This is a genomic window from Actinomyces oris (assembly GCF_001937445.1).
In the GTDB taxonomy this organism is placed as follows: domain Bacteria; phylum Actinomycetota; class Actinomycetes; order Actinomycetales; family Actinomycetaceae; genus Actinomyces; species Actinomyces acetigenes.
Genome location: NZ_MSKS01000003.1, coordinates 1 through 113,854 on the forward strand (window position 1 = coordinate 1; position 113,854 = coordinate 113,854).

The window sequence follows — 113,854 nt, forward strand, 5'->3', positions numbered from 1 at the left end:
GCCTTCGGCTGGGAACGCTCCAAGGTGGGGCTACCCACCGGGCGCGCAGTCCACCAGGCCGACGGCACCATGACCCAGACCTTCGAGAGAGGCAGCATCTCCGTGGCGCCCAACGGTAAAGTGACCATCCGCTGACATCTCGCACCGGGAGAGCGGCGAGGCGGCCAGGAGTGCATGAGACAGCTCATGAGACACTGGCTGCCTCGCCGCTTCCTTACCAGCCGCCTTCATCGACCACCTGCCGGGAAGGACCTCCACATGAACCGAGGACTCGTCTACTTCCACTTCGATCCTCATCATCAGGTCCGCGACTACGTCCTGGCCGCGCTCAGCTCCCTGCGGCCCCACGCCGACCACATCCTGCTGGTTTCCAACTCACCCATCGGCGACGCCGACCGCGCCCGACTGGAGACCTGCTGCGATGAGATCCTCCAGCGCCCCAATGAGGGGCTCGACGTCGGCGCCTACCGGGCCGGCCTGGAGCACCTGGGCTGGGAGCGGCTCGCCGACTTCGACGAGCTCATCCTGACCAACCACACCTACTACGCGCCGCTGCGCCCCTGGGAGGAGGTCCTCACCCGCGCCGCTGGCTGGGAGGGCATCTCCTTCTGGGGCATGACCGAGCACGCCGCCATGCGTCCCCACCCCTTCCTGGCCAGGCGTGAGCTGCCCCGCCACCTCCAGTCCCACTGGATCGCGGTGCGCCACAGGCTCCTGACAGCCCCGGCCTTCCGTGAGTACTGGGAGCAGATGCCGCCGGTCTCCTCCTACCGCGACTCCATCCAGTGGCACGAGTCGCGCTTCACCGGCCACTTCGCCGAGCTCGGCCACACCTGGCAGGTCGCCTTCCCCGTGGACCGCTACCGCTCGGCCAACCCGGCCATCGAGGAGGCCCCGGCGCTGCTGGCCGACGGCTGCCCCCTGCTCAAGCGCCGCGCCCTCTTCCACGACCCGCTCCACCAGGACCGCCAGGCCGTCGTCGGCGGGGAGCTGCTGGAGGCCGCCGTCGAGGCCGGCTACAGCGAGGACCTCATCCTGTCCGACGTCGTCCACACCGCGACCGCCCGCGACCTCATCGTCAACGCCGGCCTCACCGAGGTCGTGACCGGGTGCGTCCCCGGGGCCGTGGGAGCCGGTGCGCAGACGAGCTCGCCTGCGCACCGGTCCTCGGGCTGCGTCGTCGTCCACATCCCAGCCGGGAGGGAGGCGGTGGAGCGCGCCGAGGCCGACGGGCTTGCCCGCCGCCTGGCGAGCCTGCCGGCGCACTGGCGGGTCGTGGTCACCTCGCCCGAACCGCTGGATGCCGTCGACCTGGAGCGGGTCACCGGCCGCCGTCCCACACAGGAGGACATAGAGGAGGACTCGACGCACGGGGAAGGGGACGTGTCTTTGCGCGTGGTGCGCGACCTCGACCCGCGGGGCACGATCGCCTTCCTCACCCAGTGCGACGACCTCTGGGATCCCGGCCGGGGCGCCGGTGGCGACGAGGGTGGTGATGACGGTGGCGACGGTGACCCCCTGGTCCTGCGGATCACCGTGGGGCCCGCGCCCGGCCCCAAGACGAGGGCCGACGACGTCGCCCACCGACAGGCGCTCGACTGCCTGCTGGACTCGCCGGGGTATACGGCCGGCCTCATCGACCTCTTCGCGCAGCACCCCGGCCTCGGTGTGGCCGTGCCCGCCGCCGGCCACATCGGGCAGGCCCACGCAGGACCGACATGGGACGGGCTGGCCGGTGCCGCCAAGGCGCTGTCCCGGCGGCTCGGCCTGACCGTGGAGCTTGATCCGCTCGCCCCCGTGGCTCCGTCAGGTGCGATGTTCGTGGCCCGCCCCGCAGCGCTGCGCACCCTGAGTGAGGGAGCCAAGGAGCTTGTGCGGCTCACCGAGCAGGCCGCCGCCGGGCCCGAGCAGTCGGCCGAGCGCCTCAAACGCGCCCGCGCCGCCGAGGTGCTCGAGCTGCTGACCGTCTACGCGGCCATGTCCAGCGGCTTCCACCCCCGCGAGGTACTCGCCGCGACCTGGGCCGGACGCCTCTACGGGGCCCTGGCCTACAAGCATCGGGCCGTTACCGCCGACCTTCCGGACCACACCGATGAGCAGGTCAGGTTCCTCCAGGCCCGGTTCGGTCCCCGGGCCGGAGTCGGTGCCCGGGTGCGCACCTACGTCGACGTCCACCACCCCGACATGGGCAGTGCTCTCAAACCCGCCTATCGCTATCTGACTGGTGGGGCCTCAGATCTGGCGCGCGCTGCGACGAGTGCCGGCAGGCGTCTACGCGACGTCGGCCGTCCTCGGGGGGAAGACAAAAGGGATTGAGTGAGGTGTTAACATACCGCGAGGTGCTCCCCGCACCTCCTGTCAGCATGGTCGGGTATGCCCCTGTTGGAGCCCCAGCCTCGATCAATGAGTCACGTGAGGACCTTTGGCCTGTCCATGAAGAAGATCAGCGTCGTCATCCCCAGTTACAATGAGGAAAAAAGCGTCAGGTTGATGTATGACCGACTGAACTCGGTATTTCGCACGCATCTTCCCCAGTACGACTACGAGATCATCTTCGTCGATGACTACTCGACGGACGGCACCCGCGGCGCGATCCGTGCACTGGCGGCTGAGGACAAGCGGGTGAAGGCCGTCTTCAACGCCCGTAACTTCGGTTTTCACCGGAATGTCTTCTCGGCGCTCACCTACGGCTCGGGGGACGCGACCTTCATGCTCTTCGGCGACCTCCAGGACCCTCCGGAGAACCTCCCGGAGTTCGTGGCCCGCTGGGAGGCGGGGGCCAAGGTCGTCATCGGGCAGAGGCGATCCTCTGACGAGGGCTTCATCATGACGGGATGCCGTCACCTCTACTACAAGCTCATTGACTGGTTCGCCGACACCCCTCAGATCGCGCGCTTCACCGGATACGGGCTCTATGACGTCGAGTTCATCGATGTTCTGCGGCAGATAGGCGATATTCAGCCCTACTTCAAGACGGTGGTCGCTGAGTACGGGATCGGGCTCGAGATCGTCCAGTACGATCAGGCCCAGTCCTCCCGGGGGAAGTCGAACTTCAACTTCCTGCGCAACTACGACTTCGCCATGCAGGGAATCACCAGCTCCACCAAGCTGCTGATGCGCATGGCCACCTTCGTGGCCACCTTCGTCGGCATCATCTGCCTGGGCCTGGCCATCTTCGTCCTGGTCAAGAAGCTCATTGACTGGAACGCCTATCCGGTGGGTGAGGCCTCCCGCACGGTGGGCCTGTTCTTCCTCGGCTCCATTCAGTTGTTCTTCATCGGAATCCTGGGCGAGTACATTCTCAGCATCAACGGGCGCATTGTCAGCAAGCCTCGCGTGGTCATCGGTGAGCGCCTCAACTTCGGACCCTCCGAGGGGCCGTCGGGCTTCGGTGGCGGCCCGTCGTCGCAGGCGGATCCCTCCACGCAGGAACGTCCCGGCGGGAACGCCTCTTGAACGCCCTCCAGGAGAAGCTGCGCCCCATCCTCCTGCAGTTCGGGCGCTTCCTCGTCGTCGGCGGTATCTCCTTCAGTGTTGACTTCGGCCTGTTCACCGTGCTGTACGGGCTGGGCGTGCCCCACCTCATCGCCAGTGCGACGTCCTTCTCCACCTCGGTGGTGCTCAACTACATCCTCTCCAGACGCTACGTCTTCGAGGCCCAGGAGAATGTCAGTGTTCTCAAGGAGTTCACGCTGTACGTTCTGCTCAACGTCGTCGCACTGGGCCTGAACACACTCATTCTCTATGTATGCGCTGACCTTGCTGGCATGAGCCCCTTCCTGGGGAAGATCCTCGCCACGGCAATCGTGCTCATCTACAACTTCATCTCCCGCAAAGCCCTCCTGGAGCGTCTTGGCACCTCCGGCGGGGCGACCGCTGTCCACCACTCCGATGAACAGGCAGGCTCTCGTGTCCGGTAAGTCCGCGAAGAACAGTACGGATCAGGTCAAGAACAACACCGCTGAGACAGTCGATCAGGACCTCGCGCAAGGGATCCGCGCCCAGGACGAGGACGGGCGGCCGACAGGCGCGTCAGAGGAGCCGGAGACCGTCCCGGCCGCAGGCGTGGCCTTACGGATTCGCACGTTCATCGATGCCAGGAGCGATCAAGGACGCCGGGCGGTCGAGCGCGTGGTGGACAGCCGCCTCGGCTCCTGGTGGAGCAGTACCGAGGGGCCCGGCCTCGTGGACTGGGCGCTGCTGGGCGTCATCCTGCTCGGCGCCTACGCCTTCTTCCTCTACGGGGACGTGCGAGCCACCTTCGAGCACTCCTTCAACTTCCTGGACTCGGTGCTCCAGGGGCGGGTGGGAGACTTTTACCAGATCGCGATCGAGCACACCTCGACCGGTCACCCCGCGGTCTACGACATTCCGCTCTACCTGCTCTTCGGGCTGTGGAACCTGCCGACGTACATCATCTACCGGATCACCGGCTTCCACTACCTGCTGTCGACGCCGGCGCAGCTGTGGCTCAAGACCCTGATGGTGCTGGCCGCGCTCATCGCCGCCAAGGTGCTGGTGGACATTGCGCGGGATCTGGGAGTCAGCCGGCAGCGCAGCAAGTGGGTCGCCTTCTTCTTCCTGTCCTCGATGACGCTGTTCGTCCCGGTCTTCGTCATCGTCCAGTACGACATCATCATGATCGTCTTCATCCTGCTGGGGCTGCGCGCCTACCTGCGCGGCCGGCTGGGCAGGTTCCTGCTGTGGTTCGCGATCGCCAATACCTTCAAGCTCTTCGCCATCTTCATCTTTGTGCCGCTCCTGCTGCTGCGGGAGAAGCGGCTGCGCGTGGTGGCCCTTCAGTTCGGCGTCGGACTGCTCGGCCTGGTGGCCTGCCGGGCCATCTACCACGGCAATGTGGCCTACAAGGCATCCACCGGTGGATTCATGAGCAGCATGCTCCAAAGGCTCACCGCCGTCGGGATACCGTGGATGGGCAGTACGATCCCGGTCTTCGTGGTGTTCATGGTCGGGATCGTCGTCTTCGCCTACCTGCGCCGCCCTCAGGGGACGAAGGCTCTGGCGGCCGACGCGGTCTACATCTGCATGGCCATCTACCTCGTCTTCGCCACGGTGGTCCCGCTCAACCCCTACTGGGCCGTCATGGTCTCGCCCTTCGCGGTGCTCATCATCTTCCTCAACCCGCGTCACGTGCTGCTCAACACCCTCCTCGAGACGGGCGTGGGAACCGCCTTGTTCCTCCTGTACGCCTTCAACGGCTACTCCATGTACAACCGGTCGATCTTTGATCAGCTGCTCCTGCCTCACCTGATCGCCCCGGTGGCGCAGCCCCGGTACGAGACTCCCGCGCAGTTCCTCGAGACCGTGGGAATCAGCCGGCAGGGCTCCTTCATCGTCGGCTTCATGATCGCCTGCGCCCTGGCGATCCTCATCATTAACTTCCCCCGTCGGAAGATGGTGGAGGACCTGGGCCAGGGGGAGCGCATCCCGCGCTCGGCGGCCTGGGTGCGTCTTCTCATGCCGGCGGGCTTCAGCGCGCTTGTCATGATTCCCTACTTCGTGCCCGCCATTCCGGTGGTGTACTCGGCATCCACTGACGCCCCTCAGGCGGGGAGTGTCAACATTCTCCAGGACGGGGCCAGCGTCGCCGAGACGATCACCCTGCCGTCAACCGTGGAGGTCAGCTCCGTCAATATCGCCTTCCTGGCCGAAGAGGTGCAGTGGCTCGACTCCTCGGTGGTCAACGTCGAGGTCACGGACGCCTCCGGCCACCAGGTCTTCAGGACCGAGGCCCCGGCGAACTCCCTTCACGTCGGCCTGCACGAGTTCCCGGCCAAGGGACTGGTCCTGCACGGTGGCGAGAAGTACACCGTGACGATCACCAGTAAGATGACCGAGGGTGGCAATGCCCGTGTCATGATCAACCCCGCAGTGGACCAGTTCCCAACCACGGAGAACGGAACGACCGTCCACGGTGATCTCCTCATGACCATCGCCGGCAGAACCAAGTGATTGCTCCGCAACCGCACCTGTTAGGATGCACAACCATGGCAAAGACAGTTCTCGTCACTGGAGCCGGCGGCTACATCGGTCGCCACGTCGTCACTGCGCTCCTGGAGCGCGGCCTGGACGTCAAGGCCCTCGACCTACGACTCGACGGTGTCGACGAGCGGGCGCAGAAGGTCTCCCTGGACCTCTTCTCCGGGGACGCCGACATCTACGACCAGATGGGACGCCCCGACGTCGTCCTGCACATGGCCTGGCGCGACGGCTTCAAGCACGCCTCCTGGGCCCACATGGATGACCTGGCCAAGCACGCCCACCTCATCGAGAACCTCTACGCGGGGGGCCTCAAACACCTCGCCGTCATGGGGACGATGCATGAGGTCGGCTACTGGGAGGGTGCTATCGACGAGAGCTCTCCGTGCAACCCCGCCTCGCTGTACGGCATCGCCAAGAACGCGCTGCGGGAGACCACCTTCCTGTCGGCCAAGGCGCACGGCGCCGTCGCCCAGTGGATCCGCGCCTACTACATCGTGGGGGACGACAAGTTCGGCAACTCGATCTTCTCCAAGCTCCTGGCCGCCGCCGAGGAGGGTCGCACCACCTTCCCCTTCACCACGGGTAAGAACCGCTACGACTTCATCTCCGTGGACGAGCTGGCCAGGCAGATCGCAGCGATCGTGGACCAGACCGAGGTCAACGGCGTCATCAACGCCTGCACCGGCGAGCCTGTGAGCCTGGCCGAGCGCGTCGAGGCCTACATCCGCGACAACTGTCTGGACATCACCCTGGAGTACGGGGCCTTCCCGGATCGGCCCTACGACTCGCCGGGAGTGTGGGGCGATCCGACCAAGATCCGCCGTATCCTCGCCTCAAGCGCGAGCTGAGGCACCCTGAGCAGCCGCATCCCCACCCTTTTCCTGCCGCGGTAAGCGGCCCGAACCACTGCCCAGAAGGGACATCATGGCAACGCTTGGCGAGGACCCGAAGCGACTCGGAATCTTCTTCTTCTTCGATGCTCAAGGGGTTGTGGACTCCTACGTGGAGACCCTCCTCGCCGACATGGTCAAGAACCTCTCCGAGCTGGTCATCGTCGTCAACGGCGAGCTGACCGCCAAGAGCTACGCCAAGCTGAGTGCCTTCACGGACAACATCATCCTGAGGGAGAACAAGGGTCTGGACGCCTGGGCCTACAAGACGGCCCTGGAGAGCTACGGCTGGGACAGGCTCGCCGAGTTCGACGAGGTCGTCCTGTTCAACGCCACCATCATGGGGCCGGTGTATCCCTTCGAGGAGATGTTCACCGAGATGGCCGGCCGGGACGTCGACTTCTGGGGCATCACCTGGTTCCACAAGGTTTCCGACGACCCCTTCGGGTATTCCCTGGAGGGGGGCTTGCCCCGTCATCTTCAGTCCCACTTCCACGCCTATCGGCGCTCCCTGGTCTCCTCCAAGGCCTTCCAGGACTACTGGGACAACCTTCCTCAGATCAACTCCTACGAGGAATCCGTGGGGCTCCACGAGGCACCCTTTACGCAACGCTTCGAGCGGCACGGCTTCGTCTCCGACGTGTATGTCAACACTGAGGACCTGGAGGGCTTCACCCTGCAGCCCATCCTCTTCGCTCCCAAGCAGCTCATCGCAGAGAGGCGCTGCCCCATCTTCAAGCGCCGCTCCTTCTTCCACAGCTACGAGGATGTGCTTCACCAGGCCGTGGGGAACGCAACCGTTGAGCTCTACGAGTACCTGCGCGACCACACCGACTTCGACACGAACCTCATCTGGGACAACGCCCTGCGCTCCATGAACATGGCGGATCTGGTCAAGAATCTCCAGCTCACCTACGTCCTGCCCACGCAGGCGGTGGCCCGCGAGCCCAAGCCGCAGAAGGTCGCCCTCATCGCGCACCTGTACTACATGGATCTCCTGGAGCCCACGCTGGCCTACATCACGTCCATGCCCGAGGGGACGGACCTCATCCTCACCGTCGGATCCCAGGAGAAGGCGGATCTGGTGGAGGAGGCCTGCAAGAACCTGCCCTACAACGTGGACGTGCGCCTCATTGAGAACCGGGGTCGGGACGTCAGTGCGCTCCTGGTGGGCTGCAAGGACATCGTCAGCGACTACGACCTGGTCTGCTTCATGCACGACAAGAAGGTCACCCAGCTGAGCCCGTACACCGTGGGTGAGGGCTTCGCCCGTAAGTGCTTCGACAACCTCCTCCCGACTCGAGAGTTCGTCGAGAATGTCATAGCCACCTTTGACTCGGAGCCCCGACTCGGTCTGCTGTCGCCGACCCCTCCCAACCATGCTGACTACTTCCCCATTTACTCCTATAGCTGGGGACCGAACTTCGATCGCACGAGAATGCTCCTGGAGAAAGAGCTGAACCTGAGCGTCCCGCTCGATGCTCACAAAGAGGTCATTGCCCCACTGGGCACCATGTTCTGGTTCCGTCCCGCAGCCCTCAAACCCCTGTTCGACCACGACTGGACATGGGAGGAATTCCCACCTGAGCCGAACAATATTGACGGAACCATCCTCCACGCCATCGAGCGCGCCTACGGCTATGTCGCTCAGGCCTCGGGCTACTTCTGCGGCTGGCTCTTCTCGGACTCCTTCGCGCGGATCGAGCTGACGAATCTGTCGTACTACACCAGGGAGCTCACCACCGCGGTGTCGCAGCACTGGGGGGTTGATGTCGAGCAGCGAATGGTCCAACGGATCCGTTGTGCTCGCAGCACTCGTCAGCAGGTCAAGGATCAGGTCAGTCGCTGGATCCCGACCGCGGTGCGATCGCCCCTCAAGGGCGCGTACCGCCGAGTCAGGGGGATCGGTAAGTGACCGAAACGGGCGCGTCGGTGGGGGCGGCGGGTGGTGGGAAGCCGGTCGCCAGAAAACGGACCAGGATCTTCTACCTCGATCTGGTCCGAGCCCTGGCTGCGCTTCTCATCGTCCTCACCCACTTCAACAACCCCTACCTGGCTGAAGGCGGCTACGTTCTGACCAACTTCCCCTTCGGCATCTATGTGGGTGGGCTCGGCGTCTCCCTGTTCCTCATCATCTCCGGGGCTGCCCTGACGCTCACCTACCGGCGACCCATCAACCTTAAACGGTTCTACTGGAAGCGCTTCCTCAACATCTACCCGATGTTCTGGACTGCTTGGATTCTGGCGACGCTCTACTTCTTCGTTGTGACTGGGGGTCGACCGCCCAACAGCGCTCCGACGCGCTCTCTCATCTTCACGGTCCTCGGCGTGGACGGTCTAGTCGCCAACTTCCACGTGCGCACCGCCTACCTCCTGGGTGAGTGGTTCCTCGGTTTCATCCTCCTGTACTACCTCGTCTTCCCGCTGCTGCTGTGGGCCATTGACCGCTATCCGATCGTCACGGGCGTTGCCATCCTGGCGGCTTACGCCGCCACCGTGATCGTTATGCAGCGCTACTTCGTGGGCTACCCCTCGGCGATGATCCTCACGACCAGGCTCCCCGAGCTGGCCTTCGGCAGCTACTTCGTCCTCTACGGTCGCCGCGTTCACTGGGCCACCGTTATTCCGGCAGCAGCGGTCCTAGCCGTCTCGGCCATGCTCCCAGAGGAGATTCCCGAGGACGTGGCCACCACACTCGTTGGTATCTCGGCTTTCCTCATCCTCGTGGTCGTCGGTCGCTATGTGGCGATCCAGCCGGTACGTGTGCTCGTTGATCTCATCGCCAAGTATTCCTACCCGATCTTCCTGGTCCACCACGTCGTCATCATGGTCCTCTACGAGAAGATCAACGTGGCGGGCTTCGTGCCGGTTCAGCGCTACACGATGCTGGCCGCGACCTGCGTCATCGTCTTCGGCCTATCGGTGGCGCTGGTGAGGATCACTGACCACGTCGTTGCTTTCGTCACCAAGGCTTTCAAGGGCATGAGCTGGCGCTCTGAGGTCTCCGAGGTCGAACGTTAACGTGTGCAGCGTGCGGCTCCAGGCAGGGGCGAGCTCGTGGCCCGCGCCCCTGAGGAGTGTCGAAGGCAACGGCGGCTGCGGGCCCTTAAGGCTCCGGCATCGCTGAGAATAGTGACGAGGTCGTTGTGCGACGCGTGAGAGCTCGTTACTCCGGCCCCGACTCGACAACACCCAAGGGAGACCCTCGTGACCCGTACCTGCCTCGTGACTGGTGGCGCCGGATTCATCGGCTGCGCGATCTCGCGCGATCTGGCGGACGCCTTCGACCGCGTCGTGGCTCTGGACAACATGCACCCGCAGATCCACCCCTCCCAGGCTCGGCCCGCCAAGCTCGACGAGCGCGTGGAGCTGCACCGCCTGGACGTGTCCGTCGGTGAGGACTGGGACGCGGTCCTGGCTGAGGTCGCACCGGATGTCATCGTCCACCTGGCCGCGGAGACCGGCACAGGCCAGTCGCTCACCGAAGCCTCCCGACACGCGAATGTCAACGTCGTCGGCACTACGCAGATGCTCGACGCCCTCGTGCGCCACGAGATCCGCCCCGACAAGATCGTCCTGGCCTCCTCCCGGGCCGTCTACGGAGAAGGGAAGTGGGTGGATGCGGAAGGGCACTTCTCCTACCCCGGGCAGCGCACCCACGCGATGCTTGAGGCCGGTCAGTGGGACTTCGCCGGACTGACCCCTTCGGTCCAGTCCTCCACCGAGGTCAAGGCCTCCCCGGCCAATGTCTACGCTGCGACCAAGTTCTGCCAGGAGAACCTCGTGACCTCCTGGTGCGGCTCCTTTGGTGTCACCCCGGTGCTCTACCGGCTTCAGAACGTCTACGGCCCCGGCCAGTCCCTCATCAACCCCTACACCGGCATCGTCTCCCTCTTCGCCCGCCTGGCCAAGCAGGGGCAGTCCATCCCGGTCTACGAGGACGGCCAGATCGTGCGGGACTTCGTCTTCATCGACGACGTCGCCTCCGCCATCGTGGCCGGCGTCCTGCACTCGCCGGCCGCGACTCTGCCCTACGACATCGGCCTGGGGGAGCGGACCACCATCATGCAGGTCGCTCAGGTCATCGCCGAGCACTATGGAGCGCCCGCCCCGCACGTCACCGGCCAGTTCCGTGACGGCGACGTGCGCGCAGCCTGGGCCGACACCGCGCGCGCCCGCCAGGCGCTGGACTGGGAGCCCCGGGTCGGTGTCACCGAGGGCATCAACCGGCTATGCGACTGGATTGACGCCCAGGAGGGGGCGGTTCCACCTGCGCACACAGGCACTGCGACGGAGGTGTGAGCCTATGCAGCTGTCTCGACTGCTCCGCTCGGAGGACGCCCGCCAGACGCTGGACCTCACCCTTCGGCTGACTCAGCGCTCGGTCTCCTCGGAGTTCAAGGGCACCACTCTGGGGCGACTGTGGTCCTTCATCAACCCCCTGGCCACCATCGCCATCTTCGCCCTCATCTTCGGCGTCGTGTTTCGTAACGGGGTGCCGCCGGGCCGTAACTCCGGGATCGACTCCTTCGCCCTGTGGATCGGCATCGGGGTGCTCAGCTGGACCTTCTTCTCCAACGGCATCATGGCCTCCATGAACGCCCTCGTGAACAACTCGGGGCTCCTCACCAAGGTCTACTTCCCCCGCCAGGTCCTCATCTACTCCGCGGTGCTCTCCCTGGCCGTGGACTTCGCCTTCGAGCTGCTCGTGCTGATCATCATCGCCATGCTGATGGGCGGTCCCGGGGTCCTGCTCATGATCCCGGCGCTGCTCGTTGTCACCCTGTTGGCGGGCATGTTCGCCGTCGGACTGGGGCTCATCCTGTCCATCGCCACCGTCTACTTCCGGGACCTGGGCCACCTGTGGCAGATCTTCAACCAGATCTGGATGTACGCCTCCGGCGTCGTCTTCCCGTTGAACATGCTCGACGGAGTCCAGAACCGCCTGTTCGACGCCGGCTGGCAGATCAACGGCGCACCGATCCCCATCACGACGATCGCTCGGCTCAACCCGGCCGAGACCTATCTCGAGGCCTTCCGATCCTGCCTGTACGACTTCGCCCTGCCGTCGCTACCGGTCTTCCTGGTCTGCCTGGGGTGGGCGGTCGCCATGCTCTCACTGGGCCTGGTCTTCTTCCGCCGGCACTCGGCGAGCATCGTTGAGGAGCTCTGATACGTCAGATGACTGCAACAACCGGATCGTCCGCATCATCAACGTCGCCGGCGCAGAGCTCCTCGGCAGTATCCTCGGCCGTGCCGGCCGTGCGCATCGAGGACGTCTCCAAGCGCTTCAGGATCTACCACCACCGCAACCAGTCCCTCAAGGGTGCCATTCTGCAACGGGGCCGCGGTATCTACGAGGACTTCTGGGCGCTCAAGGACATCACCTTCGACATCCCCGAGGGCAAGACCTTCGGGCTCATGGGACACAACGGATCGGGCAAGTCCACGTTGCTCAAGTGCATCGCCAAGATCCTGGCTCCCGACTCGGGCTCCATCACCGCCCGGGGGCGCATGGCTGCCATGCTGGAGGTCGGCTCGGGCTTCCACCCCGAGCTCTCCGGGCGGGAGAACATCTTCCTCAACGGCGCCATCCTGGGGATGAGCCGTAAGGAGATCGAGGCCAAGTTCGATGACATCGTCGACTTCTCCGGGGTGGGTGAGTTCATCGATCAGCCGGTGAAGAACTACTCCTCGGGCATGTACGTGCGCCTGGGCTTCTCCGTGTCCATTCACGTCGAGCCGGAGATCCTCCTGGTCGACGAGGTCCTGGCCGTCGGTGACATGGAGTTCCAAGAACGGTGCATGGACAAGTTCGCCGAGTTCCGCGAAGACGGCCGCACCGTTGTCGTCGTCTCCCACGGCCTGGAGCAGATGCGCACCTTCTGCGACGAGGTCGCCTGGCTCGACCACGGCCGGCTCAAGGAGGTCGGTCCGGCCCCCGAGGTGATCGACAAGTACTCCGATGTCACCCACGGTGCCAAACAGGTCAAGGAGGGCATCGGCACCCGCTTCGGCAGCGGTGAGGCCCAGATCAGCCACATCGAGCTGCTTGACGGCAGCGGCCGGCCGGTGACCTCCATGCGTACCGGGGACGAGGCCACCATTCGCCTTCACTACCGCTGCGAGGAGACGATTGAGAAGCCCGTCTTCGGTTGCTCCATCGACACCCGTGAGGGCATCTTCGCCTGGGGACTTCACGGTCTCGACGACGGCTTCCAGCCCGAGAGGATCGAGCCGGGCGAGGGGGCCGTGGACGTCTCCATCCCCGCGATGATGCTGCGGCCGGGCGCCTACCTCATCTCCGGATCCATCCAGCCCTGGCAGCTCTCCAGCGTCATCGACGCCTACCAGAAGGCCACCGCCTTCGACATCACTCCGGGCCCACGCATGGAGTCGGGGGGGCTGGTGGCCCTGGGGGCACACTTCGAGCGGATCACCCCGCCGCGCCCCATGGTGAAGCACACGAGGAACAGCTGAGGCTCGGCGGGGCGGGCAGGGCCGCTGCTCAGCCCCGCCGAATCCTCTTGACTCCTTGGGCCACAGTGCGGAAGAAGGGCTTGACCGTGGCCTCGAGGTGGTCGATCTGCCCTTTGGTCTCATGGACCTGGAACAGGACGCGACGGATTGAGTCGTGCAGGTCGCCAATGGTGAAGCGCAGAGAATGCATGTCCTCATGAAGTTGCGCGATGGACTGGGTCAGGCACGCGTTCTGGTGATCCAGCTTCTCCTCGAGCAGACGCAGGCGCTCCTCAAGCCGATGGTAGTACTCCGCCGAGACGAGCAAGAAGCCCAAGTTCTCCGGCTCAGCCCGACCGTTCTGAGGGGAGCCGGCGCCCGCCTCGTCCAGGGACCGGCGGGCATAGCGGTCCCGGATGGCGAGGTTGTCGGTGCGGTGGCGGACAGCGTCAACGACGACGGAGTTGCCCACTGACTCGTCGGTGGAGTCGCGGTGGTGCCAGTGGGCCAGCGGCTCCCCGTTGATGAAGCCCACCGGGGAGGTTGCCAGCAGCCGCAGGTTGAAGTCCCAGTCGGCCTGGGTCAGCAGGTTGCCGTCCCAGTGGCCGATGCGGTCGGCCACCTCGCGACGGATGAGCTGCGAGATCGGCGGGACGTAGTTGGCCACCATCGTGTCGATGAGGGTCCAGCTCTCCCCGTCCTTCGTCATCACCCAGCGGCCTCGCTCGGCCAGCCCCTCTTCGGTGACCATCTCATCGACTACGTCGCAGCGCGCCGCCACAGCACCGTGCTCGGGGTGCTCATCGAGGTGGGCCACGCAGGCGGCCAAGAAGCCGGGCTCCCAGGAGTCGTCGTCGTCATGGATTGCGAAGAACTCGCAGGAGGAGGCGGCCAGGCCATCCTCCAGGGCGGCCTCGCGCCCATGAGAGGTCTCATTGGTGACCACCGTGGTGCGCTCACGCAGCCACTGGGGAGCACTGGCCAGAGCGCTTTCCACGAGCTCGGTGCTTCCGGCGTCATTGACGATGACGAGTTCGAGGTCCTGGAAGGACTGCGCCCCGACCGACTGAACCGCTCGCTTGAGCATCAGGGGACGGTTGCGGGTCCGGGTCACCACGGTGACTCGTGGCGATTGTGTGGCGGGTCCAGCCATGTCAGGGGTCCTCCTCGATCCAATCATGCGAATGCCGCGTGCTTGACGGTCCTGCCCGGTGACGCGGTGCGTCTGACGATGTCGGTTCAGTAACTGTAACGGTTAGGGGTACAAACGGCGTAGTTGTGTGCCGCGATCACTGGCTACTCGACGAATCCCTCGCCCGTCGACGCAGCTCGCGCGGCAGACCGGCGACGGCCTGAACAAGTCCCGCCACCACCGGGCCGCGCTGCGGCCCCCGCAGGGAACGCACCAGCGTACGGGCCAGCGCCTGCATCACCACCGGGGCAGGGCTGTGGGCGGCGGCCGTCAGAATCCGGTTGCGGGCGTTGACCCGGATGAACATCGGTGAGTCGGTGCCCGAGGAGGAGGCGTGCTCGTGGCGCGCCACCGCCTCACGCACGTAGACGACTCGCCAACCGTGCTCACGCAGGCGCCAGGACAGATCCGTGTCCTCGTAGTACATGAACAGGTCCTCGCGGAAGCCCCCCAGGGCCTGCCACGCCTCACGCCGGATCGCACAAGCGCCCCCGCACAGGCCGAAGACCTCGCTGGGGGAGTGCTCCCGCTCGGTGGGCACCAGCCAGTCCCGGTCATAGCCGTTGCCCGAGGCGTCCACCAGGTTGCCCGTGGAGTTGACCAGGACCTCCCCCTCGCCGCGGGCAGCGGCCTCGTCGTCGAGCCGGGTCCACCGCCCGGTGCGCGGGGAGACGAGTGCGTCCTGCTGCCCCGGGGCGGCCGGCATCCAGCGGCCGGCCAGCAGAATCCGCGCCGTCGCCGCGGCCGGAGCCACTGCGGACGGCGGGTCGCTCAGAGGGGCCAGGAGCGCCTCGAGGAAGCCGGACTCGGCCACCGCGTCATTGTTGAGCAGGACGAGGACATCCTCAGCCATGCCCCGGGCGCCGAGGTTGACGCCGGCACCGAAGCCCCGGTTCTCGCTCGACTCGACCACCGTGAACCCCTCCCGGCGCAGGCGCCCGGCCGAGTCGTCACCGGAGGCGTTGTCCACGACGACGAGCCGGTCCCCGTCTCCCAGCTGCTCACGGATGGAGCGGGCCGCCCGGATCGTCAGCTCGGCCTGGCGCCAGTTGACGATGACGACGCGAGCTGAGGGACGCCTGACGGGCTGGGTCACACCGCACCCCCGATGAGGGCGTGATAGACCTCCGTGTGCGCGGCGGCGCAGGCCTCCCAGGTGAAGGTTCGGGCGCGCTCGCGGCCGGCCTCGGCCAGCTCGTCGTGCTCCGCTCCGATGGCCCGGGCGAGCCGGCCTGCGATCTCACGCGGCGAAGCGGGGTCGGCCAGCAGGCCGGCCTGTCCGCACACCTCGGCCATGCAGGTCCCGGCGCTGGTGACCACCGGGGTTCCGTAGGCCATGGCCTCCAGGACCGGCAGGCCGAAACCCTCCCAGATGGAGGGGAAGCAGAAGGCGCGGGCGCCGCTGTAGGCTGCCGCCAGCTCATCGTCGTCGAGCCTGCCGGTGACGTGGACCCGATCACCCAGGCGAGTCAGCAGCTCGCGCTCGGCGGCGTCGTCGCCCCAGCCGGCCGGACCGACGAGGACCAGGTCGAGGCCACCGGCGTCGTCGTGCTCCTCGATGAGCAGTGCGAAGGCCCGCAGCAGTCCCAGCAGGTTCTTGCGGGGCTCGCGCGTACCCGTCCACAGGATGTAGTCGCGCGTGAGGCCCCGGGTGGCCCGGAAGCCCCGGATCTGCTCCTCGGTGACGGCACGGGTGCGCACTCCGTGCGGGATGACGTAGAGGCGGGCGGCGTCGATGCCCGCCGCGATGCAGTCGTCGGCGGTGGCCTGGGAGGGGACGACGATGGCGCTGGCCTCGGTGATGACTCGTTCCAGGCAACGGCTGAAGTAGGCGTTGCCGCGCGCGGTGAAGTGCTCGGGTGAGCGCAGGAAGGCCAGGTCGTGCACGGTGACGACCAGCGGCAGCGAGGTGGGGGGCAGTGCCCAGGTCGTGGCGTGAATGAGCTGGGCGCCGGGCAGGATGGACTCGGCCCGAGGCAGCCCCAGACGGTTCCAGGACTCGTACAGTGCGGTGCGAGGCAGGTGGGAGGAGCGTATGGGCATCGGTGGTAGACCGACCTGGCGGGGTGAGGCAGCCCCCTGGTGATGGGCAGTGATCCCGGCCACGGGCACCCGCCGGGCGCGCAGGGCCTGGGCGAGCTCGACGATGTAGGTGCCCGAGCCCCCGGGGACGGGCTGCCACAGCTGCTCCACCACCATGCCCACCCGGGGGCCGCGGGGGCGAGTCGGTGGGCGTGAGCCGTTGACGGTGGAGGACGTGGTGCGGGAGACGGGGGAGGGGGAAGGAGCCGGGGAGTGCGCCGGGCGGGAAGGATCTGCGCTCATGGGCTCAGAGTACGGGGTGAGCGCGCGCGGCGCGGTAGCCTGCCGTCATGAAGGTTCTTCTTGATGCGACGGCGATCCCGGCTGATCTCGGAGGCGTGGGGCGCTATGTCGACGACCTGGTCCCCGAGCTCATCGCCTGCGGCGTCAACCTGGCCATGGCCGTCCAGCAGCGGGACGTGGCGCACTTCTCCACCAAGGTGCCCCGCGCCCACCTCTTCCCGGTCTCGCAGCCCATGGAGTCGCGCGGCGCCCGGATGGCCTGGGAGCAGACGGGGCTACCGGCACTCATCCACCGGATCCGCCCCGATGTCCTGCACTCGCCCCACTACACCTTCCCGGCCCTGCACCAGGTGCCCGTGGTCGTCACCCTCCACGACGCCACGTTCTTCTCCCACCCGCAGGCGCACTCGCCCATCAAGCAGAAGTTCTTCACCAACGCCATCCGGCGGGCCGTGCGGCGGGCCGACGCGCTGGTCGTCCCCTCGCAGGCCACCCGCGACGAGACCATCAAGTACGTCGGTGGCGACCCCGAGCGCTTCCACATCGCCTACCACGGCGTGGACACCTCCGTGTTCCATCCGGTCGACGACGCTGAACGGGCCCGCGTGGCCGCCTCCCTCGGGCTGGAGGGCCGGCGCTACATCGGCTTCCTGGGGACCCTGGAGCCCCGCAAGAACGTTCCCAACCTGGTGCGCGCCTGGGCCAGCGTCTTCCGCGACTGCGAGGACGCCCCAGCCCTGGTCCTGGCCGGCGGACCCGGGTGGGATGAGGACATCGAGCCCGCCCTGGCCCAGGTGCCCCGGCACCTGACCGTCCTGAGGCCCGGCTACCTGCCCCTGGAAAACCTGCCCGGGTTCCTGTCCGGATGCGAGATCCTGGCCTATCCCTCCGTCGGCGAGGGCTTCGGCCTGCCGGTCCTGGAGGCCATGGCCTGCGGGGCCGCCGTCCTGACCACCCGCGAGCTGAGCCTTCCGGAGGTCGGGGGCGACGCCGTCGCCTACTGCGGATCGGACCCCCAGGCCATCGCCAGAGGCCTCGTGGTCCTGGACGCCCAGCCCCAGCGGCGCCAGGAACTGGGGGTCGCCGCCCTGGATCGGGCCGCCGAGTTCACCTGGAGGGCCTCCGCCCAGGCGCACGTCGAGGCCTACCACGCCGCCATGGAACGCTGATCTCTGTGCCCGTGTCGTGCAGCATGCCGTTGGCCTCAGTGATATCGGCCGAGACGGCCGGCGCACTCGTGTAATGTTCATCGACAGGTTGATGACTCTTATGAGACGTCAGCAGGACAACGCTCGGTGAGAAGGAAGAGACGGCCAGTGAACGAGATCATGCCTCTGCAGACTGAGGGGACCGCCCTCCCTCGTGCCGGGCGCGAAGAAAGGAAGACACACGGACGTGTTCTCGTCACCGGCGCCAACGGTCAGCTGGGGCGTGCGCTCATGGCCCTGCTGCCGCAGGCGGGCTTCGACCCCACCGGCGTCGACCTGCCCGAGGTGGACATCTCGGATACGGCCGCCATGTCCGCCTGGGACTGGTCGGGGTACGACATCATCATCAACGCTGCGGCCTGGACCAACGTGGACGGGGCGGAGACCCCTGAAGGCCGTCGGCTGTCCTGGCGGGCCAACACGGTCGGGCCGGTCAACCTGGCCCGAGCGGCCGTCCAGCACGGCCTGACCCTGGTGCACCTGTCCACCGAGTACACCTTCGACGGCGTGACGGCTGTCCACACCGAGGAGGAGACCCCCTCGCCGCTGGGCGTCTACGGTCAGTCCAAGGCGGCCGGGGACGCCGCCGTCAGTGTCTGCCCCCGGCACTACCTGGTGCGCACCTCCTGGGTGGTCGGCGATGGCAAGAACTTCGTCAAGACGATGCTCTCCCTGGCCGAGCGCGGTATCAGCCCACGGGTTGTGGCCGACCAGACCGGGCGCCTCACCTTCGCCTCCGATCTGGCAGCCGGCATCATCCACCTCATCACCTCGGGCGCCGAGTTCGGCACCTACAACCTCTCTGGTGACGGCCCGATCCTCTCCTGGGCCGATATCGCCAAGCGGGTCTATGAGAAGGCCGGCCACAGCCCCGACGAGGTCACTCCCGTCACCACTGAGGAGTACTACGCCGGTCAGGAGGGGATCGCGCCGCGGCCACTGAGCTCGGTCCTGGACCTGGCGAGGATCAAGGCCACAGGTTTCAGCCCGGCTGACTCCACGGAGCGTCTGAACGTTTATCTTCAAGGCCTGCTGTAGGTTGTCCCTCGTGGGATTGCATCCCTCTCATCCCTTCTTATCCCTGTTTCCTGTCGGAGATCTGTATGAGACGTGAGTTCACCACATACTCACGACTGCCCATGAGTCGCATAAAGACCGGGGCAACGTTGTCCCGGCGCCCGGCACTGGTCGGTGGGCTCCTCCTGGTTCTCATGCTGCTGACCGGACTCGGGTGGGCGGTGTCCTCGCCGGTGGAGTCGTCTCCTGATGAGGACTTCCACCTGGGGAGCATCTGGTGTCCCCGCCCAGCGGGGAAGTACTGCCAGACCAGTGTGATGAACGGTGATCCGGTGGCCCGGGTCCCGGTTGCCGTGTCGGACGACTCGATGAAGTGCTACAACTTCCAGCCGGATAGATCGGCGAGGTGTGCGCTCGGCTATCGAGACTCGGAGATGGCGTGGACCAAACGCTTTGATGATAGCGGGGCGTACCCGATCGGTTACTACCACTTTCACCACCTCTTCGTCGGCAAGGACGTACAGACCTCGGTCCTGGTGATGCGCGCCGTCAACGTGCTCATCGCCGTGGCGCTTCTGGGGGCGGTCGGCTTCTGTGCGCCACAGCGCTTGAGGCGACCATTCGTGGGTGCGATCGCCGCCTCCTGGGTGCCGATGGGGATCTACTTCATCGCCTCCAACAACCCCAGCTCCTGGTCCCTCTCAGGGCTGTTGGCCTACTCCGCGGCGACGTATATGGCCACCCAGCAGAAGGGGCGCCGGCGTACTGTGCTGGTGATCTGCGCAGTGATCGGTGCCGTCATGTGTCTGACGTCCCGATACGACTCCGCATTCTTCCTCCTCGTCGTCGGCCTTGCCCTGCTCTTCGTGGTGCCATGGAAACGCGGAGGATGGATAGGGCTGGGAGCCCTGAGCGGAGTGTCCCTCCTTGGGGTCGGCACCTTCATGGCCTCGTCCCAGGTGTCGAAGATCAGTTACTTCCTGAGCGCTTTTGAAACGTCAGATCCTGCAAAATCTGCCAGCAAGCAGTCGTTCTTCGAGAGGCTCATCATTGGGCTGGAGAGCGCCCCGAAGTATCTTGGTGGATTTTGGGGCCACACATGGACCCCGGGGTGGTACGACGTTCCTCTGGAAACTCGAACCCCCTACGTGCTCACCATTATGGCGGCCGGCGCTTTCGTGGCCATCGCCTTACGCCGTGGCGGGTGGCGGAAGTGGACCTCCATGGCGATCATCGTGGGGGCGATGGTCCTCCTTCCTGCCGTGTTCTACGCGAACGGGGCCATGAAACACATCGAGCTCTACCAGGCCCGGTACATCTTCCCGCTGCTGGCCCCCACCTTCTTCCTCATGCTGGCCGTTGACCAGGATGAAGACGCGTGGTTCACGGTTCCGCAGGCCGTCTGGGTCACCGTCTGCGCTTCGCTGTGTCAGGCAATCACCCTCCATACGCTGCTGCTGCGATTCGTCCAGGGAATCCACGAGCGGTGGGAGCTCAATCTCAACAAGCACATCGAGTGGTGGTGGAGCGTGCCGGTCTCGCCCATGATGGTCTGGTTCCTCACGACATGCTTCGCCACTGCGGCTCTAGGAGTCGCCATGGCGATGCTGACGCGTGCACCTCAGCGGCAAGAGGAGACGCAGGACTCGTAAGCACTGTGGGTGGGTGGCGCCATGGCACCACCCACCCACAAGGCATGAGGAGAGGAGCGCGCCGGACGCTCCAGCGGGTACCTCAGGACTGCTGGTTCTCCAGCAGGCCCAGGAGGTAGGCGCCGTACCCGGACTTCACCAGGGGCTCGGCGCGCTGGCGCAGGCCCTCGTCGTCGATGAAACCCATGCGCCAGGCGACCTCCTCGGGGGCGCCGATGTTGAGGCCCTGACGGTGCTGGACGGTACGGATGAAGCCGGTGGCGTCGGCCAGGGAGTCGAAGGTGCCGGTGTCGAGCCAGGCGGTGCCGCGGGGCAGGACCTCCACGGTGAGCCTGCCGGCCTCCAGGTAGGTGCGGTTGACGTCGGTGATCTCGTACTCGCCGCGGGCGGAGGGCTTGAGGTTCTTCGCGATCTCGACGACGTCGTTGTCATAGAAGTACAGGCCGGGAACGGCGTAGTTGGAGCGGGGCTGGGCCGGCTTCTCCTCGATGGAGATCGCCTTGAAGTTCTCGTCGAACTCGACCACGCCGTAGGCCGTGGGGTCGGCGACCTGGTAGGCGTAGACGACACCGCCGTCGGGGCTGGTGTGGCGGCGCAGCTGGGTGCCCATGCCGGGGCCGTAGAAGATGTTGTCGCCCAGGACCAGGGCGGCGCTGTCATCGCCGATGAAGTCGGCGCCCAGCACGAAGGCCTGAGCCAGGCCGTTGGGCTCCTGCTGAACCGTGTAGGACAGGTTGACGCCGAGCTGGGAGCCATCGCCCAGGAGACGGTGGAAGGAGGGGGCGTCGTGGGGGGTGGTGATGACCAGGACGTCCTGGATCCCGGCGAGCATGAGGGTGCTCAGCGGGTAGTAGACCATCGGCTTGTCGTAGACGGGGACCAGCTGCTTGGAGGTCCCCAGGGTGATCGGGTTGAGTCGCGTGCCGGAGCCTCCGGCCAGAATGATTCCTCGCATGCCCCAAGCATGACCCATTCCGGCCCCGAATGGCGCCAGGATCGAGTGGATCGGGAGCTCTTCTCCGTGGTTCCCGGCACGTTCCGTCCCTGGCGGCCCCGTCTGAGGGGTATCGAGCAGGCCGCGTCGATAGACTCGCACGGCGGCGTCTCGCAGACACGGTGGCGCCGAGACCGAGACCAGTGCGCACAGAAGGGGCCATCAATGGGGCAGATCGAGCTGGGCAAGCCGCTCGCCATCGAGCAGACGCCGATTCCGGGATTCCTGCGGATCGACCTGACTGTTCACGGGGACAACCGCGGCTGGTTCAAGGAGAACTGGCAGAGAGAGAAGATGCTGGCCCTGGGGCTGCCGGACTTCGGGCCGGTTCAGAACAACATCTCCTTCAACAACGAGGTCGGGGTCACCCGCGGCATCCACGCCGAGCCCTGGGACAAGTTCGTCTCGGTGGCCACCGGCCGCGTCTTCGGCGCCTGGGTGGACCTGCGCGAGGGGCCCTCCTTCGGAGCCGTCTACACCTGCGAGATCGACCCGTCAGTGGCGGTGTTCGTGCCTCGGGGCGTGGGCAACGCCTATCAGACGCTGGAGCCGGGCACCGCCTACACCTACCTGGTCAACGACCACTGGTCGCCCGACGCCCAGTACACCTTCCTCAACCTGGCCGATGAGACGGTGAACGTGCCCTGGCCGATCGCACTGAGTGAGGCCATCCTCTCCGACAAGGACAAGGCGCACCCCCGCCTGGCCGACGTCACCCCCTTCCCGGCTCCCGGGGCCCAGGCCTAGGACGTGCCCGCGTACCGGTACGGTGAGGCGCTATGAGACGACTTGAGCCGGCGCGCCAGCGGTACGCCTGGGGGTCGACCTCGGCCATTCCCGCCCTCCTGGGCAGGGCCGAGGACGGCGCCCCCTGGGCCGAGGCCTGGTACGGATCCCACCCGGCCGGTCCCGCCCAGGTCGCCGAGGGCGGCGTGCTGTCCGAGCTCATCGACGCCGAGCCGGAGCGTCTCCTGGGTGAGGACATCATCTGGCGCTTCGGGCGCCGGCTGCCCTTCCTCCTCAAGCTCATCGCTCCCGAGCAGCCCCTGTCCCTCCAGGTCCACCCCAGTCAGGCCCAGGCCGCCGAGGGCTACGCCCTGGAGAACGAGGCGGGCATCGCCCTGGACCACCCCTGCCGCAACTACAAGGACACGAACCACAAGCCGGAGATGGTCCTGGCCCTCACCCGCTTCCAGGCCGTTGCAGGCTTCCGGGCCCCGCGCCGCGCCGTCGAGGTCCTCTCCGGGCTGGACAGCCCCCTGGCCCGCCGGATGCGACGCACCCTGCGTCTCAACCCCACCCGCTACGGCATCCGGCAGGTCTTCTCCGACGTCGTCTCGGCCGCCACCCGTCCAAGCCCCCAGGAGATCGACGCCCTCGTCACTGAGATCGCCGCCAGGTTCGAGGCTGGCACCTCCCCGTCGCTGCGGGTGGACTCCAACGTCGTGAAGATGGCCGACACCTTCCCCGGAGACCCCGGCATCGCCGCCGCGCTCCTGCTCAACCCCGTCACCCTGCAGCCCGGTGAGGCACTGTTCGTGCCCGCGGGAAGCGTGCACGCCTACATCTCCGGTCTGGGCGTGGAGGTCATGGCCTCCTCGGACAACGTGCTGCGCGCCGGACTGACCACCAAGCACATCGACGTCTCCGAGATGCTGGCCTGCGTCGACTACGTGGCGGCGCCGCCGGTGCGCCCGGCCCCCGAGTACCTCTCTCGTGCCACCCGCGCCTACTACGCGCCGGTGGACGACTTCGAGCTCATGGTCACCACCGTGGTGGCCGCCGACGGGCGCCTGCCGGTCCCCGGGCGGGGGCCGCGCATCCTCCTGGCTGTCGAGGGCGCCATGACCCTGGTGTCCCAGGCCGACTCCCAGACCCTCGCCCAGGGCGAGGCCGTGTTCGTCGGTGCCGACGAACGCAGCCTGTTCGTGGAGGGGGAGGGGACCCTCGTCCAGGCCGACGTCCCCTGACCCCTGTGCTCAACGGGGCGTCAGTGTGACTGGGACCCGCCGACCCACTCGGTGATGCCCTCCTGCCGGACGGCGGCCGCGGCGACGTCGTCACCCGCCTCGGGGGTGAGAACCACCGCCGTGCGCCCGGTGCGCCAGGCGACCAGGACCTCCTGGAGCATCTGGGCCGTGTCGGGGCTGCGCACCAGGACGGCACGCGAGGCGGAGGCCTTGTCGGCCCCCGTGGATGCGCCGGCCGCCTCGACCCGGGCCACCAGCTGGGCGCGCGTGAGGATGGTGGGCCCGTCGCCCGACGGGACGGTGCCCGCAGGAGCGCCCGGATCCGCAGGCACTGCCATCTCAGCGGTCAGGTCACTGAGGCACGTCAGGTCGCCAGCGGCGCTCACCGGAGTGAAGTGGTCGGGATAGTGCATGAGGTCAGCGGCGCCGTCGAGCACGAGAGCGGGCAGGTCGCCCGGCCAGCGCAGCGCCAGCGAGGCGGACGGGACCAGCACCTGCGCCTCGGCCTCCTCGCAGAGGCTCTCCGGGGTGAAGGCCACGCTCAGCTCGGGGACGAGGCCGGCGGCACGGATCTCCTCGCTGCTCCCCAGAAGCACACTGCGCCCCGCCAGCCACGTACCGCACGCCCAGGCGACGGTCCGCCAGTGAGGAGGGAGTGCCACATGGACTCCATCACCGGGTGCCGACTCCGATGTGATGAATCCCGCGGTCTTCGCCAGCCACATGGACAGGACGTGTCCGGTCAGCTCGACTCGTTCGTCGATTCCATAACAAATGAGCCACGGCCTGTCGGCATCCTGAGGGCCGGGGAGCAGCGGCAGCAGGGGATCTGGCATGACACCGATTGAAGCAGATCCACGGACTTTCAGGAACCTCCCTGGTAATGTCCAGTCGGTCGGGGCAATGTGTCACCATGCGTCAGGCGCCCTGAAATTCTCTGGAACACCGTGGGTATTTCTGCTGTCAGTCAGGTAGCGGGAGCCTCTCAGGGGATTTGTAGGAAGTCAACATATGGTGGCAACCAGATGGGGGTATTCCTTGATATATCAAGGAATGATGTCGACGGTCACGAGAGGGTGAAGTTTCCCTCCCCGGCTTGACTGGCCTTGTCTCACACGCATGTAATTCTTACTGGCAAGAAGCTCGGATCGAAGGGAGGCCGGCATGTGGAACATCCTCGGCGACGGCCCACTGAAGCACCCAGAGGAGCCTGACGCGGAGGTGCTGTCACTCCTCTTCGGTGGCGGTGACGACGTCGATGAAGGTCCTCTGGCGTGGCAGGAGCGCGCTCTGTGCGCTCAGACGGACCCTGAGGCCTTCTTCCCTGAGAAGGGCGGTTCCACACGCGAGGCCAAGCGAGTCTGTGCGACTTGCGAGGTTCGCGAGGAGTGCCTCGAGTACGCCCTCGCCAACGACGAGCGCTTCGGTATCTGGGGCGGCATGTCGGAGCGCGAGCGGCGCAAGCTCAAGCGTCGCGCAGTATGAACCCCGCCGGCTCCACACAGGGAGCCAGTCGGGTAGGAGCCCTGGCCGTCGTCGTGTCGGCCGGGGCGAGCCCGTTTCTGGCGCAGACACTGTCCGCGATCACCTCACAAACCTGCGCGCCCGACGTCGTCCTCGTCGTCGATGTCGCCTCGCGAGCCAACGGGCTGGGGGACGGGACCCCGATCGAGGAGCTCGTGGAGCGGTCGGGGCTGGATGCCGTCACCGCGGTGCGCGTCGTCAGGGCCAAGGAGGCCAAGAACTTCGGAGACGCCGTCTCCCGGGGGCTGACCGCCTACGCCGGACTCGTGGCCGCCGGCAACCGCAAGCGCCGCAGCTCGGAGGGCGCCGACGGCGCAGAGGGCTCGGACAGTGAGACCACCTCGAACGGGCCGCGCACCTCGGTGCGGGACCTGCTGCTGTCGGGCTCGGGCCCCATCACTGGCCCCACCGGGGCGCTGTCACCGATCACCGCCTACGAGCAGCGGCTCGTGGCTCCCACCGAGGCCGCCCCGGAGATGCCGGAGCACCAGGTGTGGTTCTGGCTGCTCCATGACGACTCCGCCCCAGCTGAGGACTGCCTCGAGCGGCTGCTCACTGCCGCGACCAATGCGCGCTCCGTGGGAGTCGTCGGGCCCAAGCAGGTGGGCTGGGACAACCCCGAGCTGCTTCTGGAGGTCGGGCTGCGCGCTACCGCCTCGGCCCGGCGCGCCAACGACATCGTCCCCGGCGAGGTCGACCAGGGCCAGCACGATGACCGCAGCGATGTCCTGGCCGTGGGAACCGCCGGCGCCCTCGTCGACCGGGCCGTGTGGGAGGAGATCGGCGGCATCGCCCCGTGGCTCGGCCCCTTCGGCGACGGTCTGGAGTTCTCGCGCGCCGCGCGCCTGGCCGGATACCGCGTCATCGTTGAACCCACCGCCGTCATCCGCCACCGACGGGCCTCCTACCAGGGGCTTCGCCGCCCCGCGTCCGTCTCGCACTCCTCCGATGCGCAGCCCCGCACCGACGCCGAGGCCATCGAGGTCGCGCTGCCCGAGCCCGACCCGGAGAGGTCCTTCCGGGCCCGGCGCAGCGCCCAGCTCACCAACTGGGCGGCCTTCTCCACCCGGCCCATCGGCCTGCTGCTGACCTGGTTCGTCATCCTCGGACTCATGCGCTTCGTGTGGCGCCTGGCCTCCAAGGCGCCGGCGCTGGCCCGCGACGAGCTCGGTGCGGCTCTGGCCGTGGCCGGACGCGGCCGACGGGTCAGGGCCGCCAGACGCCGGCTCGCTCAACACACCAAGGTGCCTGCGTCCGCGCTGGGGCGCCTCTATGCCACGGCGGCCGAGATCCGCGGGGTGCGTCGCGACCGCACCCGCCAGGAGCGCGAGCGTCGCGCCCGTGCGGCAGCTCCCAGCGAGCTCGAGCTGCGCGAGCTCGCCGCACTGGCCCGCAGCCGGCGCCGCACCCTGAGCGCGGTCATGGTGCTGGTGCTGGTACTGAGCACCTACGGCCTGTCCCGGCTGCTGCTGACCCGCTCCATCACCGGCGGGGCCCTGCCCCTGTTCAGCGGTGACTGGCGTCAGATGTGGGACAGCGCCTGGAGCACCTGGATCGCCACCGCGGACGGATACCCGGGCGGCGTCACCCCGTTGCTGGCCATCCTTGCCCTACCGGCGGCCCTGGGAAGACTGGTGGGTCTGGAGACCAGCGCGCTCATCAGCGCCCTGGTTCTCCTGGCCCTGCCCCTGGCGGCGCTGGGGGCCTGGTTCGCCGCCGGCACGATGACCCGGAAGGTGGTGCTACGGGCCTGGGCGGCACTCGTGTGGGCCCTGTCCCCCAGCCTCCTGCTCGCCCTGGGCCAAGGGCGCCTCGGCGCTCTCCTGGTCCACCTCGTCCTGCCCTGGGCGCTGCTGGCCCTGGCCCGCGCGGTAGGCGCCGACCGACGGGACCTCGTTCTGTCCGGGCTGGTGGGTGCCCACCTGCTCACCGACGACGAGCGCGCCGAGCTCGACCGCTTCTCCACCGAGAAGGTCACCGACCTCGCCCACCTGGATGAGGAGGCGCAGGCCGAAGCACAGGCCGACTCGAGGGCCGAGGGCGTTGAGGACGCTGTGGACGCAGTGGATGCTGCGGACGCAGTGAATGCAGTGAATGCTGAGGGCGATGCCGAGCCCGCCCAGGACGGGGAGGCTGACAGTAACCCCGCCCCGGATGACGTCTCGGACGATGAGGCTCATGATCGCGGGGAGGATGAGCAGGAGACCGGCCGTGCGGCCCGGGCCCAGGCCGCACGGGAGGCCGAGGTCGACCTGCCTCCCACCGAGAAGTACGGCTACGGGTCGGCGACGGCCGCCGCAGTCGCAGGACTGCTGCTGAGCGTCGTCGTCGCGGCGGTCCCGGCCACCGCCGCCGTGCTGGCCGTCATCATCCTGCTGCTGTCGGTGACCACCCGACGCGGGTTCAAGCTCGTCCTCACCCTGGTGCCCATGCTGGTCACCGCCGCCCCGGCCTGGTGGGGCGCCTGGCGCCTGGGTCGGAGCGCAGGGTGGGTCGAAGGGGTCCGGCTGCTGCTGACCGACATCGGCCTGCCCGTCTCCGCACCGGCGCCGAGCAGCCTCGACCTGCTGGTCGGCTCCCCGATGGACCTGGACGTCCTTGTGTCCTCCGGGGCCCTAAGCGTCCTGCTGCGGATACTGCTCGCGCTGGTCCCGGCCCTGGGCGTCATCGGGCTCTTCGTCTCCCGGCGCGTCCGGGTGGCCCGCACCGGCATCCTTCTGGCCGTGGGCGGTCTCCTCCTGGCCGGGCTATGCCTGCGTACCTCGACCGGGCTGGGCCCGGACGTCGACGGAAGCGGCCTGGCTCCCGTCAACGGGTGGTCCGGGGCTGGTCTCTCCCTGGCGCTGAGCGGCTTCCTCGCAGCGGCCCTGACCGCCGGAGAGACCATCTGGGCCCTGTTCGGGCAGCGTTCCAGAGGCGGCTGTCGTGCCCTGGATCGCAGGAGCCGGAAGGATGCCGACGCGGCCTCCTCCCCGGCAGGTGGCCCCACGGCGAGGCGGAGGCGATCGCGCCGCCTCACAGCGGCCTTCACGACGGTCGCCTGCCTCGTCCTGCTCGCCCCGGTGGTGGTCGGCGGCGTCTGGTCCTACCAGGCCCACCGCGCCAGCAACCCGCGGGTCCTGGCGCTGCACTCCACGCCCCAGCAGATCCCGCTCATCGCCGAGCAGTTCCAGGGCTCGCAGGCGGCCGGAAGAGTCCTCAGACTCACCTCCACACCGCAGGGGCTTCAGGCCACCATCTGGCGCGGGCCCGGCACCCAGATCAGCGACGTCCTGCCCGGAGCGGTCAACGTCGAGGCGCGCACCCGTGCCGCAGCGGCGCTGTCCGACCCCGGACTCAGGCCCAGTAAGGACGGTCGGCAGACCAGGCCCACCAGCGCCTCCTCAGGTCAGGCTCTCGTCCTGGACGATCCCGCTGACGCCGAGCTCGCCCAGATCGTCACCCGCGCCACCGCCGGCCAGGACAAGGGGGCCGCCGACGCCCTGGCGGCCCACGGCATCGCCGTCGTCCTGCTCGATGACCAGGAGGGTGACGCCGTCACCGCCGAGGCCCGCGTGGGCCTGGCCTCGACGCCCGGACTGGAGCAGCTCGCCCAGACCGCCTCGGGCAACTCCTGGCGGGTCACGTCCTCGGCGCACCCCGACTCGGCCCGCTTGAGTCTCCTGGACTCCGGTGGCGAGGTCACCCCGGTCGCCTCCACCGGTGCCGGTTCGGGGACCCGTACCCGGATTCCCGCCGGAGCCGGCCCCCGCACCCTCGTCATGGTGGAGCGCTCCGACGCCGGCTGGAGCGCCACCCTCGACGGCCGCCGCCTTGAGGCCACCACGGTTCGCGCCCAGGACGGCAGCTGGAAGCAGGGCTTCACGGTCGGCTCCGAGGGCGGGGAGCTGGTGGTCACCCACACCCGCCGGTCCACTGCCGCCGCGACCTACACGATCTGGGCCGTCTGGGCCCTGACGCTGGTGGCGGCACTGCCCCTGCGACGCGGAAAGGAGACGGCCTCATGACGCAGCACCGTCAGGACGACGCCGACAACCAGCAGGAGCCACCGGAGAAGTCCGAGCCCCAGCCCCCGCAGCACGAGTCGACGAGCCCGGGCCCGCAGCAGGCCGACAACGAGACCGACGACGAGCGCACGGACGAGGGCGCCGACAGCCCCGCCGGCCAGGATCAGGACTCGGGCAGCGCCTCCACCGACGAGGCCGCTGACGACGCCTCCCGCACCGATGCCGTGGCGGAGGATGAGACTGACACCGCCGTCTCCCAAGCCGCCCGGCCCGCCGAGCCCGGCAACCCCTCCACGAAGCGTCGGAGAAGGTCGAACAGCACCAGACGGCACCGCCGGTCACTGGGGCAGACGGTCGCCCGCGGCGTCGGCGTCCTGACCTCCCTCGCGCTCGCCGCAGCCGTCGGAGGCGTCACCTGGTGGGGGCACGCCGCGCCGACCACACCGACTCCCCAGCTGCAGGCCCTGAGCCTGGCCCAGCCCGGAGGCACCACCACCTACGTCTGCCCGCACGCGCCCACCAATACGTTGCGGGGAACCGACGTCGGCGCCATGGAGTCCGCCACTGCCATCGTCCCGGCCAAGGGAGCCGGTAGCGCCCAGTCGGCCGCCTACGCGGGTCGGAGCATCCCCACCGACACCGCCACCTCCATGAGTACCGCCGAGGGCGGCATCCTCACCCTCGTCCCCGCGGACGGCCGGGTGGCCAACGCCGTCGGGGCGGTGACGACTCTGACCAAGAGCGGTGACCTGCGGGGGCTCACTGCCGCCCCCTGCACCCAGCCGGCCGCCATGTCCTGGATCGTGGGCGGCTCCATCGCGGCGGGCTCCTCGGCCGAGCTGCGACTGGTCAACCCCGGCGTCACCCCCGCCACCGCAAAAGTCACCCTCTACGGTTCCATCGGCCGACTCAGCCTGCCCAGCAACGGGGAGATCACCGTGCCCGCGGGCGGCTCCTCCTCCCTGGCCCTGGAGACGAAGGGTAGCCAGGACCCGCGCATTGCCGTATCCGTCGAGGCCGACGGCGGCTCCGTGGTGCCCACCCTCGTCACCGAGTCCCTCGACGGGGAGACCCCCGCCGGCACCGACGTCATCACCCCGGGATCCGCCCCGGCCACCGACCTCGTGATCCCCGGCGTGGAGATCGTCGAGCCCGCCGCACAGGGTGAGGTTCCCGATGCCAAGACCAGCGCCGACTCCTCCGACACCCCGGCCGTGCGCATCGTCAACCCCGCAGCGGCCCCGGCGACCGTGTCGGTGACCATGCTCGGCAAGGACGGGGCCCGCCCGCTGAGCGGGGCGCAGTCCGTGACCATCGACGCCGGCTCCGTCTTCGACATCCAGCTGGCGGGCGTGCCCGCGGGCACCTACGGCGTGCAGGTCACCTCGAGTACGCCGGTGGGAGCCGCTGCCCGCATGGTGCGCAGCGGCGGTGAGTACCCAGCGCGCTCCAAGGCCCTCGTCCATGACCAGGCGTGGGCGCAGGCCGCGCTGCCTGGAGCCGTGGACTCCGGCCTGCTGGCGGTGCCGCGCGCGGCCTCCCTGAGCTCAGCGGTCACCGTGGCCAACAGTGGTGAGACCACCTCGGTGACCCTGTCCTCCCTCGACGGCTCCTGGAAGCAGGACGTCAAGGTCGCCAAGGGCGCCTCCGTCGTCGTCGAGGTGCCGGCCGAGGTCTCCGCCGTCCGCCTGAACGCAGCCGGTCAAGAGGGCTCGTCGGGGACCTCGCGCACCTCCAGCGGCCTGGCCGCCGCGACCATCGTGACCGCGCAGGCCGACGGAGACGTGGCCGGCACGCTCATCTCCACCGTGCCGGCTCAGCCCGACGCCACCGTTCAGGCCCAGCGCCGCATCCTGCTGGACTGACGCACGCCTTCTTCTCGCCCAACCGGGCATTCTTCGCGTAACCGGGCAGAAAAACGGTAGGGCTCCGCGAAATCTGCCCGGCTCGAAGAAACGCGCCGACGGTTCACGGAGCAGAGCCGGGATCGATCTCCTCGGGTCGGCGTCCCAGCATGAGGGCCACCTGCTCGACGACGACACGGTGCACCAGGTCGGCCAGCTCGGCCTCGTTCGTGGCCCGGGAGGCCACCGGTCGACGGTAGATGACCACGCGCGCCGGCAGCCCCGCGCGAGGCTCCGCGGTGAAGCCGCGTCCCAGGACCACCGAGCACTCCCAGGGCGCCGGATCCGAGGGCGGGACCTCCTCGACGGCGAACTGGATCTGATCCACCGGCGGCCAGCGCCTGGCCAGGTCCTGGGCCGCGTCCACGACCAGCTCGTCGAAGCGCTCGGCACGGGTGCGCCAGGCCGGCAGGTTCGGCGGCAGGAGCGGACCGCGCAGCCCCCGGCCGTGACGGTCGCGACGACTACTCGGGCGCCGCCCCGGTGCCGCGGCGGATCGCGGGGGAGTCTGCCCGGGCGAGAAGGGGAACAGGTCGGTCACATCGGCCAGCCTAGGCGGCGTCTGGATGACCGGCGGGCAACGGCACGGTAACCTGCGAGCGTGAGAAGAGTCCGACACTGCCGCAAGCCCGGCTGCGAGCGCCCAGCCGTGGCCACCCTGACTTCCGTCTATGCGGACTCCACGATCGTGCTGGGGCCACTGGCCACCGAGGCCCAGCCCGAGGCCTATGACCTGTGCGATAAGCACGTCTCCTCCTTCACGGCCCCCCGCGGCTGGCAGATCATCCGCCTGGCCACCGATTTCGAGCCGGCGCCCCCCAGTGAGGACGACCTCCTGGCCCTGGCCGACGCCGTTCGTGAGGCCTCCCGCGCTCCGCGTCCGGTCGCCTCACCGGCCGAGCACCGGCCCCGCCCCGGCGGGATCATGCCGGCCTCCCTGACGGCGCCGCTGCCGCCCCCGCCGGAGATCGCCGAGGACGAGATCCTGCGGCGCGGGCACCTGCGGGTCCTACGCGGGCAGAAGGGTGACGCATGAATCGGCCGGACACTGTCCCCGCGCCTGAGCAGCGGGCCGTCCTCCCCTGCGGGCTGAGGTCCACTCTGCGCTGCCCGCTGAGCGGTGACGAGCTCGTTGACGGCCTCGACGAGGCCGGTCGCCCGACGCTGGTCTCCCGGAGTGCGCACCTGGCCTACCCGGTGCGCGACGGCGTGCCGATCCTCCTCATCCACGAGGCATCACGTGCGACCGCGCCCGGCCCCGCCCCGCGGGGATAAGGCGGCTCGTCCCCGCCGTGGCCCTGATGGTCCGTCGGCGGGACGAGCCCGGGGTGCTTCAGCGCCGTCGGGTCTCCCGACCCACCTCATAGGGCGGGCGGGCCATGTCTCGCAGCACGTCCTCCTCCAGCCGGCGGTTGCGGCTCTCCAGCACCAGCTCACGGTTGCGCCGCTCGGTGAGAACCGCGGCGAGGAACCGCTCAGGGTGCGTGCCCGCGGGAGGCGGGGGAGAGACGTATCCCTGGACCTGAGAGGCCAGCTCGAGCCCCAGCTGATGGCGCGAGGAGGGAACGAGGGAGGAGGCGCGCTGCAGGAAGGTGCGCGCCGTCAGGCTCAGGCCCCCGGGCAGGGCGCGCAGGTCCGTGCCCGCCGCCCACTGGACCAGCTCCGGGGGCATCAGCAGCGGCGGCGCCGTGTGGGAGCGGTGATGCTCTCGAACCACGTAGGTGCCGGCCAGCATGTCCCCGAACCTCTTCCCACGCTTGGAGACGATGCTGGCACACAGGGCCGGCACGGCCCAGGTGCCCCAGATCTCGACAACGGCCAGCAGGGTGCGCACCAGGCAGTGGCGCAGCCTGACGGCGCCGCCGTCGTCGCGCACCACCCGGGCCCCGGTCACCATACGGCCCAGGCTCCGGCCCCCGCTGAGGAGCTCGACGAGCAGGGGGATGACGACCAGCCAGGCCAGGGCCACCAGGGACAGCAGCGCCTGAAGGAAGGCGAGGTTCTCAGCGAGGTCCGAGCCGTCGCCAATGACCAGTCCCATCACCACGAGCACTGACACTCCTGCCCCCAGGGCGTAGACGGTGTAGTCGATGAGCCCCGAGACCATGCGGTTGACGACCGTTGCCGGGGTGATGTCCAGGGCGACCGCCTCGCCGGTGATGAGCAGCTCAGGCTCGATCATTCGCTCGGAGGATGTGGGGGATGCGGCCATCATGACAGACTCCTTGCGTGGATCTTGATGCCTTCTCCGCGGCGCACCGCGATCAGTGGGAACGTCTCGATGTGCTCGTGGGGCGCGGCCACCTCAGCGGGGCTGAGACTGATGAGCTCGTGGTTCTCTACCGCACCTGCGCCCGCCATCTGTCGCGGGTGCGTTCGGCCGCGCCGGATCCGCAGCTCATCGCCGAGCTGTCCTCCCGAGTTGCCGCGGCCCGCGGCCGCCTGACCGGAACGCGGGAGGTGAGGAGCCACTCGGTGCGCCGCTTCGTTCTCCAGTCCGTGCCCGCGGCCCTCTACCGCATCCGGTGGTGGACCTGCGGAGTCATGGTCGCCGAGATCGCCCTGGCGCTGGTGGTGGGGGTGTGGACCCTGCGCAGTCCTGAGGCCATGGCCGCCCTGGGCAGCCCCGAGAAGCTGGACGCCTACGCCCATGAGGCCTTCGAGTCCTACTACTCCACGTACTCCGCCCCCGACTTCGCCGCTGCGGTGTGGACGAATAACGCCCGTATCGCAGCGATCTGCGTAGCTGGAGGGATCACGGGGTTCCTGCCGTTGTACATGCTGTACCAGAACGCCGTCGCCGTGGGACAGGCCGGGGCGATCATGGCCGACCACAACATGCTCGGCGTGTTCCTCTCGCTCATCTCGCCTCACGGCCTGCTGGAGCTGACCTGCATCTTCATCGCCGGCGCGGCCGGACTCAAGATCTTCTGGACGATGCTGGTCCCCGGCCGGCGCAGCCGCGCCGCCGCGCTGGCCGCCGAGGGACGCGCTCTTATCACGGTGGCCGTGGGCCTGACGGCCGCCCTGGCTGTCGCCGGAGTCATTGAGGCCTTCGTGACTCCGGCCCCCATTGCCTGGCCGGTCAAGATCACCATCGGGGCCGGTGCACTGGCACTGCTGTGGGCCTACACCCTCATCCTGGGCCGCTCCGCCGTCGCCGCAGGAGCCACGGGCGACCTCGAGGAGGACGAAGCCGGTTACGTCCAGCCCGAGGCCGGCTGAGCAGGCTGTTGTCGCAATGCGCCTCATAGCCGCCCCGCCGCCTTGAGGTCCAGGTAGCAGTCGGCCAGTGCCGGAGCGAGCCCCTGGTCCGCAGCCTCCACGACCTCCACCCCACCGCGGCTCAGACGGCGGCGCACGGCGTGCATCTCCACCAGGTCCTTCTCCGCGGAGGCGGCCACGTACACGGAGTCGGTGTCGTCACGCGTCGACCTGAGCTCCTCCAGCTCGGGGTCCAGGGCCGAGCCGAGAACGACCGTGTGCTCCCGGGCCAGAGCCGCCAGCGTCCGAATCATCGTCGCGTCCCCGGCGCTGCCATCCAGGGCGGAGATGACCACCACCAGCGCACGCTGCGAGAGCGTGGTACGCACCAGGGAGGCCACGAGGGTCCAGTCGAGCTCGGTCAGGTGCGGCTCCACGTCGGTCAGGTGCTCGGCCAGTTCGGTCATGAGCACCGGTCCGGCGCTGCCCCGCACCTGTGCGCGCACGGCGTGGTCCATGGCCAGGACGTCGACCCGGTCGCCGGCGCGGGAGGCCAGGGCCGCCAGCAGCAGGGTGGCCTCGATCTGGGCGTCGAGCCTGGGGGCGTCTCCCAGCCGGGCGGCGGACAGGCGGCCCGAGTCGATGATGATGAGAACCCGGCGATCACGCTCCGGGCGCCAGGTGCGCACCAGCACCTCGCCCCGGCGGGCGGTGGAGCGCCAGTCGATGGAGCGCACGTCGTCTCCGACGACGTACTCGCGCAGGGAGTCGAACTCGGTCCCCTCCCCGCGCACCATGACGGCGCTGCGCCCGTCCATCTCCCGCAGCCGGGCCAGACGCGAGTGCAGGTGGCGACGTGAGCGGAAGGCCGGCAGGACCCGGACGGAGGCAGGAACATCCAATGACGCCTGCCGTCCCGCGATGCCCAGGGGACCCATCACCCTGACGGTCAACGGTCCCGCCTCGCGATCCCCCCGGCGTCGGGGCGTGAGCACCGTGGAATGACGACGGCGCTGGGCCGGTGGGAGCGTCATCGTCCCGCGCTCGTGGGTCGCTCCGGCGCTGGGGGGCCAGGCATCGCGCAGCAGGAGGCGGGCCGTGCGCCGACCGGTGTTGGTGAGCGTCAGTGTCGCGGTGATCGACTCGCCCAGCCGCACTCCGTGGCTCACGGAGCGCGAGGCTCGCAGCACCGTCGGCGAGGGCGCGCTCACCACATCGATCACGACGAGGACCATGACCACGCCGGCCCAGGCCAGTACGGTTGCCGGGCGCGGCGCGATGAGGACCAGGGCGATCCCCGCAAGCATCGCCCACACGGCGCGCATCGTCAGGAACATGCCACTCCTGTCGTGAGTCGGTCAGGTGATCGGTTCTGTGCTCGTGGTCGTCGGCCGACGCCTCAGCGGGGGACCGGAACGGTTCTCAGTACGGCCTCGATGATGGACTGAGGGGTGATGCCCTCCATCTCGGCCTCGGCGTGCAGCTTGATGCGATGGCGCAGAGCCGGCAGGGCCAGCGCCTTGATGTCATCGGGAGTGACGAAGGAGCGGCCGGCGAGCCAGGCCCAGGCCCGTGACGTGGCCAGGAGCGCCGTGGCCCCACGCGGTGAGACCCCCAGGGCCACCGAGGGCATGGAGCGGGTGGCGCGCACGAGATCCACCGCGTAGGCCAGCACCTCCGGCGTGACTCCGACGGTGCTCACCTGGGCGCGGGCCTGAGCCAGATCCTGGACCCCGGCGACAGCCCGTAGCCCCGCCGAGGGCAGGTCTCGCGGATCGAATCCCGAGGCGTGGCGGGAGAGCACCTCGATCTCCTGGGCCCGCTCGGGCAGGGGCAGGACCAGCTTGAGCAGGAAACGGTCCAGCTGGGCCTCCGGCAGCGGGTAGGTCCCCTCGTACTCCACCGGGTTCTGGGTGGCGATCACCATGAACGGATCCGGCAGGGCCCGGGGCTCGCCGTCGATGGAGACCTGGCGCTCCTCCATGGCCTCCAGCAGTGCCGACTGCGTCTTGGGCGGGGTGCGGTTGATCTCGTCGGCCAGCAGGAGGTTGGTGAAGACGGGGCCGGCCCGGAAGGAGAACTGGGCGCTGCGGGAGTCGTAGATGAGCGAGCCGGTGACGTCTCCGGGCATGAGGTCGGGGGTGAACTGGATGCGTTTGGTCTCCACGTCCAGCGCGGTGGCCAGCGACCGCACCAGGAGGGTCTTGGCCACGCCGGGGACGCCCTCGAGCAGGACGTGCCCGCCGGCGAGCAGGGCGATGACCAGCCCGGTCACAGCCGCCTCCTGGCCGACGACGGCCTTGCCCACCTCGCTGCGCACGGCCACCAGGCGCCTGCGCGGGTCGGAGCCGGCCTCCCCGTGGGGGGAGGGCGAGGAGACCTGGGGGGCGCTGTGGGTCCCCGAGGCGCCGGGGCCCTCAGGGGCCTGGGGGCGGGGGGCGCCGGTATCCGCGTCGCCTGCGACGCCCGGGGCGCGGGTGGGTTCGGTGCTGTCCGTGCTCATGTGGAGTGAACCTCGCTCTCGAGTTGGTCGAGCTGAACTGCCAGGGTGGCCAGGGCACTGTCGCTGGAGGGCGGTGAACCGTAGAGAAGAGAGTCCACCGTGCCCGGGGCGATGCCCGAGGCCAGGGAGACGGCGGCGATGACGTCGCGGCGCGAGGTCCCGGGGGGCAGACCCAGAGTGGCGCCCAGACGCAGCGCGGTACCCGAGCGTAGGGCCTGAGCCGCCCGGGGCCGGTCCGAGCCCTGGCGGTAGAGACGCCCGCGTGCCACCGTGGTCTCGGTGGAGCGCACGACGACGGGCAGATCCTCGCTCACGATGCCGCCGAAGCGACGCCCCTGGACGATTGCCAGCGCGCCGGCGATGACGAGGAGCTGGAAGATGAGGACCGGTAGCCAGGGGGGTGTGGAGGGGGAGTTCCACACGGAGGGCGCCTCCCTGTGCTGTCCATCCAGCCACAGCAGGCGGCTGTGATGACCCAGCGCGCGTACTCCCAGGGCCGCGTGCCCCTCCTGGGCCAGGTGCGCGTTGGTCACCAGTGCGGGATCGGGCAGGACCCGCAGCGTGGCACCGCTGGGCAGGGAGTCCGTGGCATAGGCGTAACGGTCCTCGCCCACCGGGAAGCAGCCGACGGCGTCGCCATCGCCCTGCAGGGACACGGAGGCGCGCGTGCCGGCAAGGCTCCGGGCGGCCTGGGCGTCGGCGTCGTCGCACTGCGGCGCCAGGGTGGCCGAAGCCGTCGCCGCGGTGCCCTTGGCGGTCATGCCCGTCAGTGCCTTGAGGGCGTCGCTGCCGCCGTTGGCGCCGATGACGACGACGTCTCCGCCCGCCTGGGCCAGGTCCTGTCTGTCCTGGTCGCTGAGCTGGTCGGCGTTGACCACGGCAACGGTCGCGCCCTGGCGGCTGGCGTCCACGGCCTCGGTGAGGCTGCCCGCCTTGCTCACGGAGATCCCCTCGTGGCGCAGCAGCTCGGCGAGCGCCATGGTTCCCCAGTCCTTGGGGTTGTCAATGGCCAGGGGCGTCGTGGAGGTGACGGTCCGGGTCCACACGGTCACCAGGACGGGGATGAGCATGAGGGCCACCGCGATGACACCAGGGCGCCACCGGCGCCAGCGCCGGGACCAGGACGGTGCCGTCCCCCGGGTCTCGGCGGCCTCGACCGGGGAGGGCGGGGGAGCGGAGGGCCGCGACGTCGTCGTGGAGGTGCTCATGCCTGCGTCCCCGGGTCCTGGGTCGAGGCGCCGACGAGGGCCTGTCCGACGGGGAGGGAGGCCGTGGCCATCTGATCGGCGAGCTCGCGCATCTGCTGGTCCTGGGCGCTGGTGGAGACGACCCGACCGTAGAGGACGGCGTCGAACAGGTGGGCGGCCTCGTACAGCGGGGACACGACCCGGTGCTCACCAAGGGCCCGCTGGGTGAGCGCGACCGCCTCCAGGGCCGTCATGCCCGGGTACTCGTCGATGATCCCGCGTTCGTCGAGGGAACGGATGATGGCGCGGAAGCGCTCGACGACGGCGGTGGCGAAGTCGGCCCGTGCAGCCGCCGCGTCCGCGGCCCGGGTCAGGGTGTCGGCATCGCGGTCGTCGGTGAGCACCGACAGCGAGGGCGGCGTCGCAACCCGGCGCGCCGAGGAGAACCTGGTCAGCAGGAGGATCAGCAGCGCGAGGCCGGCGGCGACGACGAGGACCACGATGAGTGTCGACACCCAGGGGGGAGCCCCGGGGACCAGGCCGTCGGCATCGAAGAGCCCCCGGAGCCAGCTCCAGAGCTGGTCCCACAGATCGCGATGATCGTGGTAGATCGGTCGGGAGAGCTCCCTGCCCGCGGCGCGCCGGGCCTCGTCGGCGTCGGGGGTCGCCGGGGCCTGCGCGCTGATCGTCCTGAGAGGTGTCACGGCCGGCTCATACCCCGGCGGCGTGACGCAGCTCGACGTCCAGGCCCTCGGAGCGCATCCGCAGGTCGGTGTACATGAGCGCGACCACGGCGGAGTCGAAGGGCAGGATCGCGGCCTGGATGAGGCTGTTGAGCAGCGTCGATACCACCAGGACCGCGATCGTGGTGTTCGGAGCGGCGTACACGATCCCCTGCGTGACGATGGACACGCCCTGGGACACTATCTGGGTGGCGACGAAGACGATGATGAAAGAAAGCAGGCGGATGCCGACGATCCGCCAGAAGTAGCCCCGGGTGAGGGTCCAGGAGCGGGAGATCCCCTCCAGGACGCCGATGTTCTCCAGGACCAGTGCCGCCGGTGCCAGGCACAGCTTGCACATCAGCGCGAAACTCGCCAGCACGAGCACAGCGATCACCGCCAGGACCGCCAGGATGGCGAGGATGATGGTCCCGGCGGAGTCCTCATCGGCCCCGTTGGCGATGATGCTGCCCAGGAGAGCCCAGCCGATGCCGACGGCGATCGCGGCGAAGACGGCGGTGATGACGCCGAGGATGAGCTCGATGAGGAGCGTCTGGCCGATGAGCGCCCACATTCGTGGCCGGGTGCGCCGCCACACGTCGCTCAGGGACGCCTTACGGCCCAGAATGGTGCGTGAGACGGTCACGATGAGCAGGCCGATGATGATCGAGGTCGCCAGCATGCTCAGCACGCTGGTCACGCCGAGCTGGACGAACAGGCCCACCAACGATGACCCGAGCTGGTCCAGGCGGGCCCTGGTCTCGGCCTCGGAGAGCTCAATCTTCCCGGACGCCAGGTTCGGCAGGTCGAGCCGGGACATGAACAGGGCGAGGCTGCCGGCGGACATGAGCCCCACGATGCTCATCACCACCAGCGAGGGCACGAACATGGCCTTGGGGTTGGCGCGCAGGGACTCGAAGGCTCCCCCGAGGATCTCCCCGATCGACAGCGGACGCAGCGGAATGATCGAGGGCTTGGGGGCCAGGACCGACGTGTAGCCGCCGTAACCCGGGTACCCATACCCGGGGGCGCCCGGAGCGCCGGGGCCTCCCGGGGCACCGGGATAAGGGGGGTTACCGGGACCTGAGGCGCCTGCGTAGCCCGGCTGGCCCACCGGTGGCGTGTGGTATCCGCCGTAGCCGGGGTACTGGGTTCCCGGTGCTGTGCCCGGTGCTGTGCCCGGTGCCGGGTAGGAGGGGGCTCCTGTGAAGGCGCCGGCGTCGGGGGCCTGCCACCCGTCCTGGTCGCCTCCGACGAAGCCGCCGCCGGGGGCGCCGGGAGCCTCGCGGCCCGGAACTTCGCTCGGACCGCTGCCGTCAGGGGGGAAGTCGGTACTCATAAGTCCATGCTGTCATGCCCGGCCGTCGTCTGGCCCTCCCCCTGAAGGAGGAATTCGTACCGCGGAGGCTCCGTGCGCGCCCTCAGGCCGGGTTCGGGGGCGCTTCGAAGATCACGGTTCGGCCGCAATATTCCCGGCTTCTGGGTGCGCTGACGCCGGTTTTTCCCGCAACTGAGGGGATTCTCTTAATTTCCTGGGGAAACTGTGGGCGCCACCTCGGTGGCCCGGATGTCCCTCGGGTCCTGGGGCTCATGCCAAGATACGGGCTATGAGCACGCGCATTCTGGTCGTCGACGACGATGCATCCCTGGCCGAGATGATCGGCATCATGCTGGAGTCGGAGAGCTACACGCCCACACTTTGTCATGACGGAGCCAAGGCCCTGGACGCCTTCCACGAGGTCACCCCCGATCTGGTCCTGCTCGACCTCATGCTTCCGGGGCTTGACGGCGTTGAGGTCTGCCGGCTCATCCGCTCCGAGTCCGACGTGCCGATCATCATGCTGACCGCGCGCACCGACACCCAGGACGTCGTCGCCGGTCTTGAGGCCGGTGCGGACGACTACGTGACCAAGCCCTTCAAGTCCAAGGAGCTGCTGGCCCGCGTCTCCACCCGTCTGCGTCGCACCAACCCCGGTGCGGCCGAGCACGTGCGTGCCGGGGACCTCGACATCGACGTCGCCGGCCACCAGGTCAAGCGCGGCGAGTCGGTCATCTCCCTGACGCCGCTGGAGTTCGAGCTGCTGGTGACCCTGGCCCGCTCACCGTGGAAGGTCTTCACCCGCGAGGAGCTCCTCAGTCAGGTGTGGGGCTACCAGCACCCGGCCGACACCCGTCTGGTCAATGTTCATGTTCAGCGCCTGCGGGCCAAGATCGAGAAGGACCCCGAGCGCCCCTCGATCGTGGTGACGGTGCGCGGTGTCGGCTACAGGGTCGGCGAATCCGCGTGAGCGACGGCGCATCGGGCGCCATACAATGAACCCGATGCGTAATTCAGGGGGCACGTCGATGGGCTCATCGGTGGGCACCGCGGAGGAGCGGCTGGTTCGGCGTCTGCCTCTGCCGGGACTGCTGCGCCGCAGCCTCGAGGTGCGCATGGTGTGCACCGCCACCGTGATCGGTCTGCTCCTCATCGTACTGCTGCTGACCTTCGTGACCGACCGCATCCGCTCCGAGGTGTTCGCCGATCAGCGTGACGTCATCCTCGCCGACGCCGCGCTGCGCGCCAGCGTCGCCCAGGCCGAGTTCGACTCGACTACGGCAGTCACCGTTGACGAAGTCTCGGCCGCGGCGGAGCAGCAGGTCAACGGTGCCAAGAACTCGATCTCCTCCTCCGGAGGGGTGGGGGTCCTCATGCTGCGCAACGAGGAGGAGACTTCCACGACGGTCGTCAACGACCTGGAGACCGACACCCGCCTGCGCTCCCTCATTACCCCTGAGATGTCCCAGGCCCTCGACAAGGGCGGGGCGCGCGCCCAGTACTGGCAGTCGGTGGCGGTTCCCAACGATGAGGGGGGCACCGACCCGGGGCTCATCGTAGGGACCCGGGTGAGTCTGCCCCTGGCCGGGGAGTACGACCTCTACCTCGTCTACAGCCTGGCCAGCGAGCAGCGCATCGTCTCCCTGGCCTCGCGCAACATCACCATCGGGGGGCTGGGCTTCCTGGCCATCCTCATCGTCGTGGTGTGGGCCTTCACCAGATGGGTGCTCAGCCCCGTGCGGCACACCGCCCGGGCCGCGGAACGGCTGGCCTCCGGGCTGCTGGCCGAGCGGTTGAGCATCGAGGGGGAGGACGAGATATCCACCCTGGCCAGGTCCTTCAACCACATGGCGACCTCGCTGGAGGACCAGATCGAGCGCCTGGAGTCCCTGTCCAAGGTGCAGCGCCTCTTCGTCTCCGACGTCTCCCACGAGCTGCGCACCCCGCTGGCCTCGATCCGCCTGGCCACTGAACAGATCCAGGACGCGCGAGAGGAGATCTCCGATCCCTTCGCCCTGCGCAGCATCCAGGTCCTGTCCAACTCAGTGGACCGCTTCGAGACCATGCTCACCGACCTGCTGGACATCTCCCGCATCGACTCCGGCAACGTCAAGCTTCGGCTGGAGGAGGTCGACCTCGCCCAGGTGGTCGACACCGTCATTGAGACCACCCAGTTCCACTTCGACGCCACCGGCACCGAGCTGCGCCTCCACCTTCCCGAGGAGCCGGCCACCGCGGAGATCGATGTCACCAGGGTCGAGCGCATCATCCGCAACCTCGTGGTCAACGCGCTCGAGCACGGCGAGGGCAAGCCGCTGGACGTCACCGTCGCCGTGGACGCCGACGCGGTGGCGGTGCGGGTGCGCGATCACGGCATCGGCATGAGCCCCGACGTCGTCACCAAGGTCTTCGACCGTTTCTACCGCGCCGACCCCTCGCGCAAGCGCAGCCTGGGAGGGACCGGCCTGGGACTGTCCATCGCCATGGAGGACGCCCGCCTGCACGGCGGTCGCCTGTCGGCATGGGGGTGGCCGGCCGACGGCTCCTCCTTCCTGCTGGTCCTGCCCCGCACCCAGGGGGCCGACGGCGGTCCCGGCCGGCTCAGCGGCCCCGGGCCCCTCGAGCTCGTCCCGCAGGACGCGCCCGCGGTGGCCCGCGCCGGCATCCCCATCGACGAGGAGTCCTCCTTCTCCCCGGTCGGCCCCCTGGGGCCTGCGCCCGCAACCCGCCGGGCGCGCCAGAGCGTCGTCCTGGGCGACATCCCCCTGGCCGGGGAGAGCCATGACGCGGTCACCGAGGACGTCGGCCGGGTCGTCGTCGTCCTTCCCGGTCAGGAGCCCGCCACCCGCACACCCGAGGAGACCGACGAAGATGGGTGGCGCCGATGACGCAGCCAATGAACCGTAACGCGCTCACCCAGAGGCGCAGGTCCGCCGAGCCCACCGAGCCCACCGACTCCGTCGGCCCCCTCGGGATGCCCCCGTCCCGCCTGTCGCGACGTGGTGCGCTGGGACTGCTCTCGGCCGCGGCCGCTGGCGTGCTGACCGGCTGCACGGCGCTTCCGAGCTCCAGCGGTGTCACCCGCTCCGGGGTGGCCGCCTCCGACACCAACGCCCTCATCGAGACCGCGCCCGGACCGAATGAGGGGGACTCGGCCGAGGACATCGTCAACGGTTTCCTGCGCGCCACCATCGCGGGGTTCTCCGACGACTTCGCCACCGCCAAGCAGTTCCTCAGCGATCACGCCGTCGCGCAGTGGAAGCCCCTGGAGACGGTGAGCGCCTACAGCGGGTCGACCGAGCCCCAGGTCTCGGTGGCGGCCAACGGCTCCTTCACGGTGACCTCCGGGCAGGTTGGGGTGCTGAGCTCCCTGGGCGTCTTCACCCCCGCCCCGGAGGGGAGCACCTATGCCGGCGAGTTCTCCCTGGCCACCAACTCCACCGGTCAGTGGCGCATCGTCGGCCTGCCCCAGGGCATCCTGCTGCCCTTCTCCCGACTCATGCAGAACTTCGCGGTCAGCTCCCTGGCCTTCCTGTCCCGGGACCGGTCCAGGTTCGTTCCCGAGCTGCGGTGGTACCCACGCAGTTCGCAGGCCGACTCCCTGGTCTCCGGACTGCTGGCCGGGCCCTCGGACTGGCTTGCGCAGGGGGCCTCCAGCCTCATCCCGCGCAACGCCGAGCGGGCGGGGCGGGGGGTCGTCGTCGAGGCGGGTACCGCCACCGTCCACCTGAGCGCGGACTCCGACCCCGCCTCGGAGGACACCCGTCGCCTCATGGTGGCCCAGATCGAGCAGAGCCTGGTGCAGATCAGCGGTATCGACCACGTGCGGGTGCTCGCCGGCACCGTCGACCTCGGCGCCCCCGCCCAGCTGACACCGATGGCCCCCGAGGTCGGAGGCATCGTGGGGATGTCGCAGGGCTCCGTCGTGCGCGGCACGGGGGCCAGGCGCATCACCCTGGCGAGCGACCGGGTCCTGGGGACCAGTGACGCCCGTAGCCCGAGCCTGGGGGCCGACGGGGCCGTCTACGCGTTGTCGGCCTCCAGCCTGCTGCGCCTGCCCCCGGGGCAGGAGTCCGCCAGCGTCATCCTCTCGGTGGGCGATCCCTCCGCGGGCGCCGGTGGGCTGGGGGCGCCGATGGGCGACCGGCACGGCTGGGCCTGGTTGCTGGCCGAGGGGCGTCTGACCGCCGTCAACGGCTCGGGGCAGCGCGCCACCCTGGAGTCCTCCTGGCTGCAGGACGGCGCGGTCACTGCCTTCGACCTGTCCGTGGAGTCCGAGCGGATCGCCGTGCGGCGAACCGACGGACGGGTCGCCGTCGCCATCATCATCAGGGACCAGGACGGCCGTCCCACCGGGCTGGGACCGGCCCTGGAGATGCCCCGCGCCAGTGGGGCGGGCACGAGCGGACTGTCCTGGTGCGCCCCCAACGCCGTGTGCGTCCTGGCCGCTGCCGGTACCGAGGGCGGGGGCGTGCCGGAGGTGCGTCTGGTCCAGGTCGGCGGGGCGGTCAACACCCTGGTCGGGGTGCGCGGGGCCCGCTCTGTCATCTCCGACCGCTCCGAGGAGTCCCTCCTCATCATCGACGAGGGCGGGCAGACCTGGCAGCGCCGTGGGGCGATGTGGCGGGTGCTCACCTCCGAGGTCACCGACCCCTCCTTCCCCCTGCCCTGACCGGCCTGTCCTGCGCCCGCTGCCAGGCTCGTGCCCCGATGACACCCCTGACACGCAGCTCCGGGTGCTCCCGGTCCCTCAAGACCGTGGAGCACCCGGATATCAGGGGCGGGCCCCGCGCCACGGGGTGACGGGGCTACAGCACCTGGGCGTCCAGGCGGATGACGCCGTAGGTCCACCCGTGACGGTGGTAGACGGCGCAGGGCTGCTTGGAGGACTTCTCGATGAACAGGTAGAAGGGGTGTCCCACGAGCTCCATCTGGTAGAGGGCCTCGTCAACGGTCATCGGTTTGGCCTCGTGCAGCTTCTGACGCACGACCACTGGGGAGTCGCCGAGCTGCGCCTCAACGGCGACACCCGGCTCGGTGGGTGCCGAGGGGGAGTCCTCGATCGGCGCGTCACCGGTGTCGGGGACGAGGGGCTCCTCCGCGCCGGGTGCTGCCTGGAGGTCCTCATTCGGTGCGGCCACGGTGTGCCGACGGTGGTGGTCCTTCTTACGGTCCCTGGCCCGGCGGAGGCGCTCGGTCAGCTTGCCCATGGCGATATCAAAAGCGGCGAAGCGGTCCGAGGAGGAGGCCTCCGCCCGGATGATCGGGCCCTTGGAGACGACGGTGATCTCCACTCTCTCGGCGGTGTCGGCCTGACGCGGGTTGCGCTCGTGGGTGACCTCCACCTCGACGCGCTGGACCCGGGGGTCGAACTGCTCAACCTTGACGGCCTTGTCCTCGACGTAGTCGCGCAGGCGAGAGCTGATCTCGGCGTTACGACCGACGACGGTGATATCCATGGTGGAACCTCTTTCTGGGCTCGTGGGCCGGCCCTGACGGGCCGTGTGCGACAAGTACCCGCCACGTCTCACGGCGGGTTCGGGACTGGTGTCATCACCTCCTGATCACCTCGTGAGGGCCCTCAGGCACCGAGACGGGAACCCGGTCGACTGTCCTTGTCGACGTCGGAAACCGCCTGTGCGTTGTGCCACATAAGGTACACCATGTGGGGCTGTTCACGCCTCCCTTTCGTGCGCGCCGCGCCTGGAAGAAGCCTCCTGATCGCCGCAGGCGGACAAACCCGGAGCTCTCGGATCACCTGTCGACGCGGATGCCGTGGCGTCCCGTGACCGGCGGGAGGGACCGGCCGGTACCGAGATGCGCGCATGCGCCGGAGGCGGGGCGGCACTGAGCGCCAGCGCACCCAGGACCCGCCCGCCGCCCGCCCGCAGGGCCCGAGCGCAGGCGCCCAGGGTGGCCCCGGTGGTCACGACGTCGTCGACCAGCAGGATCGGCAGGTCGGTGACGGCGGCCAGCAGGCGTGGGGCCTGGGCGCGGTTGCCCCGCCGCTGACGGGCGGATCGGCCCGCCTGGTGCGCCCCGCCGCCCCGACGGCGCAGCAGGTCCGTGCTCAGCACGAGCGCTGCGGGCACCTGCCCGGCCCACTGCGCGCAGATCCCCCGGGTGACGGCGTCGGCCAGGCGGGCCGCCACCAGACGGCCGCGCAGACGGCGCATGATCCCGGAGGGCGCCGGGACCACGAGCAGCACCCGCGCGCCCCGGGGAGAGCCGGTCCAGACCTCCGCGGGCGGGTGCGCCAGCGCCCACCGGCGCCCCAGGCGCCGACCGGAGCGGGTCATCACCTCCGACAGGTCCTCCCGGGCACCGTTCTTCCACCCCAGCACCATGGCGCGCACCGGGCCGGTGTAGGACGCCAGGGCCCAGATGTCCAGGTCACCTGCGGCGTCGGCGTGCTCCACGGCGAAGGGCTCGGCCTCGAACAGCTCCCGGCACCGCGGGCACAGCGTCGTCTCCCAGCGCCCGCAGCCCGCACAGCTGGCCGGCAGCCCCAGCGACAGGGTCGAGGAGAAATACTCCGACAGGCCCAGCGGTGGGCCAAGCGCGGTGGGACGGCGGGGCCCGCGACGATGGTGCTCCATGTCCTCACTGTGACGCAGACCGATCCTTCCCGCTCCGGGCGGCGCTCGCGGTCCACATGGCAACGGGACGGCCCTCGTCGTCGCCCCCTGTGGCCCCGCGCCCCGCCTGCGTCCTCGGTGGGAAGAATCTCGGTGCTGGAAAGACCGCCGCCCAGCGAGGTCCACTAGAGTACGGAGGCAGGTAGCCGGTGAGACCTGAGCCGATACCGAGCCGATCCTGAGTCGATTCCGAGTGGATTCCGAGTCGGCTGACTCGACCGATACGGCCTGCGTCTCATCGTCGCTCTTCGCAATCTGACGTCCCAAGGGAGAATGCAGCGTGTCGATCGTGGACCGGATCCTTCGCATTGGCGAGGGCCGCACCCTGAAGAAGCTTGATGCCATCGCCGACCAGGTGGAGGCTCTCGCCGACGAGTACAGCGAGCTCTCCGACGCCGAGCTGCGTGAGATGACCAATGATCTCAAGGAGCGTTACCAGGACGGCGGGGAGAGCCTCGACGACCTGCTTCCCGAGGCCTTCGCCACGGTCGTGGAGGCGGCCGACCGCGTCCTGGGCATGCGCCCCTACCACGTCCAGATCATGGGCGGGGCGGCCCTCCACCGCGGCAACATCGCCGAGATGAAGACCGGTGAGGGCAAGACCCTCGTGGCCACGATGCCCTCCTACCTGCGGGCCCTGACCGGCAAGGGCGTCCACGTCGTGACCGTCAACGACTACCTCGCCGAGTACCAGTCCGACCTCATGGGGCGCGTCCACCGCTTCCTGGGGCTGACCACCGGCTGCATCCTCGTGGGCCAGACGCCCGCTGAGCGCCGTGAGCAGTACGCCTGCGACATCACCTACGGCACCAACAACGAGTTCGGCTTCGACTACCTGCGCGACAACATGGCCCAGCGCCCCGAGGACCTGGTCCAGCGCGGTCACGCCTTCGTCATCGTTGACGAGGTCGACTCCATCCTCATCGACGAGGCCCGCACCCCGCTCATCATCTCCGGCCCGGCCAGCGGCGACGTCAACAAGTGGTACAAGGAGTTCGCCACGATCTCCGAGCGCCTGCGCGCGGGCAAGGACTATGAGGTCGACGAGAAGAAGCGCACCGTGGGCGTGCTCGCCGCCGGCATCGAGCGGGTGGAGGACTACCTCGGGGTGGACAACCTCTACGAATCGGAGAACACCCCCCTGATCGGATTCCTCAACAACGCCATCAAGGCCAAGGAGCTCTTCCACCGGGACAAGGACTACATCGTGCGCGACGGCGAGGTCCTCATCGTCGACGAGCACACCGGCCGCGTCCTGCCCGGCCGCCGCTACAACGAGGGCATGCACCAGGCCATCGAGGCCAAGGAGCGCGTGGAGATCAAGGCCGAGAACCAGACCCTGGCCACCATCACCCTCCAGAACTACTTCCGCCTCTACCCCGAGGGCTCGCGCTCGGGCATGACCGGTACCGCCGAGACCGAGGCCGCCGAGTTCGCCGGCACCTACAAGATCGGCGTCGTCCCGATCCCCACCAACAAGCCCATGATCCGTGAGGACCAGCCCGACCTCGTCTACACCACTGTCGAGGCCAAGCTCGACGCCGTCGTCGACGACATCGCCGAGCGTCACGAGCTCGGCCAACCGGTCCTGGTGGGCACCACCAGCGTGGAGAAGTCGGAGATCCTCTCCGAGCGTCTGCGCGAGCAGGGCATCCCTCACGAGGTCCTCAACGCCAAGCAGCACGCCCGCGAGGCCGCCGTCGTGGCCATGGCCGGGCGCAAGGGCGCCGTCACCGTGGCCACCAACATGGCCGGACGTGGAACCGACATCATGCTGGGCGGCAACGCCGAGCACATCGCGGTCACCGCCCTCAAGGAGGCCGGCCTGGACCCCGAGGAGAACGCCGAGGAGTACGAGAAGGCCTGGCCGCAGGCCCTTGCGGCCGCCAAGGAGGCCTGCCGGGCCGAGCACGACGAGGTCGTCGAGCTCGGCGGCCTCTACGTGCTGGGCACCGAACGCCACGAGTCGCGGCGCATCGACAACCAGCTGCGCGGCCGCTCCGGCCGTCAGGGGGACCCGGGCGAGTCCCGTTTCTACCTGTCCATGGAGGACGACCTCATGCGCATGTTCGCCTCCGGGCTCGCCCAGCGCATCATGTCCTCGGGCGCCTACCCCGACGACGTCCCCCTGGAGTCCAAGATGGTCACCCGCGGCATCGCCGGGGCCCAGCGGCAGGTGGAGTCGCGCAACTACGAAATCCGCAAGAACGTCCTCAAGTACGACGACGTCATGACCGAGCAGCGCGAGAAGGTCTACTCCGAGCGCCGTCGCGTTCTGGACGGCGAGGACCTCGAGCCCCAGATCGAGGCCTTCCGGGCCCAGGCCGTCACCTCCATCGTCGAGGCCGGCACGGCCGAGGGCCGCCCCGACGAGTGGGACCTGGACGCCCTGTGGGGCGAGCTCGGCAGCCTCTACCCGGTGGGCCTGACCCAGGACGAGATCGTCGAAGCGCTGGGCGGCAAGGACGCACTGACCTCGGAGCGCCTCATCGAGGAGCTCAGTGAGGACATCGCCGTGGCCTACGAGGATGCCGAGGCCCGCATCGAGGCCAACGCCCTGGCCCATGTCCAGCTCGGCGAGGAGCCCATGCGCACCCTGGAGCGCCGCATCCTGCTGGCCGTGGTGGACAAGCGTTGGCGGGAGCACCTCTACGAGATGGACTACCTCAAGGAGGGCATCGGTCTGCGGGCCATGGCCCAGCGCGACCCGCTCGTGGAGTACGCCAACGAGGGCGCCCGCATGTTCCGGGCGATGATGGAGGGGATCCGCGAGGAGACCGTCGAGCAGATCTTCGCCAACGTCGCCCGCTTCGACGCCGCCGCCCAGCGCGCCGCCGAGGACGGCACCGTCGAGGCCGCGCAGGCGGTCGCCAAGGCCAACGCCACGGCTGCGGCCGGTATCCGCGTGGGCCAGGCCGGCGGCCAGGGGCGCGGCACGGTTCTGGGGGACACCGGTCAGGCATCCATGGAGCAGCGGGTCACGTACTCCGGCCCCAGCGAGTCCGGCGAGGAGGAGACCGCGGGGGCCTCCTCGCGCAAGGCCTCTCGATCCGGCGCCGGCTCGGGCGGCAACCGGGCCGAGCGCCGTCGCTCTAAGAAGAAGCGCCGGCACTGAGACTCAGCGAGAGCTGGCGCAACTGTCGATGGATCCCGTCAGAACCCGGCGACCACGCCGGTTCCGGCGGGATCACGCCATCTCCAGGCCGGTGAGGATCCAGCGCTCGCGCAGCAGCTCCAGGCGGGCCGCAGCGGCCCGGACCCGATCGCCCTCCTCCAGCAGGACGGTGGCCTCGCAGGCCCCCGACATCGTCAGCTCGGTGCGCACGCTGCGGATGCGTGGCCGCCGCGGGCTCGTCTGGCGCCCCAGGATCCGGGCGGCCAGGCCCGCCCGGCGGGCAAGGGCCTCGAACAGGGAGGGGCTGGTCCAGCGGACCAGGTGGTCCACGGGGCGCAGCCCGGCCAGGACCTCGCTGGCGGCAGTCACCACGATCGCGGCCGTGCGTGAGGCGTCGGCTCCGGCGACGGGCCGTCGTGTCAGGGAGGCCTCCCGTGCGAGGGCTCCGGAGTCGTTCACGGGCTTGGAGGGTTTGTGCGGAACCGCACGAGTCGGCGTCGGGTGACTCGGTGAGGGCCGGCTGCGACGTTGAGCGCCGGTCTTGCGGCGTGCGGGGCGGATGGCTTGAGCGGTGGCGGTCGCGGTCATAGCGGGCTCCTGACAGTGGGCGGGGTGCCCGGCGGGCACGGAGTGTGAGGCGGGTCGGGGCGGCGTTCGATGTCGGCGGTGGAGGGCGTTGGTGCTGATGCGTGGCGGTTCATCGTGATGGCGCCTGGCCTCCTGTCGTCGTGCCCGGTGCGGGCAGGGAGTCCGGGATGCTCAGGACCGTGCCGGGCCGGATCAAGGACGGATCGGCGCCGATCACCCCTGAGTTGGCGCGATACAGGGCCGGCCAGGCCTGCGCGATCCGTGCGGGGCCGGAGCCGGCGGGCAGCAGACGGGCAGTGATCGACCACAGGCTCTCGCCGGGCGTGACAGTATGCGTGGGCCCCGACGGGGCCGGGGAGCCGGGGTCGGTGGAGGGCCGCGCCATCTGGCTGCTCGGCGGAGTCGAGTCCGCCGACCGGTTCGCGCCGTCCGAGTCTCCCGAACCGGTCGAAGTGCTCGAAGGGGACTGCTCGGGCTCCGACGGCGTCGAGGACTGTGACGGTGGTGAGGCGGGTGCTGAGCTGGTGGGGCGCCATCCCAGATCGTCCCCGCCGCCGGTCTCCTGGGCGGCCAGCGCGGGCGCCGAGGACAGGGAGACGAGTAGTGCGGAGGCGGTGATGCGTCTGACCACTGGCGCTCCCCAGGCCTGGAGGACTCTGGCTGCCAGCGCGGAGGCGCCGCCTGGGCGGAGGGGAGTGGTGCCGCGCGCGGTGGGAAGCGTCATGAGGGCCAGGAGGGCTGAGACCACGTGCCACAAGGCCCCCAGGGTCCCGCATGCGCAGGTCCCGGCGACGACGGCGTCCGACAGCTCGCTCAGCCCCCAGGACTGCGGCGGGACCTTCGCGAGCTGCTCCGCGGCGCCGTGGGCTGTGCGTCCCAGAAGGATCAGGACAGTCCCTGATACTCCGGCCAGGAGAACCAGCCGCTGACGAGCCCCCATGTCATCCTCCATCATCGATGATGTTGTTTGATGATGTTAGGTATACTCCAATAATGTGATGATGTCAATAGTGGCGATGTGGTATGTCGTGGCTTTGAGGTGTGGTAGTGGAAGGGTGCAGGCGGTGGTGGAGCGTGGACTGAGCCGCTCCGGAGTACTTTCCTCGGCGGGTGGACTGTGGTGAGGTGGGCTTATGGACTGGGACGTGATGATTGCCGACCTGGAGAGCAGCTTCGATGCTGAGCGCCGTGCGGACCTGGTGGCGCAGAGTGTCGAGCTCGCGGAGGCCGAGCACGCCTCCATCGAGGTCGTCGACCGTCTGCGAGGCTCGGTGGGCCGACTCATCCACCTGCGCACTCGCAGTGGTGTTCCCGTCGACGGCGTGGTCTGCCGGGCGGAGCCCTCCTACGTCCTCATCGATGAGGGGGAGGGGCTGCAGGCCGTTGTCCCGGCGGGTGCGGTGGCCACGGTGATGTCGCTGGCCGGTCCGGCGCCCCGGGACGGTCGACGCCGGCCCACGCTGACGGCTCTGATGCGTGAGGTCGCCCGGCGGGGAGCGCGGGTGCGTATGGTGATGGGCTCCGGAGAAGTGGTGGGGCGTCTGGTCCGGGTCGGGGCGGACCACGTTGATGTCGCCGTCGACCCTGAGGGCGGCATCCGCTCGCGTCGCGCTCCCGGGGCGGGCGGTGCGGGGGTCATCAGTGTCATGACCGCTGCCATCGAGGTGATGCGCAGTCGCTGACGTCGGCTGGTGGACGGGGAGGTTCAGGGCGCCTCGTCCTCGTTCCAGCCCGCCGCGACCATGGCCCTGGTTGAGGCGAGCTGGCGCTGGATGTAGTCCTCCAGGGCCTGGTCCTCGATGCGCCAGAGCTTGCGGGCGCCGACCTGAATAGCGGGGAGGTCGCCGGTGCGGATGAGGGCGCGCACGGCCTGGGCGGACAGCTGAAGCTGCTCGGCGACGTCGGCGATGGTCAGGAATCGTGTGCTCATACCACGATGATCCCACTGCTGGATCCTCTCCACAATTCTTAAAGGCACTTGTGGATAACCTTGAGGTACTATTTTATCCTAACGATGATTACAGGAGATCAAGGAGGATTCCCGTGATGTCATCTCGCCGCAGCCGATCCCTGACCGGTCCTGAGCGTCCCCGCGGTAGTCGTTGGCGCCGTCCTGCCTGGAAGGACCCGCGTATGGCCGGGGGAGTGGTCCTGGTGGCCGCGGCCGTGGCCCTGGGGGCCTGGGCGGTCGACGCGGCCGCTGACACCACTCGCGTCTACGTGCTCTCCCAGGACGTCGCTCCCGGGACGGACCTGACTGCCGACGGTGTCCTCACGGTGGTCGAGGCCCATCCCGGCACCGATGCCTACGTTGAGGCCGGGCACCTGCCGGACGGCGCCGTGTCCACACGCTCCATGCGCAAGGGGGAGCTGCTGGCCACGGCGGCCGTCAACAGCGGTCGGGAGCAGGGCCTGCGGCCGGTAGTCCTCAATGTCGCCTCCAACCTGCCGGCCTCGACCAAGGTCGGCGACTACGTCGATCTGTGGGTCGTGCCCAAGGAGGGCGTGGCGAGCCGGCCCACGGCCCAGGCCCCCGCCACCGCGCAGCCCGGACAGAACGGACAAGGCGCTCAAAGCGGTCCAGGCGACCAGTCGGGACAGGTCGAGGGGGCCGGAGCCCGCCGCGTGGCCACAGGGCTGGTCATTGCCTCGGTCGGTGAGACCAGTAAGGGGCTGATCTCCGGACCCGGCACCGGGGTGGAGGTCAAGGTTCCCGAGGCCTCCCTCGCTGCCGTTCTCAGCGCCGTCGGGCAGGAGGGGTCGCTCGTCCTGGTTCCCACCGGCCAGGAAGCGCCCGCGGAGAAGGCCTCGTGAGCGTCCCGGGGGCCGGAGTCCTCCTGGCTCTCAGCGGCGATGACGCCGACATCCTGCGGGCCTTGAGCCAATCGGGAAGCGGGCTGTGCGTCGTGCGCCGATGCGCCGACCTGCCCGAGCTGCTCTCAGCGGGGATGGCCGGACTGGCGAGCTTCGCCCTGCTGGACACCGGTTTTGACGAGATCGACCGCACCGTCCTGGATCGACTCGCGCGCGCCGGCCTGAGCGGGCTGCTCCTGGTGGAGACCCACGAGGAGGAGCGCTGGCGCAGTGCGGGATGGCCGGTTCTCAGGCGCGACACGGAGCCTGGTCGCATCTGCTCGGCGCTGCAGGACCTCGTGCGTCGTGGCGGATCCTCCGGCGCGGCGTCCACCGGGGCGGGGCCGGCCCGCGGCGCTGCAGGAGGCGCCGTCTCGCAGGCCGCGACCGGGCCGGCGGACGTAGGCGCCGACTGGTTGAGCGCCGCCACCCCCGCTTCGGTGGGCCCGAACGCCGCCGCCCAGGAGACCGCCTGGCTCGAAGAGCTGTGGCGCCAGTCGCCAGGCTCCCCCGAGGGTGGAACGGCGTTCTCGCAGCCGCCCCCGACCGCCAACGAGACCGGAGACGCGGAGAACTCGGGACAGAGCCTGCGGCAGGACCGGGAGCCGGCCGCCGCGGATATGCCGGGGCCCGCGTTTCCGGTTGTGACGAGCCCAGCGGGCAACGAGTGTGACGGGAGGATCGTCCTGGTGTGGGGGCCTCACGGCGCTCCCGGACGCTCGACGGTCGCCGCCTCCCTCGCCCACGGCCTGGCCGCCTGCGGAGGTGCGATCCTTGTGGACGCCGACGTCGAGGCTCCCAGCCTCGTTCAGCTCCTCGGCATGCCGGAGGACTCCTCGGCCCTGGCCGGGGCGGCCCGCCTGGCCACCCATGGCCGGCTTGACGCCGAGAGCTTTCGACGGGTCCTGGCGCCGGTGGGCGGTGGGCTCTTCCTGCTGGGCGGCCTGGGGAGGTCCGGGCGCTGGCGTGAACTGCCACCGGCCTCGATGACCGAGGTGTGGGCGCAGTGCCGTCGGGCCGTGGCCTGGACCGTCGTCGACGTCGCCGGCGGGCCCGCCGATGACGACGTCGACGACTTCACCCTCGAGCCCGGGCGCGGGGCCGTGACCGCCGACCTGGTGTCGCACGCCGACGTCATCCTGGTTGTCGGCGGGGCCGACCCCGTCGGGGTGCGCCGCCTGCTCCAGCTCCTCGATGAGATGGGGGCCTCCATGAACCCTGCCGGCCGGGTCGAGGTCGTCATCAACCGGGTGCGGGCCTCGGCCGCAGGACCCTCTCCCCAGCAGGCTCTGCGAGAAGCGCTGGCGCGTTTCGGTGGACTGGAGGACATCGTGCTCCTGCCCGACGACGCGGCAACGGCCGATGCCTGCCTGCTCCGGGGCTGTACTGTCCTGGAGCAGGCGCCCGCCAGCGCACTGGGCAAGGCCCTGAGCGCGCTGGTCGACCGTATCGATCCGCAGGTCGCAGCGGCTCGTAGGGCCACCTCCCCGCGTCGTTCCCTGCTGCGGCGCTCCAAGAGGCGCAAAGGGCGGCGGGACCGCAGGGACTCCGCGGCTCAGGCCGCAGCCGCCGGAGGCAGGAGTCGTTCGAGCGCGCGCGGCGCAGGTGCGGGGCGCCGCCGCAGAGGTGGGGGCGAGGGACAGACCGTCGGTGAGCGACCGCCGGCTCCCCAGGTGCCCAGCGGACTCACCCAGGCCCCGCCGCAGACCTCTGCGGGCCTGCCGCCATCGATCCAGCCAGTGAATCAGCCAGTGAATCAGCCGGTGAATCAGCCGGCGAACCAGCCCCAGGGGCGGCCGCTGGAACCGCCTCCGGGCAGCCCACCGGCTCAGTTGCCGCTACCGGAGCAAGGGCCGGTTCCCGGCTCGCCGCACTGGTCCTCGGTGGCGCCGTGGCCCAGTGCGGGGACAGCGCCGGACGCAGGGGCGCTCCCGGGGGCGGTTCCAGGACCACAGGCCGGCCGTGACCCGGGTGGGGATGATCATCGGGGCTCGAGCGGCCCTCCGTCGGTGCCGCCGGGAACCGGGCGACACCGCTACTGAGACCCGGCGCGCGCGAGCGGTGCCGGGCGCGGACTCCGCGCGCTTCGTGGGAGGGCGACTGTGGTGGTAGGGCAGACTGGGGGCATGCGCATCTACCTGCCCGCCACCGCCGCCCACCTGCGCGCAAGTGTCCTGGGCTCCTCGCACCAGCCGCTCACGGCTCACGCCGCCACCCCCGCTCTCGCCCGCGCCCTGCCGGAGGAGGACGAGGAGGGTCTGGAGGTCTCCGCCTCACTGTGTGCCGCCGACGCCTCCGTCCTCCTGCTGGCCGAGCCCGAGGCTGCGGGGCTGGCCGACCGGCGCATCGTCATCGCGGCCGACGTCGAGGTCGAGAACGTGCGCGAGCTTCCCGTGGAAGGCGACGTCCTGCCCGGCACGATCGAGGTCACCGGCGAGATCACCTGGGAGGACGTGGCCGCTCTGCTCGTGGATGAGCCCGAGGCGGAGGCCGATGTGCGAGCCGCCCGGTTCGGCGACGAGGACGCCTTCGAGCGTGCCGCCGAGGCCGACCTGCTCTGGTACGACGTCACGGAGCGAGAGGCGCTGGCCGAGAGCCTCGGTGTCTGACGCAGCCGGGGTCGCTTCTGACGAGCATTCGCGGTGACGTGACCAGTTCCACGACCTGCTGCCTTGCGCAGCGCAGCCCGCTGCCGGGTATGGTGCTTTCTGCCAAAGACCGCAGGTCGCCCGCTTCGGCGGGACCAAGTCCACGCCAGGTGGGGCCGGCGCAGGTGAGAACGAGACTTCTTCGGGCGTGCCCGAGACCGAGCCCCGTGCCCACCGGCGCGGGGCTTTTCCAGTGAATGGACCCCTGCGGCATACCACGGAAGGAGGGCCCATGGCACGGCCTGACAAGGAAGCAGCCGTTGCTGCGCTGGCGGACAAGTTCCGCCAGGCTGACGCGGTCCTGCTGACTGAGTACCGGGGACTGAGCGTCGCCCAGCTCAAGGAGCTGCGTCGTTCCCTCGCCGGTAACGCCGAGTACACCGTGGTGAAGAACACGCTTGCTGCGATCGCTGCCCGCCAGGTCGGGCTCGAGAGCTTCGCCGACGACCTCACGGGCCCCTCCGCCCTGACGTTCGTCACCGGTGAGCCGGTCGAGGCCGCCAAGGCTCTGCGTGACTTCGCCAAGGACAACCAGCAGCTCGTCATCAAGGGCGGTGTCATGGACGGCGCCGTGCTGTCCGCCGACGGCGTTGACAAGCTTGCCTCTCTCGAGTCCCGCGAGGTGCTGCTCGCCAAGACCGCGGGCGCCATCAAGGTGTCCCTGTCCAAGGCTGCGTACCTCTTCGCCGCACCGGCCTCCAAGGCCGTGCGCACCGTCGACGCCCTGCGCGAGAAGCAGGAGACCGCGGCCTGAGGCCGCACGCGTCATCCACCAACCCTGCGCGCGCAGGAACCTGATAAGGAAGGAACGCCCATCATGGCGAAGCTGACCACCGAAGAGCTCATCGAGCAGTTCAAGGAGCTCACCCTCATCGAGCTGTCCGAGTTCGTCAAGGCCTTCGAGGAGACCTTCGACGTTACCGCCGCCGCCCCGGCCGCCGTGGCCGTGGCCGCCGCCCCCGGCGCCGCCGGTGGCGACGCCGCTGCCGAGGAGAAGGACGAGTTCGACGTCATTCTCGAGGCCGCCGGCGACAAGAAGATCCAGGTCATCAAGGAGGTGCGCGCCCTGACCTCCCTCGGCCTGAAGGAGGCCAAGGAGCTCGTCGACGGCGCTCCCAAGCCCGTCCTCGAGGGCGCCAACAAGGAGGCCGCCGAGAAGGCCAAGGAGCAGCTCGAGGGCGCCGGCGCCACCGTCACCCTCAAGTGAGTCTCTCCCCGCTGCCTGACGCGGCCTGAGGACCGCCGGCGGCTGGGGGGCGCAGCATCACCGGGTCCCGTCCACCATGAGGTGGGCGGGACCCGGTCGCGTTCCGGGGAGCCCCGGCGCTGCCCGGCGTCGGCACGCTTCGACGGCGTCGGGCTCGGGCCGGGGCCGGCCGGTGGGGCTCGGGGACGTACATGTGCGTCGAGGACTGCGATATCCCGCAGATGACTGAGCTCCGCCCCCAGTGATTTGGGGGAGAACGCAGTCGCCGAGCCGGAAGTACGTCCTCGACATCGGTGGATGCGGTCGATGAGCCAGGAGGCGACGTCGGGAGCAGTGACCTCACGGGACCAGCACTCCAGGCGGACGCTCACCCCACAGTCCGCCACCTTGAAGCCCGGCTACCGGCGAGAGGCGGGAGACCACCTCCAGGGGGAACATCGACAGCAACCGGTCCGCCTGGGTGCGCATGTCGCTGAGCGAGGGCCACGTCGCCCGGAAGAACCTCCACCCCAGCGACTCGAGCTCGTCCTGGCGGAGCTTCTCGAGGAAGACGTCCTCCTCGGTGTGGTACTTGGTCCGGCCGTCGAACTCCGCGACGACATGGTGATCGGGCCAGCCCAGGTCCAGGAACCGGTCCTTGGACAGCCCCGGAACCGGGTACTGAGCAATGGCCTCGGGCAGCCCCACCACGAGCGTCATCCACCGCAGCACGCTCTCCCCGGGCGAAACCGCCCAAGGAGTGGCAGCGGCGAGTACCGCACGTGCCTGCTCCATCCCTCTGCGCCCCCGATGACGTGCCATGAGCTCCTCCCAGCAGGCGTGAGCCGAGCGCAGCCGCGTGGCGCAGGAGTCACGGTGCCACGGATCAGGTCGGCAGTATCGGTTCAGGGCCGCATCTGCGATGGACAGCGCGTTGTGCGGGGGCTCGTCGCAGGCGCAGTCGAAGGCGGTGCGCAGCACGGACGTGACGGGAACTCCTCCGACCACCTCGATCTCCCCGTCCCGCAGCTGAAGCCGGCGACGGTGCATTCGGACCGGAGCGGCCTCGGAGGGCGTCGCCTCGATGGGGGCCGGTAGCCCCGATGATGGGTACCGGAACGCGGGCAGTGTCGTCGTGGTCAGGCGCGGGTGACCGGAGACGGCGAGGTAGACGTCCGGCTCTCGTGTCCACATCGCCAGCCCCTGAATCAGGGCGGCAGATGTGTGAGACAGGCAGGTGGCGGAGGGCAGGAGCTGTTGGGCGGCGATCGCTCGCGCCAAAGACACCATGAACCGCTGCTCCCAGCGTCGTCTGCCCGGGACTGGGCGCAGGTAGGCGCCCGGCATGAGTCGTAGCAGATCAGGGTCGCGTGATGGCTGGAAGTGCTTGCGGCGGCCCGAGTAGATGATGGTCGGTCGAAGGTGCGCCGGGACCGGGCAGATCGGAGCAGGGCGACTGTCGGTGGTTGCGAGGGGGCTCATGCAGCGAGTCTTCTCAAGAGGAACGGGTCGTGACGAGCGCAGAGCTCCAAGGGTGTGGAATCGGTGGTGTCTGACTGCCGGAGGACTTCGCTGTGGATCCCGGGGTGGCCGCTGATCTTCGGAGTCCTGGTCGAAGGGGCGGGGTCGATGTGCTCGTCGCGACGGCGTCGGGCTGGCGACGGTGGGTGTGCCGGTGGGATCGGAGGGTGTGCCGGTGGGCTGGCGGGGCGGTGGGGATCGGGGACGTACATGTGCGTCGAGGACTGCGATGTCCTGCAGGTGACTGAGGTCCGTCCCCAGTGGTTTGGGGGAGAACGCAGTCGCCGCGCCGAAAGTACGTCCCCGACGTCGGCAACGGTGTCGGTCGGGGGAACGGGGCCGGACAGGGACGTGCAGGCGTTGTTGTGGCTGGCTGCGCAGGGGCGGTAAGGAGCGGGCGCAAGGCGGCCCGGCAGCCGCTCAGAGGATGGTGCCCGCTGAGGGACTCAGGTCACGCGGTGGACACGGGTGGGGCAGTATGCGCGACTGTGGTGGGAATCGCAAGGATCCGGTGAGGATCGGCGTGGAGTCCTTGACGTGGGCCGTGTACGCTAGCGCTTTGCGTGCATTGTGTGTATTGGTGCGAGGAGTATCTGCCCTCCGCGCGGGCCCCGACCCGTCGGAACCCTGGCGGGCGTGAGCCCGGCAACGCAGATTCTACTCAACCCAGTGCTCGCGGTGTGCGTTGTGTGATCCCCGATCTGAGGGAAGGATCCCCCTTTGGCTGCCTCGCGCACCTCCGCACCCACTGCTGCTGACATCGCCGCCCGTACCGCGTCGCGTCGTATCAACTTTGCCAAGATCGCCGAGCCCATGCAGGCTCCGAATCTGCTTGCCCTTCAGACCGAGAGCTTCGATTGGCTCGTCGGTAACGAGAGGTGGCGCGAGCGGATGACCGCCGCCAACAAGGCGCACCCGGGCTCTCTGCCCGAGACCTCCGGTCTGGAGGAGATCTTCGACGAGATCTCCCCGATCGAGGACTTCGGCGAGACCATGGCCCTGTCTTTCCACGACCACCGCTTCGAGGAGCCGAAGTACACGGCGGAGGAGTGCCAGGAGAAGGACCTCACCTACTCCGCCCCGCTCTACGTGGTGGCGGACTTCGAGAACTTCTCCACCGGTGAGATCAAGTCCCAGACGGTCTTCATGGGCGACTTCCCGCTCATGACCGACAAGGGCACCTTCATCGTCAACGGCTCCGAGCGCGTCGTCGTCTCCCAGCTGGTGCGCTCGCCGGGCGTGTACTTCGAGCGCACCACCGAGAAGGCCACGGACAAGTACGTCTACAACGTCAAGTTCATCCCCTCGCGCGGTGCCTGGCTCGAGTTCGAGATCGACAAGTCCGACCGCGTCGCGGTGCGCATCGACCGCAAGCGCAAGCAGGACGTCACCGTCTTCCTGCTGGCCCTGGGCATGGACGAGTCGGAGATCCGCAAGGAGTTCGCCGACTTCCCGGCCCTGACCTCCGCCCTGGACGAGGACCGCAAGATCACCACCCAGGACGAGGCGCTCCTGGACATCTACAAGAAGATCCGCCCCGGTGAGCCGCCGAGCGTCGAGGCCGGACGCACCCTGCTGGAGAACTTCTACTTCAACCCCAAGCGCTACGACCTGGCCAAGGTCGGCCGCTACAAGATCAACAAGAAGCTGGGCCTGGCCTCGGACCTGACCGAGTCCACCCTGCGCATCGAGGACATCGTCGCGGCCCTGCGCTACCTGCTGGCCCTGCACTCCGGCGCCGAGACCGTCGAAGGCGTGCGCGACGGCGAGATCACCGAGATCGCCGTCGAGTACGACGACATCGACCACCTGGGCAACCGCCGCATCCGCGCGGTGGGCGAGCTCATCCAGGCGCAGGTGCGCACCGGTATGAGCCGTATGGAGCGTCAGGTGCGCGAGCGCATGACCACCCAGGACGTCGAGGCCATCACGCCGAACACGCTCATCAACATCCGGCCCGTGACGGCCGCGATCAAGGAGTTCTTCGGCACCTCTCAGCTCAGCCAGTTCATGGACCAGAACAACCCGCTGGCGGGTCTGACCCACAAGCGCCGCCTGAGCGCCCTGGGCCCCGGCGGTCTGTCCCGTGAGCGCGCCTCCATGGAGGTCCGTGACGTCCACACCTCGCACTACGGGCGCATGTGCCCCATCGAGTCCCCCGAGGGCCCCAACATCGGCCTCATCGGCTCGCTGGCGACCTTCGGGCGCATCAACCCCTTCGGCTTCGTCGAGACCCCCTACCGCGTCGTCGTCGACGGCCAGGTCACCGACGAGACCCACTACCTGACGGCCGACGACGAGGACCGCCACGTCATCGCCCAGGCCAACGTCACCCTCACCGAGGACGGTCACTTCGCCGAGGACCACGTCCTGTGCCGCGTCACCGGCGGCGAGCCGGCCCTCGTGCCCTCCTCCCAGGTGGACCTCATGGACGTCTCCCCGCGCCAGATGGTGTCGGTGGGTACCTCCCTCATCCCCTTCCTCGAGCACGACGACGCCAACCGCGCCCTCATGGGCGCCAACATGCAGCGCCAGGCCGTGCCGCTCATCCGCCCCGACGCCCCGCTGGTGGGCACGGGCATGGAGCGGCGCACCGCCGTCGACGCCGGTGACGTCCTCGTGGCCGACAAGGCCGGTGTCGTCACCGAGGTCTGCGCGGACTTCGTGCGCGTGGCCAACGACGACGGCACCGAGATCGTCTACAAGGTCGCCAAGTTCCGCCGCTCCAACCAGGGCAACTGCTACAACCAGCGGGTCGTGGCCACCGAGGGCGAGCGCGTCGAGGTCGGCACGGTCCTGGCCGACGGCCCCGCCACCAACGAGGGCGACCTGGCCCTGGGCCAGAACCTCCTGGTCGCCTTCATGACCTGGGAGGGCCTCAACTACGAGGACGCCATCATCGTCTCCCAGCGCGTGGTCGCCGAGGACATGCTCACCTCGATCCACATCGAGGAGCACGAGGTCGACGCCCGCGACACCAAGCTGGGCGCCGAGGAGATCACCCGCGACATCCCCAACGTCAGCGAGGAGACCCTGGCCAACCTCGACGAGCGCGGCATCATCCGCATCGGCGCCGAGGTCCGCAGCGGTGACATCCTCGTGGGCAAGGTGACCCCCAAGGGGGAGACCGAGCTGACCAGCGAGGAGCGCCTCCTGCGCGCCATCTTCGGTGAGAAGGCCCGCGAGGTGCGCGACACCTCCCTGCGCGTGCCCCACGGCGAGTACGGCATCGTCACCGGTGTGCGCGAGATCGACGCCGCCTCCGACGATGCCGAGCTGCCCGCGGGCGTCAACCGCATGGTGCGCGTCTACATCGCCCAGCGCCGCAAGATCACTGTCGGCGACAAGCTCTCCGGCCGCCACGGCAACAAGGGCGTTATCTCCAAGATCCTGCCCGTGGAGGACATGCCCTTCCTGGCCGACGGCACCCCGGTCGACGTCATCCTCAACCCGCTGGGCGTGCCCAGCCGCATGAACGTCGGTCAGGTCCTCGAGCTGCACCTGGGATGGGTCGCCTCCCGCGGCTGGGACGCCACCGCCGCCCGCGAGGTAGGCGAGGCCTGGACCGCCAACCTGCCCGAGAACGGCATCAAGGCCGAGCCCCGTACGCCCGTGGCCACGCCCGTCTTCGACGGCGTGCGGGACAACGAGCTCATGGGGCTGTTGGGCTCCACGCTGCCGACCTCCGACGGCCTGCAGCTGGTCGAGCCCAACGGCAAGGCCCGCCTGTTCGACGGCCGCTCCGGTGAGCCCTTCCCGTACCCCATCTCGGTGGGCTACATGTACATCCTCAAGCTCCACCACCTCGTGGACGACAAGATCCACGCCCGTTCCACGGGTCCGTACTCCATGATCACCCAGCAGCCGCTGGGTGGTAAGGCCCAGTTCGGTGGTCAGCGCTTCGGTGAGATGGAGGTGTGGGCCATGGAGGCGTACGGCGCCGCCCACGCCCTCCAGGAGCTCCTCACCGTCAAGTCCGACGACGTCAACGGCCGTGTCAAGGTCTACGAGGCCATCGTCAAGGGCGAGGACATCCCCGAGCCCGGCATCCCCGAGTCCTTCAAGGTGCTCATGAAGGAGATGCAGTCGCTGTGCCTGAACGTCGAGGCCCTGGACGCCGAGGGCGTTGCCATCGCCCTGGACGACACCGACGACGACGGCTCGCGCGCCGCCGATGAGCTCGGCTTCGACCTGGGCCGGCGTCCGGGCGGGGCCATGGCCTCCACGGTTGACGAGATCTGAGTGGCCACCGCCTGGTGACGACTTCGTGACAACTTCATCGAGCCCCGGTTGAGGGCGGGCGGCCAGCCCGCCGCCCGCCCTCCCACCAGGCTCGCAGGCGCCGTCGGAGTCATGGAACAACGACGACGGAACGCCCCCAGACCACCACCTGATGAGATTTCACCATCGGAAGTAGGAACTGTGCTCGACGCCAACGTGTTCGACAGGATCCAGCTCGGCCTCGCCACCGCGGAGGACATTCGCTCGTGGTCCCACGGCGAGGTCAAGAAGCCCGAGACCATCAACTACCGCACCCTCAAGCCCGAGAAGGACGGCCTGTTCTGCGAGAAGATCTTCGGCCCCACCCGGGACTGGGAGTGCGCCTGCGGCAAGTACAAGCGCGTGCGCTACAAGGGGATCGTCTGCGAGCGCTGCGGAGTCGAGGTCACTCGCTCCAAGGTGCGTCGCGAGCGCATGGCCCACATCAAGCTCGCCGCGCCGGTCACCCACATCTGGTACTTCAAGGGCGTCCCCTCGCGCCTGGGCTACCTGCTCAACCTCGCGCCCAAGGACCTGGAGAAGGTCATCTACTTCGCGGCCTACATGGTCACCGAGGTGGACGAGGAGGGCCGTCACGACGACCTGCCCTCGCTGCGCAACGAGCTGGAGGTCAAGAAGAAGCACCTCGAGGAGTCCGGCCAGGCCGAGGTCGAGGCGCGCCAGCAGCGCCTCGAGGAGGACCTCGCCCAGCTCGAGTCCGAGGGCGCCGAGGCCTCTCAGCGCGACAAGCTCCGCAAGACCGCCGAGCGCGAGATCACGGCCATGCGTCGGCGCAACCAGCGCGCCCTGGAGCACATGGACAAGGTGTGGGACCGCTTCGTGAGCCTCAAGGTCGGTGACCTGGAGGGTGACGAGGTCCTCTACCGCGACATGGTTGCCGACTACGGCATCTACTTCAAGGGCTCCATGGGTGCCGAGGCCATCCAGGCCCGCCTGCGCAGCTTTGACCTCGAGGCCGAGGCCTCCGCCCTGGCCGAGATCGTCGAGAACGGCACCGGCCAGCGCAAGACCCGCGCCATCAAGCGCCTCAAGGTCGTCAACGCCTTCCGCATGACCGGCACCGCCCCGGAGTCGATGGTCCTGGACAACATCCCGGTCATCCCGCCGGACCTGCGCCCCATGGTCCAGCTCGACGGTGGCCGCTTCGCCACGAGTGACCTCAACGACCTCTACCGCCGCGTCATCAACCGCAACAACCGCCTCAAGCGGCTCATGGACCTGGGCGCCCCGACGATCATCGTCAACAACGAGAAGCGCATGCTTCAGGACGCCGTCGACGCCCTGTTCGACAACGGCCGCCGCGGCCGCCCGGTCACCGGCGTGGGCAACCGCCCGCTGAAGTCCCTGTCCGACATGCTCAAGGGCAAGCAGGGCCGCTTCCGTCAGAACCTCCTGGGCAAGCGCGTGGACTACTCCGGCCGTAGCGTCATCGTCGTCGGCCCCCAGCTCAAGCTCCACCAGTGCGGTCTGCCCAGCCAGATGGCCCTGGAGCTGTTCAAGCCCTTCGTCATGAAGCGGCTCGTCGAGCTCAAGGAGGCCCAGAACGTCAAGGCCGCCAAGCGCATGGTCGAGCGCGCCAACCCCAAGGTCTGGGACGTCCTGGCCGAGGTCATCCGCGAGCACCCCGTGCTGCTCAACCGCGCCCCCACCCTGCACCGCCTGGGCATCCAGGCCTTCGAGCCCCAGCTCATCGAGGGCAAGGCCATCCAGCTGCACCCACTCGTGTGCGGCGCCTTCAACGCCGACTTCGACGGCGACCAGATGGCCGTCCACCTGCCGCTGGGCGCCGAGGCGCAGGCCGAGGCCCGCATCCTCATGCTGTCCTCGAACAACATCCTCAAGCCCTCCGACGGGCGCCCCGTGACCATGCCCAGCCAGGACATGATCATCGGCACCTACTACCTCACCTCCGACCCCGACCCGGCGGTCGAGGTCGAGCGCGACGCCGAGGGCAACGAGGTCGTCCCGGCCTTCTCCTCCTTCGCGGAGGCGGTCATGGCCTACGACTTCGGCAAGCTCCACGTCAACGCCGCCTGCGACATCCGCTTCGAGGAGGGCATTGCCGCGCCCGAGGGCTGGCAGCCGCCCGAGGGCTGGAGCGAGGGCGACCCGATCACCCTGCGCACCTCGCTGGGCCGGGCCCTGTTCAACACCTCGCTGCCCGAGACCTTCCCCTACGTCAACTACGTCGTGGACAAGAAGCAGCTGGGCAACATCGTCAACGCCCTGGCGGAGAACTACTCGCGCGTCGAGGTCGCCGCCTCCCTGGACGCCCTCAAGGCCAACGGCTTCTACTGGTCCACCTGGTCCGGCATCACCGTCGCCTTCGCCGACGTCGTCTCCCCGGAGGCCAAGCAGGAGATCCTCGTGCGCTACGAGAACGAGGCCGCCGAGATCGAGGAGCAGTTCGAGCTCGGTGCCCTCACCGAGGACGACCGCTACGCCTCGCTCATCGACATCTGGACCAAGGCCACCGCCGAGGTCGCCGAGGCGATGCGCGAGAACTTCCCGCAGCGCAACACCGTCTACCAGATGGTGGTCTCCGGGGCCCGAGGCAACTGGGACCAGATCCGCCAGCTCGCCGGTATGCGCGGACTGGTGGCCGACCCCAAGCAGCGCCTCATCGAGCGCCCGATCAAGTCCAACTACCGCGAGGGCCTGAGCGTCCTGGAGTACTTCATCGCCACCCACGGCGCCCGTAAGGGCCTGGCGGACACGGCGCTGCGTACCGCCGACTCCGGCTACCTCACGCGACGTCTGGTCGACGTCTCCCAGGACGTCATCGTCCGCGAGGAGGACTGCGGCACCCGCAAGGGCCTGACCAAGCGGATCTTCTCCTGGATCGACGCCGGCGACGAGCGCATCAAGGAGCCCTCGGAGATCCTGGGCACCACCGTGTTCGGCACCACCCTGGCGCGCGACGCCATCGACGCCGAGGGCAACCTCATCATCGAGGCCGGCGCCGACCTGGGCGACGCCGAGATCCAGGCCGCCATCGACGCGGGCATCGAGGAGATCACGGTGCGCTCCGTGCTCACCTGCGACTCCAACGTCGGCACCTGCGCCGCCTGCTACGGCCGCTCGCTGGCCACCGGCAAGCGCGTCGACATCGGTGAGGCCGTCGGCATCATCGCCGCCCAGTCCATCGGTGAGCCCGGCACGCAGCTGACCATGCGTACCTTCCACACCGGTGGTGCGGCCGGCGCCGCCGACATCACCCAGGGTCTGCCCCGTGTGCAGGAGCTCTTCGAGGCCCGCACCCCCAAGGGCGAGGCCGCCGTGGCCGAGGCCGCCGGCACCCTCAAGATCGAGGACGACGCCGACGGCAAGCGCCTGGTCATCACCCGCGACGACGGCGAGGAGGACGTCATCGTCCCGGTCTCGCGCCGTCAGCGCCTGCTGGTGGGCGACGGCGACCACGTCGAGCCCGGCCAGGCCCTCACCGAGGGACCGGTCGACCCCAAGAAGGTCCTGCGCCTGCGCTCGGTGGCCGCCACCCAGCGCCACCTCGTCGAGGAGGTCCAGGAGGTCTACCGCTCCCAGGGCGTGGACATCCACTCCAAGCACATCGAGGTCATCGTGCGCCAGATGCTGCGCCGCGTGACCGTGCTGGACTCCGGGGACACCCGCCTCCTCCAGGGCGACCTCGTGGACGTCATGCACTACCGTGCCGAGAACCGCCGGGTCATGGCCGAGGGTGGCAAGACCGCTACCGGCCGTACCGAGCTCATGGGAATCACCAAGGCCTCGCTGGCCACGGACTCCTGGCTGAGCGCCGCCTCCTTCCAGGAGACCACGCGCGTGCTCACCGAGGCCGCCATGAACGGCAAGTCCGACCCGCTGCTGGGCCTCAAGGAGAACGTCATCCTCGGTAAGCTCATCCCCGCCGGTACGGGCCTGGCCCGCTACTCGGACATCGAGGTCGAGCCCACCGAGGAGGTCAAGGCCGAGGTCTTCTCCCGCGTGGACCTGGGAGACGGCGTCTTCGGCGAGCCCGTCGCCCTGGACGACTTCCACTTCGGCGGGGACCTGCGTGCGGACTTCTCCGACGACTTCCGCACCGGCTTCTCCAGCAGTGAGGACGTCGAGTTCTGAGCGAGCCGCCACCGGGTCCACGGGACCTGAGGCTCGGATAGCGTTCGGCCCGCTCCCCAGCAGGGGAGCGGGCCGAACGCCGTCAGAGGCCGGGCTTGGAGGAGCCGGGCTTAGAGGAATGGTGCTCAGGCACCGAGCATGGTCTCGCGGACACGGCTGACCCAGGCGAGCTTGTCCTCCAGGGAGGCGCTCGCCGGGGTGTTGATCTTGAGGCCCTCGTAGACCTGGGCGCCGTCGGCGGCCCGCATCGTGGCGGCCACCCGCTGTGGGGTGAGCCAGCTGGTCGGCTCGTGCTCGGCCAGCGGCAAGTGCGCGTCGGCCCACGCCCAGGCCCACTGCGTCTCCTGTGGCCCCGCGCCCGAGATCATGACGCCACCCAGGAGGCCCGCCTCCACGAGCTCGCGCACGTGGCTCTCCGGGGTGGACGGGTCATGGGTCTCGATGACGGAGCGCCCCCAGTTGACGGTGATGAGTGCCGCGGTGTCCCGGCAGGCGGCGATCTCCTGGGCCAGCGTCAGGAAGGCCTTCTCCGAGGGGCCCACGCCGCCCTCGGCGTCGCAGTGCTCCACGATCATCTCCAGGCCGCGTGAGGCGAAGTCCTCGCTCAGCTCGCTCAAGGAGGTATGGAAGGCCTCAGGGGTGGCCTGGTGGTGCGGTGCCGAGTGCAGCTCCACCCGGGTGACGAGCTGCTCGCCGGCAGCCTCGTGCAGGCGGTCGACGGTCTCCAGCAGGGAGCGGGTGTAGGCCAGTGCCTGAGCGCGTCCGTCGTCGTCGGGGGAGGCCAGGCCGAAGACGGGATCGGCTCCGGCGCGCCCCATGGTTCCCGGGATCGCCGTGATGACGCACTGGTCGAAGCGCCCGGCCAGCTGCTCGGCCAGCCACGGCTCGGGGGCGTCCAGGGCCTCCCGGAAGGGCAGCTCGATGCCGTCGACCCAGCCGAGGTCGCCCAGGGCGGCGTACAGGGCGGCGGCACCGCTGCGGTCCTCGTCGTCGGGCGGAAGCATGGGGTAGGCGCCGACGACGAAGGGCACGGTGCGGGGCTGGGCGGGTGTGTCAGTCCGATTCTCTGAGGTGGCGGACATGTGGTCTCCTTGAGGTTCAGGGATCGTGCTACAGTGTGCGATACATCAGACATCATATGACTGGATGTGTGGTGGCGCACCGTCGCGCACGGCACTGCCGGTCGTCCAGCGCCGGTGGGCAGCCGCTGCCGCCACGAAGGATCTCCCCATGCTCGTCGACCTCATCGCATCTGAGACGTCCCCCCTGAGCCTCAGCGAGGAGGATGTCGCCGCCCTGGCCGCCTGCGAGCGCGGCACGATCCTTCTCGACGTCGCCGCCCGCGCCGACGCCACCCTCATCGCTCTCACCGGCACCAACGGGCGGATCACCCTGTCGCTTCGCGCCGGCCGCCTCGACGGCGAGCAGGTCCTCGGAGCGGTCGGCCTGCCGGAGGAGAGCCCCGGAGCGGGGGGAGAGAGCGACATCCAGCGGCGGGTCCTCGACGCCGAGGACGCCCTGGGCCTGGACGACGGCCGCCCCCACACGATCGCCGTGACCGTCAACGAGACCGGCACCCACCTCTACGCCGACGGCTACGAGTGCTTCTCCACGACGCTGACCGCTTTCCTCTCCCAGATCGGGCTGACCGACGTGCGCATCGACCCCGACGGGATTGCCGCAGTCACCCGCCTGGCCGCCTGGGACGAGCCGCTCAGTGACCGCGCCGTCATGGCCCAGTCCCTGGCCGCCACCCCGCTGGTCCAGTTCGCGGCCAGTGAGCTCTCCGCCCGCGACGCCCGCCGCACCGGAGCCCTGGCCACCGGCTCCATCCGGGCGCTGCTGCGCACCCGCGGCCGCGGCCAGGGCGGCACCATCATCGCCGCGAGCGGCCAGGGCGGCACCCTGCACCTCGACATTGACGCGGGAGGCCTGAGCTACCGGGTGCTCCCCGGCGAGGACTCACCCGAGACCGAGCCCCTCATCGAGGCGCGCGCCCCGGGCCACTGGGACGACGGGACCTGGCACGACGTCGTGGTCACCTCGGGGCGCGGAGCGGTGGAGATCCACGTCGACGGCTACCAGGTCGCCCTGGTCCCCGGCGGCGCCTTCCTGGCCGACATCGCGCCGGTGACACGCGTCGTCGTGGGCGCCGACCTGGACGGCAGGCGCCTCTTCGGCGAGGCGCAGACCGCCATGATCTACGACGCCGCCCTCACCGACGCCCAGGTCAAGCGCCTGGCCGCAGCCGCCCCGCTGCCCACGCGCGCCCTGTTCGACACCGGCTACCACGGCGCCCGGTCCTACCGGATCCCCTCCCTGCTCACCCTGGACAGCGGCGTCATCCTGGCCGGCGCCGACCAACGCGTCTCCATCCCCAACGACGCCCCCAACGACATCAACCTCGTCATGCGCCGCAGCCTCGACGGCGGCGCCACCTGGGAGGAGATGCGCACCCTGCTCAGCCTCCCGGGCACCGGGGCGCTGGGCGCCAGCCTCATCGACTCCGTCCTGGTCCAGGACCGCTCCACCGGGCGCGTCATCTGCCTGGTCGACCAGTTCCCCGGCGGCATCGGCCAGCCCAACGCGACCGTCGGCACCGGCTTCGATGAACAGGAGCGCCGCGTGCTGCACAACCGCGCCGGCGAGCTCTTCGCCGTCGAGCCCGACGGCAGCGTCGTCACGGAGGCCGGCGAGGCCACCGACTACCGCGTCGTCCTCAGCGGCGACGATGCTGCAGGAGTCTGCGCCGGTGACGTGCTCCTGGGCGGCCGGGCGGCCGGCAGCATCTACCTGGCCCACGAGCAGGCCCCCGAGAACTGCCTCTTCCAGCACCGCGGCTCCCACCTGCTCATGCTCACCTCCGACGACGACGGCGCCACCTGGTCCGAGCCGATCGACATCACCGCCCAGGTCAAGGCCGACTGGATGTGCTTCCTGGGCACCGGGCCCGGCAACGCCATCCAGCTGAGTGCGCCGGAGCACGCCGGACGCATCCTCGCCCCCGTCTACTACAGCCACGAGGCCGGCGGCACCGGCTACCTGTCCTGCGCCGCCATCTACTCCGACGACGGCGGGGCCACCTGGATCCTGGGGGCCTCACCCAATGACGGACGCGAGGTGCTGGGCGCCGTCGTCCACTCCCGGGACCTGGCCGATGAGCGGGCCAGCCTGTACGAGTCAGTCCTCGTCGAAGGAGCCGACGGTGCCGTGCACGTGTGGGCCCGCAACCAGCACCCCTCGGGCAGGGTCGCCCACGCCGTCTCCCACGACGGGGGCGTCACCTGGGGGGAGGTCGACTACGACGAGCAGCTCCCCGAAATCTTCTCCCAGCCCAACGCCATCGCCGTCACTGGCCTGGAGGGCGCAGCGGCCGGGGAGGGCGGCAATGGCGTCACTGACGGCGTCAAGGGTGCGGCCGGCCGGGGGATCGTCTTCGCCAACGCCTCGCGGATGCTGCCCTTCCGCGGCTGCGGCGTCCTGCGCCTGAGCTACGACGACGGCGCCACCTGGCCCCACAACCGGGTCGTCAACCCGCGCCACTACGTCTACCAGTGCATGGCCCAGCTGCCCAGCGGCGACATCGCCCTGCTGTGGGAGCGCGAGTGGCAGGGTCTCTTCCTCACCACTGTGCCGATCGCCTGGCTGACGAGCTCGCGCTCGACCATCAGCTGAGCCCGCCCGGCCCCGCCGACCCGGGTGCCCGCGATGCACGGGGTGGGGCAGAGGTGGGGGAGAATCAACCCATGACGATCCCCTCGCCCTCAGCCTCCACGACCCGGCCCGAGCAGGCACCGGGTGGCGCCACGCCCCGCCGCGCCCCGCACGAGCTGCTGGGACTGACCAGCCCCGCCTACGGCGGCGACTACAACCCCGAGCAGTGGGATGAGGCCACCTTCGCCGAGGACCTCGAGCTCATGGCCGAGGCCGGCGTCAACCTGGTCTCCCTCGGCATCTTCTCCTGGGCGCGCCTCGAGCCGCGCGAGGGCGTCTACGAGCTCGACTGGCTGGTGGAGATCGTCGACCGTCTCCACGAGGCCGGCATCGCCATCGACCTGGCCACCGCCACCGCCTCCCCGCCCGCCTGGATGGCCACCGACCACCCCGAGTCCCTGCCGATGAACGCCGACGGCGTGCGCCTGGGCCTGGGCTCGCGCCAGCAGTACTGCCCCAGCTCCACCGTCTACCGGGAGCGCTCCGCCGCCCTGGCCACGGCGCTGGCCGAACGCCTGGGCGACCACCCGGGCGTCGTCATGTGGCACATCGGCAACGAGTACGGCTGCCACACCGCCGAGTGCTTCTGCCCCGCCTGTGCCCAGGCCTTCCGGGACTGGCTGGGTGAGCGCTACGGCGACGTCGAGCGCCTCAACGTCTCCTGGGGCACCGACTTCTGGTCCCAGCGCTACGCGAGCCTGGAGCAGGTCACCCCGCCCGGTGCCATGCCCACCTTCCCCAACCCCGCCCAGATGCTGGACTGGAGGCGCTTCAGCGACCACCAGCTGCGCAGCCTCATGGAGGCCGAGGCCCGCATCCTGCGGGAGCGCTCAACGCGGCCGGTGACCACCAACTTCATGGGCGACTTCCCGGCCACCGACTACTGGCGCTGGGCCGAGTCCCTCGACATCGTCTCCGACGACTCCTACCCCGACCCCGCCGACCCGGCCGCCGCCCACGAGGTCGCCTGGGCCGGTGACCTCATGCGGGGCCTGGCCGGAGGGCGCCCCTGGATCCTCATGGAGCAGGCGCCCAGCGCCGTCCAGTGGCGTAGGCGCAACTCGCCCAAGCGCCCCGGCCAGCTCCTCCTGTGGTCCCTGGCCCGCGTTGCCCACGGCGCCGACGGCATCCTGCAGTTCCAGTGGCGACAGTCCCGCCAGGGCGCCGAGACCTTCCACTCCGGCATGGTCCCCCACGCCGGGCGCGACAGTCGCACCTGGGAGGAGATGGTGAGCACCGGGCAAGCGCTCACACGCCTCGGGCCGGTCCTGGGTGAGCCGGTGTCGGCCGAGGCGGCCCTCGTCCTGGACTGGGAGAGCCAGTGGGCCCTGAGCACCGCCATCGGCCCGGTCGAGGTCGGCGAGCGCTTCGAGGCGGCCCGTGCCTGGCACCGCAGCCTGTGGGAGGCCGGGATCGCCACCGACATCGTCCCGGTGGGCCGGAGACTGGAGGGCTATCGCCTCATCATCGTTCCCGCTGTGTTCATCGACCGCCCCGAGCTCGCTGGGCACCTGGAGCGGGCGGTCGCCGCGGGCGCTCAGGTCATCGTGGTCGGCCCCACCGGGGTCGTCGACGCCAACGCCGGCGCTGTCCTGGGCGGCTACCTGGGCTCCCTGCGGCCGCTGCTGGGGGTGCGGGTCACCGATCACGCCGCCCTGACCGGTCAGGTCCAGCAGCCCGATCCCCGGAGCGCGCTCGTCAACCGCCTCAGCCGTGCCGTCGGGACACCCGGTGCAGAGACATGGACGGGACTGGAGGCCGTCAGCGAGCCCCTGCGCCGCGTCCTGGACCGGATGGGAACGCCCGCCCCCGATCTGCGTGCCGGCGGCTGGGCCGAGGAGCTCCGTATCGACGAGGCGCCTGAAGAGGCGGCCGAGAATGCTCAGGCCGGTCAGGGCCGCCAGGCGGTCGAGGTCGTCGCGGTCTTCGACGGCCGCGGCGGGGGAGCGGACCTGGCCGGGCGGCCCGCCATCACCCGGCGGGTGGCTGAGGGCGCAGGAGCGGGCTGGTACGTGGCCGCCGACCTCGACGCCCTCAGCCGGGCCGCCCTGTTGACACTGGTGTGCGCACACGCCCGGTTGCGCCCCGTGGTCACCGACCTGCCCGACGGCGTCGAGGCCCAGCGGCGCGGCAGCGTCCTCTTCCTGCTCAACCACTCCGACCGGGCCGCTGAGGTGACCGGAGTCGTGGGCACCGACCTGCTGACCGGTGGGTCCTGCACGGGCCACGTGATCGTGCCCCCGCGCTCGGCACTCGTGGTGCGTTAGAGCTTCCCCGACGCTGTTTCATGGGGAGGCCTTTCCATTCCTCGCAAGCCGAAGGAACGCCACACTCATGACGTCGGCGCCGTTCAGGTTCGACGTGCCTCACCTCCGAAAGAGCGTCCCATGTCTGCTTCCTCCTCACCGTCGTCATCGCCTTTGCCTCTTGCAGGCTCTCAGGTCACTGGCTCGGAAGAAGAGGCGAGGGCCGCCCCTGACATGTCTGCGCGGCTCGCACCGGGAACAGCCGTCACCACGTCTCCTGAGCCCCGGCGTTCCCGGGCACTCTGGGCGGGTATCGTCATGGTGGCCCTGGCCTGTGTGCTTCTGGGGGCGGGCTCGTACGCCTTCCTCGCCTCGATCCGTGTATTCGACGTGATCTTCCAAGGGGCCGGCCTGATCAGCTGGCCGTCCGTCGCGGTGGTGGTGACCGGTGCCTTCCTGGCTTTCGTTGCTGTCGTCATCTCCATCGTCGCAATGGTCAGGACCCGCCCCAGGACCATGGCGGCTGTCCTGGTCCTAGCGTCACTGGTTCTCCCCGCCGCCGCGATGACGGCCGGAGGTCACTACGGCACCTCGGCGCTGAAGGACCACACGATGGATCAGGCTCTGAAGTACGCGGGGAGGGTGGAGCCCGAGCAGGCCGACACGGTGCTTGGCAAGGTCGAGGCCCTGGGCGTCCCGATTCCCTGGCGTGATGAGATCATCAAGACCGTTCGCTCAGCCAAGGACATCGTGTCGTAACGGTGCTGCCGTGCGAGGGGCGGTGGTCGTGAGGTTCTCGGAGGGGCCTTGGGTTCCTCGTGTCCACGGCGTCGAGGCCCAGCGGCGTGGGGACGTTCTCTTCCTGCTCAACCACTCCGACCGGGCCGCTGAGGTGGCCGGAGTGACCGGGCCGCTGAGGTGGCCGGAGTCGTGGTGCACCGCCCGCCGGGCGCTCAGACCTCCTTTTCGAGCACAACCCTGACGTGAGGCAGTAAGGGGATCGAAAGCGCCTGGTGGTGAGCTTTCAGCGGTGGTGCGGCGTCATGGGGTTGACTACAAGGTAGTTGCTCAACAGGACATCACACGAAGGTGGCGGCGTCTACACTGTCGCTATGACGATTCCCAACGGCATCCCTGAAGACTCGTCGCAGTACTACATGAACCAGCTGCCGACAACGCATCCCTATGCGTACACCGAAGGGGCGGTGCCATCCGCGCAGCCGGTCGGACGTCAGACGCTCCGCTCTCGCATGAACATGACACCGGAGATCTCCCACAGCATCATGAAGGATGCCATCATGATGATTCTGGGAGCGCTTGCCGGCATGGGAATTTTCTATGCTGTGACCAGGTCCTTTGATGAGCTATCCAGCTATGCGATCTTCTTCGGCATGGGTGCTGGATTCCCCTTCGGATGGCGCGCGTTGTCGTTCATGGATCCCGTCATTAATTCACTGAGATTCTCTTTCAAGTCCAAGGGAAGGGTTGACATTCCGCTTATATTTTATTTGATGCTACTCTTTCCTTACTTTCTGTACATTGTGAAATTCGGTTTGGCTGTGATGGTTGGTATTCCCGCGCTGGTCTTCTCGGTTGCCAGGCATTTGTGGCACGTATTCTTGGATTAGTCGACAGGTGTGGCTGTGCCTGCGTGAAGGTCGCCGGCGCGTCAAACGCGGCAGTACATTGTTGAGACGATGAAGCCCGTACTGATTGCCGAGGGGCGCTGATACTGGGTGACTCTCGGAGCGTCATCGTTCGGTTGAGGTAACGATATGAGAGAGATTCCTGAAGCCGCTGAGGCTCGCGATCCAGAGACCTCTGCAGACAGGCTGGAGCAGCTGGCGGACCTGTATCCCGAGCTGTACGCCCTCATCGTCATGAACCCCTCATGCCCCCCAGAGCTGCGCCAGTGGATCATCGAGGAGCGAGGGTCCAAGGAGGCGGCGGAGGCATGGAGTCGCCACCAGACCCGGCAGGCGGCCACCCAGACGATTCCGGTGCAGGCGCACCAGACCCAGCAGATGCCGCCGGTGCCGATGCAGGTCCCGCCTCAGGGGATGCAGCAAGCACCCGTGCGAGCAAACTCCCGCGCCAACTCGTCATGCGGGGCGATGGCGCTGGGTTGCCTCGTCATCTCAGTGGTCGTCATGGCGCTGATGTACGGCTGCATCCACGCCGTCGATAAGCTCGGCTCCTCGCATTCCGGGTCGGAGGCTAGTGCGACGCCGGACAAGGCAAGCCCGGCGCCTGCGGGTTCGATCACCACGGATCTCTTTCAAACCCCCTCGAAGAACATCGTGTGCGAGGTCGTGGATGGTCAGCTGAACTGCTTCATCAATGAACGCTTCTATGCTGACAACGGCCAGCAGGACTGTGATGACACTCTGTTCGCCCTGAGCGTCGGCAAGGCGGACGCTGCGTTGGCGTGCGGACTCATCTTGGACGGACATGAGGGTGAGAACATGCAAACCCTGGAGTATGGGACAACGAGCGAGAGCTCGGACGGGAACTACGCCTGCTCATCCAGCGAGGACGGAGTGAAGTGCTGGAATCAATGGACAGGAAAAGGATTCACCTTGAACAGGAACTCATATGAGCTCTTCTGACGGCGAGGATCGGAACGCTGCTGGTGCAGTGAGGGGCGGCTGTGCTTCCTTCGTTGCTGAGAGGTACTGAGGATGAGCTTTCCGTCATTGTCTGAGCCGCCTGCAGATTCCTCCCTGAGTATGCTCCAGGGAAGTTCACCCGCTGAGGCTGAGCTGTCGTCACCTGAGCCCTCGGTGAAGACAGCTCGGCGCAGCAGGGCGATGTCAGCCAGTATTGTCTTGACCGTCATCGGATGCTGCCTACTCGGGTGGGGCGTCTACGCACTCCTCACATCGATCCGCGTGTTCGCCATCGTCTTCGATGGCGCGACACTCGTCAGCTGGAAGGCGGTCATCGCCGTGATTGCGGGGGCTCTGCTGGCATTCGTCGCCGTCGTCATGGCGATCATCGCGATCGTGAGATCCAGGCCGAAGACACTCGCCGCGATCGTCCTCCTGTGCGGTGTGGTCCTGCCCGCGATCGCGGCAGGCTCTGCCGGCTATGCGGGAGTTGAGGCGCTACGGAGGAACACCTTCATCGAGGCTCGCCACTATGCCGGCGACGTGCGCCCCGAGAGTGTCGATGCAGTCCTTGCCAAGGTGGAGTCGATGGGGATTCCTCTGTCCTGGCGCCACGATCTTGTCGAGCTGCTGCGCCAGGGCAAGGAAGGAGCTTCCTGATCGTGTTCAAGACGGTGAGAAGTGTCGCGGGACCACGAACGTGATGGTGTGGATCTGCTCCGGCGGTGTCCAGCAGACGAGAGGATGATGAACGATCATGGCGCAGATTCCGAAGGTTCCTAGCGCGGGCTCCTGGACGAAGCAGCCCTCCGCAGGGGACGTCAGCAGCACGGGGGGTTCGCCCTCGGGGACGGGTGGGATGCAGGAGGCATCCGGCAGCCTCCGATCGGGTGACGCCGGTACGAGGAGTGGTGTCGGGTTCGGTTCGGGGACCGATGGTTCGATCTGGCGTTCTGAAAGCTCCTCGATCCACGTGACCAAGGCCCCCGAAGGGCTCCTCTACGTCGCCTTGACAGCGGCCGTTGTCGCGATCGCCCTGTCCGCGCTATGTGAGTCAGTGGTTGTGGCGGGCATCGGCTGGGTGCTTGCGGTACTGGTGGGACTGGGGGCCGCTACGGTCTTTGTTGTTCGCAACGCCAAGCGCCAGACAAGCCCATGGTATCTCTATTCTTCGCGCCCCCAGCTCCTGTACCGACTGTCGGTGCTGCTATGCTTCCTGGCCATTGCGGCCACCTCTGTCAGAATCGCTTTGTTCGTGGGTAGGATGTGAGTGGCATATGAACCCGCGTCACAGTTGCTGTGAACTGATCCATCGAATGAGGCGGTTGGCCGTCAACGTCCTGGCAGTTCTGGGCGTCACGATCCTCCTGCTCGCAGGGGGCACTCTGTCTCCTGCTCCTCAGGCCCTCGCCGCACCCCAGAAGGATCAGACCCCTGGGCCTCTCAGTGCCTTCGGAGCCTGCCTCTCAGGTAAAGGCGAGGGGTCGTTGGTCCTCCTGATGGACCAGTCAGGCTCCCTGCGGCAGTCGGATCCGGAGAAGGCGAGAGTCAAGGCGAGCAAGTACCTCGCGCAGCGTCTTGCGGCCTTCGCCGACTCCTCCAAGGTCACGTTGAAGGTGAGGGTCGCGGGATTCGCCTCCGACTATCACGCACTGGGCGACTGGGTCACGATCAACTCAGGCTCCCTGGCTGAGGTCGACAAGCAGATCACCGCGGCCGGGGACAATCTCAAGGACTACGACACAGACTACTGGACCGCTCTGGAGGGAGCGCGTCAGGACCTGGCGGGACATGATCAGTCAGAGTGCCGGGCGGTGGCCTGGTTCTCGGACGGCGCCTACGACCTCGATGTGCGGGACTCTGAGCAGTCCCAGCAGGAGTTCGGCACCACCAAGCCCTATGCCCCTGGCTCCGCCTTGACTGACGAGTCGGGCGTGAAGACGGCCGAGTCCGCAGGAAAGCAGGACATGTGTCGGCCGACCGGACTCGCTGACCAGCTGCGTTCCTCCCACATCACGTTGCTGGGCATTGGATTGAGCAGCGGAGACTCCAACTTCGATTTCATGAAGAGAATCACGTTGGGTGGAGGGGTGAATGCCGCTAAAAACTCCGTTGAGTCGTGCGGCAATGTCTCCGATCCTCCGGGTGGATTCTATCCCGTGACGGATATCGACTCGCTGCTCATGGCGTTCGACTCGATCTCTGCTCCGGGACGCTCGGTCTCCAGCAGCGCGACCAAGATCTGTCAGGGCGACGTGTGCTCCGACGGAGAGACCAGCTTCGTCCTGGACCGTTCGCTGCGCAGCGTACACATTCTGGCCTCCTCGGATACGCAAGGACTGGAGGCCGACCTCTACGCTCCTGGTTCTCAGACGCCCATCGTGATGACATCGGACTCCAGTGGGCCGCAGAACAAGCAAGGCGTCTCGTACGAGTGGATGACAGGGCGGACACTACGAATCGACCTCGACTCCGCCAACGCCGCCGCATGGACAGGGCAGTGGCGCCTGGTCTTCGTCGACAGGCGGGCAGCGTCGGCAGGGCATGAGGTTCATGTCAATCTCCACCTCAGCTCGCCGTTGTCGATGGCCTGGAAGAACCTGGGGCAGACGACCCTGCGCCAAGGGGAGACGGTGTCGAACGCTGACCTGAAGCTGGTTGACGGCGTGGGAGGCCCTGAGGTTCCTGCTTCCGATCTCACCGGTCCAGTCTCCCTGAACGTGTCGCTGAAGGATGCGAAGGGGAAGGAGCACGCCCTCTTCACGAGCACCGACCCGGCCTCACTGTCCACGCCACAACGGATCACGATTCCCAAGGACGCCGCCCTAGGCAGCGGCACCGTGACCACCAGCCTCACCGTGACAACAGGCGACGCCACCAGCGCCAGCGGCTCACCGGTCAAAGGCACCACGCTCTCGCCATCGCTGGCCTCGACCGCGGTGACTGTCTCGCCGCCGTCGAACTATCCGACCCTGGGCGACCAGATCGACTTCGGTCGCATGGATGGTCAGACCGAGGCCAGCGCCGACCTCAAGGTCACCGGCCCGGGCTGCGTCTGGATCGGGGACGGTCAGACCACGCTCACCGGCTCTCCGAAGGAAGCCGGAACCGTCACGCTCTCGGCCCAGGCGTCGTCGAAGGACACGTGCGTCAAGGTCGAGGAGGGGAAGACGGGAACCGTGCCGGTCAAGCTGGCGACTCAGGAGCACGCCAACGGCGCGGTGACAGGAACCGTGACCGTCACGGTGGCTCCGCTGAACAACCAGGGAGAGCCCCAAAGCGTCGCCGTCCCCTTCAAAGCCGATATGCGCCGCCCGCTCAACGTCGGCACCGCATGGACGGCATTCATCATCGCGCTGCTGTGCGGAGTGCTGATCCCGATCGGAGTCCTCTACCTCCTCAAGTACCTGTCGGCGGTGATCCCCTCAGGGTCACTGGTCGTGGGTACGACCGTCGTGGACATTCCCAGTGACGGAACCTCTCCCAGGATCGAGCTGCCCTCCCAACGGATGAGGATGTACTCCCTTCGGGGCCGTACGCGCACCTTTGAGATGGACGGCTATCGCCTGCGCGCCATCATGGGACTGTCTCCTACCGCAGTCCCCCGGGTTGAGCTCGTCGAGCCGGATGCTCCATCGGTCTCCGGGGCGACCCCTGGATCACGCGGGGGGCGGGCGGTCGTGCCCCTGGGGGTCCGGGGTCAGTGGATCGCGGTTGCCGACCAGCCGTCGCAGGCGGACGATGCGCGGCGGGTGACCCTGATCGTGCTGGCAGCCTCACTGGACGACGCCGTCCTCGCCAAGGTTGTGGACGATGCCCGCGCCCATCTTGCGTCTCGTGTCGACTCGATTCTTCCCACCAAGCCGGCCGGGGCATCGACCACAGCAGCCGAGGGGCGGACCGGGGCCCTGCCCACGGTGGGGACGTCGGTGCCGGACGCCGGGGGTGGCTTCGGCTCCCTCGACCCCGTCGACGACAGTCCTTTCGCCGGCTTCCCGACCAGCCCGGGCGCGCCGTCTCAGGGGGCATCCAGCTCTGAGGTGCAGGAGGCTACGAAGCGTCCCCCGTCCAACTCCGACCCCCAGGACCCTCCGGCCGCCCTCCCCACGTTATAGCGTCCTGTCAGTGGGACGCGCCTGCGCAGAGAGCGCACCGGAATCATGGTGGTTATCAGTCCGTGACCTGCGGTGATACAGCCACTCATATAATGCCGAAGGCCGGCAGAAAGGAACGATCGAACCATGCACAAGGTCCTCGTCGTCGGATGCGGTGGGTCGGGCGCCAGAACGCTGTCCTACATGCTGGACCAGCTGCACGCGGACCTGGCCGTCCACGGTATCGATGAGGTACCGGGCTGCTGGCAGTTCCTCAACGTTGACACCCCCCTTCAGGAGGAGCAGGGCGAGGCCGTGGCCTCGGTGAGCCGCCAAGGAGGCTCCTATGTGGCCTGCGGCGTCGCCAACGGTGAGTACCGCGTCGTCGACGAGGCTCTGACCCAGTCGGTTCAACGTAACGGCAGTCAGGGGCTGCGACAGCTGGCCACCTGGATGCCCCGCCGACCCAAGGACGTCGCCTTCCCCGTGACAGTGGGTGCCGGACAGTTCCGGGGGATCGGTCGTCTACTCGTTCTGACGAGGCTGCGTGACATCTCACAGGCCGTGCAGTCGGCTCTCACGCGCATGGTGAGCCCCAAGGCTCAGGAGCAGGCGGCCCTGGTGTCGCAGGTGGTGCCTGGAGCCGGCTTCGCTCCCGACACCACCGCTCCGCCCCTGGTGCTCGTCGTCTCCTCGATGGCTGGAGGGTCTGGGGCGTCCATGACCCTGGATGTGTGTCGCCTCATCGCCGGAGTCAACTCGACGCCGGCGATCGACCCCCAGCTCATCTCGGTGTTCCTCTACACCGCCGAGGCCTTCGCCTCGGTGCCGGCGCACATGCGCTCGGGCATGCCGGGCAACACCCTGGCCATGCTGGGGGAGATCGTGGCCGCCCAGGCGGGGGCCGACGGCGCCGCGGCCGCGCTCGACCAGCGGCTCTACGAGACGCTCGGGCTGACGAATCGGGCGGGACGGGCCTTCAAGCGAGTCACCCCGATCGGTCTACGCGCCGGGGGCTCCGGCGCGGTCTTCGGGGACGGCACCACCGAGGGCGTCTTCCGGGGGATGGGGCGCGGCCTGGCCCGCTACATCTCGTCGTCGGCCTTCGACGACTATGTCTCCTACGACATCGCCAACCAGGTCTCCATTCCGGGACGGGACATGACCAGCTGGGGAGTGGACCCCACGGATACGGCGTGGGGTTCCTTCGGCTACGCGTCGCTGAGCACCGGGCGGGACCGGTACGCCGAGTACGCCGCCCAACGCATTGCTCGGCGTTCCGTCGACCACAGCCTGGACGGATTCCGTTTGGTGGGCGACACCACCGGTGACACCCAGCGACTTGCCGACCTGTGGGCGCATCGTCAGGACAGCGAGCTGCACAGCCTGGGACTTCCCACCTCCTCCGGCTCCCCGGTCCTGGCGGGAAGCTCGGCGGTGGACCAGGCCACGATCGACTGGTTCCTGAGCGATACGGTCTCCTCGACCGTCAACAAGTCCGTCCTGGGGGGCCATGCCAAGGACGCGGTCAAGGCCGTGCTGGCTCAACGGCCCCAGGCCGAGGGAATGCCGGTGACCGAATGGGCTGACGGGATGAACCGGTGGCTGACCACCTCCAAGGAGGCGGCTTTCGTCTCCGAGCTCGAGCGCGCCAGCCTCAACTACGCGCTCAAACGAGTCGAGGAGATGGCTGACCGCCTCGTGGCCACCACCCGGCAGGCGATCGCCGACCTCGGACTTCCCTACGCCCTGTATCTGTTGGGGCGGCTGCGCCAGCCCGGGGGCGTCCTGGACACGCTCATTCCCCGGGTCGCGGCGATGGAGCATCTGGCGCCCCAGCACCCCCTGTCCTTCCCCGACTCCCTCCTGAACCAGCTGCGCGGCATGGGCAAGGCCGTTCTCGGTGGAGCAGGGCTCGGGGAAGTGACCGGCAAGCTCGAGTCCGAGCTGCAGCAGTCGGCGTTCCACTGGCTCAGCGCGCGAACCGCCGCGCACCTCGCCACGGCGATGCGCGACATGATGACCTCAGCTGTCAAGCCCCTGGAAGATGTCCTGGACGACGCCCGCAAGGTCCTCGTGGACGCGCGGGCGATCCGCGCCAGCCAGCAGGGCATCGCCGACGTCACCACGGACGTCTACAGCGCATGGCCCCAGGAGCCTCAACCCGGCCAGGCCGACGGCAGCATCGTGCCGCAGCGGTTCGCCACCGCCCACAACGAGGTCGTCCTCATGCCGGTGGAACAGTATCCCGGACGGTTCGAGGAGCACATCGTCGACGCCGTCGGCGGTGAACGCGACTTCCACCAGGCCTACTCCCGTACTGTCCAGGAAGTCATCTCCGGGACCTGGGAGCAGGGGGCGGGGGACAAGCCTCCGGAGGATCTGCTCACCGTGACCACCGCATGGGTCCCCGCCGGCCTCCAGGGCGCCACCGGAAGCGCCCTTCCCACACCCGCCCGCTACGAGCTGCGTCTGCGCCCCTCGGAGGTCCTGGGCCGCGCCCGAGCGTTCGTCGCACGGCGCGGTGAGGCCTTCGAGGTCTTCTGCAGCCAGTCCCTGCGCAGCTTCCTCACCGACGAGACGGTGGGGGAGCATGAGCGGTCCCAGCGCTCGCAGGCCGTTCTCACCGGTCTGAAACGGACACTGGAGATGGCGCGGCCCCTGGTGGAGATCAGCACCGAGACCTACCGCTCTCTTCACAACGGTGATACGCCCGCGCTGGCATACACCTTCTCCCCCATCCCTCTGCGCAATCAGAGCGTCGCCCAGGACTTCCTCGACTACCTCGATCAGGAGTCGACCATCGATCGTGAGCTGGTGCACGACCGAGTCGACAAGGCCCTGGGGGACGAGGACGTCGCCCGCATTGACGTCTTCGGCTCCTACCCCCGCACCCTTCCCGTGGCGTACTCCGGCCTGCTGCGCTCCGTGCGCGAGTCCTGGGACCGGGCCCACAGCTCGGCGGGAGCCAGGGACGCGTTCTGGCGGTTCAGGCGAGCACGTCCCCTCAGCGGAGGACTGCCTTTCGGCGACGCGGAACGCCTCACCATGGTGCGTGGCTGGTGGACGGCCACCCTGGCCGGCGGGATCGAACGGGCGCCGTGGGGCGGCCACTCCGACACCCAGCCGGTGCGTGTCTGGGACACCGAGGAGCAGGAGTGGGTGGCCTTCCCCGCTCCCATGCTCACTCCGCCGTCACGAATGATCACCGCCAACGCCTGGCTGCCCGCGGTGCTGGAGTCATCCCTTCTGGCGTACCTGCGCGTGGGCGAGGACGGTCTGCAGGCCTTCAGGCCCTGGCGGGTGCTGCGCCGGTGGGCCGACGCCTCCGTCAACGAGCCGCAGATCGCCTTCGGGGTGACGACCCCGGTGGACGAGGCCGTATCAACGCTCCTGGGACGGGGACAGGTCGACGGTCTCACTCCGGCCGCCGGAATCGATCAGCTCACGGATCCCGAGCTTCGACGTGAGAAGCTCTTGAGCTACTGCGACGTGATCCTCGGCGACCTGGAGCAGAACTACCTGCCTGGCCCTGGAAAGGCCGATGAACCCGGGCACTTCACCAACTACCGCCGACGTTCCCTGGTGGAGACGACGCCTTTGACCATCGATCTCGCCCAGGACATGCACGACGAGCTCAGTCGCGTTCGTGGCGTTGTCGCCTCAGCTCCGCCCGCCTCGGACCTGGGCGCCTCGCCGACATCATTCGGATCCGGAATCGAGTACTGACATGGAATCATCAGGGCCTGCCGAGTCCCGGTCTGTATCGGTCTTCGTTGCTCCGCCGAGCCAACGGCCTGTTCTGTCCGCGCTGGTCGATCTGTCCGCCGCCGGGCTGCTCGCTCCCTTCGCCTGGATCGAGAGCGACGGCGAGCCGGACAAGGCTGCGGACCGCTACGACCCCGTCGCCGTGCGGGCCGATCACGGGCAGGTGGCAGTGAGCACCTTCTCCCGGATCGTCAACCGTCATGACCTGGAAACGGTCCGGCTGCTCGTCGTCGTTCCTGTGGGGCATCCCGCTCAGGACGCCCTGCCCGCCAGCGCGGAGCAGTTCTATCAGCTCCTGGGGGTGCCGCAGCACGCGCGCCGGGAGAGCCTGCGGGTCATGGTCCCCTACTCCGCGCAGCCGCTGCCCGCCGAGCTGGGGCGCATCGGTTGGCGCAAGATCATGCTCTCCCCGGAGTCCACCTCCGATCCGGCCTACAGCGCCATCCCGTGGTGGACCAGGCCGGAGACGATACCGGGAGCAGCAGCGGTCGGTCTGGCGGTGCAGGCCGGTCTGTGCGGGGCCGTCAATGCAGCGCCGCATGACGGACAGCGTGAGGACGTCTCCTACGACATCAACGTCGTGCGCAGCTTCGTCCGTATCGTCGACGCCCACAGCGTGGAGGACCAGCTGCGCCGTCAGGTCACTGAGGTCGGAGAGAGCTTCCCGCAACCCACCCGCGCCGACACCGGTGTCCGGGTCCCGGCGTACGCGGATCCCGAGGCCAGAGTCGCCGCTGTGGCACAGGCCTGGCAGGAGCGCCACATCCACTCGTTGAGGCGTCCTCAGGTGCCGATGCCCGAACGCGCCGGTGCGCGCCGCATGGGGGCCCTCGAGGCGCTCAAGCTCTTCTTCTCCTTCCTGGCCAAGGCGCTCATCGGAGCTCCTGGCGAATGGCTCCGCAGTCGTGTGCGGGCCGCCAAGGCCTCGATAGCCTCCGCAGTGGCGTCGGCGGTCTTCGGCGAAGGATCCGCGGTGCGGGTCGTCGTCGGAGGCGTGGACTCCAACGGGCGGACCGTTGGCTGGAACGAGCTGACTGATGCGGCCAGGCGCGCCAGCGACACGTTGCCCGCGGACTTCCCGCGGTCGGGTCAACCCGTCCAACGGGATTTCGGGGCCTTGTGGCAGGACCTGGTCTCAGGAACGATCGCCCTGCTGGACGGCTCGGCCCACTCGTCGCTGGGCATCCAGGCCTACGAGGGGTACCTGCCGCGGCGTGACGCCATCGCTGCGCCTCCCGGCCCGAGGAGTCGCATCGAGCTCACTGAGCCACTGGGCGACCTGCCGGCCGGCACCGTGCTCCACTCCTGGGACCAGCTCGAGGTCGACCGCGTCCGCACCTATCTGCAGCAGCTCTCTCAGTCCCAGCACTCCCAGGCCCCAGAGGCGGCACGCCGGCTTGCGGAGATAGACCGGTGGCGAGCCGACAACAGCCGTCGCCTCCTCCCGCGCCTGGGTGCCGTCCTCTCCAGCTGCTTCACCTCCACCAGGAACGACGTCGCCGCCCTGTCCCACGAGCTCCAGTCGCTTCTCGGGCAGGAGCCCGGCGGGGAGCTGGAGCAGCGTCAGCGCAGGCTGGCCAGAATTCTGCGTCTGTTCCTGCTGGTCCTCGCGATCGTCCTGGTGGTTCTGGTGGTGAGCAAGGCCATGGGCCGCATTGGCTGGCTGTACTTCGCGCTCCTTGCGGTCGTGACGATCATCGGGTGGCTGGCCATCTCGATATCAACCTTCGTGTCGCAGCAGCGCGAGGTCTTCCGAATCCTGTTCAGGATCGAGGAACGCGACCAGCGCATCCCCCTGCTCACCGCGAACCTCCGTCTGGCGGTGGAGGACCTCGCCGCCCAGGGGGCCGCGTACTCACAGTTCAGGCGCTGGGCGACGATCGTCTCCGCCTTCTTGGACGACCCGCTCGGGGCACGTGACACAGGACCTAACCGAACCTCGCAGAAGGTTGCGCTCCCTGAGGCCATCCAGCGGGTCGAGGCAGAAGCCTCGCCCGAGCACCTCGCCGATGCCGCCGCCTCCTTGCGCACCAGCGTCTTCACCGTCGGCTGGCTCACCCAGGCCTGGGAGACGATGCGGGCCGGCATCGGCGCGGACCTGGACCCTGAGCAGCGCAACCGTCTTGCGACCCGGCAGCTGGTGCTGACGGCGGAGTCCGGTGAGGCGGGAAGCGCCTTGAGCAACTGGGCGCAGGGTCTGCAGACCAAGGGGGTGCGCTCGGGCCAGGCGGGTCGTATCTGGCAGAAGTGCCTGGCGATCCTCTCGGGGGACCAGGGCCCCGACCCCCGGCTCACGGTGGTGACTCCCTCGGGGGAGCGGCGTCAGGTCTCCGCCTACTGCCACGATCTGACGACCGGGGGCTCACGATCAGTGGTGCTCGATATTCTCGGGCCGGTGGCCCGTTCAGGGCCGCAGTCCCTGACAGTGCCCGACCAGTCCTGGCTCAGCCAGTGGAATGACGGGCTGTCTCCCACGATGGTGCTGGTCGAAACCACGAACCCGATTGCGCCGGCTGACTTCATCTACCCGGATCATGACCAGAGCCCGAGTGGCCCGCTCGCCGGGATGGACTACTTCAACGTCGGACGGGACCAGACGGCGCCTCCGGCCGGCGCCGGTTCCTCCTCCAACGGGGCTCCGGGCGATACGCCCACAGGGCCGGAATCCTTGTCCGGTCCTCTCGAGTACTAGTGGGCAACGGGCCGCGCCCGAGCACATCGACCGTGGCGGCGTCACTGAGCCCGTTGCCCCCTCACATACCGATCCTGAGGACACTCATTATGGCTATCACTTTTCGTGAATTCACGCATGCAATGACGCAATGGATGACCGAGGCACCCGAGGAGGTCAAGCAGAACCTCCGTGCCTCGTCATGGAAGTCCCTCATGCTCACCGGCAAGGATGTCGACGGCGGAACGGTCTTCTCCCCTCAGGAGATCGTCGACCGCGTGCTGGACGGGAACGATGAGCTGACCATGACCGTGGCCCTGCCGGTTGCGCTCATGCTCAACAGGAGGTTCGGTCCCAAGAACGGGATCAGTGTCCAGGTGGAGGAGCAGGGGGCCGACGTCGGTGACCCTCTGCCCGAGGGCGCCCCCTCGCCTGACGCGCACGGCATGCAGGAGGCCACCAACGAGGAGCCGACGCCGCAGCCGGACCAGGCCTCGCAGGCCCCTTCCGATGAGGAGACGATCGACTGGATCTTTCCCGCCTACGACTATTCTCGCGAGGATCTTGACCGGCCTGAGGAAGGAGGGCGGGTCCCGGTCACCGTCAGTGACGTCGGAGGCAGCCTGCGCTACACCTGGCCCGACGCGGGACAGTCCGAGGTCTATCGGGTGGTCATCTCGGACCTGGAGGATCCCTATAGCCCGGATGACTTCGACGAGGCGGCTGTTACCGAGGGGCTGAACGCACTGGACTCGGCCCCGTGGACAACGGCTGTGCGCTTCGTCACCGTATGGGGCTACGAGCGCCTTGGCGATGGCGAGAAGTATCTGGGGCAGTGCCGGCGAGTCGCCAGTCGCGTCGTCGTTCACCCTGTGGCGCAGTGGTCCCTGAGCTTCAACTCCGAGTCCCGGTGCGTTGACGCCTCCTGGGAACCTCCGGTGGCTCCCCCCGGGGCCACGGTGAAGGTGCGTACCGCCCGCCTTCCTCTGGAACAACCCGTAGGGCGTTATCTGCGCGGGAGCGCCTGGCTCAGCTGCGAGATCCCGAATAATGGAGCAGGGTTTCAGGATTCTGAGAATCTCGTGGGGGGAAAGCAGTACAACTACGTTGCCGCCGTCGAGGCCCAGATCTCGGGGGAGACCTACACCTCCACGCCGATGCGCCAGCAGATCACTCCCGAGGTGGAGCGCGAGAAGATCGTCGACCTGGCCATCGCTGACGACGAAGGGGGCGACCCGGCGCGCGGATCGGCTCTGAGACTCACGTGGACCCAGCTGTCTCAGTCCTCCGTGACGGTCTACCGCACTCAGAGGCCCGTGGACCCGGCGGCATCCGATCGAGCCACGGTTCCCGAGGAGGCACTGGCGAGCGCGGGCCTTCCCCAGGATGCGGCTATCACCGCGGCCGCAGGCATCGAGGAGCTCGACACTCCCGCCCGGCAGCTGCGCACGATCTCTGCGGTTCCATGGCCTGATGGGCACGAGTGGGACACCATCTACTTCACCCCGGTGACCTTCCACGGTGACGGGGAGGTGACGATCGGGACGACCGCCCAGCGCAAACGCGCCACCAGCATCGAGAACGTCACGCTGACTCGCCGTCTGAACTGGGATCTGGTGACATTCACCTGGCCGGGCGATGCGACTCTTGTGGAGCTGCGCATGACGGCTCCGGACGCCCCGTTCGATGCCTCGACAACGCCTTTCATGTCCGTGACCCATGAGGACTACCAGGCTGATGGTGGCTGCGTCATCAAGAACGGCCTGCCCGCTCCCGGCGGGTGCCTCCACCTCAATGCGATCACCTACATGTCCGGCACCCAGATCTCCTCACCCCCAGTGAGTATCGAGGTTCCCTCATTGTGGACCTACCAGTACTCTCTCAAGTGGCCGGGTGACGTGAAGGTCATGGGCGGTTTCATGCGTCAAGCGGTGGCGCGTTTCGGGCATACCGTCGTGGAGGTCACCGTTGAGGCCCTCAGGGGGGTTCCTGATCAGTCAGGAGCCATCGGGCTGACGCTGCTGCACAACCCCTCGCACCTTCCTCTCCACGCCGCCGACGGGCAGAGGGTCGGCTTGTTCCTGGAGCGCCCCACCAAGGACAACCACCCGCAGGCTGAAACGTCTGTCCAGGTGCCGCCTAACGGACAACCGCTGTCACTATGGTTCGATCACTCGAAATTCCCTGCCGGATACTTCCGGCTGGTTGTCGACTCCTATCCGCTGAGCGCCATTGACGAGAAGGCTCGGCATCTGGCGCTCGAGCACTTCGGTCTGGTCGATCCGTCACTCTCGGATCTCATCAAGAAGGGGTGACCCTTGTGGGAGACGACTCTGATCCGAATGTCGGTTTGATGTCGGGATGCGAGCAGCTTCTCTACACCAATGTCGATCATGTCGTTGACGGGGTAGAGCGCTCGGGGTGGCAGACAATGGCGCACTCTCCCGGCCTGAGCGAAGACGATGCAAGCACGCTGTATACGCTGATCGACCCCACCCTCACCCCCGTGACGCCCCTGTCCGGATTCCCCACGGAGCAGGAGGTGGCGGCAGCTGATCGACGCCTGGCGCAGTTCTCGACGGACAAGGGCCTGGTACTCGTCCACACCGCCCCGGCGGGGAACGACACAACGGGACGGCCCAACACCATGACTCATGTGGTGCTTGTCAAGCACCATGAACCGGCGCCCGACCTGCGGACCATTGACCTGTGGAGATCACTCGGATGGGTGACTCCCTTCGGGCCCGAGCAGGTGAGGCAGGCGGAGCTGCCCGACCCGGCGTCACTGCAACCCGGCGCCAGCGTCGACGATGACACGGTGGCCGAGTTCCTCTCCGACGGTTCACGGAGCCCGGCCCTCGTCGCCATGGCCGATGCTCTCGAGCCGGGGCTGCTCCAGGCGATCCGTGCCCGATGGGATGGTGGCCTCCCGTCTGACCGGTCAAGCAGGAGGAACACCGTGATCCTCGCAGTGTCCTCGACCGATGAAGCCGCCCTGTGGATCGGCGCGCTGCTGCGCACCTGTGCCCCAGCCACCGGGCGGTACCTGAGCTACTCCGTCCTTCAGAGGATCCTGACGCCCTCGGACGTCGAGATGCTCGTGCAGTCTCGTATCGACGTGGCCTGCGTTCCGAGACAGGACCTGAAGAACATGGGGGAGTCTCGAGCGGGCCTGATCGTCATCGACCCGAACGAGGGCGGCGCCGTCGAGCCGGCGCCAACGACGTCGTGGGGACGCCTGGTGGCCTTGATGAGTCAGGATCTGGGAGCGTGGGTCGCCGCCTACGAAGGGATGAAGGACGTCCTCAGCCTTCTGCCCGATCATTCCGATCTCAGCCCGGGGTGGCCGCTGGCCGCGGCCGAGGCCTGCGATCCTGGGCTCCTCGGGCCTCAGCAGGAGGGGACGCCGCGCTCTTCACAGGACGTGGCGGCGCGCACGCAGGACGAGGCGGAGCTCATCGAGGTTGAGCTCGTGTCGTGCTATCCCAGGTCCATGGTCGGTAACGACTACCTCGCGGCCGTGGTGACTGATCGCGTACTCGGTTCATCAACGCGGAGCCCTGCCGCCTGGTATGAGCGACTCTCTCAGATTCCCCGCTGGGCGCCAGTGAGTGGACTCGTCAGCGGGCTCTGCGAACGTTACCTCGATGCCGCGTGCCGTGAGGTCCGGTGGCTGACCGACCTCGAGCGCCCCGTCTCCGAGCAGGCCAACCGTTGCCTGCGTGAGTGGAGCGGGATGCCGGAGCATCGCTCCGCGGTCGATGCGGCACTTGCGCACGCCAAAGAGCGTGTCGAGGCCGAGCAGCCGGGAACTGCTGGGAGCCTGCGCGTCTTGGATCGCATGCTCCGCGAGCACGTCAACGTCTCAACCAGGACATGCGATGTTCTCCTGCAAGGAGACGCCGACATGATGCAGCCGGCCGCCAACGGTTCCCGTGAGCAGCGTGAGATTCTTGCTGTGCCGGCGATATCGCTCACCCGTAGCATGCTGGCCGACCGGGTGAACTGGCAGCTCGATAGTGAGGAGCACTCTGGGCGACTGAGGGTCCTGCCCAGTCTCAGTCCCGAGGTCCTGGACTGGTTGAGCCAGGACAACGAGCCCGGAAATCGAGTACAGATTGAAGCCCAGGTCGCTTTGACGAGGCTTGCCGCTGGTGGGAATGACGTCGGCCGGGCATGTCGCGCGCTGGAGCGTCTGGGAGGCCTCTTCAGGCTTCAACCCACGGTGGTCACGGCGCTGTCACAGCGGGCGACGCCCGACATGGTGCAGCACCTCCCTCATAGTTGTCAGAACTTCCACGAGATCTTCACCGAGGTCCTGGCCAGGAGCTATGACTCGAAGAATGTGGACAAGGTGGCCCGGACCTACCTCAACCGCCGCGGATTCACCGATCACTCCCTGACTACCAGGCTGGATCACCGTTTCTCCCCTTCTGCTGCCATGAGCCTGGTCGTGCTCAGTCGGAAGATGCCTCTGATGAGCAAGCTGGGCGTCGATGCCGCCCTGACCTACGCTGGAAACATCCTGATCGCCATCTGTGCGTTGGCGGCTCAACGTCAAGACCTCAACCGCGAATCGGTGCATCAGGCGATGATCAAGGCCCTGGGAGTGCTGCTGGCCGGAGTCTGGGGTGGCAGGCGCGTCGTTCTTGAGGACGTCGTCTTGAGAGGCAACGGTCCCGAGGTTCGGTTGGTGAATCAGAAGCTGGAGCAGGTGATGACGGAGCTTCCTGATGTTCTCCAACGTCACCCGGAGTACCTGGTCGCCGACGAGGATAACGGGTTGGGTGTACTGATACCGCCCCTGGTTCGGAACCTCTATTTCAGCAGTGGCGTTCGCATGTCCGAAGACATGGGGGCCCTGGTTGATGCGCAGGTGAGTCAGCTGGAGCGAGTTGAAATGCAGTCCTCCGCCCTGTTCTCAGGTAAGGACGACGCGGCTTTAGCGACAGCTCGTGCTGTTATCGCTCGCGGTGGTGCTAGGGGGGTCGAGCTGTCACGACCGATTCTTTATGGCCTGTTCAATAATGATGCCGGGGCGCGCCGCTGGGTCGATAAGACCCTGCTGTCGGCTGCGGGGCGTGGCTCCGGAAGTCGTCGGAGGATACTGAGATGATACTGAGACTGCCGTGGGAAAGGAAAGCCAATGCCTGACATCCTCGCCAGTGGACAGTGGAAAGAGTTCTCGGTGAGCAATCGAGGCGCTCTTGAGATCGGTCTGGTCGCTCCCGTGCCCGCCACCTTGGAGGTCGTGGGCACCTCGAGTGCTCCGAAGTATCTCGGGGCTTCGCGCGATGCCGTCGCGTTCCCCGGAAGAGCGGTCTCGGCTGAGCGGCCCGTCATCGTTCGTGCCAACGCGTCATCCCAGGAGGCTTTCCCCGGCGACTGCGTCGTCGACCTGTCCTTCGACGCCGCCGGCGGGGAGCACGCCTACCTCATCAGGGCAATCCCGGTGGCGGGCCAGGCCAGTGCCCCCCTCCTCCAGCTCACGCTGGAGGGTGGGGCGATTCGTGTCCGTCCAGGTGAGGGAGGTGCGGCGACGCTCGGGCTGGGGGGCTGGTGCGCCAAGCGCAGGCAGGAGTCCGGGGCGTCCTTGGTGCCGACGGTCACGGAGGTCGTCGTTGACGCCTCCGCGTCCATGGTGCAGCACCGGCCCCGCGTGGAGTCGTTCCTGGACTTTGTGGCCGACTTGTACGCGGTTCTCGGCGTCGCTGCACCTCATGTACGTTCCCTCAGTGTCGGTGGCTCGGTCGATGCCTCGTCAAGGGGGATGGGCGGGGTCGGCTCGGTGCAGGTGGACCCCGATGCCCGGGGCAGGCGCATCGTCGTGACTGACATTCCCTTGGAGGCGGGGCGTTGCGAGTGCCTTGTCCTTGGCAGCCCGGAGATCGTTCGTGCGCTCGCCCCCCACAGCGGGGCGCCCTACTTCGTGCCCAATGGTGATGCGTGGAACGAGCTTCTGCGGGAGGATGCGGCTTTCACCTCGCAGACTCTCGCCACCATGGACCCCCTTCTGGACTGGCTCTCTCAGCCCGCTTCATCTAATGCGTCGATTGGAACGTCATCATGAGTTCTGCGTGCCCGTACTGCTTCACTCCGATCTCTCCGTCCGAGATATTCCTGAGGTGCATCGGAGGGTGTGCTGAGGTCCCAGATCCTCAGGCCTCTGCCTACGCCGGTTATGAGATGAATCGCACTCCTTTCTACCGGGAGACTCTGAGGCAGGACGTCAAGGTTCTTCCGAGCGCTGTGAAGTGTCGGCGTTGCCAGTCGATGTGCGTGCAGGAGATCTGCGGCGTCTGCCATCGAGACCTTCCACAGGGCTGGCGCGATGCCAACGTGTTCACCATGGCTATCACGGGAGCGCGAGGGGCGGGAAAATCCGTCTACATCGCCGTCATGGTCAATGTGCTGCGTCGATATGCGCAGGAGAGGGCGTGCACGGTGCAGCCATACACGCGCCGCACCCACGATGCCTACAATGCCATGTACTATCGGCCGCTGTTCAAAGAGAATGTGGCCATGGAAGGCACCCACCCGCTGGGTGTGGGGGCCTCCTTCGAGAGCGATCCTCTTATCTGGGAGGTCTCAGGGGCTCGATCGGGGCGTCTGTATATCGTGATGCGTGATGTTCCGGGCGAGGACATGGAGAACCTCACTGGTCGGCCGCCCGCGTTCAGCTTCCACGATCGAGCCGACCTGGTCATCTTCCTTTTCGACCCGATTCTGCTGGACTCGGTGCGTCAGGTGCTCTCCGGCATCATTCCGGACGTCGATAAGGGGAGACTGGGGGCGCGATCCGGGGAGGTGCTGCCGGCGATCTTGGGGCTCATGGAGTCCGGTCGGGCGCTCTTGGCCCTGACGGTCTCCAAGTTCGACTCCCTGCATCAGCTGCCCCAGGCGATGAGCCCGATGGCGCCGGCGCTGGCCAACCCGGCGGCACACATCAACCGGGATGACACCATGATCCTGGCCGGCATGCAGGAGCCTGACGCCGGTAGGGCGCTCATGGACGACCTCGATTTCCTGGACGCCGAGGTGAGGTCGCTGTTCCAGCTGATCGGAGAGAAGTCGGTGACGCTCCTGGCTGAGCAGGCGAAGGCGAACCGGCAGATCCATGAGTATCGGCACTTTGCCGTGTCTGCGGTCGGTGAGTCTCCGCGGCACAAGGGGCGGCTCACCGAACGAGGTATCTCCCCGTTCAGGGTGCTCGATCCGGTGCTGTGGGGCATGCACGTCAGGGGGCTGTCGTTGTGACGCACTCGGCAAGGCCGTCGGCTCCTCGTGTCCGGGGCGCCGGTGGCGTAGCCTCGGGGTCGTAGCGACCCCATCGGTACCCTCAGGCAAGGAGCCTCATCGTGTCTCGTCCTCTCTCCCGTGGACCGCAGTTCGACGACGACGCAGAGGCGGACGCGGCCGTCGACCGTACCGATCGCATTGACCGCGGACGTCCCACCGAGCGGATCGACCTTGACCAGATGGAGGCGCTGCCGGGGGCTACGGAGGCCATCGCCATGCCGCCGGGGGGAGAAGGATGGGGGTACCTGCCGCCGTCGACGTCGACCCCGCAGCTGGCCGCCTCCCCGGACCAGCGCAGCCAGTACACCCAGGTCCTCCAACCCATGCCCGCGGCGCCGCAGACGATGGCCATGGAGACGCAGCCGGTCTACCCGGCCGAGCCGGTCCAGCCGGTCTACGTCACCCCCGAGCCCACAAGGCGCACGGTCTCCCAGGTGCCGGTGCAGGAGACCTGGAGCGAGCCCGAGCCGGAGCCCCCGGTGCAGCTTCCGCGTCCGCCTGAGCGCCGTCGCACCGCCGCCCTGCCGGTGGGGACGATCATGGTGCTCGTGGCCTGCGGAGCCCTGGGGTGGGGGACTTACACGCTGCTGAGCACGCTGCACGTCTTCGAGATCCTCTCGACTCGGAGCTGGACACCGAACTGGGCCGCCATCGGTGCAGCCGGCGGTGGCGCGGTGCTGGCCTTCTTCGCCTTCCTCGTGTCCTGCTCGGCCCTGGCCAGAGCCAAGCCGAAGGGGCCTGCCGTCCTGTTGGTCCTGGCGGCACTGTTCCTGCCCCTGGTGGCCACAGGAGCGGGCGTCTACTACGGGGCGGGCGTGCTCAAGACGCACACCCTGGCCGAGGCGGAGAGCTTCTCCGGTCAGATCAAGATCGGCAACGTCGACCAGGCCCTCAAGGCCCTGGAGTCCGGCGCCTCCTTCCCCGGACGGGACGACCTCATCAGCATCCTCAACACGGTCAAGGACAAGGCCGCCGAGCAGGGCGTCGCCCCGTCGGACACGGACTCGCAGGGGACCGACCAGTCCGGGGACCAGCAGGACGGCTCCCAGGACGGCGGCTCCCAGGATGATGGCGGTCAGGACGGCGGGGACGGCCAGCAGGGTGAGGGCGACTCGGACGGCGGCCAGGGCTAGCCTCGGGCGCGGTGGGACGTTGGGCGCACCGAGGGCGGCTCTGTCAGTGCTTGTTCGCGGGCGGTGCTGATCGCATGTCAAGACTGGGTGACGAAACTGGTGCGCGGCCGGTTTCTGTAGGGTAAGACTGCCGTGTTTGATTCCCTATCGAAGGCAGCCCTGTGTCCAACAGCAGTTTTCCTCCCGACCCTTCGTATGGCACTGGTCAGGCTCCAGTCCCTGCGCCCCCGATGACGTCGGGGCCGGAGACCGGTAGCTTCCCCGCTGTGCCCGTGCCGCCTCCGCCGAGCGCCCCCGTGCCTGAGGCGCCCAGTGCGGCCGGGGCTCCTCCGCCGCCCCCGGCCGCCGCCCCCGGAGGAGAAGCCGTGGCCGCCCCGAACACGATGGGCGTCCCGGCCGCCGCCCCCGCTCCTGGAGCGCCGGCGCCGCAGGCTCAAGGCGGGTTCGTGCAGCCCGTGCAGGCCGCTCAGCCTTCGCCCCTGGCGCAGACCTTCACCGCCTGGTTCCGCGGCCCGGGCCTGACCTCTACGGCCCTGAGCCTGGCGATCGTGCTCGGATCCGCAGCTATCAGCGCGATCCTCACGATGGTGGCCATGTCCACCACGGACTCGACGAAGACGTTCCCGACGACCTTCTCCACGCTGCCGTTGCTCATGGGCTGGAGCCTGGGCGGGCAGTTCGTCATGTCAGGGTCGAACGAGTACGAGACCATCACCCTGACCTTCACGCTGCTGCCCATGGGGGCGCTGACCGCCGCTGGCATCGGGGTCTTCTGGCTGGCGCGCCGCCGGGCCGCGGTTGACGGGTCGGCGGCCCCTCTGGTCCCGACTCTGGCGCGGGCCGGAGCCGAGGCTCTGGCTGTGGCGCTGGTGGCCTGCTTGGTGACGGCCCCGTTCTCCATGACCGCCAAGATGATGGGCCTGAAGGTCATGACGGTCTCCTCCTCCGCGCTGATGACGATCCTGCTGGTGACTGTGGTGGTCTTCGTGGCGCTGATGGTGGCTCGCAGTGGCGGGGCGCTGCTTGAGCGCCTGCCGAGCCCGGTGGTGCAGATCGGCCGTGAGCTGGGAGCCTTGAGCACCGCACTGGGTGTGGTCCTGGGGATCTTCATCATTGTCGCCTACATCGCTGCGGTACTGATCCAGGGGTCGGGTTTCGCCTCGATTCTTCTGCTGCCGGTGCTCCTGCCGAACCTGGTGCTGCTTGCCCTGGGCATGGGGTCCCTGGGAGGTATCACCCTGGACAAGAGTGAGGCCGCGGCGGCCCTGGCCTACTTCCTGCCGTCCTTGGGCGGCAAGGACGGCGGCGACGCCTACGCCTGGACTTGGTTCGGCAGCTGGTCGATCCTGCTGTTCGCGGCCATGATCGTGGCCATCGTGGCGGCGGCGCTGCGCGTGGGTGTCAGGCGTGCCCGCACGGGGCGGACCGAGTGGCGGCGCGTCTGGCAGCTTCCGCTCGTGTCGCTGGCCCTGGGGGCGATCGTCTTCTACGGGCTGCTTCCGTTGCGTTTCTCAGGCGCTGACACCCCGATGCGTTCCTCGGGCGGTGGATCGGGCCACTACATGTCGCTGAGCATGCAGCCCAACGCCCTGACCTTCCTCATGGTTGGGATCGTCGCGGCGATCATCTCGGTGCTGGCCGAGCTGCTCCCCCTGTGGGTCTACTCCTCCTTCCCGGCAGTGCTGCAGCTGGCCGGCGGGAAGAAGGCCAGCGCGGCCTGGCGTGCGGGCACCTCCGGCGTGAGTCCGACGTCGTCGTCCCAGCAGTGGGCGTACAGCACCGACCCGGCCACGGGGGCCAGCATCGCCACGGACCCGGCCACCGGTGCCGTCTTCTCCATGGACCCGGCGACCGGCCAGTGGGTGGAGACCACGCCGGCCTCACAGGCCCCGGCTCCCGGCTTCGGCGGCGCGGCCGCAGGCGCGCCTGCTTCGGGCCAGCTGCCCGAGCCCGCCCCGATGAGTGCGGCCTCGCGCAAGAAGGTCATTCTGGGACTGTCCGCCTTCGGAGTCGTGGTGGCACTGGTGGTGGCCGGCGTCGTCGCGCTCAATATCGTCAACGGCATGCGCGGCCCTGACAAGGCGGTCGAGAGCTACCTGACGCTCCTGTCGGAGGGGAAGGCCGCTGAGGCCACCAAGATGGTGGACCCCGGTGTCCCCAACGACCAGCGCAAGCTGCTGACCGACGACGCCCTCAAGGCCGCCAAGGCGAGGATCAAGGTCACCAAGATTGACAAGCCCACCATCTCCGGTGACACCGCCACGATCAAGGCTCACCTGTCCTTGGACGGGAAGGCCTTCGAGTACAACTTCACCGCCTCGAAGACGTCGGGCTCCTTCGGGCTGGACAGCTGGAAGGTGGATAAGCCCCTCGTGGTCTCCGCGGACTTCAGCTCCTCCTCGCTTCCGGGGCTGAAGGTCGCAGGGGTCGCCATCGACATGGCCAAGGATAAAGACGGGTTGAGTGGGTATCGCTCGACCCAGGTCGTCTACCCGGGTGTCTACCCGGTGGCGGCGCCGGATTCTGTCAGCAAGTACCTCACTGCCAAGGAGACCTCCTTCACCCTGATTCCTTCGGGTGAGGGTGTGAGCGCGGAGGCGGAGTCGGTGGGCACCCAGACGGTGGATGCCACGCCCACTGACGAGCTCAAGACCAAGGCGCTGGAGAAGGTCAAGGAGCAGACGAAGACTTGTGCGACCGTCCCGACGAACTCGGATAAGACCTGCCCCTTCCAGACCTCCTCGGACATGACCTCGTTGTCGGTGGAGAAGGACGCTACGAAGGTGGAGTTCTCCAAGGACAGCAATGACCTGTCCTTCACCTCCGACGAGATCAGCATCTCCGGGTCTCCCAAGCCGACGGCCTTCGACAAGAACCCCAGCCCCCGCAAGGCGAAGTTCACCTTCTCCGGGAAGGTGGAGCTGCCGGAGGGCGGTGGTGAGCCCACCATCACGATCGAGTCCAGCAGCAGCGTCTTCTAGGGCGACTGGCCGGTGCCGGCTGCTGGGTCGGCATCGGCCAGGAGGATGCGTTCGCGGCGCGTCGTCTCAGGCGGTCACCTTCAGGGTGGATCCGCCCGAGGAGACGCGCCGCACTGCGATGCGCTCGGCGATCTGGTCGCGCAGCTCGGCCACGTGGGAGACGATGCCGACGGTGCGCCCGCCGGCGCGCAGGTGGTCGATCTGGGCCATGACGGCCTGGAGGGTGTCGGCGTCCAGGGTGCCGAAGCCTTCGTCGATGAAGAGGGTCTCCAGGCTCACGCCCCCGGACTCGGCCGAGACGACGTCGGCCAGGGCGAGGGCCAGTGACAGGGAGACGTAGAAGGTCTCTCCACCTGAGAGGGTCCGGGGGTCGCGGGTGCGCTCGTCTCCGAGGTGGTCGACGACGGCCAGGCCCAGTCCTTTGCGGCGACGGCGTTGGCTGGTCTCCTCGGCGACCCGGATGAGCTCGTAGCGCCCGGAGGACATCTGGGACAGGCGCTCGTTGGCGAAGACGAGGACCTCCTCGAAGCGGGCCTGCAGCACCCAGGTGGCCAGGGGCGTGCTGGCCTGGTTCTCCCCGCGGGCGAGGTTCGCCACCCGGATGAGGTCGGCGCTGGAGCCGGCCGCCTCCTCATAGGCGGTGGCCGCCTGCTCGACGCCGTCGACGGCCCGGCGCAGGTGCTCGTGGGACTCGGCGGTGCGTGCCTGAGCGGAGGCGGCCTGCCTGGCGGCGGCGTCCGCCTGGGCGAGCTCGACGGTGGCAGCTTCGAGGCGGTCCTCCTCCTGGCCGCTCAGGGCGGCGATCTGCGGGTCCTCCAGGCCCAGGCGGACCCGCTCGCGGGCGGTGGCGGCGGTGCGCACGCCGGCCGACAGGGCCTCGATGGCACCGCGCTCCATGAGGGCCGCCGTTGCCTGGGCCGCGCCGGTGAAGCCTTCCTCTGTCAGCGCCGTGGCCAGGTCGGCCAGGGCGGTGCGGGCCTGGGCCAGGGCGGTGCGGGCAGTGTCGATGTCCTGGGAGGCGTCCTCGGCCTCCTTGGCCCGCACGAGGAGCGCGGCGGCGCGGGCGGTGACGCTCGGCCAGGTCCCGCGCGCCTCCAGGCAGCGCTGCTGGTCCTGGGCGAGGGTCTCGCGCTCGGCCTCCAGGCGGCTGCGGGCGGACTCCTGGGCGGAGCGGGCGGTATGGAGCGCGGCGCGCTCCTGCTCGGTGCCGGCATCGAAGGCCTCGAGGCGCTCCACCAGTTCTTCGACGCCGTCGGCTGCGGCCCGCGCCGTGGCCAGGGCGGTGGCGGCCGCCTCCAGCGCCTCCTTGGCGGCGAGTGCATCCATGCCGTCACTGGCGCGCTGGGCCTCCTGAAGCCGGGTGGCACAGGCGTCGCGCTCCCGGACGGCGCCGCTGAGCGCCTCGTCGGCCTGCCGCTGGTACTCCTCAGCGGCCTCGACCTGCTGGCGGGTGGCGCCGTCGGTGCCGGCGGTGGCGGGGGAGGGATGCGTGGTCGAGCCGCACACGGGGCAGGGCTCGCCCTCGGTGAGTTCACCGGCGAGTGCCCCGGCGGTCCCGGAGATCCAGGCCAGGCGGGTGGCACGTACCCGTTCGGTCGCCTCCCGCGCGAGCGTCGCCGCCTCAGTGCAGGCAGCGTCTCGCTGGGCGAGCTGGGCGCTGAGCTGCTCGACGGCCAGGGCCGCCCGGTGACGCTCCTCGGCCCGGGCCCGGCGGTCCTGAAGGCCGTCGAGGCGCTCGTGGGCCGCGCGCGCAGCCTCCAGCGTCTCCACCAGGGCGGTGCGCTGCGCGGGGCGCTCGGCGAGCTTCTCCGCGCGCTGCTCCAACTGGCCGGCGGAGTGCTGCAGCTCCGCCTCCCGCTGCTGTAAGGCACTCTCGCGCTCAGGGAGGCCGGCCTCGAGGTCCACGAGGGTCTCGAGCTGCCCGTGCTCGCGACGGCAGTGGTGCGCCAGGTCGTCAAGGCTGCGGGGGCTCAGGGCCTCGGCGCGGTCCGTCTCGGAGACATCGGCCGCCACAGGGGTCTCTGCCACCTCGGAGTTCTGCGAGGCCGTGTCCACTTCGGTATTGCCGGCCCTCGCCTCGCTGGGTTCATCCTCGAGGGCGGTGAGCTGGCGCTGCGCCTCACGGACCAGGGGCTCGACGAGAGCAGCGGGCGTCACCGCGGCACCATGACTGTGGGTGTTGCTGCCGGTGGCCTCCTCCGTGCTGCCGGCACTGGTGACTCCGGCCTGTTCGGCCAGGTGGGCCAGCCCGCTCTGGTCGGCGCGGGCGGCCAGTGCGGCGACGGCCTGCTGGGCGCGGCGACGGGCGGCCTGCTCGGCGACCAGGTAGGGCCGCATCTGGGAGGCGCGCTCGGCGGCCTGAAGACGCCGAGCATCGTCGGCCTCCTGCTCAGCGCGCTCAGCCAGCCGCTCCTTCTCCTCAATGAGGGCCCGGCGTCGCTCCAGGAGGTCGTGGAGGCTCTGAGCCTCCTCGCGCGCCGACTGCGCCCGCGTGAGGGTCGTTCCCGCGGCCTCGGCGTGGGCGTCGGCCAATGCGACCCGGTTGCGGGAGGCCTCCAGAACCTCAGCCCCGATGCGGCGAAGAGCCACCAGGTCCGGGGCGGTGCCCGCTATCGCCGTCTCCAAGGCCTGGGCCGGTGCCTGGGCAGGACCGGCGTCGTCGGCCTCCTGAGGCTCCGCGCGGTCGGCGTCTTCCATGGGCAGCGGCAGTGCCTCCTGGGTCCCTCCGGGCGGGGCCTTCTGCGGTGAGTCCTCCGGGTGAACCGCCTGAGCGGCGTCGTCGGCCTCCTCGCCGGCATCTGTGGTTCTAGTGGGGGAGGGGGCCTCGGTGAGGAGGGGGTGCCGTCCCAGGGAGGCGACCTGCCCGCGCAGGTCGGCCGCGGCCTGCTCGACCCGCCGGGCCCCGTCCCGGGAGGCCTGGATGAGGGCGTCCTGGATGGCGTCGTAGATGCCGGTGCCGAAGACGTCCTTGAGGAGGTGCTGGCGCTCGGAGGAGTCGGCGCGCAGGAACCGGGCGAACTTGCCCTGCGGAAGGACGACCGTCTGCGTGAACTGCTCCCGGCTTAAGCCCACGGCGCGCGCGATCTCCGCGTCGGCGTCGCCCACGCGGGTGACGGGCTCGTCGAGCGGCTGACCGCCGACCTCGGCCAGGTGCCAGAGCTTGACGGTGCCGTTCTGGGTGGTGGTTCCCTGGCCGCGCCGCTTGGCCCGCTCGTAGGTGGGGGTGCGGCGCACCCGGTAGACGCCGGCGCCGGTGGAGAAGACGAGCTCGATGACGCTCTCGGTGTGCGGGCCCACGAGGGTGGAGCGGATGCGCTCCTTGGAGGAGTCGGCCGAGTCGGCCACGTCCCCGTAGAGGGCGAAGACGATCGCGTCGATGATGGTGGTCTTGCCTGAGCCGGTGGGGCCGGTGAGCAGGAAGCGGCCGGAGGCCCCCACGGCGTCGAAGTCGATGTGCTCCCGCCCCGCGTAGGGGCCGATGCCGGTCATGGTCAGGGAGTGGATTCTCATCGCTCGCTCCTCGCGCTGGCCAGGGCGGACTCGTAGGCGCTGCGCAGGACGCCGCGCTCGGAGGGCTTGGGGGCGCGCCCGCAGACGTCGTCGAAGAAGTCCTCGGTGATGCGCAGTGGGTCGGCCGCGGCGGTGACGGTGATGCGCTCGCGGGCGGTGCGCGTGGGGGCCTCGTGCTGGAAGGCCAGGAGGCTGGGGAATCTCTCCTTGAGGGTGGCCAACGCCCCGGGTAGCCGCTCGCCCTGGAGGATGACGCGCACCCAGGCGCCGGTGGCGTCGTCGAAGGCGGGGGAGAGGAGCTCGGGCATGGTGCCGGTCAGGGTGCGCACCTGGTGCAGGACCGGGGTGGGGATGCGCTCCAGCCCGGTGACGCCGTCGGCGCCCAGATCCAGCAGGACGGAGGACTTGGTGGCGGAGTTGCGGGCGCCTTCGGCCTCGTCGAAGGAGAAGGGCAGGGGCGAGCCGGAGTAGACCAGGCGCGGGCCGGCGGGCCGGGTGAGCTCCTGGGGACGGTGGAGGTGGCCGAGGGCCACGTAGTCCAGGCCGCCGCTGCGCTCGGCCAGGGGCGAGCCGCCCAGGGTGGTGAAGACGCCGGAGGGCACGGAGTCGACGCCGCCGACGCGAATGTCCCGCTCGGACTCGCACGCCTCACTGCCGACGACGAAGGCGTGGGCCATGAGCAAGCTCGGCAGGCGCCGACTGCGGGCCGAGCGCAGACGGTCCAGGTCCGCGGCCACGAGGCGCAGGGCGGCGGAGACGACGGCCTCGTGGGAGCGGGGCAGGCGCGGGTGCTCCGCTTGAACGGGCTGAGAGGCGGTATCCCCGCTCTCGGCCTGGTCCTCTCCGGCTGTGTGCTTCGCGGGGGTCTCCTCGCCGAGGCGCTCGGCGAGGAGGAGCGGGAGGATCTCGCGGGCAGCGTCGGGGTCGAGGTAGGGCAGGGCGTGGACGATGGCGCCCTCGTTGCCCTCGGCGTCGGGAAGGATGATGCCGCGGTCGAGGCCGGCGGTGCGGGCCCGGATGATGAGGCCCTCGCGCATGAGGTCGGCGGCGAAGCCGAGGCGGCGGGCGGAATCGTGGTTGCCGGGGGTCAGGACCACCCGGGTGCGCTCGGTCAGGCGGCGCAGCGTCTCATCGAGGAGAGCGACAGCATCATTGGGCGGGATGGCGCGGTCGTAGACGTCCCCGGCGACGAGGACGGCATCGACCGACTCGGCGGCGACAAGCTCGACGAGGTGGTCGGTGAAGGCGGCGTGCGCGTCATCGAGCACGCGCCCATGGAAGGTGCGCCCCAGGTGCCAGTCGGAGGTGTGGAGGATCCGCATGCGGACACTGTCTCACAGCCCACCGACATCAATGACGGCACCTTGTGGCGGTCAGTCGCCGGTTTCCTGGTCCAGGTCCTCCTCGGTGCCGTTCTGCTCATCCTCTTCGGAGTCCGACGGCGTCTCAAAGAGTTTCTCCGCATCCTCAATTCTTCCAGCGGCGCGATATGCTACAGCGAGTAAAATCTGTGTCTCTAAGGTATCAGGGTGTCTAGTTCCGAGAATGCGACTGCGACCTTGCAAGGCAAGCTTGCAATGTGAAATTCCTTTATTTATTTGTTTTGTGGAAAAATATTCAAAGGCGAGGTTGTGGTGCAGAGATAATAGGCTTGGATGCAGGGGGTCCATGTATATTTTGCATAACTCTAATGTATTCTTGTTTAATTCTATAGCTTCAAGTTGTCTGCCTACAAGGAAATACATGTAGGCGAGGTTAACGCGAGTCTCAATAACATTCGATGTCGCTACTCCTTGCATGTGTGCGAAGGATGCAAGATTTTGCTCTAATAGGGAGGCGGATTTCCTGTACTCTCCAGATTTACTATAAAATACGGCGAGATTGGTGCGTAATTCAAATAGCGTAGGAGATTCTGCAGGTAGAATTCGTTCACCTTCAGAGAGGGCTGCTTTTTGCAGCTGGATGGCTTCTGAAATGTTGCCGGCTGCTAGATTGCACGATGCTAGACCTTCCTGAATTGTGAGGCATAGGACTTTATCCAAGAGTGTTGTGCGTGCGGCTTCCTTAGCGCACTCTTTGAGTAGGCCGAGTGCTTTCGTGTTCTGGCCGACATGATGATAGGCCATGCTCAGTTTAATTTTGCACCTAATTGTCTCAGGAGTGTTCGGCCCAAGGTCGTTGCGACATTCTTTCATTGTGGATTCGAGTAGGCGAACAGAATCGTCAAACCCTCCGGCCAGCATGTAGGAGTCTCCAAGATTAATTTTTACTGCAAGAATTTTTGCACTGTCTTGGGAGGTCGTTTCGAGTACTTTAATGCTGCGTTCTTGGCGGTTGATGGCCTTGTCGATCATTCCGAGAGATTCGTAAGAGGAGGCCAGGTTATTTAACGTGCCCGAGACTTCCATTGAATTCTGTTGTGAGACATAAACTAGAAGATTTTTCTTGAATATGGGGGAGGCAAGGTCGGGACGACCGGCGTCCTGGTAGGCGCTAGCCAGATTGTTTTGCAAAATGAGGGAGTAGTGGTGAGTTCTTCCCAGTATTCTGGTAATTTTTGCTACCGTTTTGTCGAGAGAGAATGCTACTTGCGGCATCCAGTCATCTGACAAATGGTTAAGGGTTCTCGCTGCCACTTCCACGATACCGGGGTGAGACAGTATAATTTGTGAATAGTACTGTGATGTAATGGATTGGAGTTGTTCTACTAGGTCAAGTGTGTCTTCGCGACCCTCTTCAATATTCTTGGGGTCGTTAATTCTGGCGTTGTTGAGAAGGCTGATTACTGTGTTGACCGCCCTAGTTTCAACTATTTTGTCTCCGAACTGATTCTCCCGAAATGATTGACATTGAAGACGATGTGCAAAAATTTTCCTACTGTCATGTGTTTTTTGGAAGATGGATCTACTGATAAGAAATGAGGTGACATCTCTGACGATTTTTGGGTTATCGCTAAAGTTAAACAGCCAGCGGGTTGGTACGCCAGAAGCGGCAAGAAGGGATATCGTGCTGAGAAGTGATATAGCGATGCTCTCCTGTTGAGGGTGCTGGGTTCTGAGCTGCTCCAAGGCCTGTTCGTACGCCATGAATAGCGCGACGCCGACAGCCTCTGGGTAGTCATCGCCCTCGAGGCGACTGATGCTTGACTCGAGTGGGTGATTGCTCAGCCTGCCAAGGTAGTCGGGCAAGGTGTATCCACCCCATTTTGCTGTCGCAGCTGCTTGGGTTACGGCGACAGGGAGGTCGCCAAGAGCCTCTGCGATCTGATCCGCCGCATCGCGGCGAGTATCGCCGGTGCGTTGGCAGAGAAGCGTGATCGACTGCTCGCGATCAAAGACGCCGACTTTCAACGGAAGCCATCCCAAACTGTCCCAGTCAAGGTGACGTGTGGTGGTGATGACGACCCGGACTCCGCTGCCCTTGGGAGTGAGACCCTTCAGGTCGTCGAGATTCTCCACGTTGTCGAAGACGAAAAGTCGGTCCGCCGCATCTGCTGAGCGCAGTTGATCCAGGAAGCGTCGAACAATAGTCTCCGGAGGAATGTCCTTCGGTGCATCCATACCAATGCGCAGTGCGAGCTCGTAGAGATCGGCGACAAGCTCCTCACGTGAGGCTGCATTGATCCATGCGACGATGGGCCAGCCCTCGTCCTCGCACTTAGCTGCAACTGCAGCGGCCAGTTGAGTCTTGCCGCATCCTCGCATCCCCGTTAGCACTGTGCGAGGCTCAGCGTGAGTGAAGATGGCATCGAAGAGCTCATCCTGACCTTCTCGCTCGACGAAGCCTGAGGTGACTCTGGGGCGACTACCGAAGCGAATCCGCGTGGGCAAGGCGGATTGGTTTCGAGTGACCGCTCTATGGATCTCTTGGATATCCGTAGCCGCTGCCGTCAAACGTTCGTTAGTCTCTGCTTGCGCCCCCTGCAGTTGCTCCACTCCGGCACGTATCTGTTCCTGGCCTGCGAGCAGCTGCTTGAGCGCAGCAATGTCGAAAGCCCGTGAGCCTGGAGCGTGACGGATGAACTCGTCGGCGACGATGCGGGTCAGGTCATCGAAGAAAGGCTCAGCTGCCGCCTCGACGTTTCGGCGGCGACCAGCCGTCCGCCGTCGGAGGTATGTCTCGAAGTTGTCCGGGAACCGCACCGCCTCAACGACAGCGTCGTCGTCCCCGCTGAGCTCCGTGAGCGCCACCTCCATCTCGGTGACGGCCCCAGCCAAGGCAAATCGACTGATTCCGGCCAGTTCATACCTTTCGCTGGCGTCATCCACCTGCTCCTGAAGGCGGGCCTTGATGGACGCCTCCAGCGGATTCTCCTGTCCACCTCGAGCCTGCATCAGGCTCCATATGCTGCGCCATGTGTTGACGGCCTCGCCAGGCAGCGATGCCGCGCTGCTCCACGAAGGATCGACGGCCACAGCAGCTCCGCGCATGAGCAGCCCGGTGATGCTGGCAGACAGGACAGCGAGGGAGAGGGGATCGGCCATGCCACTATCGTACAAGCGGTCAGCGGTGCCGAAACAGAATTCTCACGGCGTCCCGAAGAGCTTCCTCGCCTCCTCGGACCTCCCCACGGCAAGATAGGCATTGGCGAGGTGATTACGGGTGCTGAGGGTAAGGGGGTGCTGGGGGCCTAGAACGTAGGTGTGGTCGGTGAGGGTCTGCTCGAACAGGGGGATGGCCTCGTGGAGCCTGCCGGCGGCCTGGTAGGCGCCGGCGAGGTTGTTACGCGTGTTGAGGGTGTCGGGATGGTGGGGACCCAGGATATAGGTGTGGTCGGTGAGGGCCTGTTCGAAGAGGGGGATGGCCTGATTGAGCCTGCCGGCTGCCTGATAGGCGCCGGCGAGATTGTTGCGCGAGGCCAAGGTGTCGCGGTGGTCGGGCCCCAGAATACGGGTGCGGTCTTCGAGGTTCTGCTGGAGCAGGGGGATGGCCCGGTCGAGTCTGCCGGCTGCCTGATAGGCGCCGGCGAGATTGCCGCGCGAGGCCAAGGTCTCAGGATGGTGGGAACCCAGGACTCGGGTGAAGTCGGTGAGGTTCCGCTCGAACAGGGGGATGGCCTCGTTGAGCCGGCCGGCCGCCTGGTAGGCGCCGGCGAGCTTGTCCCGCCAGGCCAAGGTCTCAGGATGGTCGGGGCCCAGGACTCGGATGAAATCGGTGAGGTTCCGTTCGAACAGGGAGATGGCCTGGTCGAGTCTGCCGGCTGCCTGGTAGGCATTGGCGAGGTTGCCGCGCGAGGTGAGAGTGACAGGGTGAGCAGGTCCCAGGGTACGGGTGCGGTCTTCGAGGTTCTGCTCGAACAGTTCGATGGCCTCGTCGAGCCTGCCGGCTGCCTGGTAGGCACTGGCGAGCGTGCTACGTGAGGTGAAGGTGTCGGGGCGGTCAGGGCCCAGAATGCGGATGAAGTCGGTGAGGTTCTGCTCGAACAGGGCGATTGCCTCATCCAGCCTGCCCGTATCCCGGTAGGCACCGGCGAGACTGTGGCGTGAGGCCAAGGTTTCAGGGTGGTCGAGGCCCAGGGTGCGGGTGCGGTCTTCGAGGTTCCGCTCAAAGAGGGAGATGGCTTCGTCGAGCCTGCCCGCATCCCGGTAGATGCCGGCGAGTTGATTGCGTGCGCTGAGGGTGTGTGGATGGTCGGGACCCGCGAGACGGGTGAATTCCTCGAGGTTCTCCTTGTACAGGGAGATGGCTTCGTCGAGCCTGCCCGCATCCCGGAAGGCGCCGGCGAGACTGTGGCGTGAGGCCAAGGTTTCAGGGTGGTGGGGGCCCATGACGCGGGCGACGTCGTCGAGGTTCTGTTTGTACAAGGTGATGGCTTCGTCGAGCCTGCCCGCATCCCGGTAGGTGGCGGCGAGGCTGTTACGTGCGGCCGAGGCGCCGGGGCTGTCGGGACCCATGATGCGCATGGCGTCTGCGAGGATCTGCTTCTTCAGGGTGATGGCCTCGTCGAATCTGCCCGCCTCCCGGTAGGCTCCGGCCAGTTCGTCGCGTGACATGAGGGTGCTGCGGTGGTCGGGGCCCAAGACGTGGCTGCGGCCGCTGAAAACCTGCTCGTACAGGGGGATGGCCTGATCGAGCCTGCCGGCTGCCTGGTAGGCGCCGGCGAGATTGAGACGTGAGGTCAGGGTGCTGGGATGGTCGGTGCCCAGGACGCGGATGGAGTCCTCGAGGTTCTGCTCGTACAGGGCGATGGCCTTATCGAGCCTGCCGCTCGCCCGGTAAGTGCCGGCGAGGTTGTTGCGTGAAGCCAAGGTGTCGGGGTGGTGGGGGCCCAAGACGTCGCAGGCCTGGGTCACGGAGTCAGTGAGGCCAAGGGCTAGCTGCGACATCCCAAGACTGGTTGCGTCGTGCAATGTCTCGGCGAGCTTTGAAGACACCCGTGGCTCAGAAAATAATGAATGAGAGTAGTCCTGTGATGTGACTGAGAGAAACTGCTCGATGAGATGGTGGGTCTCGTCTCGCCGCTGTTCACCATCCTCTAGGCGGTCTATGTCAATCCCGCCGAGAAGTGTTGCAGAGCACCTACGCGCCTCACCGAGCTTCTTCTGGTCATTCAGGTAGGTCTCCCTGTACACGTGTCCCTGGAGCCAGTGAATAATGGTCTTGTCGCCGTCGCTGGACTCTTGGAAGATAGCGGCGCTCTTCAGGAAAGACAAGGTGTCGCGTACTGCATCGGAGTCGCCGTCGAGCCTCAAGAGCCAGTGAGTCGGCACTCCGGAAGCAGCCAGGAGGGACAGTGCGTCGAGGAGCGATACGGCGATCCTCTCCTGCTGAGGATGCTTGGTTCTGAGCTGCTCCAAGACCTGTTCATAGGCCATGAGCAGTGCGATGCCGACGGCGTCGGGGTAGTTGGCACCCTCGAGGCGACTGATGCGTGACTCGAGCGGGTGATGACTGAGCCTGTCGAGGTAGCCGGATAAGGCGTATCCACCCTGTTGTGCTGTCGCGGCGGCTTGGGTGATGGCGACGGGCACGTCGCCCAGCGCATCCGCGATCCGGTCAGCAGCTTCGCGGTGAGTGTCGCCAGTGTGCTCGCACAGGAGGGAGATCGACTGCTCACGATCGAAGGCACCCACCGTCAACCGCCGCCACCCCGGGCCGTCCCAGTCGAGGTGGCGCGTGGTGGTGATGAGGGTCCGGACTCCCGCTCCCTCGGGGATGAGGTCTCTCAGGTCGTCGGGGTTCTCCACGTTGTCGAAGACGAAGAGGCGGTCTGCCGCCTCTGCTGAGCGCAACCGATCCAGGAGGCGCTGAACAATGACCTCCAGAGGAATGTTCTTCGGTGCGTCGATACCGATCCGCAGCGCGAGTTCGTAGAGGCCGACAATGATCTCCTTACGTGAGGTCGCACGAATCCACGCAACCAGGGGCCAGCCCTCCTCCTCGCACCTGGCCGCAACCGCAGCGGCCAGCTGAGTCTTGCCGCTTCCCCGCATCCCCGTCAGCACTGTGCGAGGCTCGGCGCGAGTGAAGACGGCGTCGAAGAGCTCATCCTGTTCCTGCCGCTTGACGAAACCTGCGGCGATCGCGGGACGACTTCCGAAGCGAATTCGCCTAGGAGAAGCGGATGGGTGGCGTGTGGTCATGTTGCGGATCTCCCCGATGTCCTTGGGTGTCGTCCTCAGCGGCTCGTGAGGCTGTGCTTACCCCAGGGGAAGCTGTTCCTGCTCGGCCATGAGCTGCTTGAGTGCGGTGATGTCGAAGGCGGCGTGCGCGTCATTGAGCACGCCACCCGTGGAAGGTATGCCCCGGTGCTAGTTGAAAGCGTGGAGAAGATCCACATGCAGACACTGCCTCACAGCCTACTGACATCAATGATGACGCCCTGCGGCGTCAGTCGTCAGCATCCTGGGAGCGGCTGGAAAGTGGTCACCTCCCAAGAACTGCTAGATAAGAGCCGTGCTGGCTGCAATCAACCCGAAGATGACTCCCGGAAAGTTAGCTGCAGCCAGCGGCAGGTCGCGTTTCTCTTTGCACAGTCCATAAATGACCCACAACGTGCAGTTCACTGCTGCTACGGATGGCTGGATGAAGTCTCCCTTGTTACCGTGCAAGTTGCCGATAATTTGTGGAATGTACGACACGTACATCATCACTGACATCGCAGTTGCGACCCACCCGAGAGTCTGCATGCGCTTCTCTTTAGTTTGTGCGCGTTCCTCTTCCGCTTTTTCCACTTTGCGTCCCTTCTTGCGTGGTTGGTTTGCGGGAATGAAGGGTCTGATCGCAGGACGAAATTAGGGGTGAGGATGTTGGCTTGGGTGGCCGTCGCGCCTGTGAGTGACTCTCTTGTTTTATCTTATCGCGATGATTGTGTGAGTGGAATGTAACAAATGTGTGATGTGTGTTGGAGGGTGTCGCCCCCTCGAATCCGGGCTGTGCGTCTCACTCCCGGGTTCCACAACGTGTCACCAATGTCCTGACATAGAGCCGATACCTAGTTTCAAAGGCATCATGCGCACGCGAGGAACGCCGACGTCGGGGAATAGAACTCGGCGTCAGGCGGCGATGGTGCCTGCAGAGACCAGGACGATGATGATCAGGCCCAGCAGCACGCGGTAGACGAGGAAGGACGTGAACTTGTTGGAGGACACGAATCGCAGCAGCCAGGCGATGGTCGCGTAGGCGACGACGCCGGAGACGACGGTCGCGATAATGGTGGGCGTCCAGCCCACGGTGTCACTGATGGCGCCGGCCTCGGTGACGGCCTCCAGCAGGCCGGCCGCGACCAGGGACGGAATCCCCATGAAGAAGGACAGGCGCGTGGCCGTCACCCGATCGAACTTGAGGAACAGGCCGGCCGAGATCGTTGCCCCGGAACGGGAGATGCCGGGGAGTACCGGGGACAGGGCCTGGAACGCACCGATGATGAGGGCGTCCTTGACGGTCACGTCCTTCATGCCCTTGGTGAGATTCTGCTGGCGGTCGGCCAGCCACATGACTGCCGACCACAGGATGAGGGCCCCGGCGATCACCCACAGGGAACGGACCGATTCCTCGATGAAGTCCTTGAGCAGCAGCCCAACAACGGCCACCGGGATCGAGCCCAGGATGATGCCCCAGCCGAGCGTGTAGTCGGGGTCCTGCCGGGCCTGCTTGTTGCTCAGGCCTCTGAACCAGGCGGTGACGATGCGGACGATGTCGGCCCAGAAGTAGATGATGGCGGCGAGGATCGCGCCCACCTGGATGACGGCGGTGAAGGCGGTCGTGCCTGGTTCGGTGATGTCGTGGCCGAGCAGCTTCTCGACGATGTTGAGGTGCCCGGTGGAGGACACCGGCAGGAACTCGGTGATGCCCTCGACGATGCCGAGGAGGACGGCGTGCAGCCAGTTCAAAGGGACTCCTGGGGTGGATGGGTTGTGGACTCACGGCAGGTTACCGGCGCACGAGGTGGGGAAACGGCCGGGCCACTGTGGTACCCGCCGCAGCGGTGGCGGTTCAGCCGTGCGGCGACACCGGGGCAAAGGCCCAACTCTGTGGCCGCGTATCAGTTTGTGCCCCTTTTATAACGTTAGAGGCGTGGCAAGTCCAGCCCGTGTGATCCCTGCGTGTGGCCGAGGAGCGGCCGTCGGCTGCTGCGACTCACTCCATGACGAGGTGTGCTGCGTGCTCGCGCAGGTACTCGCGCAGATAGGGGGCGGCGAAGTCGACCTTGCCGTAGCCGGCGGTCTTGATGATTCCGGCGGCGAGCAGTCGGTTGCGGTAGACCGACACGTAGTTGGCGGGGCGGTCCATGCGTTCGGCGATGTCGGCGATCTGTGACGGGCCGTCGTCCTTGGCCATGCACACGAGCATCGTGCGGTCGACGTCGGACAGGTCGCGCAGTGCCGGAGCGTGCACCAGGTTGCCGAGGCGCAGTCGGGCGGCGGTCGTTCCTGCGGCGACTGCTGGCTGGGTCACTGGGCCATCGCCGCTGTGTTTCCACACCTGATACCCCACGAGCTGGATCATGAATGGGTAGCCGCCGGTCGCAGTCGCGCACTCCTGAGCCAGGTCGTTGCTCAACGCCTTCTCGCCCGCGTCGAAGGTCGACTTCAGGGCCTCGCAGACGTCGTCGATGGCCACCTCGCCGAGCTCGATCCGCTCGGCCCGGCGCAGGAAGGTGGTGATGTCGTCATTGAGGAGTTCCTCAACGGCCTTGGGGAGGCCGGCCATGAGCAGGCCGATGGGAGCCCCCTCGCGAATGAGGTGCTGCACCTCTGCGGACAGGGCTCGCAGCTCCTCGCGCGGAATGGCATGCACTTCGTCGATCGTGAGCAGCAGACCGGTGCCGTGTTCCGCGAGCCACTGGGTCAGAGCTCGCGCCTTCTGCCGCCAGGAGGGTTCAGGAGTGGGCGCGTGCTCGAGTGTTGCGCTACCGCCACCAAGCGGTGTGCTCAGGCTCAAGGAGGTCAACCGTGAGCGCTCCTTGCCGGCGAGCTGCGACAGCTGGCGAGTGAACTCGGCGGCGAGTCGGTCCATGAGCCCCTCTCGTGCGGTCTCATCAACGACCACCCAGCCGCGCTCTCGTGCCGAGTCTCCCAGAGCGGTGAGCATGACGGTCTTCCCGACGCCCCTGGCGCCAGTGATGAGCTCCAAGAGCCCAGGCGCTCCGGGGCCGTCGTCGAGGCTTTCCAGAAACTCCTCAATGACGCGGTTGCGGCCAACAAGCAACGGAGGCGTTGCGCCCGCTGTCGGTTTGAAGGGGTTGGCCATGTGTGATCGTCTCCACTTTTGCGCGTTTTAGATCTTTTAGATCTTTTATAACTTCGGGGCGCACTGATGTCCAGCGGAAGGGGGTGTCGGCTCAACCGGGGCCGGCTCAGTCCGTCTCGGTGCTCAGGTGGTGCAGGGCGACGTCGTGCAGCAGCGAGTTCGTGGCCACCGCGTTGCCCCCGAAGGGGCCGGGTTCGCCGTCGAGGGAGGTGAAGCGTCCGCCCGCCTCGGTGACCACGGGCACGAGCGCCGCCATGTCGTAGAGCTCGAGATCGGGCTCGGCGGCCAGATCGACGGCGCCCTCGGCCACGAGCATGTAGGACCAGAAGTCCCCGTAGGCACGGGTGCGCCAGCACGACTGCATGAGCCCCAGCATTCCGCGCAGCCGCTTGGTCTGGGCCCACCCCGACAGCGAGGAGTAGGACATTGAGGCCCGGGTGAGGTCGTCGACACCGGACACCGACAGCCGCTGCGCCGAGCTCAGGGACCGCCCGGTCCAGGACCCGCCGCCGGATACGGCCCACCAGCGCCTCCCCAGCGCGGGGGCGGAGACCAGCCCGACGACGCACTGGCCGTCCTCAATGAGGCCGATGAGCGTGGCCCACACGGGCACGCCCCGCACGAAGTTCTTGGTTCCGTCGATCGGGTCGATGACCCACTGGCGCGAGGAGTGCCCGGTGGTGGGCATCTCCTCACCCAGGACGGAGTCGCGCCCGCGCGCCCGCCCCAGCTGCTCGCGGATGACGCGCTCGGCCTCCTTGTCGGCCTCGGTGACCGGCGTGAGGTCCGACTTGGTCTCCACGGTAAAGTTGCCGGCGTCGAAACGGGCCAGGGTGAGGCTGTCCACCTTGTTGGCGATCGTGTGTGCCAGGTGCAGGTCATCGCGCCAGCGCCGCTGCTTGGTCGGGGGCGCCGTCGGTGCGGCAGGCGCCGCTGCCGGTGAGGGCGCCGCGGGCGGTTCCGGAAAGACGGGGCGCTGTGGGCGGGGAGTCTCGCTCATGGCACCACGGTAACGGGGGAGCGGGCTCGGTGAGACTCCACCGTCGTCGGGCGCGCCACTCGGCAGGCCGCCGGGTGTGGGCCGAGTCGTTACCTCGCCGTGAGATCCCATGCTGTGCGGGCGTTGCGGGGAGAAGCGGGTTTTTTCTCGTTATATTGCGGAAGAACGGCTTCGGTCATCGCACGGATAGGCGCCTTCGATTTGGCGGCCTGTTACTGGTTCGTTACGCTGACGAGTATGACCCAACCCGGGAGGCTCAATGCAGCATAATGCCGGTTTTACCAGGGATGACGTCGTCACAGCGGCCCTTGAGATCGGTGTGGACCGGTTCACGATGGGCAAGGTGGCGCGTCGGCTCGGGGTGAGTACGGCTGATCTGGGACGCACCGTCAGCTCGCGCGACGACCTGCTCGTGGCCTGCCTGGAGCGTGTGTCCGCCGACGCCACACTGCCTCCCACCGGCCTGAGCTGGCAGGACTACCTGCGCCGGCTCTCCGACTCGCTGTGGGACGTGCTCGACGCCCATCCCGGCCTGGACCACACCCTCATCAACCTGGCCTGGGCCTACGTGCCTTTCATGTCGGTGGCCAAGCGCGCCCACAACGCCCTGGTCTCCGGTGGCCTGCGCAGCGAGGACGCCTACCTGGCGCTCAACTACACCCTCTCGACGGTTCTCACTGCCCACCAGCAGGCGGTCGCCATGGCCGAGACCGTTGAGTCCGACCGTCATCCGGGTCGGAGCGAGCGCGGTATCGACGTCGCCACCCGCATGTGGGACGAGCGCTTCGGCGACTCGAGCGCCGCCCTGGGCATGCGCGGGCCGAACGAGCTGCACAGCGGCGACGACACCGACCGCGTCCCCTTCCGCCCTAAGGAGTCCTGGCTGGACCGCGGTGCGATGGCTCCCAAGCTTGAGGTCATCATCGGCGGCTTCTCCAGCCTGAGCGACGTCCTGTCCGGCGCCGGGAGCAACGGCGCCTCACGGGGGCCATCCCCCGCCTCACAGTCCAACGACACCAGGGAGTCCTCCGTGAACACTCTCGTACTCGTCTTCCACCCCAACATCTCCGAGTCCCGGGTCAACAAGGCCCTCGGGGCCGCGGCGGAGTCGCTCGGCGGCAACATCACCGTGC

77 protein-coding genes are annotated in these 113,854 nt (G+C 68.0%); 50 read left to right on the plus strand and 27 right to left on the minus strand.

Features of this window, described 5'->3' with window-relative positions; translation table 11 throughout:
• Positions 1–258 precede the first annotated feature (258 nt).
• From BKH20_RS00915 to BKH20_RS00960, 10 genes are all read left to right on the plus strand, one after another.
• A complete protein-coding gene (locus BKH20_RS00915; protein ID WP_075389569.1) occupies positions 259–2,316 on the plus strand; it encodes a rhamnan synthesis F family protein in 2,058 nt (685 codons plus the stop codon).
• Between the two features lie 87 nt (positions 2,317–2,403).
• Positions 2,404–3,456 carry a glycosyltransferase family 2 protein gene (locus BKH20_RS00920; RefSeq protein ID WP_256692959.1) on the plus strand — a complete coding sequence of 351 codons (1,053 nt, stop codon included), beginning with the start codon at positions 2,404–2,406 and terminating at the stop codon, positions 3,454–3,456.
• A complete protein-coding gene (locus BKH20_RS00925) occupies positions 3,453–3,920 on the plus strand; it encodes a GtrA family protein (protein ID WP_075389571.1) in 468 nt (155 codons plus the stop codon). The genes BKH20_RS00920 and BKH20_RS00925 overlap by 4 nt, the downstream gene beginning before the upstream one ends.
• Positions 3,910–5,973, plus strand: coding sequence for a hypothetical protein (locus BKH20_RS00930; RefSeq protein ID WP_075389572.1), 2,064 nt, complete (start codon positions 3,910–3,912; stop codon positions 5,971–5,973). Before BKH20_RS00925 ends, BKH20_RS00930 begins: the two co-directional genes overlap by 11 nt.
• 35 nt (positions 5,974–6,008) lie before the next feature.
• Positions 6,009–6,851 (plus strand): NAD-dependent epimerase/dehydratase family protein, encoded by an 843-nt coding sequence (locus tag BKH20_RS00935; protein ID WP_075389573.1) that lies wholly within the window; start codon positions 6,009–6,011, stop codon positions 6,849–6,851.
• A 76-nt stretch (positions 6,852–6,927) separates the two neighbouring features.
• Positions 6,928–8,808, plus strand: a complete 1,881-nt coding sequence (locus tag BKH20_RS00940) for a rhamnan synthesis F family protein (RefSeq protein WP_075389574.1) — start codon at positions 6,928–6,930, stop codon at positions 8,806–8,808.
• A complete protein-coding gene (locus BKH20_RS00945; RefSeq protein ID WP_075389575.1) occupies positions 8,805–9,914 on the plus strand; it encodes an acyltransferase family protein in 1,110 nt (369 codons plus the stop codon). The genes BKH20_RS00940 and BKH20_RS00945 overlap by 4 nt, the downstream gene beginning before the upstream one ends.
• A 186-nt stretch (positions 9,915–10,100) precedes the next feature.
• Positions 10,101–11,195: an NAD-dependent epimerase/dehydratase family protein gene (locus BKH20_RS00950; RefSeq protein ID WP_075389576.1), complete on the plus strand. Its 1,095-nt coding sequence runs from the start codon at positions 10,101–10,103 to the stop codon at positions 11,193–11,195.
• A 4-nt stretch (positions 11,196–11,199) separates the two neighbouring features.
• Positions 11,200–12,066, plus strand: coding sequence for an ABC transporter permease (locus tag BKH20_RS00955; RefSeq protein ID WP_075389577.1), 867 nt, complete (start codon positions 11,200–11,202; stop codon positions 12,064–12,066).
• An 8-nt stretch (positions 12,067–12,074) separates the two neighbouring features.
• The gene (locus BKH20_RS00960; RefSeq protein WP_081381550.1) at positions 12,075–13,373 is read left to right on the plus strand and encodes an ABC transporter ATP-binding protein; all 1,299 of its coding nucleotides are present in this window, start codon (positions 12,075–12,077) and stop codon (positions 13,371–13,373) included.
• A 28-nt stretch (positions 13,374–13,401) separates the two neighbouring features.
• Here BKH20_RS00960 and BKH20_RS00965 read toward each other — a convergent pair whose 3' ends face one another.
• The 3 genes from BKH20_RS00965 to BKH20_RS00975 all read right to left on the minus strand — a co-directional run bounded on the left by BKH20_RS00965 (position 13,402) and on the right by BKH20_RS00975 (position 16,749).
• On the minus strand, positions 13,402–14,505 hold the full coding sequence (locus tag BKH20_RS00965) for a glycosyltransferase family 2 protein (protein WP_075389579.1): 1,104 nt from the start codon (positions 14,503–14,505) through the stop codon (positions 13,402–13,404).
• 136 nt (positions 14,506–14,641) lie between these two features.
• Positions 14,642–15,640 carry a glycosyltransferase family 2 protein gene (locus BKH20_RS00970; RefSeq protein ID WP_075389580.1) on the minus strand — a complete coding sequence of 333 codons (999 nt, stop codon included), beginning with the start codon at positions 15,638–15,640 and terminating at the stop codon, positions 14,642–14,644.
• A complete protein-coding gene (locus tag BKH20_RS00975) occupies positions 15,637–16,749 on the minus strand; it encodes a glycosyltransferase family 4 protein (protein WP_070660405.1) in 1,113 nt (370 codons plus the stop codon). The genes BKH20_RS00970 and BKH20_RS00975 overlap by 4 nt, the downstream gene beginning before the upstream one ends.
• 167 nt (positions 16,750–16,916) lie before the next feature.
• Here BKH20_RS00975 and BKH20_RS00980 point away from each other — a divergent pair, with 167 nt between their 5' ends.
• The 3 genes from BKH20_RS00980 (at position 16,917) to BKH20_RS00990 (ending at position 20,746) form a co-directional block, all read left to right on the plus strand.
• The gene (locus BKH20_RS00980) at positions 16,917–18,038 is read left to right on the plus strand and encodes a glycosyltransferase family 4 protein (RefSeq protein WP_075389581.1); all 1,122 of its coding nucleotides are present in this window, start codon (positions 16,917–16,919) and stop codon (positions 18,036–18,038) included.
• A 159-nt stretch (positions 18,039–18,197) separates the two neighbouring features.
• Positions 18,198–19,115 (plus strand): SDR family oxidoreductase, encoded by a 918-nt coding sequence (locus BKH20_RS00985; RefSeq protein ID WP_430793226.1) that lies wholly within the window; start codon positions 18,198–18,200, stop codon positions 19,113–19,115.
• Between the two features lie 101 nt (positions 19,116–19,216).
• Positions 19,217–20,746, plus strand: a complete 1,530-nt coding sequence (locus BKH20_RS00990) for a DUF2142 domain-containing protein (RefSeq protein ID WP_256692960.1) — start codon at positions 19,217–19,219, stop codon at positions 20,744–20,746.
• An 82-nt stretch (positions 20,747–20,828) separates the two neighbouring features.
• Here the strand turns inward: BKH20_RS00990 and rfbA are convergent, their stop codons facing one another.
• On the minus strand, positions 20,829–21,701 hold the full coding sequence (gene rfbA, locus BKH20_RS00995) for a glucose-1-phosphate thymidylyltransferase RfbA (RefSeq protein WP_070660399.1): 873 nt from the start codon (positions 21,699–21,701) through the stop codon (positions 20,829–20,831).
• A 204-nt stretch (positions 21,702–21,905) separates the two neighbouring features.
• Between rfbA and BKH20_RS01000 the strand changes: the two genes are divergently transcribed.
• The gene (locus BKH20_RS01000; RefSeq protein ID WP_075389584.1) at positions 21,906–22,487 is read left to right on the plus strand and encodes a dTDP-4-dehydrorhamnose 3,5-epimerase family protein; all 582 of its coding nucleotides are present in this window, start codon (positions 21,906–21,908) and stop codon (positions 22,485–22,487) included.
• Positions 22,488–22,519: 32 nt separating this feature from the next.
• Complete coding sequence (manA, locus tag BKH20_RS01005; protein ID WP_075389585.1) at positions 22,520–23,710, plus strand: mannose-6-phosphate isomerase, class I; 1,191 nt, start codon at positions 22,520–22,522, stop codon at positions 23,708–23,710.
• Between the two features lie 20 nt (positions 23,711–23,730).
• On the opposite strand, the gene BKH20_RS01010 is transcribed toward manA, so the two are convergent.
• Positions 23,731–24,546: a TIGR03089 family protein gene (locus tag BKH20_RS01010; protein ID WP_075389586.1), complete on the minus strand. Its 816-nt coding sequence runs from the start codon at positions 24,544–24,546 to the stop codon at positions 23,731–23,733.
• A 328-nt stretch (positions 24,547–24,874) separates the two neighbouring features.
• Here BKH20_RS01010 and BKH20_RS01015 point away from each other — a divergent pair, with 328 nt between their 5' ends.
• Genes BKH20_RS01015 through BKH20_RS01025 form a run of 3 tightly spaced genes read left to right on the plus strand, consistent with a single transcriptional unit; the run spans position 24,875 to position 31,106 of the window.
• Positions 24,875–25,195 carry a WhiB family transcriptional regulator gene (locus BKH20_RS01015; RefSeq protein ID WP_003787027.1) on the plus strand — a complete coding sequence of 107 codons (321 nt, stop codon included), beginning with the start codon at positions 24,875–24,877 and terminating at the stop codon, positions 25,193–25,195.
• Positions 25,192–29,241, plus strand: coding sequence for a glycosyltransferase family 2 protein (locus tag BKH20_RS01020; RefSeq protein ID WP_075389587.1), 4,050 nt, complete (start codon positions 25,192–25,194; stop codon positions 29,239–29,241). Before BKH20_RS01015 ends, BKH20_RS01020 begins: the two co-directional genes overlap by 4 nt.
• Positions 29,238–31,106 (plus strand): DUF5719 family protein, encoded by a 1,869-nt coding sequence (locus BKH20_RS01025; RefSeq protein ID WP_075389588.1) that lies wholly within the window; start codon positions 29,238–29,240, stop codon positions 31,104–31,106. Before BKH20_RS01020 ends, BKH20_RS01025 begins: the two co-directional genes overlap by 4 nt.
• A 103-nt stretch (positions 31,107–31,209) precedes the next feature.
• On the opposite strand, the gene BKH20_RS14455 is transcribed toward BKH20_RS01025, so the two are convergent.
• Positions 31,210–31,686 carry a metallopeptidase family protein gene (locus BKH20_RS14455; protein WP_256692961.1) on the minus strand — a complete coding sequence of 159 codons (477 nt, stop codon included), beginning with the start codon at positions 31,684–31,686 and terminating at the stop codon, positions 31,210–31,212.
• 60 nt (positions 31,687–31,746) lie between these two features.
• Between BKH20_RS14455 and BKH20_RS01035 the strand changes: the two genes are divergently transcribed.
• Both BKH20_RS01035 and BKH20_RS01040 read left to right on the plus strand, forming a co-directional pair.
• On the plus strand, positions 31,747–32,181 hold the full coding sequence (locus tag BKH20_RS01035) for a DUF3499 domain-containing protein (protein ID WP_070660278.1): 435 nt from the start codon (positions 31,747–31,749) through the stop codon (positions 32,179–32,181).
• The gene (locus BKH20_RS01040; RefSeq protein ID WP_075389589.1) at positions 32,178–32,420 is read left to right on the plus strand and encodes a Trm112 family protein; all 243 of its coding nucleotides are present in this window, start codon (positions 32,178–32,180) and stop codon (positions 32,418–32,420) included. The genes BKH20_RS01035 and BKH20_RS01040 overlap by 4 nt, the downstream gene beginning before the upstream one ends.
• A gap of 58 nt (positions 32,421–32,478) precedes the next feature.
• Here BKH20_RS01040 and BKH20_RS01045 read toward each other — a convergent pair whose 3' ends face one another.
• Positions 32,479–33,360, minus strand: a complete 882-nt coding sequence (locus tag BKH20_RS01045) for an RDD family protein (RefSeq protein WP_075389590.1) — start codon at positions 33,358–33,360, stop codon at positions 32,479–32,481.
• Positions 33,361–33,374: 14 nt separating this feature from the next.
• Here BKH20_RS01045 and BKH20_RS01050 point away from each other — a divergent pair, with 14 nt between their 5' ends.
• Complete coding sequence (locus tag BKH20_RS01050) at positions 33,375–34,370, plus strand: stage II sporulation protein M (protein ID WP_075389591.1); 996 nt, start codon at positions 33,375–33,377, stop codon at positions 34,368–34,370.
• Positions 34,371–34,393: 23 nt separating this feature from the next.
• On the opposite strand, the gene BKH20_RS01055 is transcribed toward BKH20_RS01050, so the two are convergent.
• From BKH20_RS01055 to BKH20_RS01075, 5 genes are all read right to left on the minus strand, one after another.
• Positions 34,394–35,686, minus strand: coding sequence for a DUF58 domain-containing protein (locus BKH20_RS01055; RefSeq protein ID WP_075389592.1), 1,293 nt, complete (start codon positions 35,684–35,686; stop codon positions 34,394–34,396).
• A gap of 62 nt (positions 35,687–35,748) precedes the next feature.
• Positions 35,749–36,852, minus strand: a complete 1,104-nt coding sequence (locus tag BKH20_RS01060) for an AAA family ATPase (RefSeq protein ID WP_075389593.1) — start codon at positions 36,850–36,852, stop codon at positions 35,749–35,751.
• Positions 36,849–38,060, minus strand: coding sequence for a DUF4350 domain-containing protein (locus tag BKH20_RS01065; protein ID WP_075389594.1), 1,212 nt, complete (start codon positions 38,058–38,060; stop codon positions 36,849–36,851). Before BKH20_RS01065 ends, BKH20_RS01060 begins: the two co-directional genes overlap by 4 nt.
• Positions 38,057–38,743 (minus strand): DUF4129 domain-containing protein, encoded by a 687-nt coding sequence (locus BKH20_RS01070; RefSeq protein ID WP_075389595.1) that lies wholly within the window; start codon positions 38,741–38,743, stop codon positions 38,057–38,059. The genes BKH20_RS01065 and BKH20_RS01070 overlap by 4 nt, the downstream gene beginning before the upstream one ends.
• 7 nt (positions 38,744–38,750) lie before the next feature.
• A complete protein-coding gene (locus BKH20_RS01075) occupies positions 38,751–40,100 on the minus strand; it encodes a hypothetical protein (RefSeq protein WP_075389596.1) in 1,350 nt (449 codons plus the stop codon).
• Between the two features lie 268 nt (positions 40,101–40,368).
• On the opposite strand from BKH20_RS01075, the gene mtrA reads away from it, so the two are divergent.
• From mtrA to BKH20_RS01090, 3 genes are read left to right on the plus strand one after another with little or no spacing between them, the layout of a single operon-like run.
• Positions 40,369–41,049 carry an MtrAB system response regulator MtrA gene (gene mtrA / locus BKH20_RS01080; RefSeq protein ID WP_075389597.1) on the plus strand — a complete coding sequence of 227 codons (681 nt, stop codon included), beginning with the start codon at positions 40,369–40,371 and terminating at the stop codon, positions 41,047–41,049.
• A 34-nt stretch (positions 41,050–41,083) separates the two neighbouring features.
• Entirely contained in the window at positions 41,084–42,967 is a 1,884-nt protein-coding gene (mtrB, locus tag BKH20_RS01085) for an MtrAB system histidine kinase MtrB (RefSeq protein ID WP_070660242.1), read from the plus strand.
• An 8-nt stretch (positions 42,968–42,975) separates the two neighbouring features.
• Complete coding sequence (locus BKH20_RS01090; RefSeq protein ID WP_256692962.1) at positions 42,976–44,751, plus strand: GerMN domain-containing protein; 1,776 nt, start codon at positions 42,976–42,978, stop codon at positions 44,749–44,751.
• Between the two features lie 136 nt (positions 44,752–44,887).
• Here the strand turns inward: BKH20_RS01090 and hpf are convergent, their stop codons facing one another.
• Together hpf and BKH20_RS01100 are read right to left on the minus strand one after the other, a co-directional pair.
• Positions 44,888–45,538, minus strand: a complete 651-nt coding sequence (gene hpf / locus BKH20_RS01095) for a ribosome hibernation-promoting factor, HPF/YfiA family (protein ID WP_075373223.1) — start codon at positions 45,536–45,538, stop codon at positions 44,888–44,890.
• Between the two features lie 216 nt (positions 45,539–45,754).
• Positions 45,755–46,678 carry a ComF family protein gene (locus BKH20_RS01100; RefSeq protein WP_075389598.1) on the minus strand — a complete coding sequence of 308 codons (924 nt, stop codon included), beginning with the start codon at positions 46,676–46,678 and terminating at the stop codon, positions 45,755–45,757.
• 319 nt (positions 46,679–46,997) lie between these two features.
• On the opposite strand from BKH20_RS01100, the gene secA reads away from it, so the two are divergent.
• A complete protein-coding gene (secA, locus tag BKH20_RS01105; protein ID WP_075389599.1) occupies positions 46,998–49,832 on the plus strand; it encodes a preprotein translocase subunit SecA in 2,835 nt (944 codons plus the stop codon).
• A gap of 72 nt (positions 49,833–49,904) precedes the next feature.
• On the opposite strand, the gene BKH20_RS01110 is transcribed toward secA, so the two are convergent.
• Both BKH20_RS01110 and BKH20_RS01115 read right to left on the minus strand, forming a co-directional pair.
• Positions 49,905–50,420, minus strand: a complete 516-nt coding sequence (locus BKH20_RS01110; protein WP_075389600.1) for an Rv3235 family protein — start codon at positions 50,418–50,420, stop codon at positions 49,905–49,907.
• A 109-nt stretch (positions 50,421–50,529) separates the two neighbouring features.
• Positions 50,530–51,360 (minus strand): LysM peptidoglycan-binding domain-containing protein, encoded by an 831-nt coding sequence (locus BKH20_RS01115; RefSeq protein ID WP_343283741.1) that lies wholly within the window; start codon positions 51,358–51,360, stop codon positions 50,530–50,532.
• 193 nt (positions 51,361–51,553) lie between these two features.
• Between BKH20_RS01115 and BKH20_RS01120 the strand changes: the two genes are divergently transcribed.
• On the plus strand, positions 51,554–52,102 hold the full coding sequence (locus BKH20_RS01120) for a Fis family transcriptional regulator (RefSeq protein ID WP_075389601.1): 549 nt from the start codon (positions 51,554–51,556) through the stop codon (positions 52,100–52,102).
• A gap of 23 nt (positions 52,103–52,125) precedes the next feature.
• On the opposite strand, the gene BKH20_RS01125 is transcribed toward BKH20_RS01120, so the two are convergent.
• The gene (locus tag BKH20_RS01125) at positions 52,126–52,350 is read right to left on the minus strand and encodes a helix-turn-helix domain-containing protein (protein WP_070660218.1); all 225 of its coding nucleotides are present in this window, start codon (positions 52,348–52,350) and stop codon (positions 52,126–52,128) included.
• Positions 52,351–52,553: 203 nt separating this feature from the next.
• Between BKH20_RS01125 and BKH20_RS01130 the strand changes: the two genes are divergently transcribed.
• The 5 genes from BKH20_RS01130 (at position 52,554) to rplL (ending at position 57,128) form a co-directional block, all read left to right on the plus strand.
• Complete coding sequence (locus BKH20_RS01130; RefSeq protein ID WP_075389602.1) at positions 52,554–53,234, plus strand: hypothetical protein; 681 nt, start codon at positions 52,554–52,556, stop codon at positions 53,232–53,234.
• Entirely contained in the window at positions 53,231–55,315 is a 2,085-nt protein-coding gene (locus tag BKH20_RS01135) for an AAA family ATPase (RefSeq protein WP_075389603.1), read from the plus strand. The genes BKH20_RS01130 and BKH20_RS01135 overlap by 4 nt, the downstream gene beginning before the upstream one ends.
• Positions 55,316–55,399: 84 nt before the next feature.
• Positions 55,400–55,882 (plus strand): DUF6912 family protein, encoded by a 483-nt coding sequence (locus tag BKH20_RS01140; RefSeq protein ID WP_075389604.1) that lies wholly within the window; start codon positions 55,400–55,402, stop codon positions 55,880–55,882.
• 271 nt (positions 55,883–56,153) lie between these two features.
• Positions 56,154–56,675: a 50S ribosomal protein L10 gene (gene rplJ / locus BKH20_RS01145; RefSeq protein WP_075389605.1), complete on the plus strand. Its 522-nt coding sequence runs from the start codon at positions 56,154–56,156 to the stop codon at positions 56,673–56,675.
• A 63-nt stretch (positions 56,676–56,738) separates the two neighbouring features.
• Positions 56,739–57,128, plus strand: coding sequence for a 50S ribosomal protein L7/L12 (rplL, locus tag BKH20_RS01150; protein WP_009747839.1), 390 nt, complete (start codon positions 56,739–56,741; stop codon positions 57,126–57,128).
• A 339-nt stretch (positions 57,129–57,467) separates the two neighbouring features.
• Here rplL and BKH20_RS01155 read toward each other — a convergent pair whose 3' ends face one another.
• On the minus strand, positions 57,468–58,589 hold the full coding sequence (locus tag BKH20_RS01155; RefSeq protein WP_075389606.1) for a hypothetical protein: 1,122 nt from the start codon (positions 58,587–58,589) through the stop codon (positions 57,468–57,470).
• Positions 58,590–59,348: 759 nt separating this feature from the next.
• On the opposite strand from BKH20_RS01155, the gene rpoB reads away from it, so the two are divergent.
• Together rpoB and BKH20_RS01165 are read left to right on the plus strand one after the other, a co-directional pair.
• Positions 59,349–62,870, plus strand: a complete 3,522-nt coding sequence (gene rpoB, locus BKH20_RS01160; protein ID WP_075389607.1) for a DNA-directed RNA polymerase subunit beta — start codon at positions 59,349–59,351, stop codon at positions 62,868–62,870.
• A 180-nt stretch (positions 62,871–63,050) separates the two neighbouring features.
• Positions 63,051–67,004, plus strand: coding sequence for a DNA-directed RNA polymerase subunit beta' (locus BKH20_RS01165; protein ID WP_075373520.1), 3,954 nt, complete (start codon positions 63,051–63,053; stop codon positions 67,002–67,004).
• A 125-nt stretch (positions 67,005–67,129) separates the two neighbouring features.
• Here BKH20_RS01165 and BKH20_RS01170 read toward each other — a convergent pair whose 3' ends face one another.
• Positions 67,130–68,086 carry a DUF4862 family protein gene (locus BKH20_RS01170; protein ID WP_075389608.1) on the minus strand — a complete coding sequence of 319 codons (957 nt, stop codon included), beginning with the start codon at positions 68,084–68,086 and terminating at the stop codon, positions 67,130–67,132.
• Between the two features lie 148 nt (positions 68,087–68,234).
• On the opposite strand from BKH20_RS01170, the gene BKH20_RS01175 reads away from it, so the two are divergent.
• The 16 genes from BKH20_RS01175 to BKH20_RS01250 all read left to right on the plus strand — a co-directional run bounded on the left by BKH20_RS01175 (position 68,235) and on the right by BKH20_RS01250 (position 97,519).
• Positions 68,235–70,679 carry a sialidase family protein gene (locus tag BKH20_RS01175; RefSeq protein WP_075389609.1) on the plus strand — a complete coding sequence of 815 codons (2,445 nt, stop codon included), beginning with the start codon at positions 68,235–68,237 and terminating at the stop codon, positions 70,677–70,679.
• A 71-nt stretch (positions 70,680–70,750) separates the two neighbouring features.
• Positions 70,751–72,985, plus strand: coding sequence for a beta-galactosidase (locus tag BKH20_RS01180; RefSeq protein ID WP_075389610.1), 2,235 nt, complete (start codon positions 70,751–70,753; stop codon positions 72,983–72,985).
• Between the two features lie 120 nt (positions 72,986–73,105).
• Positions 73,106–73,723 (plus strand): hypothetical protein, encoded by a 618-nt coding sequence (locus BKH20_RS01185; protein ID WP_075389611.1) that lies wholly within the window; start codon positions 73,106–73,108, stop codon positions 73,721–73,723.
• Positions 73,724–74,076: 353 nt separating this feature from the next.
• On the plus strand, positions 74,077–74,592 hold the full coding sequence (locus tag BKH20_RS01190) for a hypothetical protein (protein WP_075389612.1): 516 nt from the start codon (positions 74,077–74,079) through the stop codon (positions 74,590–74,592).
• Positions 74,593–74,739: 147 nt separating this feature from the next.
• The gene (locus BKH20_RS01195; protein ID WP_075389613.1) at positions 74,740–75,573 is read left to right on the plus strand and encodes a hypothetical protein; all 834 of its coding nucleotides are present in this window, start codon (positions 74,740–74,742) and stop codon (positions 75,571–75,573) included.
• A gap of 282 nt (positions 75,574–75,855) precedes the next feature.
• Positions 75,856–76,233 (plus strand): hypothetical protein, encoded by a 378-nt coding sequence (locus BKH20_RS01200; protein WP_256692963.1) that lies wholly within the window; start codon positions 75,856–75,858, stop codon positions 76,231–76,233.
• A 199-nt stretch (positions 76,234–76,432) separates the two neighbouring features.
• Entirely contained in the window at positions 76,433–76,843 is a 411-nt protein-coding gene (locus BKH20_RS01205) for a hypothetical protein (protein ID WP_143222863.1), read from the plus strand.
• A 229-nt stretch (positions 76,844–77,072) separates the two neighbouring features.
• Positions 77,073–79,688, plus strand: a complete 2,616-nt coding sequence (locus BKH20_RS01210; protein ID WP_256692964.1) for a VWA domain-containing protein — start codon at positions 77,073–77,075, stop codon at positions 79,686–79,688.
• A 126-nt stretch (positions 79,689–79,814) separates the two neighbouring features.
• Entirely contained in the window at positions 79,815–83,396 is a 3,582-nt protein-coding gene (locus BKH20_RS01215) for a tubulin-like doman-containing protein (protein ID WP_075389617.1), read from the plus strand.
• A gap of 1 nt (position 83,397) precedes the next feature.
• Entirely contained in the window at positions 83,398–86,127 is a 2,730-nt protein-coding gene (locus tag BKH20_RS01220) for a hypothetical protein (RefSeq protein WP_075389618.1), read from the plus strand.
• A gap of 134 nt (positions 86,128–86,261) precedes the next feature.
• On the plus strand, positions 86,262–88,421 hold the full coding sequence (locus BKH20_RS01225) for a hypothetical protein (RefSeq protein ID WP_178388531.1): 2,160 nt from the start codon (positions 86,262–86,264) through the stop codon (positions 88,419–88,421).
• Positions 88,422–88,459: 38 nt separating this feature from the next.
• On the plus strand, positions 88,460–91,222 hold the full coding sequence (locus BKH20_RS01230) for a hypothetical protein (RefSeq protein WP_075389620.1): 2,763 nt from the start codon (positions 88,460–88,462) through the stop codon (positions 91,220–91,222).
• Positions 91,223–91,252: 30 nt separating this feature from the next.
• Positions 91,253–92,176: a hypothetical protein gene (locus BKH20_RS01235; RefSeq protein WP_075389621.1), complete on the plus strand. Its 924-nt coding sequence runs from the start codon at positions 91,253–91,255 to the stop codon at positions 92,174–92,176.
• 203 nt (positions 92,177–92,379) lie between these two features.
• Positions 92,380–93,363, plus strand: coding sequence for a hypothetical protein (locus tag BKH20_RS01240; protein WP_256692965.1), 984 nt, complete (start codon positions 92,380–92,382; stop codon positions 93,361–93,363).
• Between the two features lie 101 nt (positions 93,364–93,464).
• Complete coding sequence (locus BKH20_RS01245; RefSeq protein ID WP_075389623.1) at positions 93,465–94,538, plus strand: hypothetical protein; 1,074 nt, start codon at positions 93,465–93,467, stop codon at positions 94,536–94,538.
• Between the two features lie 365 nt (positions 94,539–94,903).
• Positions 94,904–97,519 carry a hypothetical protein gene (locus BKH20_RS01250; protein ID WP_075389624.1) on the plus strand — a complete coding sequence of 872 codons (2,616 nt, stop codon included), beginning with the start codon at positions 94,904–94,906 and terminating at the stop codon, positions 97,517–97,519.
• A 66-nt stretch (positions 97,520–97,585) separates the two neighbouring features.
• On the opposite strand, the gene BKH20_RS14895 is transcribed toward BKH20_RS01250, so the two are convergent.
• The 8 genes from BKH20_RS14895 to hisN all read right to left on the minus strand — a co-directional run bounded on the left by BKH20_RS14895 (position 97,586) and on the right by hisN (position 112,721).
• Complete coding sequence (locus BKH20_RS14895) at positions 97,586–101,029, minus strand: AAA family ATPase (RefSeq protein WP_075389625.1); 3,444 nt, start codon at positions 101,027–101,029, stop codon at positions 97,586–97,588.
• Complete coding sequence (locus BKH20_RS01260; protein WP_075389626.1) at positions 101,026–102,351, minus strand: metallophosphoesterase family protein; 1,326 nt, start codon at positions 102,349–102,351, stop codon at positions 101,026–101,028. The genes BKH20_RS14895 and BKH20_RS01260 overlap by 4 nt, the downstream gene beginning before the upstream one ends.
• Before the next feature lie 51 nt (positions 102,352–102,402).
• Positions 102,403–105,513, minus strand: a complete 3,111-nt coding sequence (locus BKH20_RS01265; protein WP_075389627.1) for a tetratricopeptide repeat protein — start codon at positions 105,511–105,513, stop codon at positions 102,403–102,405.
• 42 nt (positions 105,514–105,555) lie between these two features.
• Positions 105,556–108,612: a tetratricopeptide repeat protein gene (locus BKH20_RS01270; RefSeq protein WP_075389628.1), complete on the minus strand. Its 3,057-nt coding sequence runs from the start codon at positions 108,610–108,612 to the stop codon at positions 105,556–105,558.
• Between the two features lie 300 nt (positions 108,613–108,912).
• A complete protein-coding gene (locus BKH20_RS01275) occupies positions 108,913–109,203 on the minus strand; it encodes an SWEET family sugar transporter (RefSeq protein WP_256692966.1) in 291 nt (96 codons plus the stop codon).
• 321 nt (positions 109,204–109,524) lie between these two features.
• Complete coding sequence (locus tag BKH20_RS01280; protein ID WP_075389629.1) at positions 109,525–110,361, minus strand: undecaprenyl-diphosphate phosphatase; 837 nt, start codon at positions 110,359–110,361, stop codon at positions 109,525–109,527.
• Between the two features lie 247 nt (positions 110,362–110,608).
• Positions 110,609–111,721 carry an ATP-binding protein gene (locus BKH20_RS01285; protein ID WP_075389630.1) on the minus strand — a complete coding sequence of 371 codons (1,113 nt, stop codon included), beginning with the start codon at positions 111,719–111,721 and terminating at the stop codon, positions 110,609–110,611.
• A gap of 106 nt (positions 111,722–111,827) precedes the next feature.
• Entirely contained in the window at positions 111,828–112,721 is an 894-nt protein-coding gene (hisN, locus tag BKH20_RS01290; RefSeq protein WP_075389631.1) for a histidinol-phosphatase, read from the minus strand.
• A 259-nt stretch (positions 112,722–112,980) separates the two neighbouring features.
• Between hisN and BKH20_RS01295 the strand changes: the two genes are divergently transcribed.
• A partial coding sequence (locus tag BKH20_RS01295) for a TetR/AcrR family transcriptional regulator (protein WP_075389635.1) occupies positions 112,981–113,854 on the plus strand: 874 nt, incomplete at its 3' end.

Coding starts and splice junctions, on each gene's coding strand:
- BKH20_RS00915 (WP_075389569.1), top strand. CDS start 259: ATGAACCGAGGACTCGTCTACTTCCACTTCGATCCTCATCATCAGGTC.
- BKH20_RS00920 (WP_256692959.1), top strand. CDS start 2,404: ATGAGTCACGTGAGGACCTTTGGCCTGTCCATGAAGAAGATCAGCGTC.
- BKH20_RS00935 (WP_075389573.1), top strand. CDS start 6,009: ATGGCAAAGACAGTTCTCGTCACTGGAGCCGGCGGCTACATCGGTCGC.
- BKH20_RS00940 (WP_075389574.1), top strand. CDS start 6,928: ATGGCAACGCTTGGCGAGGACCCGAAGCGACTCGGAATCTTCTTCTTC.
- BKH20_RS00955 (WP_075389577.1), top strand. CDS start 11,200: ATGCAGCTGTCTCGACTGCTCCGCTCGGAGGACGCCCGCCAGACGCTG.
- BKH20_RS00960 (WP_081381550.1), top strand. CDS start 12,075: ATGACTGCAACAACCGGATCGTCCGCATCATCAACGTCGCCGGCGCAG.
- BKH20_RS00965 (WP_075389579.1), bottom strand. CDS start 14,505: ATGGCTGGACCCGCCACACAATCGCCACGAGTCACCGTGGTGACCCGG.
- BKH20_RS00980 (WP_075389581.1), top strand. CDS start 16,917: ATGAAGGTTCTTCTTGATGCGACGGCGATCCCGGCTGATCTCGGAGGC.
- BKH20_RS00985 (WP_430793226.1), top strand. CDS start 18,198: ATGCCTCTGCAGACTGAGGGGACCGCCCTCCCTCGTGCCGGGCGCGAA.
- BKH20_RS00990 (WP_256692960.1), top strand. CDS start 19,217: ATGAGTCGCATAAAGACCGGGGCAACGTTGTCCCGGCGCCCGGCACTG.
- rfbA (WP_070660399.1), bottom strand. CDS start 21,701: ATGCGAGGAATCATTCTGGCCGGAGGCTCCGGCACGCGACTCAACCCG.
- BKH20_RS01000 (WP_075389584.1), top strand. CDS start 21,906: ATGGGGCAGATCGAGCTGGGCAAGCCGCTCGCCATCGAGCAGACGCCG.
- manA (WP_075389585.1), top strand. CDS start 22,520: ATGAGACGACTTGAGCCGGCGCGCCAGCGGTACGCCTGGGGGTCGACC.
- BKH20_RS01010 (WP_075389586.1), bottom strand. CDS start 24,546: ATGCCAGATCCCCTGCTGCCGCTGCTCCCCGGCCCTCAGGATGCCGAC.
- BKH20_RS01015 (WP_003787027.1), top strand. CDS start 24,875: ATGTGGAACATCCTCGGCGACGGCCCACTGAAGCACCCAGAGGAGCCT.
- BKH20_RS01020 (WP_075389587.1), top strand. CDS start 25,192: ATGAACCCCGCCGGCTCCACACAGGGAGCCAGTCGGGTAGGAGCCCTG.
- BKH20_RS01025 (WP_075389588.1), top strand. CDS start 29,238: ATGACGCAGCACCGTCAGGACGACGCCGACAACCAGCAGGAGCCACCG.
- BKH20_RS01040 (WP_075389589.1), top strand. CDS start 32,178: ATGAATCGGCCGGACACTGTCCCCGCGCCTGAGCAGCGGGCCGTCCTC.
- BKH20_RS01045 (WP_075389590.1), bottom strand. CDS start 33,360: ATGATGGCCGCATCCCCCACATCCTCCGAGCGAATGATCGAGCCTGAG.
- BKH20_RS01055 (WP_075389592.1), bottom strand. CDS start 35,686: ATGTTCCTGACGATGCGCGCCGTGTGGGCGATGCTTGCGGGGATCGCC.
- BKH20_RS01060 (WP_075389593.1), bottom strand. CDS start 36,852: ATGAGCACGGACAGCACCGAACCCACCCGCGCCCCGGGCGTCGCAGGC.
- BKH20_RS01065 (WP_075389594.1), bottom strand. CDS start 38,060: ATGAGCACCTCCACGACGACGTCGCGGCCCTCCGCTCCCCCGCCCTCC.
- BKH20_RS01075 (WP_075389596.1), bottom strand. CDS start 40,100: ATGAGTACCGACTTCCCCCCTGACGGCAGCGGTCCGAGCGAAGTTCCG.
- mtrA (WP_075389597.1), top strand. CDS start 40,369: ATGAGCACGCGCATTCTGGTCGTCGACGACGATGCATCCCTGGCCGAG.
- mtrB (WP_070660242.1), top strand. CDS start 41,084: ATGCGTAATTCAGGGGGCACGTCGATGGGCTCATCGGTGGGCACCGCG.
- BKH20_RS01090 (WP_256692962.1), top strand. CDS start 42,976: ATGAACCGTAACGCGCTCACCCAGAGGCGCAGGTCCGCCGAGCCCACC.
- hpf (WP_075373223.1), bottom strand. CDS start 45,538: ATGGATATCACCGTCGTCGGTCGTAACGCCGAGATCAGCTCTCGCCTG.
- BKH20_RS01100 (WP_075389598.1), bottom strand. CDS start 46,678: ATGGAGCACCATCGTCGCGGGCCCCGCCGTCCCACCGCGCTTGGCCCA.
- BKH20_RS01110 (WP_075389600.1), bottom strand. CDS start 50,420: ATGACCGCGACCGCCACCGCTCAAGCCATCCGCCCCGCACGCCGCAAG.
- BKH20_RS01115 (WP_343283741.1), bottom strand. CDS start 51,360: ATGGGGGCTCGTCAGCGGCTGGTTCTCCTGGCCGGAGTATCAGGGACT.
- BKH20_RS01120 (WP_075389601.1), top strand. CDS start 51,554: ATGGACTGGGACGTGATGATTGCCGACCTGGAGAGCAGCTTCGATGCT.
- BKH20_RS01125 (WP_070660218.1), bottom strand. CDS start 52,350: ATGAGCACACGATTCCTGACCATCGCCGACGTCGCCGAGCAGCTTCAG.
- BKH20_RS01130 (WP_075389602.1), top strand. CDS start 52,554: ATGGCCGGGGGAGTGGTCCTGGTGGCCGCGGCCGTGGCCCTGGGGGCC.
- BKH20_RS01140 (WP_075389604.1), top strand. CDS start 55,400: ATGCGCATCTACCTGCCCGCCACCGCCGCCCACCTGCGCGCAAGTGTC.
- rplJ (WP_075389605.1), top strand. CDS start 56,154: ATGGCACGGCCTGACAAGGAAGCAGCCGTTGCTGCGCTGGCGGACAAG.
- rplL (WP_009747839.1), top strand. CDS start 56,739: ATGGCGAAGCTGACCACCGAAGAGCTCATCGAGCAGTTCAAGGAGCTC.
- BKH20_RS01155 (WP_075389606.1), bottom strand. CDS start 58,589: ATGAGCCCCCTCGCAACCACCGACAGTCGCCCTGCTCCGATCTGCCCG.
- BKH20_RS01170 (WP_075389608.1), bottom strand. CDS start 68,086: ATGTCCGCCACCTCAGAGAATCGGACTGACACACCCGCCCAGCCCCGC.
- BKH20_RS01175 (WP_075389609.1), top strand. CDS start 68,235: ATGCTCGTCGACCTCATCGCATCTGAGACGTCCCCCCTGAGCCTCAGC.
- BKH20_RS01180 (WP_075389610.1), top strand. CDS start 70,751: ATGACGATCCCCTCGCCCTCAGCCTCCACGACCCGGCCCGAGCAGGCA.
- BKH20_RS01185 (WP_075389611.1), top strand. CDS start 73,106: ATGTCTGCTTCCTCCTCACCGTCGTCATCGCCTTTGCCTCTTGCAGGC.
- BKH20_RS01190 (WP_075389612.1), top strand. CDS start 74,077: ATGACGATTCCCAACGGCATCCCTGAAGACTCGTCGCAGTACTACATG.
- BKH20_RS01195 (WP_075389613.1), top strand. CDS start 74,740: ATGAGAGAGATTCCTGAAGCCGCTGAGGCTCGCGATCCAGAGACCTCT.
- BKH20_RS01205 (WP_143222863.1), top strand. CDS start 76,433: ATGCAGGAGGCATCCGGCAGCCTCCGATCGGGTGACGCCGGTACGAGG.
- BKH20_RS01210 (WP_256692964.1), top strand. CDS start 77,073: ATGGACCAGTCAGGCTCCCTGCGGCAGTCGGATCCGGAGAAGGCGAGA.
- BKH20_RS01215 (WP_075389617.1), top strand. CDS start 79,815: ATGCACAAGGTCCTCGTCGTCGGATGCGGTGGGTCGGGCGCCAGAACG.
- BKH20_RS01220 (WP_075389618.1), top strand. CDS start 83,398: ATGGAATCATCAGGGCCTGCCGAGTCCCGGTCTGTATCGGTCTTCGTT.
- BKH20_RS01225 (WP_178388531.1), top strand. CDS start 86,262: ATGACCGAGGCACCCGAGGAGGTCAAGCAGAACCTCCGTGCCTCGTCA.
- BKH20_RS01230 (WP_075389620.1), top strand. CDS start 88,460: ATGTCGGGATGCGAGCAGCTTCTCTACACCAATGTCGATCATGTCGTT.
- BKH20_RS01235 (WP_075389621.1), top strand. CDS start 91,253: ATGCCTGACATCCTCGCCAGTGGACAGTGGAAAGAGTTCTCGGTGAGC.
- BKH20_RS01240 (WP_256692965.1), top strand. CDS start 92,380: ATGTGCGTGCAGGAGATCTGCGGCGTCTGCCATCGAGACCTTCCACAG.
- BKH20_RS14895 (WP_075389625.1), bottom strand. CDS start 101,029: ATGAGAATCCACTCCCTGACCATGACCGGCATCGGCCCCTACGCGGGG.
- BKH20_RS01260 (WP_075389626.1), bottom strand. CDS start 102,351: ATGCGGATCCTCCACACCTCCGACTGGCACCTGGGGCGCACCTTCCAT.
- BKH20_RS01265 (WP_075389627.1), bottom strand. CDS start 105,513: ATGGCCGATCCCCTCTCCCTCGCTGTCCTGTCTGCCAGCATCACCGGG.
- BKH20_RS01270 (WP_075389628.1), bottom strand. CDS start 108,612: ATGACCACACGCCACCCATCCGCTTCTCCTAGGCGAATTCGCTTCGGA.
- BKH20_RS01285 (WP_075389630.1), bottom strand. CDS start 111,721: ATGGCCAACCCCTTCAAACCGACAGCGGGCGCAACGCCTCCGTTGCTT.
- hisN (WP_075389631.1), bottom strand. CDS start 112,721: ATGAGCGAGACTCCCCGCCCACAGCGCCCCGTCTTTCCGGAACCGCCC.